The sequence below is a fragment of the Bradyrhizobium sp. USDA 4451 genome, from assembly GCF_054822585.1.
Window position 1 is genome coordinate 2,730,379 of record NZ_JBTRCH010000001.1, and the last position, 94,622, is coordinate 2,825,000.

The 94,622-nt window shown below is 65.3% G+C and carries 81 protein-coding genes, 1 rRNA gene, 2 pseudogenes and 1 riboswitch (2 of these 85 only partly in view); of the genes and pseudogenes, 42 read left to right on the forward strand and 42 right to left on the reverse strand.

Translation table 11 applies throughout. The features are described from left to right. On the reverse strand, positions 1 to 247 hold the beginning of the coding sequence (locus ACVMB0_RS12605; RefSeq protein WP_461346437.1) for a prepilin peptidase. It extends 365 nt beyond the left edge of the window; the window shows 247 of its 612 coding nt (coding positions 1-247); it begins with the start codon at positions 245 to 247; its stop codon lies beyond the left edge, outside the window. Positions 248 to 372: 125 nt separating this feature from the next. Between ACVMB0_RS12605 and ACVMB0_RS12610 the strand changes: the two genes are divergently transcribed. From ACVMB0_RS12610 to ACVMB0_RS12625, 4 genes are all read left to right on the forward strand, one after another. Beyond that, positions 373 to 1,158, forward strand: coding sequence for an EfeM/EfeO family lipoprotein (locus ACVMB0_RS12610; protein ID WP_456750468.1), 786 nt, complete (start codon positions 373 to 375; stop codon positions 1,156 to 1,158). Continuing rightward, on the forward strand, positions 1,155 to 2,531 hold the full coding sequence (locus ACVMB0_RS12615) for a cytochrome c peroxidase (RefSeq protein WP_461346438.1): 1,377 nt from the start codon (positions 1,155 to 1,157) through the stop codon (positions 2,529 to 2,531). Before ACVMB0_RS12610 ends, ACVMB0_RS12615 begins: the two co-directional genes overlap by 4 nt. 189 nt (positions 2,532 to 2,720) lie before the next feature. Then, on the forward strand, positions 2,721 to 4,772 hold the full coding sequence (locus ACVMB0_RS12620) for an alkaline phosphatase family protein (protein ID WP_461349642.1): 2,052 nt from the start codon (positions 2,721 to 2,723) through the stop codon (positions 4,770 to 4,772). Positions 4,773 to 4,893: 121 nt separating this feature from the next. Next, the gene (locus ACVMB0_RS12625) at positions 4,894 to 5,565 is read left to right on the forward strand and encodes a hypothetical protein (protein WP_461346439.1); all 672 of its coding nucleotides are present in this window, start codon (positions 4,894 to 4,896) and stop codon (positions 5,563 to 5,565) included. Between the two features lie 12 nt (positions 5,566 to 5,577). Here the strand turns inward: ACVMB0_RS12625 and ACVMB0_RS12630 are convergent, their stop codons facing one another. Both ACVMB0_RS12630 and ACVMB0_RS12635 read right to left on the reverse strand, forming a co-directional pair. Continuing rightward, positions 5,578 to 6,423, reverse strand: coding sequence for a cytochrome c peroxidase (locus tag ACVMB0_RS12630; protein ID WP_461346440.1), 846 nt, complete (start codon positions 6,421 to 6,423; stop codon positions 5,578 to 5,580). A 43-nt stretch (positions 6,424 to 6,466) separates the two neighbouring features. Then, positions 6,467 to 7,168 carry a hypothetical protein gene (locus ACVMB0_RS12635; protein ID WP_461346441.1) on the reverse strand — a complete coding sequence of 234 codons (702 nt, stop codon included), beginning with the start codon at positions 7,166 to 7,168 and terminating at the stop codon, positions 6,467 to 6,469. Positions 7,169 to 7,312: 144 nt separating this feature from the next. Between ACVMB0_RS12635 and ACVMB0_RS12640 the strand changes: the two genes are divergently transcribed. Continuing rightward, positions 7,313 to 9,082, forward strand: a complete 1,770-nt coding sequence (locus tag ACVMB0_RS12640; RefSeq protein WP_461346442.1) for an alkaline phosphatase family protein — start codon at positions 7,313 to 7,315, stop codon at positions 9,080 to 9,082. Positions 9,083 to 9,161: 79 nt separating this feature from the next. Here ACVMB0_RS12640 and ACVMB0_RS12645 read toward each other — a convergent pair whose 3' ends face one another. Then, complete coding sequence (locus ACVMB0_RS12645) at positions 9,162 to 14,894, reverse strand: DUF5801 repeats-in-toxin domain-containing protein (protein ID WP_461346443.1); 5,733 nt, start codon at positions 14,892 to 14,894, stop codon at positions 9,162 to 9,164. A gap of 478 nt (positions 14,895 to 15,372) precedes the next feature. On the opposite strand from ACVMB0_RS12645, the gene ACVMB0_RS12650 reads away from it, so the two are divergent. Both ACVMB0_RS12650 and ACVMB0_RS12655 read left to right on the forward strand, forming a co-directional pair. Beyond that, positions 15,373 to 16,029 carry a FecR family protein gene (locus tag ACVMB0_RS12650; protein ID WP_456750461.1) on the forward strand — a complete coding sequence of 219 codons (657 nt, stop codon included), beginning with the start codon at positions 15,373 to 15,375 and terminating at the stop codon, positions 16,027 to 16,029. A 74-nt stretch (positions 16,030 to 16,103) separates the two neighbouring features. Then, entirely contained in the window at positions 16,104 to 16,970 is an 867-nt protein-coding gene (locus ACVMB0_RS12655) for a tetratricopeptide repeat protein (RefSeq protein WP_461346444.1), read from the forward strand. Positions 16,971 to 17,017: 47 nt separating this feature from the next. Here the strand turns inward: ACVMB0_RS12655 and ACVMB0_RS12660 are convergent, their stop codons facing one another. From ACVMB0_RS12660 to ACVMB0_RS12685, 6 genes are all read right to left on the reverse strand, one after another. Then, positions 17,018 to 17,884: an efflux RND transporter periplasmic adaptor subunit gene (locus ACVMB0_RS12660; RefSeq protein ID WP_456750459.1), complete on the reverse strand. Its 867-nt coding sequence runs from the start codon at positions 17,882 to 17,884 to the stop codon at positions 17,018 to 17,020. Next, positions 17,881 to 18,087 (reverse strand): DUF1656 domain-containing protein, encoded by a 207-nt coding sequence (locus tag ACVMB0_RS12665; protein WP_461346445.1) that lies wholly within the window; start codon positions 18,085 to 18,087, stop codon positions 17,881 to 17,883. The genes ACVMB0_RS12660 and ACVMB0_RS12665 overlap by 4 nt, the downstream gene beginning before the upstream one ends. Continuing rightward, positions 18,084 to 20,135 (reverse strand): FUSC family protein, encoded by a 2,052-nt coding sequence (locus ACVMB0_RS12670; protein ID WP_461346446.1) that lies wholly within the window; start codon positions 20,133 to 20,135, stop codon positions 18,084 to 18,086. The genes ACVMB0_RS12665 and ACVMB0_RS12670 overlap by 4 nt, the downstream gene beginning before the upstream one ends. Before the next feature lie 2 nt (positions 20,136 to 20,137). After that, complete coding sequence (locus ACVMB0_RS12675) at positions 20,138 to 20,626, reverse strand: MarR family winged helix-turn-helix transcriptional regulator (RefSeq protein WP_461346447.1); 489 nt, start codon at positions 20,624 to 20,626, stop codon at positions 20,138 to 20,140. A gap of 84 nt (positions 20,627 to 20,710) precedes the next feature. Continuing rightward, positions 20,711 to 21,850, reverse strand: a complete 1,140-nt coding sequence (locus tag ACVMB0_RS12680) for an MFS transporter (protein WP_461346448.1) — start codon at positions 21,848 to 21,850, stop codon at positions 20,711 to 20,713. A gap of 217 nt (positions 21,851 to 22,067) precedes the next feature. Further along, positions 22,068 to 22,214, reverse strand: a complete 147-nt coding sequence (locus tag ACVMB0_RS12685; protein WP_461346449.1) for a hypothetical protein — start codon at positions 22,212 to 22,214, stop codon at positions 22,068 to 22,070. Positions 22,215 to 22,368: 154 nt separating this feature from the next. Between ACVMB0_RS12685 and ACVMB0_RS12690 the strand changes: the two genes are divergently transcribed. Beyond that, positions 22,369 to 22,581 (forward strand): hypothetical protein, encoded by a 213-nt coding sequence (locus ACVMB0_RS12690; RefSeq protein WP_461346450.1) that lies wholly within the window; start codon positions 22,369 to 22,371, stop codon positions 22,579 to 22,581. Positions 22,582 to 22,629: 48 nt separating this feature from the next. Here the strand turns inward: ACVMB0_RS12690 and ACVMB0_RS12695 are convergent, their stop codons facing one another. Continuing rightward, positions 22,630 to 23,901 carry a hypothetical protein gene (locus ACVMB0_RS12695; protein ID WP_461346451.1) on the reverse strand — a complete coding sequence of 424 codons (1,272 nt, stop codon included), beginning with the start codon at positions 23,899 to 23,901 and terminating at the stop codon, positions 22,630 to 22,632. A 189-nt stretch (positions 23,902 to 24,090) separates the two neighbouring features. Then, a complete protein-coding gene (locus ACVMB0_RS12700) occupies positions 24,091 to 24,648 on the reverse strand; it encodes an HNH endonuclease (protein WP_139486795.1) in 558 nt (185 codons plus the stop codon). A 190-nt stretch (positions 24,649 to 24,838) separates the two neighbouring features. On the opposite strand from ACVMB0_RS12700, the gene ACVMB0_RS12705 reads away from it, so the two are divergent. Next, positions 24,839 to 26,599 carry a chloride channel protein gene (locus ACVMB0_RS12705; protein WP_461346452.1) on the forward strand — a complete coding sequence of 587 codons (1,761 nt, stop codon included), beginning with the start codon at positions 24,839 to 24,841 and terminating at the stop codon, positions 26,597 to 26,599. Positions 26,600 to 26,746: 147 nt separating this feature from the next. Here ACVMB0_RS12705 and ACVMB0_RS12710 read toward each other — a convergent pair whose 3' ends face one another. The 5 genes from ACVMB0_RS12710 to ACVMB0_RS12730 form a co-directional block, all read right to left on the reverse strand. Next, a complete protein-coding gene (locus ACVMB0_RS12710; RefSeq protein WP_461346453.1) occupies positions 26,747 to 27,724 on the reverse strand; it encodes a peptidyl-alpha-hydroxyglycine alpha-amidating lyase family protein in 978 nt (325 codons plus the stop codon). 157 nt (positions 27,725 to 27,881) lie between these two features. Continuing rightward, positions 27,882 to 29,669, reverse strand: coding sequence for a flavin-containing monooxygenase (locus ACVMB0_RS12715; RefSeq protein ID WP_461346454.1), 1,788 nt, complete (start codon positions 29,667 to 29,669; stop codon positions 27,882 to 27,884). A gap of 100 nt (positions 29,670 to 29,769) precedes the next feature. Further along, positions 29,770 to 30,855: a DUF2855 family protein gene (locus ACVMB0_RS12720; protein WP_461346455.1), complete on the reverse strand. Its 1,086-nt coding sequence runs from the start codon at positions 30,853 to 30,855 to the stop codon at positions 29,770 to 29,772. Between the two features lie 102 nt (positions 30,856 to 30,957). Continuing rightward, a complete protein-coding gene (locus tag ACVMB0_RS12725) occupies positions 30,958 to 32,505 on the reverse strand; it encodes an acyl-CoA synthetase (protein ID WP_461349643.1) in 1,548 nt (515 codons plus the stop codon). After that, positions 32,502 to 33,473, reverse strand: a complete 972-nt coding sequence (locus tag ACVMB0_RS12730; RefSeq protein ID WP_461346456.1) for an NAD(P)H-dependent flavin oxidoreductase — start codon at positions 33,471 to 33,473, stop codon at positions 32,502 to 32,504. Before ACVMB0_RS12730 ends, ACVMB0_RS12725 begins: the two co-directional genes overlap by 4 nt. A 176-nt stretch (positions 33,474 to 33,649) precedes the next feature. Between ACVMB0_RS12730 and ACVMB0_RS12735 the strand changes: the two genes are divergently transcribed. Next, positions 33,650 to 34,537: a LysR family transcriptional regulator gene (locus tag ACVMB0_RS12735; RefSeq protein WP_461346457.1), complete on the forward strand. Its 888-nt coding sequence runs from the start codon at positions 33,650 to 33,652 to the stop codon at positions 34,535 to 34,537. Positions 34,538 to 34,644: 107 nt separating this feature from the next. Here the strand turns inward: ACVMB0_RS12735 and ACVMB0_RS12740 are convergent, their stop codons facing one another. Both ACVMB0_RS12740 and ACVMB0_RS12745 read right to left on the reverse strand, forming a co-directional pair. Next, positions 34,645 to 36,207: a glycoside hydrolase family 17 protein gene (locus tag ACVMB0_RS12740; RefSeq protein WP_461349644.1), complete on the reverse strand. Its 1,563-nt coding sequence runs from the start codon at positions 36,205 to 36,207 to the stop codon at positions 34,645 to 34,647. A 169-nt stretch (positions 36,208 to 36,376) separates the two neighbouring features. Beyond that, the gene (locus tag ACVMB0_RS12745) at positions 36,377 to 37,030 is read right to left on the reverse strand and encodes a DNA-3-methyladenine glycosylase family protein (RefSeq protein WP_461346458.1); all 654 of its coding nucleotides are present in this window, start codon (positions 37,028 to 37,030) and stop codon (positions 36,377 to 36,379) included. Positions 37,031 to 37,146: 116 nt separating this feature from the next. Between ACVMB0_RS12745 and gluQRS the strand changes: the two genes are divergently transcribed. Then, positions 37,147 to 38,016, forward strand: a complete 870-nt coding sequence (gluQRS, locus tag ACVMB0_RS12750; RefSeq protein WP_461346459.1) for a tRNA glutamyl-Q(34) synthetase GluQRS — start codon at positions 37,147 to 37,149, stop codon at positions 38,014 to 38,016. Between the two features lie 110 nt (positions 38,017 to 38,126). After that, a complete protein-coding gene (locus ACVMB0_RS12755) occupies positions 38,127 to 39,428 on the forward strand; it encodes an ATP-binding protein (protein ID WP_461346460.1) in 1,302 nt (433 codons plus the stop codon). Here the strand turns inward: ACVMB0_RS12755 and ACVMB0_RS12760 are convergent. Further along, positions 39,355 to 40,299 carry a YihY/virulence factor BrkB family protein gene (locus ACVMB0_RS12760; RefSeq protein WP_456750442.1) on the reverse strand — a complete coding sequence of 315 codons (945 nt, stop codon included), beginning with the start codon at positions 40,297 to 40,299 and terminating at the stop codon, positions 39,355 to 39,357. The two genes, ACVMB0_RS12755 and ACVMB0_RS12760, sit on opposite strands and share 74 nt — an antisense overlap. Before the next feature lie 82 nt (positions 40,300 to 40,381). Here ACVMB0_RS12760 and ACVMB0_RS12765 point away from each other — a divergent pair, with 82 nt between their 5' ends. The 5 genes from ACVMB0_RS12765 to ACVMB0_RS12785 all read left to right on the forward strand — a co-directional run bounded on the left by ACVMB0_RS12765 (position 40,382) and on the right by ACVMB0_RS12785 (position 44,217). Next, on the forward strand, positions 40,382 to 40,576 hold the full coding sequence (locus ACVMB0_RS12765) for a twin transmembrane helix small protein (RefSeq protein ID WP_024584739.1): 195 nt from the start codon (positions 40,382 to 40,384) through the stop codon (positions 40,574 to 40,576). Between the two features lie 123 nt (positions 40,577 to 40,699). Further along, positions 40,700 to 41,272 (forward strand): cob(I)yrinic acid a,c-diamide adenosyltransferase, encoded by a 573-nt coding sequence (locus ACVMB0_RS12770; protein WP_461346461.1) that lies wholly within the window; start codon positions 40,700 to 40,702, stop codon positions 41,270 to 41,272. A 117-nt stretch (positions 41,273 to 41,389) separates the two neighbouring features. Then, a complete protein-coding gene (locus ACVMB0_RS12775; protein WP_461346462.1) occupies positions 41,390 to 42,139 on the forward strand; it encodes an electron transfer flavoprotein subunit beta/FixA family protein in 750 nt (249 codons plus the stop codon). Beyond that, positions 42,139 to 43,089, forward strand: coding sequence for an electron transfer flavoprotein subunit alpha/FixB family protein (locus ACVMB0_RS12780; RefSeq protein ID WP_461346463.1), 951 nt, complete (start codon positions 42,139 to 42,141; stop codon positions 43,087 to 43,089). The genes ACVMB0_RS12775 and ACVMB0_RS12780 overlap by 1 nt, the downstream gene beginning before the upstream one ends. 246 nt (positions 43,090 to 43,335) lie before the next feature. Continuing rightward, positions 43,336 to 44,217: a 3-hydroxybutyryl-CoA dehydrogenase gene (locus ACVMB0_RS12785; protein ID WP_456750438.1), complete on the forward strand. Its 882-nt coding sequence runs from the start codon at positions 43,336 to 43,338 to the stop codon at positions 44,215 to 44,217. Positions 44,218 to 44,356: 139 nt separating this feature from the next. On the opposite strand, the gene ACVMB0_RS12790 is transcribed toward ACVMB0_RS12785, so the two are convergent. Beyond that, on the reverse strand, positions 44,357 to 45,568 hold the full coding sequence (locus ACVMB0_RS12790) for a pyridoxal phosphate-dependent aminotransferase (RefSeq protein ID WP_461346464.1): 1,212 nt from the start codon (positions 45,566 to 45,568) through the stop codon (positions 44,357 to 44,359). After that, the gene (locus ACVMB0_RS12795; RefSeq protein WP_461346465.1) at positions 45,565 to 45,948 is read right to left on the reverse strand and encodes a tautomerase family protein; all 384 of its coding nucleotides are present in this window, start codon (positions 45,946 to 45,948) and stop codon (positions 45,565 to 45,567) included. The genes ACVMB0_RS12790 and ACVMB0_RS12795 overlap by 4 nt, the downstream gene beginning before the upstream one ends. 102 nt (positions 45,949 to 46,050) lie before the next feature. On the opposite strand from ACVMB0_RS12795, the gene ACVMB0_RS12800 reads away from it, so the two are divergent. Together ACVMB0_RS12800 and ACVMB0_RS12805 are read left to right on the forward strand one after the other, a co-directional pair. Further along, entirely contained in the window at positions 46,051 to 46,908 is an 858-nt protein-coding gene (locus ACVMB0_RS12800; RefSeq protein ID WP_461346466.1) for a LysR substrate-binding domain-containing protein, read from the forward strand. 97 nt (positions 46,909 to 47,005) lie between these two features. Then, positions 47,006 to 47,194, forward strand: coding sequence for a putative motility protein (locus tag ACVMB0_RS12805; RefSeq protein ID WP_456750433.1), 189 nt, complete (start codon positions 47,006 to 47,008; stop codon positions 47,192 to 47,194). On the opposite strand, the gene tlpA is transcribed toward ACVMB0_RS12805, so the two are convergent. Further along, positions 47,195 to 47,887 carry a thiol:disulfide interchange protein TlpA gene (tlpA, locus tag ACVMB0_RS12810; RefSeq protein WP_456750432.1) on the reverse strand — a complete coding sequence of 231 codons (693 nt, stop codon included), beginning with the start codon at positions 47,885 to 47,887 and terminating at the stop codon, positions 47,195 to 47,197. Positions 47,888 to 48,003: 116 nt separating this feature from the next. Between tlpA and argH the strand changes: the two genes are divergently transcribed. The 3 genes from argH to lysA all read left to right on the forward strand — a co-directional run bounded on the left by argH (position 48,004) and on the right by lysA (position 51,128). Continuing rightward, positions 48,004 to 49,401: an argininosuccinate lyase gene (gene argH, locus ACVMB0_RS12815; protein WP_456750431.1), complete on the forward strand. Its 1,398-nt coding sequence runs from the start codon at positions 48,004 to 48,006 to the stop codon at positions 49,399 to 49,401. Between the two features lie 92 nt (positions 49,402 to 49,493). Next, on the forward strand, positions 49,494 to 49,763 hold the full coding sequence (gene lptM / locus ACVMB0_RS12820; RefSeq protein ID WP_456750430.1) for an LPS translocon maturation chaperone LptM: 270 nt from the start codon (positions 49,494 to 49,496) through the stop codon (positions 49,761 to 49,763). A 99-nt stretch (positions 49,764 to 49,862) separates the two neighbouring features. Further along, complete coding sequence (gene lysA, locus ACVMB0_RS12825; RefSeq protein ID WP_456750429.1) at positions 49,863 to 51,128, forward strand: diaminopimelate decarboxylase; 1,266 nt, start codon at positions 49,863 to 49,865, stop codon at positions 51,126 to 51,128. A 94-nt stretch (positions 51,129 to 51,222) separates the two neighbouring features. Here lysA and ACVMB0_RS12830 read toward each other — a convergent pair whose 3' ends face one another. Together ACVMB0_RS12830 and ACVMB0_RS12835 are read right to left on the reverse strand one after the other, a co-directional pair. Continuing rightward, the gene (locus tag ACVMB0_RS12830; RefSeq protein ID WP_456750428.1) at positions 51,223 to 52,134 is read right to left on the reverse strand and encodes an NAD(P)-dependent oxidoreductase; all 912 of its coding nucleotides are present in this window, start codon (positions 52,132 to 52,134) and stop codon (positions 51,223 to 51,225) included. Between the two features lie 198 nt (positions 52,135 to 52,332). After that, a complete protein-coding gene (locus tag ACVMB0_RS12835) occupies positions 52,333 to 52,713 on the reverse strand; it encodes a carboxymuconolactone decarboxylase family protein (RefSeq protein WP_050629459.1) in 381 nt (126 codons plus the stop codon). Between the two features lie 172 nt (positions 52,714 to 52,885). Between ACVMB0_RS12835 and ACVMB0_RS12840 the strand changes: the two genes are divergently transcribed. From ACVMB0_RS12840 to ACVMB0_RS12860, 5 genes and pseudogenes are all read left to right on the forward strand, one after another. Further along, positions 52,886 to 55,522: a TIGR02302 family protein gene (locus tag ACVMB0_RS12840; protein WP_456750427.1), complete on the forward strand. Its 2,637-nt coding sequence runs from the start codon at positions 52,886 to 52,888 to the stop codon at positions 55,520 to 55,522. Between the two features lie 307 nt (positions 55,523 to 55,829). After that, a pseudogene (locus tag ACVMB0_RS12845) lies at positions 55,830 to 55,880 on the forward strand (hypothetical protein); the annotation flags it as partial. Between the two features lie 265 nt (positions 55,881 to 56,145). Beyond that, a complete protein-coding gene (locus ACVMB0_RS12850; protein WP_461349793.1) occupies positions 56,146 to 57,006 on the forward strand; it encodes a pilus assembly protein TadG-related protein in 861 nt (286 codons plus the stop codon). 48 nt (positions 57,007 to 57,054) lie between these two features. Beyond that, positions 57,055 to 57,519 carry a TadE/TadG family type IV pilus assembly protein gene (locus ACVMB0_RS12855; RefSeq protein ID WP_456750425.1) on the forward strand — a complete coding sequence of 155 codons (465 nt, stop codon included), beginning with the start codon at positions 57,055 to 57,057 and terminating at the stop codon, positions 57,517 to 57,519. Continuing rightward, positions 57,516 to 57,893, forward strand: coding sequence for a TadE/TadG family type IV pilus assembly protein (locus ACVMB0_RS12860; RefSeq protein ID WP_456750424.1), 378 nt, complete (start codon positions 57,516 to 57,518; stop codon positions 57,891 to 57,893). The genes ACVMB0_RS12855 and ACVMB0_RS12860 overlap by 4 nt, the downstream gene beginning before the upstream one ends. Before the next feature lie 94 nt (positions 57,894 to 57,987). On the opposite strand, the gene ACVMB0_RS12865 is transcribed toward ACVMB0_RS12860, so the two are convergent. Continuing rightward, positions 57,988 to 58,365 carry a response regulator gene (locus ACVMB0_RS12865; RefSeq protein ID WP_456750423.1) on the reverse strand — a complete coding sequence of 126 codons (378 nt, stop codon included), beginning with the start codon at positions 58,363 to 58,365 and terminating at the stop codon, positions 57,988 to 57,990. Between the two features lie 37 nt (positions 58,366 to 58,402). After that, positions 58,403 to 59,269: an MJ0042-type zinc finger domain-containing protein gene (locus ACVMB0_RS12870; protein ID WP_461346467.1), complete on the reverse strand. Its 867-nt coding sequence runs from the start codon at positions 59,267 to 59,269 to the stop codon at positions 58,403 to 58,405. A 172-nt stretch (positions 59,270 to 59,441) separates the two neighbouring features. Here ACVMB0_RS12870 and ftsE point away from each other — a divergent pair, with 172 nt between their 5' ends. The 5 genes and pseudogenes from ftsE to ACVMB0_RS12895 form a co-directional block, all read left to right on the forward strand. Further along, positions 59,442 to 60,101, forward strand: coding sequence for a cell division ATP-binding protein FtsE (gene ftsE, locus ACVMB0_RS12875; protein ID WP_456750421.1), 660 nt, complete (start codon positions 59,442 to 59,444; stop codon positions 60,099 to 60,101). Continuing rightward, on the forward strand, positions 60,094 to 61,065 hold the full coding sequence (locus tag ACVMB0_RS12880) for a cell division protein FtsX (protein ID WP_456750420.1): 972 nt from the start codon (positions 60,094 to 60,096) through the stop codon (positions 61,063 to 61,065). Before ftsE ends, ACVMB0_RS12880 begins: the two co-directional genes overlap by 8 nt. Positions 61,066 to 61,224: 159 nt before the next feature. Continuing rightward, positions 61,225 to 61,935, forward strand: coding sequence for a YdcF family protein (locus ACVMB0_RS12885; protein ID WP_461346468.1), 711 nt, complete (start codon positions 61,225 to 61,227; stop codon positions 61,933 to 61,935). Positions 61,936 to 62,059: 124 nt separating this feature from the next. Continuing rightward, complete coding sequence (locus tag ACVMB0_RS12890) at positions 62,060 to 62,824, forward strand: lysophospholipid acyltransferase family protein (RefSeq protein WP_461346469.1); 765 nt, start codon at positions 62,060 to 62,062, stop codon at positions 62,822 to 62,824. Between the two features lie 29 nt (positions 62,825 to 62,853). Then, positions 62,854 to 63,184 (forward strand): annotated as a pseudogene (locus tag ACVMB0_RS12895) (cyclophilin-like fold protein); the annotation flags it as partial. A 113-nt stretch (positions 63,185 to 63,297) separates the two neighbouring features. Here the strand turns inward: ACVMB0_RS12895 and ACVMB0_RS12900 are convergent. The 5 genes from ACVMB0_RS12900 to ACVMB0_RS12920 all read right to left on the reverse strand — a co-directional run bounded on the left by ACVMB0_RS12900 (position 63,298) and on the right by ACVMB0_RS12920 (position 71,331). Next, complete coding sequence (locus tag ACVMB0_RS12900) at positions 63,298 to 64,779, reverse strand: aldehyde dehydrogenase (protein ID WP_461346470.1); 1,482 nt, start codon at positions 64,777 to 64,779, stop codon at positions 63,298 to 63,300. Positions 64,780 to 64,874: 95 nt separating this feature from the next. Next, positions 64,875 to 65,342: a peroxiredoxin family protein gene (locus ACVMB0_RS12905; protein WP_461346471.1), complete on the reverse strand. Its 468-nt coding sequence runs from the start codon at positions 65,340 to 65,342 to the stop codon at positions 64,875 to 64,877. Positions 65,343 to 65,400: 58 nt separating this feature from the next. Beyond that, complete coding sequence (locus tag ACVMB0_RS12910) at positions 65,401 to 68,703, reverse strand: efflux RND transporter permease subunit (protein WP_461346472.1); 3,303 nt, start codon at positions 68,701 to 68,703, stop codon at positions 65,401 to 65,403. A 136-nt stretch (positions 68,704 to 68,839) separates the two neighbouring features. Further along, positions 68,840 to 70,636, reverse strand: coding sequence for a caspase family protein (locus ACVMB0_RS12915; protein ID WP_461346473.1), 1,797 nt, complete (start codon positions 70,634 to 70,636; stop codon positions 68,840 to 68,842). A gap of 86 nt (positions 70,637 to 70,722) precedes the next feature. Then, complete coding sequence (locus tag ACVMB0_RS12920; protein ID WP_461346474.1) at positions 70,723 to 71,331, reverse strand: gamma-glutamylcyclotransferase; 609 nt, start codon at positions 71,329 to 71,331, stop codon at positions 70,723 to 70,725. A gap of 126 nt (positions 71,332 to 71,457) precedes the next feature. Here ACVMB0_RS12920 and ACVMB0_RS12925 point away from each other — a divergent pair, with 126 nt between their 5' ends. Beyond that, positions 71,458 to 72,645 carry a DUF2125 domain-containing protein gene (locus ACVMB0_RS12925; RefSeq protein WP_456750412.1) on the forward strand — a complete coding sequence of 396 codons (1,188 nt, stop codon included), beginning with the start codon at positions 71,458 to 71,460 and terminating at the stop codon, positions 72,643 to 72,645. Positions 72,646 to 72,654: 9 nt separating this feature from the next. On the opposite strand, the gene ACVMB0_RS12930 is transcribed toward ACVMB0_RS12925, so the two are convergent. Beyond that, complete coding sequence (locus tag ACVMB0_RS12930; RefSeq protein ID WP_456750411.1) at positions 72,655 to 73,080, reverse strand: GFA family protein; 426 nt, start codon at positions 73,078 to 73,080, stop codon at positions 72,655 to 72,657. A gap of 542 nt (positions 73,081 to 73,622) precedes the next feature. Between ACVMB0_RS12930 and ACVMB0_RS12935 the strand changes: the two genes are divergently transcribed. Together ACVMB0_RS12935 and ACVMB0_RS12940 are read left to right on the forward strand one after the other, a co-directional pair. After that, positions 73,623 to 75,197, forward strand: coding sequence for a hypothetical protein (locus tag ACVMB0_RS12935; protein WP_461346475.1), 1,575 nt, complete (start codon positions 73,623 to 73,625; stop codon positions 75,195 to 75,197). Between the two features lie 39 nt (positions 75,198 to 75,236). After that, positions 75,237 to 75,746 (forward strand): hypothetical protein, encoded by a 510-nt coding sequence (locus tag ACVMB0_RS12940; protein ID WP_461346476.1) that lies wholly within the window; start codon positions 75,237 to 75,239, stop codon positions 75,744 to 75,746. Positions 75,747 to 76,405: 659 nt separating this feature from the next. Here the strand turns inward: ACVMB0_RS12940 and ACVMB0_RS12945 are convergent. The 3 genes from ACVMB0_RS12945 to ACVMB0_RS12955 form a co-directional block, all read right to left on the reverse strand. Then, complete coding sequence (locus ACVMB0_RS12945; RefSeq protein ID WP_461346477.1) at positions 76,406 to 77,338, reverse strand: prephenate/arogenate dehydrogenase family protein; 933 nt, start codon at positions 77,336 to 77,338, stop codon at positions 76,406 to 76,408. A 4-nt stretch (positions 77,339 to 77,342) separates the two neighbouring features. Beyond that, positions 77,343 to 78,440, reverse strand: coding sequence for a histidinol-phosphate transaminase (gene hisC, locus ACVMB0_RS12950; protein WP_461346478.1), 1,098 nt, complete (start codon positions 78,438 to 78,440; stop codon positions 77,343 to 77,345). An 87-nt stretch (positions 78,441 to 78,527) separates the two neighbouring features. Next, complete coding sequence (locus ACVMB0_RS12955; protein WP_456750406.1) at positions 78,528 to 79,376, reverse strand: chorismate mutase; 849 nt, start codon at positions 79,374 to 79,376, stop codon at positions 78,528 to 78,530. A 186-nt stretch (positions 79,377 to 79,562) separates the two neighbouring features. Then, positions 79,563 to 79,642: riboswitch (SAM riboswitch) on the forward strand. A gap of 86 nt (positions 79,643 to 79,728) precedes the next feature. On the opposite strand from ACVMB0_RS12955, the gene metX reads away from it, so the two are divergent. Further along, entirely contained in the window at positions 79,729 to 80,934 is a 1,206-nt protein-coding gene (gene metX, locus ACVMB0_RS12960) for a homoserine O-acetyltransferase MetX (RefSeq protein ID WP_461346479.1), read from the forward strand. After that, positions 80,931 to 81,596 carry a methionine biosynthesis protein MetW gene (gene metW / locus ACVMB0_RS12965; RefSeq protein WP_456750404.1) on the forward strand — a complete coding sequence of 222 codons (666 nt, stop codon included), beginning with the start codon at positions 80,931 to 80,933 and terminating at the stop codon, positions 81,594 to 81,596. Before metX ends, metW begins: the two co-directional genes overlap by 4 nt. A 122-nt stretch (positions 81,597 to 81,718) precedes the next feature. Here the strand turns inward: metW and ACVMB0_RS12970 are convergent, their stop codons facing one another. After that, a complete protein-coding gene (locus ACVMB0_RS12970; RefSeq protein WP_461346480.1) occupies positions 81,719 to 82,591 on the reverse strand; it encodes an alpha/beta fold hydrolase in 873 nt (290 codons plus the stop codon). A 244-nt stretch (positions 82,592 to 82,835) separates the two neighbouring features. Between ACVMB0_RS12970 and ACVMB0_RS12975 the strand changes: the two genes are divergently transcribed. Continuing rightward, on the forward strand, positions 82,836 to 83,507 hold the full coding sequence (locus ACVMB0_RS12975; RefSeq protein ID WP_461346481.1) for a TIGR02594 family protein: 672 nt from the start codon (positions 82,836 to 82,838) through the stop codon (positions 83,505 to 83,507). An 83-nt stretch (positions 83,508 to 83,590) separates the two neighbouring features. Here ACVMB0_RS12975 and ACVMB0_RS12980 read toward each other — a convergent pair whose 3' ends face one another. From ACVMB0_RS12980 to ACVMB0_RS12990, 3 genes are all read right to left on the reverse strand, one after another. Further along, positions 83,591 to 84,511, reverse strand: a complete 921-nt coding sequence (locus ACVMB0_RS12980) for a YARHG domain-containing protein (protein WP_461346482.1) — start codon at positions 84,509 to 84,511, stop codon at positions 83,591 to 83,593. A gap of 146 nt (positions 84,512 to 84,657) precedes the next feature. Then, positions 84,658 to 85,440, reverse strand: a complete 783-nt coding sequence (locus ACVMB0_RS12985) for an MOSC domain-containing protein (RefSeq protein WP_461346483.1) — start codon at positions 85,438 to 85,440, stop codon at positions 84,658 to 84,660. A 56-nt stretch (positions 85,441 to 85,496) separates the two neighbouring features. Then, positions 85,497 to 86,012, reverse strand: a complete 516-nt coding sequence (locus ACVMB0_RS12990) for a GNAT family N-acetyltransferase (RefSeq protein ID WP_461346484.1) — start codon at positions 86,010 to 86,012, stop codon at positions 85,497 to 85,499. Between the two features lie 56 nt (positions 86,013 to 86,068). Between ACVMB0_RS12990 and ACVMB0_RS12995 the strand changes: the two genes are divergently transcribed. The 3 genes from ACVMB0_RS12995 (at position 86,069) to ACVMB0_RS13005 (ending at position 89,733) form a co-directional block, all read left to right on the forward strand. Further along, positions 86,069 to 86,632 carry a helix-turn-helix domain-containing protein gene (locus ACVMB0_RS12995; RefSeq protein ID WP_461346485.1) on the forward strand — a complete coding sequence of 188 codons (564 nt, stop codon included), beginning with the start codon at positions 86,069 to 86,071 and terminating at the stop codon, positions 86,630 to 86,632. 189 nt (positions 86,633 to 86,821) lie between these two features. Beyond that, positions 86,822 to 89,473: an ATP-dependent chaperone ClpB gene (gene clpB, locus ACVMB0_RS13000; protein WP_461346486.1), complete on the forward strand. Its 2,652-nt coding sequence runs from the start codon at positions 86,822 to 86,824 to the stop codon at positions 89,471 to 89,473. Positions 89,474 to 89,571: 98 nt separating this feature from the next. Then, a complete protein-coding gene (locus tag ACVMB0_RS13005; RefSeq protein WP_461346487.1) occupies positions 89,572 to 89,733 on the forward strand; it encodes a hypothetical protein in 162 nt (53 codons plus the stop codon). A gap of 7 nt (positions 89,734 to 89,740) precedes the next feature. Here ACVMB0_RS13005 and ACVMB0_RS13010 read toward each other — a convergent pair whose 3' ends face one another. Further along, the gene (locus ACVMB0_RS13010) at positions 89,741 to 89,998 is read right to left on the reverse strand and encodes a hypothetical protein (RefSeq protein WP_461346488.1); all 258 of its coding nucleotides are present in this window, start codon (positions 89,996 to 89,998) and stop codon (positions 89,741 to 89,743) included. Positions 89,999 to 90,102: 104 nt separating this feature from the next. Then, positions 90,103 to 92,172, reverse strand: a complete 2,070-nt coding sequence (locus ACVMB0_RS13015; protein ID WP_461346489.1) for a peptidoglycan DD-metalloendopeptidase family protein — start codon at positions 92,170 to 92,172, stop codon at positions 90,103 to 90,105. Positions 92,173 to 93,175: 1,003 nt separating this feature from the next. Between ACVMB0_RS13015 and ACVMB0_RS13020 the strand changes: the two genes are divergently transcribed. Then, a 16S ribosomal RNA gene (locus tag ACVMB0_RS13020) occupies positions 93,176 to 94,622 on the forward strand (it continues 42 nt past the right edge of the window).

Below are 94,622 nucleotides of genomic sequence, written 5' to 3' on the forward strand. Positions count from 1 at the left end.
CCGCGATCGCAAGGTTCAGCCAATTGGGAATGATGCCGTGGCGCAGATCGATCAGCGCCACGGCACAGCAGAGCAGGCAAAGCGCGCCGTAAGATCCGATGAAATAAAGAGCTTCGCGATCGATCTGCATGGTGGGGGACAAGTGTGACGCGTGCCGGCCCTGTGTTGCAACAATGCGCGCGCGTTGAACAGCATTTTCAATCGACCAATCATCCCGCGATGTTTTTTGCGCGATTGTGATCGTCAACAACGATCGCAAAGCAGAAAAGGTGCGACAAAAAGTCTGCGCTGTCACAAATCCGCAGTGGATACCGACAATAGTTCGCTCCGCTACGTGCCGCGAGCCCTTCGCGGCCGATGAGTGGGTTGGCTATGTACATGATGCGAGTGGCGGCGTGCCTGGCTTTGCTGGCAGCGTCGGCAGGCGTGCGCGCCGCGAAAGCGGGCGCTCTCGAGGACGGCGCCGAGCGCTATCGGCCGTATCTGATCGAGGGCGTCGCCAGCGCGCTGGCGGGCGCGCGTGCGTTGCGCGAGCGCGCCGCTGCGGCGGATCTGCCCGGTGCGAAGAAGGCCTGGCTGTCGGCGCGCGCCGGCTGGGAGCGCTCGGAAGTATTCACCGCGGGCTTCGTGCCCGAGCTCGATGCGCAGATCGACGCCTGGCCGAACGCAGACACTGGGTTCCACGCCATCGAGGCGAAGCTGTTCGGCGCCGGCAGCACCGAGGTAGCCACCGATGCGGCCGGCCTCGTCGAGCACCTCAACGATTTGCACGGCAAGCTCAGGGATATCAAGCTGACGCCGCAAGGGCTGCTGGATGGCACGGTGCGGCTCGCCTATGAGGTCGGCGAGAGCAAGGCGGATGGCGGCGAGTCGCGCATCAGCGGCACCTCGCTGGACGACATGCGCAACAACATCGCCGGCATCGACTTCGCGTACCACACGATCTTCTCCGCCGCGCTCAACACCGTCGACGGCAAGCTCGACGAGATGGTGACCAACCGGATCGAGCAGCTCGAGGCGATCGTCGCGACGCCCGATCTGCCGCATGTCAACATCGCCGATCTGCGCCAGACCAGCGAGGAGCTGGTCGTCGCATTGCAGAGCGCGTCCGCAAAACTCGGGCTGCAGCGCCCGACCCTGGAGGCGCAGGCGCGATGAGATCGCTTCACCTGCGTCTGGCTGCGCTGCTCTCCGGTGCCTTCGCCCTTGCGCTGCTCGGGCGTGCGGCGGCGTTTCCGGTCGACGGTGACAAGACCGTGCTGCCGGTGGCGACCGAGCTGAACGAGGATGCGCTCGACAAGCCGCGCGAGGTGTTCCAGTCCGAGCGGACCGGCGCCAAGTCGTATCTGGTCAATCTCGGCGATCTCGCGTTCAATTCGCCCGGGCTGCTCGGCGAGGTGGCGCGACAGGCGGGCGTGAGCTGTGGCACCTGCCACGTCAATGGCGCGAACAACGCCAAGTTCTTCATGCCGAAGATGTCGAGCCGGCCCGGCACGTTCGACACCACGGGTCCCCTGTTCAATCCGAAGGCCAACAACCTGGCGTTCGATCCGGTGCGGATCCCGAGCCTGCGCGGCGCCCGCTATCTGGCGCCCTACGGCGCCGATGGCCGCTTCGCCTCGCTGCGCGAATTCGTCCACAACGTCATCACCAATGAGTTCGCGGGTCCCGAGCCGTCGCCGGCAACGCTCGATGCCATCGTGGCCTATCTCCACGACATCGACTTCCTGCCCAATCCGAGCCTCGGTCCGGCCGGGCGGCTGGCCGGCAAGATCACCGACGCCGAGCGTCGCGGCGAAGCGTTGTTCGCAAAGCCGTTCCCGCACGATGCGGCGCTGAGCTGCGCGGGGTGCCATGTTCCATCGTCCGGCTTCGTCGATCACCAGCAGCATGACGTCGGGTCGGGCGGCCTGTTCAAGACGCCGACGCTGCGCAACGCCGACTTCAACGCGCCGTATTTCCACGACGGCCGGTTCGATAATTACAATCAGGTCGTCGATTATTTCGACCGGACCTTTCAGCTCGAGCTCTCGGCGCAGGACAAGGGCGACCTCGTCGCCTACCTCACGGCGGTCGGCGATGGCGTGCAGCCCTACGAGCGCGACGGAGCCGGTGCGACGCTGAAGGAGATCAACGATTTCTCGTCGGTGCTCGCGACCGCGATTCCTGCCGGCGACAAGGACGTCGTCGCGCTTGCGGTCGACACGATCGGGCGCGAACTGCGCGAGTTGACCGAGCAATATCCCGACCGCAAGAATACCAGCGTATCCGGCGGCGAGCAGCAGCGCGTGCTCGCGCGCAACGGTCTCAAGGAGCTCGTGCTGACGCTGCGGCGCATCGAGATGGCGGTTGCTGCGGGACGCAACGCCGATGCTGCGAACGAGTTCAGGAACTATCGCAACCTGATGGCCGCTGCGGTGCCGGCGCTCCTGGCGAGCGCCGAGCCGTGGTCGCTGTTCAATCAGGATGTGCATGACCAGCATTATGCTGCGCTTCGCCAGGTGATGCGCTCCAAGCATGTTGCGCACTGATCGTTTTGAGCTTCGGTTGAAGTGTAGAATCGTGCAGAAGCTGCGCGCGTTGCAGATGTCTCCACAGAAAATCTTTGAATGTTTCGAAATTTCTCGTGCGCTTTCACGTAAGCGAAAATCATGCGTCATACTGCCGCACTAAGCAGGGTGCGTTGCTAACCGCAAAACACCCTGAGGTCGACAATGAGTTTGAATTACAAAAAGCACTGGCGAACCAGCACCGCGCTCTGCATCGCGTCAACGGTACTCGTCGCAACGGCCGCATATGCCGCGCACTATCCGGGCGGTCGCAGTGATTGGGACAAGCGTTCGCATCACACCAATCAGGCGCACGAAGAGGGCAATCGTGCGAAGCATGAGGACCATGGCCATCATGGCGACGGCGATCACGGCGTGAAGACCGCGTCGCCGATCAAGCACGTCATCATTCTGATCGGTGAGAACCGCGGCCTCGATCACACCTTCGGTGTGTACAAGCCGAAGGGCAAGGGGCAGACCATCTCCAACCTGTTGTCGAAGAGCATCGTCAACGAGGATGGAACGCCGGGACCGAACTTCGCGCAGGCGCAGCAGTATTCGGTCGCGGGCCAGACCGCCTACTATATCGGCGCGCCTGTGATCTCGAAGTCGCCCTACAACGCGACCAATTTGATGCCGCAGCCGAACACCAACGGCACGCCGACCGCGCAGAGCGACACGTCGCCTCCGTTCAAGACGATCGCCGAGGCCAGCGTCGAGAAGGACATGGACCCGGCCGATCTCGATATCCTCACCACCGGCTTCAGCGGCCTGCCGACCGGTGTGCTCGATACCCGCGTTCCCGGCGCCGGCGGCCTGAACGGACCGTTCCCGCTGCAGGGCGAGCAGATCAGCGACGACGACTACACCGGCGACTCGACGCATCGCTTCTACCAGGACTGGCAGCAGGAAGATTGCAGCGCCGCCAACGCCACCAAGAAGAACAATTCGGGCTGCTTGAACGATTTGTTCCCGTTCGTGATGGCGACCTACTCGTCGTCCAACAAGAGCATGGCCAACTCGATGGGCTTCTATAATGCCCAGCAGGGTCAGGCTCCGGTCCTGAAGATGCTGGCCGACCGCTTTACCCTGAGCGACAACTTCCACCAGTCGTTCCACGGCGGCACCGGCGCGAACCACTTCATGCTCGGCACCGGCGACGCGGAGTTCTGGAGCGACGGCAAGGGCAACCCGGTGACGCCGCCGGCCGCCCTGATCGCCAACCCGAATCCGGTCGCGGGCTCGGTCAACCGCTACACCGTCGACGGCAATTGGAGCAATTGCTCCGACGTGTTCCAGCCCGGCGTGAAGCCGATCGTCACCTACCTCAACAACCTGCCGTACGCGGCGGAGCCGAACTGCAAGCCGAACCACTACTACATGCTCAACAACGTCAATCCGGGCTATCTGCCGAACGGTGCGCTGTCGGGTGGCAACAACGTGCCGCCGTCGTCGGTTCGCACGATCGGCGATGCGCTGATGGAGAAGAACATTTCCTGGGCGTTCTATGGTGGTGCGTTCAACGACGCCGTGGCGCTTTCCAACGCCGCGGTTGCGGCCAATCCGTCGAACCCGAACCTCAGCGCCGCTGCGGTCGCCGATCCGGCGCACGCGCTCGGCGTGGCCTACTGCCAGATCTGCAATCCGTTCCAGTATGCGACCTCGATCATGGCCAACCCGGCCGTGCGTCAGGCTCACATGAAGGATACTGCCGATCTGATCACGGCGATCCAGGGCAACACGCTGCCTGCGGTGTCGTTCGGCAAGCCGGACGGTCTGCTCGACGGTCATCCGCAGAGCTCGAAGGTTGATCTGTTCGAGGCCTATGTCCTGAACGTGCTCAACGCGCTGGAGAACAACCCGGAGCTGAAGGCGGAAACCGCTGTCTTCATCACCTGGGACGAGGCCGGCGGCTACTGGGACTCGGGCTACACGCAGTCGATCGACTTCTTCGGCGACGGGCCGCGCATCCCGACCCTGATCCTTTCGCCCTATTCGACGGGCGGCAAGGTCAACCACAACTACGCCGACCACGTCTCGCTGCTGAAGTTCATCGAGCGCAACTGGGGTCTCCAGCCGCTGACGAACCGCAGCCGCGACAACCTGCCGAACCCGAGCTACGCGAAGAACAACGAGTACGTTCCGACCAACAGCCCGGCGCTGTCTGATCTGTTCGACGCGTTCGACTTCAGCAAGCCGGTCACGTTGTCCTACACCGAGTGATCGAGCGCTCGTCCACAACGAGCACTTGATCCGAATCTAGGCCGGCGCCGATCGAACCGATGGTTCGGTCGGCGCCGTCATGTTCTGCCCATCGACCACCCGATCGACCGGAAAACGTCAGATGAAGCGTCACGCGAAGCCGAGAGCGGCAGCCGGCCTGCTTGCGATGTCCATTCTGGCGAATGCCGCGACGCAGGCCGTGGCGCAGCAGTTTTCCGCCGACCTCGTTGCCAGGAAAGACGATGCGGCAACCACCGTGGGAGCTTTACGGGTGCTGGACGGACGGGTGCGACTGGAGACCAGCGCGCTGCCGGACGGCTTCTTCCTGGTCGATGCGGCTAAGCCGGCGGCGGTTTTCGTCCGTCCCGGCGCGCATGTTTTCATGGACGCGAGGCAGTCCAGCCCGTTGACAGGGATGTTCGTTGCGGTCGATCCGGACGATCCCTGCCGGCAATGGCAGGCGATCGCGCAACTGGCTGCGCCGGTCGATCCCGCCGCGTGGCATTGCCAACGCGACGGTGCGGAAGCAGTCAGCGGCCGCAACATGGAGATCTATCGGATCACGGCGCCGTCCGGTGCCGGCTTTGTCGGCTGGATCGACCGCGCGCGCCGGTTTACGGTGCGGATCAGGACCGCGGATGGGACCGTGATCGCCGCCGAGCACATCCGCGACGAGCCGCAGCCGGCGCAGGCCTTCGAAATCCCGGCAGGTCTGCGCAAGTTCGATCCGCAGGCGCTGATCCGCAGGATCCAGCAGAGCGATGTGTGGGTCGCGCCGCCGGCCTCGCAGTGAGCATGCGCTGCGTCACTGCGATTGCTGGCTGGTCGCCGGCAGCAACCGGCCGAGTGCGGAGTAGTGCGACTGATGCACGTTGCCGTTGAACAGCGACCAGGGCTCGGCCTTTTTCAGGGCGACGGGAACGTCGAAATTCACCAGCTGGGCAAACCTGCGATATTCGGCCATCGCTTCGTCGGTATGGCCGGCCGTGACCTCGAGATCGATGCGGCGCAGGGTGAGGACGAGATCCTTGAGGATCGCACGCGCCGCCAGCCGCTCGTCCTTGCCGCCGACCGTCGCGTTCCTGATGTCGGGGATATGCTCGGTCAATTCGCGCAGCTCGGCGCCGACCCCGGTCACGGCCAGTGACACCACCGCGGTATCGGCGGCCGCGATCGCGACCTCGAGCACGCTCGAGAGCTCGAGCACTTCCTTCATCCGGAGCACGACGCCGTCCTTGTCGAAGGGGCGTTCGCCGTCGCCGACCGCATTGAGATAGGCCACGAGGTCCTGCGTGTCCTGGGCCGACAGCTCGAGGTCGAAAATCCGGTCGAAATGCTCGACCACCTGTTCGTAAGTGTCGTAGCGGCCGTCGTGGAAGTAGGGCGCATTGAAATTGGCGTTCAGCAAAGTGGGGGTCTTGACCAGTCCGCCAGAGCCTATGTCGTGACGCAGCTGGTCGCTGAAGGTGCTCGCGGGCATATGACAGCCGGCGCAGCTCAGCTCGGCCTGCTTCGGGAACGGCTTGAAGAACAACTGCTCCCCGCGCCGTTCCTCGACACTGGCCTGCGTGCCGAGCCTGCCGCCGGGCGCAAGCCTTGGATTGGGCAGGAAATCGATGTCGTTGATATAGGCGACAAGGCCGTCGAGCACCTGGTCGCTCGGCTTCGGGCCGGAAAATTCATTGACGATGACATTATATACGAACTCGCGCAGCGAGGTGATGCGCCCGTCGTGCCCGTAGGGGGCGAGGAGGCGGGCGCCCCGCAGGCTCGGAATCCTGACCGGATCGAGGATGCTGTTGAATGTCTTCGCGTTGAAGATCAGGCTTGAGGTGTCGAACGTGCCCGGGCGGGAGGATGCCGCCCGGAACGAACAGTTTCGGGTTCGATGCGCCGTTGACGTGGCAGGTGCCGCAGCTCATCTCGGCCTGGCGCGCCTTGCCGCCCAGGATGGCGGGCGAGTTGAAGGCAAGATCGCCGAGATTGACCAGATAGGACTTTCGCCCGCCCATCGCTTCCGAATGAAACAGCTCGCGCGGCCGCGCCAGCGCGTCTTCGGACAATTCGGTGCCGGCCGGCAGCACGGTCTGGTCGCCGCCGAGCGGGAAGGCTATCGCGCGCAACGGAAGCAGGGCAACGACGAGTGCCAGCAACACGATACGTGCCGGTCTCGCGCGATCGGCGGACGTGTCGCGACATCTTCCGAACTCGGACGCCAGAATATCCCAAGCCATTGCGAGATGATGCCCTCCGTCACAATGCATATGCGCCGCCGCGTGCCGGAAGATGTCACGCGTGTGACAGTTTCCTGTCGGCAGGATCAATGACCGTCTGATTGGATAGACGATTGTTGATTGCGGTTTGATGACGGCAACCAAGTAGAAACCGATCTGCACATCTCATCCGGCAAAAACTCTATCGGCGCGAAAGCGCTCCAATGATGCGTTTGTGCGGGCGTCGAAAAACGGTCATCCCAGCGAAATGTGTTTTGCATAGCGTGTAATTCCATTTCTATTTCTTTCTGAAATCAGGAGAGCACTATGCGGCTTTGGGGAGCCATTCCGGCGCTCGCGATTGTTGCTGGCGCCGTTGCCATCTCGCCGGTGGCAAACGCCGAGAATTTGGTCGAAAAGATCGTTGATGAGTTCAAGCACGAGGTGCGGGACGAATTGCGTGACCTGCGCGACCGCGGCCATGAAGGTGTGCATCAGTACAAGCACATCGTCGTCATCTACCAGGAAAACCACAGCTTCGATAACCTCTACGGGCACTGGGGCGATGTCGGCCGTGACCGGATCAACGGCACCGCCGACGCCGACCAGGCCCATACGCTGCAGGTCCGGCAGGACAATCAGACCGTCTATGCCTGTCTGTTGCAGAACGACGTCAACCTGACCTCGCCGTCGCCGCAGCCGACCACCTGCACCGACAACACCGGCTCGGTCGCGATCCTCAGCGCCTTCAAGAACAAGCCGTTCGAGATCAACGAGTTCATCCCGACCTCGGCGACCACCTGTCCGAAGCCGCTCGGCGCTTTCGCGGCGCACGGCTTCCTCAACGGCACCGGCGCGCCCGGCGGCTGCACCGAGGACATCGTGCACCGCTTCTACAGCGAGCAGTATCAGCTCAATGGCGGCCGGCAGAACCGCTACATGACCGGCAGCGATGCTGCGGGCCTGGTGATGGGCTATTACGACACCAAGAAGCTGCCGATCTACACCTATCTCCACGGCCACGGCGCGCCGAACTACGTCATCGCCGACAGCTTCTTCCAGGGCGCGTTCGGCGGTTCGTTCCTCAACCACCAGTTCCTGGTCGCGGCCGCGGCGCCGCAGTTCGTCGGCGCCTTGAACGACGGCAGCGCCAACGACTTCCACTCGATCGTCGACGCCAACGGCATGCCGACCAGCACGCCGCTCTATACTCCGCTCTCGACCGTGAAAGATGCGCAGCTGACCGCCAAGTGCAACCAGACCGGTCTGCCGGCCGGCCTCGCCTGCGGCGACTACGCGGTCAACACCACGCAGCCGACCTATCAGCCCTATTCGCCGGGTACCCCCGACATCAAGCGCCTGCCGCCGCTGCACACGCCGAATATCGGCGATCGGCTGTCGGCCAAGCATGTTGATTGGGCCTGGTATTCCGGCGGCTGGTCGAACGCCAACGGTGACGTCGGCGCCTCCGGCTGGACCAACGGCAACGGAACCACCTGCACCGATCCGAACCATGTCTCCACCGCAGTGTTCCCGAACTGCCCCGACGTGGACTTCCAGTATCACCATCAGGCGTTCAACTACTTCGCCAACTATGCGCCAGGCACGCAGGCCCGCAGGGACCACCTGAAGGACGAGGCGGAGTTCATTCAGGCGGCCAAGAACGGCCGGCTCAAGCAGGTCAGCTTCATCAAGCCGATCGGCGAGGAGAACGAGCATCCCGGCTACACCAGCGAGTCCGAAGGCAGCCAGCATCTCGTCGATCTCGTCAAGGCGATCGTCGAGGGGCCTGACGGCAAGGACACGCTGATCGTCATCACCTATGACGAGTTCGGGGGCCAGTGGGATCACGTCCCGCCGCCGCCGCACAACCGTCATGGCGCCGAAGCCAGGGCTGCGGACCAGTGGGGCCCGGGCACCCGCATTCCGGCGCTGCTGATCGCCAAGCGCTTCAACAAGTCGGGCGTCGCGCATGAGGACTTCGACACCACGTCGATCCTCAGGATGCTCGAGAAGCGCTTCGATCTGGAGCCGCTGGTGACGCGCCCGACGCGCAGCCTCTCAGCGGCGCTGAAGGCCGGCGAGGGCTGGCACTGATACGAGACCAGTCTCGAGACAAAATCCCGGCCCGCGCCAACGTTTGGCGCGGGCCAGAACCTTCACCAGGCTTCAGGGCCTACAAAATCAGATCGTGCTGCACGTGCGTAACCGGGTCTGAAATGATGCTGCTGCCCATGGCAGCAAAGATCGGCGCGGGCGCCGCGGTCGTGGCGCCCAGAATATCGACCTGAAGGTTGGTCGCAGCCGAATCGCCGTCCCTGTCGGTGGCGAGCACGTCGAACAGCAGATCGGTGCTCGGAATGGTCGTCTTCTCGTTATAGGTGATGTTGTTGATCGCGAAGGTGGCGTTGCCGCTTGCCGCCTGATCGTAGTCGATCTGGACCTTGTTGAACTCCTTGCCGACATAGAGCGTGTAGGTCGATGTCGCGACGTCGAAGGTCGACGTGTTGATCAGCGAGCTGTCCGACGTTTCCTGCACGAAGACGGTGGCGTTGCCGCTATGTGGCTTTGGAATGTCGATGCTGAAGTCGTGCACGTCGGAGCTGCCGTCGAGCACCTTGAAGACCACGCCTGCCGTGCCGTTGCCTTGCCACTGGGTCAGCATGAAGCTGATCTGCGGCTCCTCGTTGGAGAATGCGAGGTTCAACTGCTCGTTGGGATCCATGCTCAGCCCGGTGTCGCCGACCGCAATGCCATTGCTCGACGCCTTGACATCGATCGGATGACCGCCGTTGTCGGATCCGGTGATGACGAGCACTCCATCCGGAGCCGTCAGCGACGGCGTGCCGCCGCCCGAGGCGCCGAACGTGGAGCCCGCTACGGTCACCTGCTTCAGCACATCGACGCTCTCGAGATTAAAGGAGAAGGTCCCGTCCGGATCGATCAGCAGCTTGAAGTAGGGATCGGCCAGCGTGCCGCCGGAGTCCGAAAGGTAGGCGTCCATCTCGACGCCGCCGCTCACCACATGGGTGGTATAGTAGAAACTATAGTCATCGCCGTTTCCGGTGACATGCACCGAGGTGATGCCGCCGCCGAGGCTTGAGGTGGCCAGATTGTAGCCGGTGGCGCCGACCGCGCCGTTGTGGACCGCAACGGACATTCCGGCGTCGCCATCCGCGCCAAAATTGATGCTGTAAGTGCCATTGACGGTCTGGTTGTCCTGAGCGGCGATGTCGGTGTCCGGGAAGCCGCCAATCGACGGCCCGTCGTCGGCGATCGTCAGCTGCTTGCCGAGATCGAAGCTCGCGCTCTGGAAGTCGCCGTCCTTGTCGGTGACGGTCGCAACCAGGTTGACGGTTCCGGCGTTCAGCGCGACGGCCTCGCCGGTGTCGGGGGCGGTGCCGAGCGGTTGCGTCACCGGGCGATACTCGGTGAAGGTCACGGAACCCGTCGCCGGGTCAACTTCGATGGTGAATGCCAGCGTACCGGTGGTCGAGCCGACATGTCCTTCGATCGTGTCGCCGTTCAAAACCAGTATGTCGGCGAAACCGGTGTGCGAGTCGATCAGGCCGGAGGCGGTGCCGTTGCCGCCGGTGATCGTCAATGCGTAGCCGATGGATGCACCATCCGCGCCTTGAACAGCGGAGAATGCCGTCGAAAAGTCGGCTGACGTCGTCGTCAGCGACGCGTTCGGCGCCGAACCGGCCGTGTTGTCGTCGAACGCTGTGGCCGTCAGGTGTGTCTCGCTCAGCGTCAGCGACGGCGTGGTCCCGCTCAGCGTGATGCTCGGGCCGTCGTCGGTGATGGTCAGCTGCTTGCCGAGGTCGAGGCTCGCGCTCTGGAAGTCGCCGTCCTTGTCGGTGATCGTCGCTGTCAGGCTGACGATCCCGCCGGCGAGCGTGACGCCTTCGCCGTGATCCGGATCGGTGCCAAGCGGCTGTGTCACTGCCCGGTACTCGGTGAAGGTGACGCGCCCGGTCACCGGATCAACCGTGATGATGAACGCCAGCGTGCCGGTGGTGGCGCCGACATGGCCCTCGATGGTGTTGCTGTTCAGGACCAGCACGTCGGCGAGGCCGGTGTGCGAATCGATCAGGCCGGAGGCGGTCCCGTTGCCGCCGGTGATTTTCAGCGCGTACCTGATGGTCGCGCCATCGGCGCCCTGAACCGAGGTGAACGCCGTCGAGAAGTCGGCTGCTGTCGTGGTCTGCGCCGCATTCGGCGCCGAGCCCGCGATGTTGTCGTCGAATGTCGTCGCCGTGAGGTGAGTCTCGCTCAGCGACAGCGCTGGCGTCGTACCCGATGTCCTGATGCTCGGGCCGTCGTCGGTGATCGTGAGTTGCTTGCCGAGATCCAGGCTCGCGCTCTGCGCATTGCCGTCGTTGTCGGTGATCGTCGCCACCAGGTTCACGATTCCGAAGCTGAAACCGGCGGCTTCGCCGGTATCCAGGCTGCTGGCGAGCGGCTGCACCACCGCGCGGTATTCGGTGAACGTCACGCGTCCCGTCGCCGGATTGACCGTGATGGTGAATGCCAGCGTGCCGGTGGTTGTGCCGACATGGCCTTCGATGGTGTTGCCGTTCAGGACCAGCACGTCGGCAAGGCCGGTGTGCGAGTCGATCAGGCCCGAGGCGGTCTCGTTGCCGCCGGTGATGGTCAGCGCGTAGCCGATGGTCGCGCCATTCGCGCCCTGAACCGAGCTGAACGCCGTCGAGAAGTCGGCAAACGTCGTCGTCAGCGCCGCGTTCGGCGCCGAGCCTGCGATATTGTCGTCGAACGCGGTCGCGGTCAGATGCGTCTCGCTGAGCGTCAGCGAGGGGGTGGTGCCATTGGTCGCGATGCTCGGGTTGTCGCCCGTGATCGTGAGCTGCTGGCCAAGATCGATGTGGGCGATCTGGAAATCGCCATCCTTGTCGGTGATGGTGGCGACCAGGCTTACAATGCCCGCGCCCAACGTGACGCCGCCCTCGGAGCTGGTGCCGGACTGCTTCACCGCGCGGTACTCGGTGAAGGTGACCCGGCCCGTCATCGGATCAAGTGCAATGCTGAACGCCAAGGTGCCGGTGGTCGTGCCGACATGGCCCTCGATGGTGTTGCCGTTCAGGACCAGCACGTCGGCCAGCCCGGTGTGCGAATCGATCAGACCCGACGCCGCGCCGTTGCCGCCCGCGATTGTCAGCGAATAGCGGATTGCGGCACTGTCCGCGCCCTGGACCGAGGTGAAGGCCGTCGAGAAATCGGCAGAGATCGTCGTCAGCGACAGATCCGGAGCCGAACCCGGGATGTTGTCATCCAGCGCCGTTGCTGTCAGATGCGATTCGCTCAGCGTCAGCGATGGCGTCGTCCCGCTGGTGGCAATCGTCGGGCCGTCGTCGCTGATGCTCAGCCGGATGCCGAGATCGAGGCTCGCGCTTTGGAAGTCGCCATCCCTGTCGGTGATGGTTGCAATCAGGCTGACCACTCCGGCAGATAGCCCGATGGCCTCGCCGCCGTCCGGGTCGGTGCCGAACGGCTGTTTCACCGGCCGGTACTCGGTAAAAGTCACCCGCCCGGTCGCCGGATCGAGCGTGATGGCGAATGCCAGCGTGCCGGCGGTGCCGCCGACCCGGCCTTCGATCGTGTTGCCGTTCAGGACCAGCACGTCGGCAAGGCCGGTGTGCGAATCGATCAGGCCCGAGGCGGCGCCGTTGCCGCCGGCGATCGCCAGCGCATACTGGATCGTTGCGCCGTCCGCGCCCTGAACCGAACTGAACGCGGTCGAGAAGTCGGCTGACGTCGTCGTCAGCGACGCGTTGGGTACCGAGCCTGCGATGCCGTCATCCAGCACCGTCGCCGTCAGATGTGTCTCACTCAGCGTCAGCGACGGAGCCGTGGGATTGGTCCTGATGCTCGGCCCGTCGTCGGTGATGGTCAATCTGCTGCCGAGATCGAGCGTCACATCCTGGAATTCGCCGTTCGTCGTGACGATCCCGATCAGGGTGACGACCCCCGTCGCAAGCGTCACGCCTTCGCCGCTGTCCGGGCTGGTGCCGAGCGGCTGTGTCACCGCACGGAATTCGGTAAAGGTCACACGTCCCGTGATCGGATCGAGCGCGATGGTGAATGCCAGTGTGCCGTCGATTGCGCCGACGCGGCCTTCGATGGTGTTGCCGTTCAGAACCAGCAGGTCGGCGAGGCCGGTGTGCGAATCGATCAGTCCGGATGCGGTGCCGTTGCCCCCGGTGATCGTCAGCGCGTAGCTGAGGGTCGTGCCGGTCAAGCCGCTTGCGGTGACGAATGCAGCCGAGAAGTCGGCCGAAACCGTCGTCAGTGCCGCATTCGGCGCCGAGCCCGCGATGTTGTCGTCCAGCGCGGTCGCAGTCAGATGCGTCTCGCTCAGCGTCAGTGACGGCGCCGTCCCGGCCCCGATCAGCGGGCCGTGAATGGTGATCGTGATGACCTGCGGGGTGCCGCCGATCGTGGTGACCGTGAAGCTGTCGGTCAGCACATCACCTACCCCGAGGGCCTGAATCGTGCTGTTGTCGTTGTCGAGCGTGTAGGTCCACACGCCGTCCGTCGTGATCGTGAACGAGCCATAGCCGCCCGCGCTTGTCGTGGGCGTGCTCACCGTCGCGAAAGTGTTGGCGGGATCGTCGACATCGGTATCGGTCAGGAGGCCGTTTGCGATGAGCAGGCTGGGCGAGGCACCGTTGACGCCGACCGCGCCGACCACCGAACCATTGATGACGCCGGAAATGATGGACGCGTCATCGACGCCGACGATCGTGATGTTGAAGCTCTCGCTGGAGATGAGCGTGCCGTCCGAAACCGTGATGACGAAGCTCTGGATCGCGTTGACCTTCAGCGCATTGATCGCATCGTTGTTGGGAACGAAGGTATAAGCGCCGCTCGCGCTGTTGAGGTAGAACGTGCCAAAGGTGCCGACGCTCGAGACGTCGTAGGTCTGCGCGCCCCGCACCATGTTGCTGGCGACGCCGCCGACGACGCCGAAGGTGATTGCGCCGCCGTTGGTGGTGGAGGCGGAGAAGGTCCCGTGCGCGGTGCTGAAATCGTCGAATACCGACGTATCGACCTCGGTCGGCGCCACGCCGAGGTTCAGCTTCGGCGGCTGTGGCGGCGGGTGGTAGATGATGACGTAGGGGAGGACAGTCCCGGGGAGCGGCCCGAGCTGGTTTGGTATCGGCGAGGGGTCCGGGTCGGAAAAATTGATCGGTTGCAGCAGCGGCGACCCATCGTAAGCGGGCATGCCGGAGCCCTTTGCCCACACTCCCTTCGCGTAACCGGCAAGCGCCTCCTGTTGCGCGTTGCGCAAATCCTCCATGTGGGCAGGGCTGTTCGAGACCTGGCTCACGCCGACCGACGAGCCTCTTGTGGTCAGGATGACCGTGACCCCGGGGTCGTCGACGACGATATGCCGCGGGTTCGCCTCTTTCGTCACCAGCTCGAACACGCCGTGGTGCATGTCCTTGTAGGTGATGGTGTCGTCGTCCAGGAAGGTGACGTTGGGCTCGGCGGCCCGGGCGTCCTTCAAGAGCGAGAAGGTCAGCGCGGCGAACGACAGCAGGCTGAAGCCGCTCGCCCTGACGGTGCCAATCGGCGTGTCCGCGGTCAGGATGCCCGACCCGGCCAGCCGGCTGCCGATCAAGCGGAAGATGCTTCTGGTTTTGGCAAACAGGCCCCGATGCGAACTGCTGCCGGAGTCCTGCGCGAAGTCGCCCAATTCCAGCCGGGTGCCCGCTGGCAGATAGAGCATTGCCCCATCGTTCAAGCGGATGTCGACCCGTCCGCCGGCCGCGACCTCGATGGTGTCGCCCTGGCAAACCGGATCGCCGGCCATGGCCAAAACGGCGATGTCGCGCGCACGCACAATGGTGCCGCGACCGATCACCGTATCGACAACGCCAACCACTCGGGGCAGCTGGCCTAAAACGGCCGAGCTCGCGCCCCCGAACGCTACGCCGGACGCGACTAACATTGGCTTTTCGCCTGCTGAACGGTTCAGGCGGTAGGTGCTGCCGTCGTTTTCTTGGTCTGGCTTGCGCTCCCTACGAGGTGAAAAAACCTCGCACCCGCAGCCATAGGCTTGCCCGCCGAAACGTCCTGATTGAAACCAAATTCGGTAGTGAAAAATCGGCTTCCAATGCGGCGGGGAGCCATCGCGGAAACGACAGACCTGCTGTCCATTATCCCGAGTGCAGCCCCACTGAATTTAGTGTATATTTACCAAGTAAATTGTCCACTTATTAATTTTTAATCGAGCCACACCAGGCCCTTAGGCCTGTTTTTGCGACAACTCGTTTGGCAGTAAAGGTCCTGCGGTCCCGGCCTGGCGGTCCAGATCGTCCATCGCGCTGTGACACGGCAAGATCTTCTCAACGGAGGGGATCGTGCGTATCCATTTGATTGTGCAATTGCTTGCAAGCTTCGTTTTGGCGTTTGTGATGCTGACGCCGGGTCCGATGCTGGCGCAAACCGAGCGCGCCCAACCTGCGGTTCAAACGTCCTCGGCGAACTTCATCGGGACGGTGGTGACGGCCACGGGCTCGGTCACGATCGAGCATCCGAGTGCTGTCGTCGTGCAGGCCGCTCTGTCGGATCAGCCGTCGCAGGCCAAGGTTGGCGACCGCATCTATATGGGCGACGTGGTGCAGACCGGGGCCGACGGACGGGTCGGAATCAACTTCACCGACGGCACCTCGTTCAATCTGTCGAGCAACGCCAAGATGGCCATGACCGAGTTCGTCTACGACCCGAACGGCAAGTCGAATTCGACGCTGTTCAAATTGGCCAATGGCACCTTCACCTTTGTCGCCGGCAACATCGCCAAGACCGGCGACATGAAGATCGACACGCCGGCGGCGACGATGGGAATTCGAGGCACCACGCCACGCATCGAAATTTCCGACGATGGAACGGTCAGGTTCGCGACGCTCGTGGAAGAGGGCAAGAGCAAGCTCGTGAGAAAGCCCGCGACACGCGTGACGCCGCAACCCGAACAAAACACCTACCACAGGTTCAATCCCGGTATTTGTCGAGGGTGCTAGGCAAGCAAGGCGTCGGTCTTGTGCGGCTACTCACGGAAATCGGCGGCTCCGCGTCATCAAGACCGGAGCCAGACATGAAGCCTCGTGCGGGTACCGCCGCGGGGGGCGGCTTGGTGGCGCTGCTGCTCCTGCTGTTGCTCGTATCGCCGACGGCCGCGCAGAGTCCGAAGCCAAAGGGCAACTATCTGCAGAATATCGAGTTGTGCAGCGGCCACGATCGCAAGGCGGTCGACGCGCGCATCGTTGCCTGTACGGCGCTGATCGACGCAGCCGAGGACATGACGCCGGTTGGCCTCGCGATCGCCTACAACGATCGCGGCAGCGCCTATGCGGCCAAGGGGGAATACGACCGCGCCATCCGGGATTTCGATCATTCGATCGAGCTCAATCCGAGCTACATCAAGCCGTTCAACAACCGCGGCGTGGCCTATTTGGGGAAGCGCGACTACGATCGCGCGACCAGCGCCTTCGATCAGGCCATCAAGCTCAACCCGAACTACGGCGAGGCCTTCGCCAACCGCGCCGGCGCCTATCTGAAGAAGCATGACTATGCCCGCGCAGCCCAGGACTATGATCAGGCCATTCGTCTCGAGCCGAACCTGGACGGCGTGTGGAACGGACGCTGCTGGAGCCGGGCCATCCTCGGCGCGTTGCAGCAAGCGCTGGAAGATTGCAACAAGGCGCTGCAATCGGGACCGGCCAACGCTGCCACTTATGACTCGCGCGGCCTGGTCTATCTGAAGACCGGCGCGCTGAGCGCGGCGATCGACGACTACAGTTCGGCGCTTCGCGTCGATCCGAAGCTCGCCAGTGCACTCTATGGACGCGGGCTCGCGAAGCTGAAGCAGGGCGATAAGGCCGGCGGCAATAGCGACATCGCAGCCGCCAAGGCAATTCAAGCCGGCATCGGCGACGACTTCAGGCGTTACGGCGTGCAGTAGACGCGCTTGGCGACGGAAGCCACCGCAAGCATGCGCGGCCCGGCCGGCTAGTCCATGATCTCGACCGTCGCCGAACGGCCGGCGACCAGCGCAATGCGATCCGGCAGCTGGTCGAGCGCGATGCGGACGGGCACGCGCTGCGCCAGCCGAACCCAGGTAAAGGTCGGATTGACGTTGGCGAGCAGGTTCGCGCCCTGGCCGCGGTCGCGATCCTCGATGCCGGCCGCAATGCTCTCGACATGTCCGGTGAGCCGGACCGGCTCGCCCATCAGCCGGACCTGCGCCTTGTCGCCGACGTGAATGCGCGCCAGCTTGGTCTCCTCGAAATAGCCTTCGACATGCAGCGTGTCGCTGTCGACCAGCGCCATCACGCCCTTGCCCGCGGAGACGTAGACGCCGGGCCGCAGATCCATGTTGGTGATGGTGCCGTTGACCGACGCGCGCACTTCGCTGCGATCGAGGTTGAGCTGCGCCACGGCGCGATCGGCGACCGCCTGGTCGTAGGCGGCCTTGGCCTGGAGCTGCGTGGCCAGCACCTGCTCCTGCTTCTGCTGCGACACCGCATCGGTTGTCAGCGAGCTGTAGCGTTTGAGATCGGATTCGGCCTGATCCAGCGTCGCGCGATGTCCGGCGACCGCGGCATCGGCCTGCTGCAACGCCAGGGCAAAACGCGCGCGATCGATCCGGAACAGGATATCGCCGCGATGCACCGGCTGGTTGTCCTTGACCAGCACGTCGGTGACGAAGCCGGATACGTCGGGAGCAACCTGAACCACATCGGCGCGCACCCTGCCGTCGCGGGTCCACGGCGATTCCATATAATAGATCCAGAGCGCGCGCGCGACGGCCAGCGCAGCGACGAGCGCGACCGCGGTCAGCGCCACCCGGCCGAGCCAGGCGAAATTCCCCTTCATGGCAGAAACTCCGAGAGATAAACGACGACGCCCAGCAGGCATACGTACAGTGCGAAATTGAACAGCGCGCGGTGCCACACCAGCCGGTACAGCCCGAAGCGCTGCATGATCCGGCTCAACACCGCGCTCAGCGCATAGGCAACGACGAGCCACAGCAGCAGCGCCGGAACCAGGACACCGTAGATGTCGAGTTCATATCTCATGCCGCAAAACTCTCCTCGGGCTGCGATCGATACGCGGGCGCATCCGGAAACAGGCCGCGCCGGATGCCGACGAGGCCGAGCAGCGCATCGTCCCGTGCGCGCTCATTGGGATCCTTGACGACCGCGGTCAGCGCCGCATCGATGCATGATAGAAGTTCGTCCGGCAGTGGCTGGTCCGCATGGGCGCGAAACGCCGCCGCGAGGTTGTCCAGCATGTCGTCGACGGCGTCCACGGTCGATGCGGCGAAACCATAACGGGCGCGCCTGAGGTCGATGATGTTGAGCCCGATGCGCAGCTGGACCAGGCTGTCGGCATCACGGCGGTCGCTCTCGGAGATGAATGCGATGCGCTGGACCAAGAGCCCGAGCCGATGCAGCATCAGGCCGGCAAACTGCGCGCGATCGCCGCGGCCGCGCCGCTCGGCCGCATCCGCGAGCGTCTGCCAGCTCGAAATCATCAGCCGCTTGGCGATCCATTCGGCGCCGACGCCGCGCGCGATCCGCGTCACGATCTCGGCGATGACGACGCCGAGGAAGAAGGCGACGGAGGTGTTGGCGAAACTGGCAAAATCCGCGCTGTAGGTCGATTGCAACGCGAGCAGCGTCGCGGTGTTGGCGGCGAGCGCCATGCCGATCGGCGCGGTTTTCGGCCGCGCGATCAGGAAACCGTACAACAGGAAGGTCGGCGCCAGCGCGGCGATCAGGACCTCGACATGGGAGATGCCCGGCACCAGCGCGAACTGATAGATCGCGACGACGACGATCGCGACCAGCGAAAACAAGCCGAAGGCCCGAATGCTGCGCGCCGGTTCATCCTGCGCGGCGAAGAAGGAGCAGGCGACCGCCGCCATCATCGGTGCCGAGGCGCCATCGGCCCAGCCGGTCGCAATCCACAGGCCGCAGCAGATCAGGATCGCCGCCGCGGCGCCTGCGGCCGACCACAGCGCCATGCCGTGGTCGCGATGACGGGCCGGTGCTGCCCCCGACTCCGGATGGAACGCCAGCGGGACGGTCGAGATATCCCGGCCCGCGGCAATCGCATCGCCCACCGCGCGGCAATCGGCCGAGATGTCGACAAGCTCGCGCAGCCGCAGCAGCAGGCTGATCGTGATGATGCGCTCGCGCGGCGCGAGCCCGTCGAGTGCGGATTGCCGCTCGGCGATCGCAACCCTGATCGGTTCGCTGGATTGCCGCTGGCGGTCCTCGTCCACGATCCATTCGGCGAGATTGCCGAGCAGGCGCCGCAGCTCCGGCTGCCTTTGCAGCGCCGCCTCGCCGAGCGCGACAAGCCGGTCCTCGATCGAGGTGATGATCGGCAACAGCATCAGCATGCGCAGCCGGACTTCACGCAGGCCGCGCACGAGGCCGGCGTCGGCCAGCCGGTCATAGGCGAGATGGGTGGTCAGCGTGTCGAGCTCGACGATGTCGGTCGCAAGGCGCAGGCGTTCGGCCCGGCGGGTCTCGCTGCTGCCGCGATCAAGCAGCACATCGCGGGACAGGCGGCGCGCATCCGACAGCCAGCTCCGGACCCGGCCGCCGACGGCCGGTGCGACGCTGCGGGGAAACACCACGGTCGAGACCAGGCTCGCGCAGATGATGCCGAGCGAGATCTCCTCGACCCGCGCCAGCGCGATATCGAAGATACTGCCCGGGGCGGACACCGACGGAAAGCCGATCAACGCGACAGTGTATCCGGCCAGCATGAAGACATAGCTGCGCGGCGTGCCGTCGAGCAGCGACAGATACAGGCAGAGCCCGACCCAGAGCGCGATCGCGAGGCACAAGAGCTCCGGCGCATCGATCAGGTTCGGCAGCAGCGCGACCGTCATGCTGGCGCCAACCAGGGTGCCGATGACGCGGAAGAACGCTTTCGAGCTGGTCGCGCCGGCCAGCGGCTGCGAGGTGATATAGACCGTCGCCATCGCCCAATAGGGACGCGGCAGATCGATCATCAACGCGATGACGAGCGCCAGCATCGACGCGGCGAACGTCTTCAACGCGAAGATGAGGTCCGCGTGGCGGACCAGGAACGGCTCATCCGCGCGCATGGCTATTTCGCCTCTTGGGCAGTTGCGGCCGGAGTCGTCTTGGCATCCTGCAAGCGGCTCGCGCGCTGCTCGATGCGCAGGAGCACCTCGAAGGTTACCGCAAGTTCCTCGCTGCCGATATCCTTCAGCAGGCTCGACCGCACGCGGCGCAGCACCCTGTTGGTTTCCTCGACCTTGGCTTGGCCGGTTGGGGTGAGATGCAGCGTCTTGGCGCGCCGATCGGTCGGGTCCTCGCGACGCTCGACCAGGCCTTCGGACTGCAGCAGATCGATCAACCGCACCAGCGACGGCCCCTCGATGCCCAACTCGTCGGCCAGCACGCCCTGGCGGACGTTCGCGCCCTGCCGCGACAGCACCAGCAGCGGAATCGCCGTCGCATAGGACAGGCCGTGCTCAGATAGCGCCTGATCCGACTCGCGGCGCCAGATCCGCCCGAGCCTGGTGATCAGGCGGCCGATCTCGGCGTGGATATGGGACTGCGACGGCGGCATGGGAATTAGATAGGATACGAACTATTAGGATACAACGATAGGGTTCCGCTCGGTGCGGGTGTTCACGCAAATGCGATCATGGCGTCAGTATTTCTGCACGGTCGACCGGAAGACGGTCCAGATCGCTACCGACAGAAAGCCCAGCCCGCCGAGCACGAGGAAGGCTGGGCCATAGCCGACCCATTGCGCGATCCAGCCGCCGAGCGCCGGGCTCAGCGAGGCGCCGATGCCTTGAATCGTGATCACCGCTCCCTGTCCAAGGTTGACGCGGCCGGTTCCGCTGAGCGAGCGCGCCACCATTCCCGGCACCGCGACGCTCTGCAGACCGGCACCGATGCCGTCGAGGACCTGCACAGGGAGAACGCCCCACCAGCCCGAAAGGAAGAAGGCGAGCGCGCCGCGCGCCGGCAAGGCCAGGAACGACAGCAACAGGACGGACCAATAGTTCCGCCGCTCGGCTGCGTGCATGCCGGCGATCGATGCGAGGATCATCACCGCCTGCGCAACCACGATCGTCGTCGCGACGAAGCTCGGACCATTGGCGTGATTGCCGGCGACCGCGGCAAGGCCGTAAAGCGGCACGATCGCAGCGTTGCCGAGGTGAAACGCAGCCAATGCGACCGCGAGCACCAGCAGCGGCCTGTGCTTGACCAACACGGAGAAGCCGCTGGGCTGGCTGTCCGGATCGTCTTCCTTACCGCGTGCCGCGTGGTGATTAATGCTGTCGGGCGGGATCATCAGGACACAAGCAATCGTGATCGCGCCGAACAGAGCGGCGAGGACGAAGACCGCCACATAGCCGTACTGCCAGCCGAGATAACCCGATGCCGCGGCACCGACCAGGTTGCCGGCGTGGTTGAACGCCTGGTTGCGGCCGTTCTGCCGGTTGAACCCGCGCTGCTTGACGATGCCGAGCGTGATGCCGGTGACCGCCGGAACGATCGCCGCACCCGCGATCGATGTCGCGACCTGCGACAGGGCGACGGCCCAGAAGTTTTGCGACATCAGGATGACCGTGGATCCCAGCACGACCGCCACGCCCGGGACGATCACCCAGGCCCGCTTGTGGTTCGTGGTATCGATGCAGCCGCCGATCGGCGTCGTGATCAGCATGCCGGCGACGTTACCGAGCGTCAGCGCGGTCCCGATCAGGCCGCTGGTCCAGCCATGCAGCTGAAGGAAGACGCCGACGAACGGTCCGATCCCCGACTGCATGTCTGCCATGAAGAAGTTCACGGCCAGCAGCGGCCAAAGGCGGGCAGGCGCAGAGGATTTCTTTGCGTTGCGATCGGGCATGTTCCATGAACGCGCGGGAACGCCGAACGGGCCGATCATGAATTGATAATTTCTGCGCAACCGGCAGCGCCGCAATCTGCATGGCGACAGGCCGCTTGCTCCCCGGCGGCTGCGAGGCGGCGTCGGACAGACGGTGCCGGCCCGCTTACCGCATCAGCGTGTAGGCGAGCACGACGACCCCGAGCGCGATGATCGCAGACGTGATGATCATGCCGTAGGGGCGCGCCCGGATCGCCTGCGTCGTCTCGGCGGTCCTTGCGGGAGCTGGTTCAGCGGGACCTTCTCGGACCATCCTTGGCGTCCTGCTCGTCACAACACATTCCGACGCGGCCGGTGCAGCTTCGTTCCTAACGTGCGAGGGCCGAACCGGAGCGCATAGGAACTTCGCTCCGAGGGCGTTGTTGAGGCCCTGTTCGGAGGCGCGCAGCTTGCGCAAGGAGAAGACGATGGGATTGGCTCAATACGCGGTGATTCCGGCCGGCGAGGAATGGGGCGTCCTGCATGACGGCAATCTCAACGCCGGGTACGCCACCAAGGAAGCTGCATTCGAGTCGGCCGCGGCTGCCGCGTCCCTGGCAATCAGGCTGGGGCACGAGGTCCACGTCAGCGTTCCCGGACGCGAAGAGGGCGAGGCGGCTCTCACCAAGCACCCGGCCTAGCCGCGAACGGCGCTTGCAGTCTGCATCGTCGCGCTGCGGCGCCCGACCTCAGCCGAAGTCGTGCATCAATCGGCTCCAGTCCTCGCCGGCGAGGCCGCCGACATAGATGTCGCCGCGTATAATGGCCTCGTTGACTTCCGGAATACGCGTCAACGCCATGGCGAAGGCGCGGTGCCGGAACACCAGCCCGCGCTGCAGCCCGAGCCCTGCCATCAGTGCCGGTTGCGCGCGGCCGCGGGCTTCGGCATGGCCGGTGTTCTCGAGGTGGCGGAACATCGCACACAGCACGCCAACCTCCTGGTCGGGACGCGACAGGATGTTGAGAACATGCGCGGTCCGCCCCGGGGCCGCATAGTACACAAAACAGCCGATCGGCGTGCCGGACTGGTCTTCGACCGCACGGATCGTGAATGAGCCGAGTGTGGTGTTCTGCGCCGCCAGGCCGACCAGCCAGCCCAGCTCATCCTCCGACCAAAGCGGACGGACGGCGTAGTGGGCAATGAACTCCGGCGCGCGCGTGAGGAAGTCCGCGACAGACATTTCCCGCACCTTGAGGCCGGCGGGGCCCTCGGTGTCGCCGTCGCCGCGCAGGCGGCTCAGCAGCGCGTCGACGGGACGCGCGAGCGTTGCCAGGCCCCGATCGAGGCCGCGCAAGACGCGCTGCGAAAGACGTCCGACGAACGCTGCCACCGGACGGAAGGTGCGCACCCATTCCAGGTTCTGCAGCGGAATCGTTTTCCCGCCGATCGCCAGCAGCGACTTGGCGCTGGTCGGCGATGCACTGTCGCAGAACGAAAGACCAGCCCTTTTCGGCCGCAGACCAAGATTGAGCTGGGCCGCACCGGCGGAGTCCCGGTTTGTCATGAAGACGCCGAGCAGCCGACCCGGGATGACGTTGCCGCAGGCCATGAAGTGCATCGGGATCGCGAGCAGCGCGCTCGAGATGCGGCCATCCTGCTGTTGATAGATTTGCGTGCCCGCCGCTTCGCTGTAGGACGGTGATCCCAGGGTCAACGCATGCAGATAGCCTTTGAGATCCGCGCTGGCGGGTTTGTCGATGCCCCTGAAGACCTTGAGGAAGAGACCCGCGACCGCAGCAACGTCTGCCGTGGTCATCGGCCTGGCGGCGCCCTTGCGTGACGTTTGCGGGGCGGCCTGGGCGGTCGGTTCGGACTGCTGCCGCGGATGATCCGGCACGATCGACAGACTGTCGCGCGGATGGATGAGCCGGACCGCCGTATCGGACGTTACGCTAAGCATGATTCGCCATCTCGTCTCCTGCCGCCCAATTGCGACAGCACCGTCGGACGACAGAATCAATGCCAGCCGACAAGCTCGGGTCGGTCGCCATCACGCGAGCATGACAATTTCAGAACTGCTCCGCGCAGGCGTGCGTCCTTGCTTCGACTCTCCAGCGAGACCTGTGAGCCGTCAACAAATTCAGCTTGTGGAGGTTAATTCGTTAACCTTGCGGCCCGTCGCGGCACAGCCGCACCGCCGAGACCGAGATTACGGATCGAGCTCAGTATCCCAATAGAGATAATCGAGCCAGCTCTCGTGCAGATAGTTCGGCGGGAACAGCCGGCCGTTGCGATGGAGCTGATGCACGGTGGGTGCATAGGGCGTCTGCTTCGGAAACATCTTGGCCTGCTGCGGCGTCAGATTGCCCTTGCGCAAATTGCAGGGCGAGCAGGCGGCGACGACGTTCTCCCAGGTGGTCTGGCCACCCTTGCTGCGGGGAATGATGTGATCGAAGGTGAGGTCGTCGGCCGACAGGCAATATTGGCAACTGAATCGGTCGCGAAGGAAGACGTTGAACCGGGTGAAGGCGGGGTGGGTGGTCGGCTTGACGAAGGATTTGAGGGATACGACGCTCGGCAGCTGGATTTCGAAGGAAGGACTTCGTACCGCGCGGTCGTAATATTCGACGATGTTGACACGATCGAGGAACACCGCCTTGATCGCGTCCTGCCAGGACCAGAGCGACAGCGGGTAATAACTCAGCGGCCGGAAGTCCGCATTCAACACCAGCACCGGCCAACCGCCTTGCGAGACATGTGCGTTCAAATAACGCTCCTGACTCCCATTAGCTGCGAAGCAGCATGCACTCACATACTACAGGCAGCGTGACGGGATTGTGAAGAGCAATGAGCGGCTTATCCGCCATCCCCTGCCATGTTCCTGCCCCGATTGCCTCCTGCCCGCGAGGCCCGTAAAGGGAGCCGCAAGCTCCCTCGGCCAGTGACGGACCCTGCCGATGACCACGACATCACGCTATCTCGAGGCGCCGCGCCGGTTGCGCGCATTCGTGCGTGCGCACGAGACGAGCCTCGTGGTGCTGGCGGTGCTGATCGGCGCCATCGGCGGCCTCGTGGTGGCGGTCATGAGCGGCCTCGTCACGGTGCTGCATTCGGTGCTGTTCAATCTGCCGCTGGGTGACCGGCTGTCGAGCCAGCCCAGCATCGATCCCGTGCGCGCACTGCTGGTTCCCACGGTTGGCGGCTTGCTGCTGGGATTTGCGTTCCTGCTGCTGCTCCGGGTCCGGCCGGCCCGCGAGATCGACCCGATCGAGGCCAATGCGCTCTATGGCGGGCGGATGTCGTTCCGCGGCAGCGTGATCGTGGCGCTGCAGACGATCTGGTCGAGCGGCGTCGGCGGCTCGGTCGGGCTCGAGGCCGGCTACACCCAATTGTCCAGCGGCCTGGCCGCCTCGCTCGGCCGCGGCTTCCACCTCCGCCGCAACGACCAGCGAATCATGGTCGGCTGCGGCGCGGCGGCGGCGATCGCGGGGGCCTTCAGCGCGCCGCTCGCCGGCGCCTTCTATGCTTTCGAACTTGTGATCGGCGGTTACACGCCGGCAAGCCTGACCCCGGTCGGCGTGGCGGCGGTGACCGGCTACTTCGTGGCCCATGCCTTCGAGCCGCTGCCGCTCGGGGTCGGCGTCGGAACCGTCGGCGACGTGCTCGGGCGCGATCTCGCGATTGCCGCGCTGCTCGGCATGGTCGCGGCGCTGACCGGGATCGCGATCATGCGCGGGGTGACGCTGTGCGAGGCGCTGCTGACGAAGACCCGCCTCTGGCAGCCGCTGCGGCCGGCGCTCGGCGGGCTTGCGGTCGGCGCGATGGCGCTGTTGACGCCGCAGGTGATGTCGTCGGGCCATGGCGCGCTGCGCTTCGCCGGCATCGTGGCGATGCCGCTTGCCTTCATCGCTGGCGTGTTCGTGCTGAAGGCGATCGCCTCGATCGTCTCGCTCGGCTCCGGCTTCCGCGGCGGGTTGTTCTTCGCCACGCTGTTCATGGGCGCGCTCGGCGGCCGGCTGTTCGCGGCCGGCGTCGACATCGTGTGGCCGGGGCTCAACCTCGATCCCAACGCCTATGCGGTGATCGGCATGAGCGCGCTGTCGGCCTCGGTGATCGGCGGTCCCTTGACGATGTCGTTCATCGCGCTGGAATCCACCGGCAATCTCTGGCTCACCACCGCAGTGCTGGTCGCGGTCATCATCTCGACCACGATCACGCGCGAATTGTTCGGCTATTCGTTCGCGACCTGGCGGCTGCATCTGCGCGGCGAGACCATCCGCAGCGCCGCCGACATCGGCTGGATTCGCGATCTCACGGTCGGCAAGATGATGCGGCAGGACATCACGACGGTGAGCGCCGCCATGCCGATCGAGGCGTTCCGCGAGGAATTTCCGCCGGGCTCGAAGACCCAGGTGGTCGCGATCGACGGCGAGGGACGCTATGCCGGGCTGGCGCTGGTTGCCGAGGCGCATGCGCCCGATCTCGAGGCCGACAAGGGACTGGTCGGCATCCTGCGCTACGCCGACGTGGTGCTGCATCCCGGCATGAACGTGCAGGAGGCGATCGCGGTGTTCGACGCCGCCGAAGCCGAATCGCTCGCCGTGGTCGAAGGTGATGGCGCCCGGCGGCCGATCGGCCTGCTCACCGAAGCGCACGCGATGCGGCGCTACGCGGAAGAATCCGAGCAGCGCCGCCGCGAGGTGATCGGCGAGATTTGATTTTCGCGGGTGCGCTTTTTCGACCCGTCATCCTGAGGTGCGCGCTCTTGCGCGCCTCGAAGGATGCACGGGCACCGGCCGGGCCGTCGACCCTTCGAGGCTCGCTCCGCTCGCACCTCAGGGTGACGGGATTAAAGCGGAGCTTCGCTACGCCGTCACCCGCTCCAGCTTCTGCAGGCACCGCGTCACGCGCACCGCGGCGGGCATCTCGGTGTCCGGAAAACTGGTCGTCCAGTCGGTGACGCCGACCTCGCCGACATAGATGTCGCCGCGGGAATCCAGCGCGAGGCCGTGCGGCGCCAGGAATTTTCCGGTCTCGACGCCGGGGCCGCGCTCGCCGCCGAGCCGGGCGATGTGCCTGCCGGTGTGATCGACGATCGACAGCCGCGGGCCGAGATTGGGCACCTTGCGGTTCACGGCCATGCCGGGACCGAGCTCGCCGATCACGAAGTTCGGCTGCTTGCCGCCGCCGCAACGGCACAGCGCGCAAGGCCGGTGCAGATTGTTCCACTGGGTCTCGTATCTGCCGTTGCCGTCGAACACCTGGACGCGGTGGTTCTCGCGATCGGCGACGTAGACGAAGCCGTCGGCGTCGGTGGCGATGTTGTGCACGATGTTGAACTGGCCGGGATCGGTGCCAGGCTCGCCCCAGCTTTTGATCAGCCTGCCGTCCGGCGTGTATTTGTGGACGCAGGCATTGCCGTAGCCGTCGGAGACGTAGATCTCGCCGCTCGGCGACAGCGCGGTATGGGTGCAGCGGTGGAACGGCTCGCCGCTCATGAACGGCGCCGGCTTGTGCGGGATGCCGATCGTCAGCAGCACCTTGCCGTCGGTGGTGCATTTGCGCACGGTGTGGTCGCCGTCATCGGTGCAATAGAGGTTGTCCTCGGCGTCGATATGCAGGCCGTGAGCGCGCGAGAACACGCCTTCGCCCCAGCTCCTGATGAAGTTTCCTTCGCGGTCGAGCACCACCATCGGATGGTCGCCGCGGTTGAAGACATAGACGCGGTCCTTGCTGTCGACGGCGACGGAGGCCACGTCGGTCAGGCTCCAGCCGTCGGGCAGTTTTGCGAAGTTCTCCACGACGCGGTAGCGGTGCTCGCCGGTGCCGAGGATGGTTGGCATTGTATGTTCCTCTCTCATCTCGTCATTCCCCGGTGCGCAATTGCGCACCTGAGGATGCGCGAAGCGCAGGCCCGGAATCCATTTATCCGCAGCGTCTGTGGCCTGATGGATTCCGGGCTCGATGCTGCGCATCGCCCCGGAATGACGTTTGTGGGAGTTACGCAAGCCTCGCCACCGGCCCGACATCGCGCGGCAGCAGGCCCTCTTCGATCGCCTTGATCTGCAGCGCGAGGTAGCGCGAGTTGATGCGGCATTGCGCGAGGCTGCCGGCGATGAACCACAGGCCGGGCTGCGGCGTGCGGGTGTACATGTTGCGCAGCTCCTGACCGTCGCCAAAGCCCCAGATCGGACCGATTCGCGCGGCCATCGCCGCGCCGAACAGCTTCTTCACCAGCTCTTCCTGCGGCCGGTAGCCGGTCGCGAGCACGATCAGATCGGCTTCCACGGTTTCGCCGGTCTTCAGCCGCGCGCCGTCGGCCACGAAGGTCTCGATGTCGGCAAATTGCTTCAGGGCGATCGCGCCGCTCGCGACGAGATCGGAGCAGCCGACGTTGAAGTAGTAGCCGCCGCCGCGGGTCAGGTATTTGAACTGCCAGCCGGTGCCGCCGTCGCCGAAATCGAGCTTGAAGCCCTTGCGCGCGAGGCCGTCGAGCAGCGTCTTGTCAAGCTGCTTGGATTGCTCGGTCATCAGCACGTGGCTGCGCTTGGCGAGTGTCAGCGGCATCGAGGTCGCGATCAGGTCATTGTCCTCGAGCGAGCCTTCGTTATAGGCGGCATAGGCCAGCTGCGCCGACGGTTCGATATTGGTGACGAGGGTCGAGGAGCGCTGCACCAGCGTCACGTCGGCGCCGGAGGAATGCAGGTCCTGCGCAATGTCGTGACCGCTGTTGCCGGTGCCGATCACCAGCGCACGCTTGCCGGTCCAGGTCTCGCCGTCCTCGTAGCGGCTGGAATGCATGACCTTGCCGGAGAAATTCTTCAGGCCGGGGATCTCGGGCAGATTGGGGATGCCGCTGACGCCGGTTGCCATCACGACATGGCGCGGCTGCATCTCGCGTATCGTGCCGTCGGCGCGGCGCAGTTCCACGGTCCAGCGTCCGTGTGCGTCGTCATAGCTGCCGCCCAGGAATTCCGTGCCGGTCCAGAAGTTCAGCTCCATGGCGTCGACATAGGATTCGAACCAGTTGGCGAGCTTGTCCTTCGGGATGTAGGTCGGCCAGTTCGGCGGGAACGGCATGTAGGGCAGATGATTGACCTGCACCTGATTGTGCAGGGTCAGCGCGTGATAGCGCTTGCGCCAATTGTCGCCGACCCGCGCCTCGCGGTCGACGATCAGCGCGTCGATCTTGAGTGCTTGCAGCCGCGCGGCGATCGCAAGCCCGGCCTGTCCGCCGCCGACCACCAGCACAGCGGGATCGCGGCCGGCATATTCGATGGACGCCTTGCGCAGGTCGAGCCAGTTGGGGCCGCGGAAGTCGCGCGAATAGGCCTGTCCGCGCGGTCGTGTGTAGCCCTGCTGCTCCTCGAACCCCTTCAGCTCCTCGAGCGCGGTCAGCAAGGTCCAGGCCTTCAGCCGGTCGCTATCGGCGGCATCTGGGATCAGCCGCACGATGCCGTGGCCGCGGCCAATGGCGGTCTCGAACTTGAAGATCGCCTCGATCGCATCCGTGCCGGCGCGCGTGACCCGGCGCGGCGCCGCGCGCTCGGCATCGATGCGAAAATGATGCGGCGTGCTGCGCCGCGCATGCGCCGGCAGTTCCTCGATGATGGCGAAGGCGCGGTTGATGGTCTGGATGTTCCAGCTCAGCGCCAGCACGTCGCGCCAGTAGCTGTCGGGATGGAACAGCGGCTTCAGCAGCACATCGTCGGGGCCGGCCAGCGCATCCTCGAACTGCACGAGCCAATTGTCGGCGGCGACCGAGATATCGTCCGTCTTGTCGAGCATTGAGTGTTTCCCGCCATCGGCCGCCTTGATGCGGCGCTCCTATTGCCGCAAAGCCTATACCGATCCGAAGCCACGCTGAAAGGGCGTGACGGGATGGCGCCTATTCGGCGAGCGACAGGATCAGGCCTTGATCCGGCGGGACGCGGCCCTGCAGGGTATCGAGATAAGCCTCGCGCACGGCAGCCGGACCGCGCCGCTCGACGACATCGAGCCAATCGGGCAGATGCGGCACAAGCTCGGCCCAGGCGCCGCCAAAGCGCTGCTCGATGCCGCCGGGACCCCATTCCTTGGCGCGCTTGCGGATCTGGTCGGGCGCGAAGAACCACACCGGCTTGGCACCGGGCAGCGTCGGCTCGTCCGGCTCGCTCGCGCGATGGGTGAGGCCGACCCGGCCGGAATAGACCATCTGTGCGCCGAAGTGCCGGTGCAGGCTCTCGCGCAGCGCGCTGTTGCCGGCCATGTCGACATAGGCGACCGGTTCGGCCGGCGGAATCGCGCCGACCTGGTCATAGGTGACGACCTCGTCATAGCAGCCGAGCGAGGCGACGAAATCGACATTGCCCTTCGAGGTCAGCCCGATCACGCGGATGCCACGCTTATGCAGCAGATGGGCAAGCCCGAACGCGGTCTTGCTCGAGGCCGACGACAGGATGACGCGGCGCGCACCGTAGAATTCGTTCTCGGCAAGCGCATCGTCGACCAGGAACGACAGCATGAACAGCGGCAGCATCAGCGCCCGGAAGTCGCCTTGCCAGCCGGCATAGGTCGGGTCAGCGGAGACGCGGGCATAATTGTTGTAGACCGGCGCGACCTCCTGCCGGTGCGCGGCGCCGTCACGCAGGCCGCGCTTGCTGACGTCGGCCGCCTCGATCACCAGATGGGTCGCCATCGGGAAATAACCGAACAGCGTCTCGCCGACGGCGATCATGGGATGTTTCGAGGCCAGCACCTCGCCAAAACCCCACACCGGGATGATGCCGTAGCCGTCGGGTGCCGGGAACAGCTGCCAGTATTTCAGCTGCTCGCCGATCACGGCGTAGGTGATGTTGTTGGCGGTGAAGGCGAAGCGGGTGACCTTGACCAGCAGCGCATCGGCCGGCAGCGCTGCGGTATCAGGCAGCTTTGTCTCGATCAGCTTGCACTGCTGCAGATCGTTGCGGATGATGATGAAGTCGGTCGAGTTCATGGCGATGATCCCAGCTGCGGATGCCGGCGGATCGTTGCGTCGATTGCCGGTGTTTTGCAACAGCAACTAAGTTTCAAACGCCGTTCGCTTCACCGCCACCGTTCAGCGAAGCTGTCCTTCGCGGTAGAGATCGCGCAGCTTGCGCTTGAAGATCTTGCCGGTCGCCTCGCGCGGCAGCGCATCCATGAAGCGGATGTCGCGCGGCACCTTGAAGTTGGCGAGCTTGCCGCGCAGGAAATCCTGGATCGCCGCAGCCGACAGCGTGCTGCCGGCTTCCGGCTCGACGCAGGCGAACAGCCGCTCGCCATATTCGTCGTCGGGAACGCCGAACACCGCGCAGTCGCGCACCCCGTCCATGCCGATCAGGGTGTTCTCGATCTCGGCGGGATAGATGTTGACGCCGCCCGAGATCACCATGTCGCGCTTGCGGTCGCACAGGAACAGATAGCCGTCGGCGTCGAGATAGCCGACATCGCCGACGCTGATCAGGCCGTCGCGGTCGGCCTCGGTGCGCGCCTTGGCGTTGCCGTGGTAATCGAAATCCGAGATCAATGTTTGACGCATGAAGATTTCGCCGGGCTCGCCGACGTCGCATTGCGTCCCGTCCGGCCGGAAGATCCTGACGATGCCGCCCTCGATGGCGCGGCCGACCGTGCCGGGCTTGGCCAGCGCTTCGGCCGACGAATGCCACACCGGGATGCCGGTCTCGGTCGAGCCGAGATATTCGTTGATGACCGGTCCCCACCACTCGATCATCGCGCGCTTGACGTCGACCGGGCAGGGCGCCGCGCCATGCACGATGAAGCGCAGCGACGTCAGGTCGTAGCGGCGCCGCGTCTCCTCCGGCAGCCGCAGCAGCCGCACGAACATCGTCGGCACCATATGCATATGCGTGACATGGTGGCGCTCGATCAGTTGCAGCAGGTCCTCGGGATCGAAGCGCGGCTCGAGCACGATCGCGCAGCCGCTGCGGAACGCGAGCATGCCGTAGGAGTGCGGCGCCGAATGGTACATCGGGCCGTTCATCAGGACCACCTGGTCTTCATTCGGCTTGACGCCGTAGGTGAGGGCGCCGACGCGCGCGGCGGCCGCCTGCTGCTCCGGCCGCATCGGCTTGCGCTTGACGCCCTTCGGCAGTCCTGTCGTGCCCGAGGTGTAGAACATCGGCGCCGCGCCGATCGGCGCGTCGGTGAGCGGCTGATGCGTCTCGCGCCAGATATCCCAATCGGTCATGCCGTCTGGCACGGTTGTGAGCGCGGGAGCCACGCCATAGGCCGCGGCGATCTCCGGCGGCGTCGTCACCACCAATAGCCTGATTCCAGCAGGCAGTCCGTCGCGGATCTGCGGCAGCAGGTCGGCGTGGCAGACCAGCGTGTCGGCGCCGCTGTCGGTGAGGATGTAGGCGACCTCGTCGGCCTTCAGATGCCAGTTGATCGGCACCACCGGGCTGCCGAGCGCAGCCGCGGCCGCGACCACCTCGAACAGCGCGAAATCGTTGCGCAGCATCATGCCGACCGGCTTGCCGCCCTGCACGCCGACTGCGCGGAAGCCGGTGGCGGCCCGCGCGATGCGGGCGTGGATGTCCGCGTAGCTGATCTGTCGGTCGCCGCTGATGATCATGCGTTTCTCCGGGCGGTCGTCGAACCTCAGGCGCTGGCCTGAAGGAACTCGCTGCGCGCCGCATTAAACTCCGCCTTCAGCCGCGCCACTAGGTCGGCGACCGGCGGGGCGTCGACGATCTGGCCGATGCCCTGCCCCGAGCCCCAGATGTCGCGCCAGGCCTTGACCTTCATGTTGCCGCCGGAGCCGAAATTCATCTTGGACTTGTCGGCGACCGGCAGATTGGCCGGATCGAGACCTGCCGCGGCGATCGACGGTCCGAGGTAGTTGCCGTGCACGCCGGTGAACAGGTTCGAATAGACGATGTCGTGCGCGGCGTATTCAGTCAGCGCCTGCTTGTACTTGAGGTCGGCATTGGCTTCCTCGGTCGCGATGAAGCGGGTGCCGATATAGGCAAGGTCGGCGCCGAGCGCGAGCGCGGACGCGATGCTCCAGCCGTCGGAGATCGCGCCCGACAGCAGGATCGTGCCCTTGAACCATTGCTTGACCTCGCGCACCAGCGCGAACGGCGACAGCGTGCCGGCATGGCCGCCGGCGCCGGCGCAGACCAGGATCAGGCCGTCGACGCCCTGCTCGGCGGCCTTGCGGGCGTGCTTCACATTGATGACGTCGTGGAACACCACGCCGCCATAGGAATGCGCGGCCTCGACGATCTCGGACGGCGGACGCAGCGAGGTGATGATGACGGGTACCTTGTGTTTCACGCAGGTTTCCATGTCGCGCATCAAGCGATCGTTGGAGGCGTGGCAGATCTGGTTGACCGCGTAGGGCGCGACCTTCTTCTCGGGATGCAGCGCCTGGTACTCGCCGAGCTCGTTCTCGATCTGAGTCAGCCACTCGCCGAGCTTCTCGGCCGGGCGGGCGTTCAGTGCCGGGAACGAGCCGACGATGCCGGCCTTGCACTGCGCGATCACAAGCTCGGGACCCGAGACGATGAACAGCGGGGAGCCGACGACCGGCAGTTCGAGCTTGTTGGCGAGCGACGCGGGCAGCGACATTGTTCGGATCCTCCATGGGTCGACCGCTCGGCCGGTGGCCAAAGCGGTTCGCGATTTGTTGTGATGGCTTGGAGCGGCGGCGCTCTTGCGTCGCAATATAGGGCTGGACGGTTGCGCGATGGCGTTCAATATTGAACAGTCAGTTGCCCAGAAATGAACATAGGCGGACGAGCGGCATGGACTGGGAGCTTTGCAAGACCTTCGTCGCGGTGGCGGAAACGCGCAGTTTCGCCGCCGCGGCGCGGCGGCTGCGCATCAGCCATCCCACCGTCGGCCGCAACGTCGCGGCGCTCGAGAAGCAGCTCGGGACCCGGCTGTTCGCGCGGTCCAATGACGGTTTGTCGCTGACCTCGCATGGCCGCAAGTTCCGCGAGCACACGGAGGTGATGGCCGCGGCCGCCTTGCGCGCGGAAGCCTCGGCGTCCGCCACCGGCGAGCAGGCCCGTGGCGTGGTCAAGCTGTCGATCGGCGCGACGCTTGCCGCGCACTGGCTGATGCCGCGGCTCGGGCCGTTCCTGCGCGATCACCCCAATATCCAGCTCGAGATCATCACGCATCCTTTTCCGGCCAGCGTGCGCCGCCGCGAGGCCGATGTGGTGCTGCGGCCGGTCGATGCAGGGGATGAGAACCTGATCGGGCGCAGGATCGGCCGGCTCGGCGCCGGCTTCTATGCCTCACGCCTCTATGCGGCCGGGCGCAAGCTTCCGGAGCGGCCGGACGAGTGGAAGGGCCACAGCGTGATCGGGTTTGCCGATCAGGCCTCGAATGTGCGGCTGGCGCGGTGGAGCGATGCCATCACGCGGCAGGGCACGCTGGTGATGCGCTGTTCCTCGCAAGGCGACATGCTGGCGGCGGCGCGGGCCGGACTCGGAATTTGTGCGCTGTCCTGCTTGGTCGGAGCCGATTATCCAGATCTGGTCCGGGTCGCGCCGCAGAAGCTCGCGAGCCTCTCCGATCTGTGGCTGCTCGCCCATCCCGATCTGGTGGAATTGCCGTCGGTGCGCGCGGTGATCAGCTTCGTCACCGACAGCGCGCGGGAAGATCGCGTCAGGCTGCGCGGCTAGAGCGTTTTCGAGCGAAGTGGATACCGGTTCGCGTTAAGGAAACGCGTCAAAACAAGAATCTAGAGCGCCGTTCCGATTCAATTCGGAATGGCGCTCTAGGCACTGTCTCAGGCGCGCGCCCGCCACAGCGTCCCCGCAAGAAGCACAAAGATCGCACAGGTCCACAGCGCCTGCCAGTTCTCAAATCCTTCGTTGAGGAGCGTATAGATGGCAGCTCCGACAAAGATGCCGGCGAAGATCGATTCCGCCAGCGGCCGGACTCCCTTGGTCGGCGGATTGAGCAGCGTCATCGCCGCAAACGGCACCGCCGCCATGGTGAGTGGCGCAAACGGAAAATCGATGAAGCGCGGGTCGAACACCAGACCGATCGCGGCCGCCGTGCCGACCACGACGGTGACGATCAGGGCCAATCCGTGCAAGGTCACCAGCACCGTCTCGGTGTGGTAGCCCGTCGGCCCCAGCAACTCCTGGAAGCTGGGCGGTGCGCGGCTCGATATCAGGGCGTTGGCGGCGAACAGCGGCGACGCCGTCGCCGCCACCAGAAGCGAGCCCCAGATAAGCCAGCCTCCCGTTCCGGTGCTTTCGTAGATCATTCGCTGGGCGGCGACCCCGAACAGGATTCCGGCGGTGGTCGCCGATACGCTAACCGCAAGCCATGGTGCGAATTCGGGCGTCCTCGGCTTGCGGCGCAAGCTCAGCCATGCCGCGCCGAACACCAGCATCGCCAGCGCCATTCCGCCGGCCATCTGCAATTTCCAGGACGGAAAATTGCTGATCGGCACGCCGGCCGGATATTTCAGCGTGCGCTGTTCGGAATCGAACAGGCCCCAGGATCCGCCAATGGTGCCCTCGATCTCGCGCTTCCAGCCTTCATCATAGGCCTCGAACAGGTTGACGCGGAAATGCTCGCGGCGAGCCAGATCGAGCACCTCCGAGACCACTCGTGCCTGATTGATGCGCGACGGCAGCGCGGATTCGCGCATGCGCCCCTCGCTCGGCCAGCCGATTTCGCCGATGAAGATTTCCTTGCCCGGAAAAACCGCCGCGACCTGCCGGCGCATCTCGTCGGCATGCGCGGCGGCATGTTCCGCGGCGATTGGAACATTCTCCCAATAGGGCAGGATGTGAATGGTGACGAAGTCGACGGCATCGGCGAGTTCGCGATTGCTCAGCCAGAACTCCCAGACGTCGGCATAGGTGACGGGGACGGCGACCCGCGCCTTGATCGCGCGGATCGTGGCGGCGAGGTCGGACGCCGACATTTCCTTGCGCAACAAAACCTCGTTGCCGACCACGAGTGCGATGATCGTGTCCGGATATTGCCTGGCGAGGCGGATCGCCGTCTCGACCTGCGTCGCGTTCTTCTTGCGGTCCCGGTCGAGGAAAATGCCCTGGATGACTTTCAGTCCGGCCTTGGCTGCTAACCCGGGAATCTGATCGAGACCGAGATCGGTCGCATAGGTCCGGATGCAGTGGGAAATCTTCGCAAGCTGAGCGAGGTCCTCCGCGATCTGCTGCGGCGAGACCTGCGTCGCCGGCGAAAGTGATGTCTGATTGTTTCGGAACGGCGCGTACGAGATGCACTGCACTTTGTCGTTCGGATCGATCGGCGCCCGCGCGAGGCTCACCGGGATGCCCAGCCACCACCACGCGGCGGCGATGGCGCCCAGCGAGATCGCGAGCAGCGTCAGCGGGATACGGGGAGAAACCAGGTCCGTCCTCCTTGCCGGAAGGATGTGCTGGGCGTGCTAAATGGGCGGGGCCGGCAAATTGAAAAAGTATCTGTCGGCTGATGCTATATCACGCGATCGCGTGTCGGTATGTTTTTCTTGATGACAGCTACTTCGCGGCGGCGATCACGCCCTCGCGGTTCTTCAGCACGCGATAATACGCCCACCACAGATGGGCGGCCGCGCCGCGCAGCGGACGCCACGGCTCGGCGAGCGGCGCCATCTGCTTCGGCGTCGGCCGCTGCTTCAACCCGAGCCCGACCTTGATCGCCTCCTGCACGGCAAGGTCGCCCGCCGGCCATGCGTCGCCATGGCCGAGACAGAACAGCAGATAGACGTCGGCGGTCCACGGGCCGATCCCGGGCAGCGCGGTCAGCGTGTTGTGCGCGGCATCGGCTTCTTCGTTGGCGAGCACGTCGAGGTTCAGCCGCTCTTCTGCGAGTTCGCGCGCGATGTGCTTCAACGTCTTGATCTTGGCCGCCGACAGCCCGAGGCGGCCGAGCCGGTCGGCGCGCGCCTTGCGGATCGCATCATGATGGAACGGGTCGAACGCCTTGCTGACGCGCCCCCAGATCGCCGCCGCACTTGCGGTCGAGAGCTGCTGGCCGCAGATGATCGCGGCAAGCCCGGCAAACCCGGGCTCACGCTGCCGGATCTCCGGCATGCCGGTGGCTTCGAGAATCGGGCGCAGCCGCCGATCCTGGTCGACCAGTTTCTGGACCGCGTCGTCGAGGTCGGCCTGGGTTTCGAGATGAATTAGCATTGCGGGATCTGCATCGGCTAGTCTTGCACGGGCTTGACCCGCGCATCCTTCTCCTATCGTAACAGAGTCTCGTCCAGATGGATTGCCAACCCGGCAATGACGCACGACCGGTCGCTATGCCTCCCGTTTTCCGTTTTGCGCCGAGTCCGAACGGCCACCTGCATCTCGGCCACGCCTATTCGGCGCTGCTCAACCATGACCTCGCGCGGCAGACCGGCGGGCGCTTTCTGCTGCGGATCGAGGACATCGACGCGACGCGCTGCCGACCGGAATTCGAGCAGGCGATCTACGAGGACCTCGCCTGGCTCGGCATCGCTTGGGAGACCCCGGTGCGGCGGCAGTCGGAGCATTTCGCCGCCTATCGCGCGGCGATCGACCGCCTGGCGGTCCAGGGGTTGGTCTATCCGAGCTTCGAGAGCCGTGCCGAGATCGCGCGGCTGGTCGCCGAACGTGAGGCCAGTGGCGCCTGGCCGCGCGATCCGGATGGCGCGCCGCTTTATCCGGGCACGGCCAGATCGCTGCCGCCGGCGGACCGCGACCGGCTGAGCGGGCAGGGCGCGCCGTTCGCGCTGCGGCTCGACATGGCCGCGGCCGGCGCGAAAGCCTGTGACCTGTGCTGGCACGAGGCGGGCGAAGGGCCGGCCGGCGAGCGCGGCGACGTGGCGGCCCGGCCGGAGGCCTGGGGCGACGTGATCCTGGCCCGCAAGGAGACCCCGACCAGCTACCATCTCTCCGTCGTGGTCGACGATGCCCTGCAGGGTGTGACCGATGTGGTCAGGGGCGTTGACCTGTTCTGGTCGACCAGCGTGCATCGGCTGTTGCAGCAGTTGCTCGGCCTGCCTATGCCCGCCTACCGGCACCATCGCCTGATCCGGGATGCCGCCGGCCGGAAACTGTCGAAATCGACCCGGGCGACCGGACTGCGCGAATTGCGGGCGGAGGGAGCGAGCCCGGCCGACATTCGCCGTCTGGTCGGCCTGCCGTAAAGCGGCTGGTGACGATCATCGCGCATTGCGGTGATGGACCGCAAACGCTGCCGTGACTCCGGCCTGCCTGGCATGCCATGTTGTCGTCCGGGGCGGGGATCACGGAAACCATGGCGTCAAAATCGCGCGCACGGCGCAGCAAGCGGCCATCCAACAGGCCGCCGCCGAAGACCCGCGCCGCCAAAACGCGCGCGGCCAAAACCGGCGCCGCGAAGGCGGCAACCAAGCCACGGCATAAGCGAGCGGCGCCAAAGCCGGCCCCGAAGACCACTCCCGGCATGGTCGAGACTGCGCTTGCCGCCTTTGCCCATGAGGTCCGGACGCCGCTGACCGGCATCCTCGCGATCAGCAATCTGCTCGCGACGTCGGAACTCGGCGAGCGCGAGCGGCGCTGGGTCGACACCATCAAGGCCGGCGCCGAGCATCTGGCGAGCCTTGCCACCCTGTTCGTCGATGCTGCCCGCAGCGAGGGGCCGGGGCTTGAGATCCGGCAGGACTTCTTCGACCTGCGCACGCTGGCGCGCCATGCCGGGGATTCGCTGGCCGGCCGCGCCGCAGCCAAGGGGCTGCAGGCCTCCGTCGTGATCTCCGACCGGCTGCCGGCGTTTGCGATCGGCGATCCCGTCCGGTTGCGCGCGGCGCTGGAGAACCTGATCGACAACGCCGTCAAGTTCACCGAGCAGGGCAGCGTCAAGCTCAACGTCGCGCCGGTGCGCGCGGCCAGGGGAAAGGACAGCGGCAGAATCGGCGTTGCCTTTGCAATTTCCGACAGCGGCATCGGCCTGACCCTGTCGGAGGTCAAGCGCCTGTTCCGGCCGTTCTCGCAGGCCAATGTCTCGATCGCGGCGCGGTTCGGCGGTGCCGGGCTCGGCCTGTCCTCGGTCAAGCAGCTCGCGCGGGCCATGGGCGGCGACATCGTCGCGGCGCAGCGCGCCGGCGGCGGCACCGTCTTCACGCTCAGCGTGGCGCTGGTCTCGGCCGAAGGGCCGGCCGGTGCTGCGTCGAGCGAAGGCGCCGCGGTGCTGATGTCGCAGGGGTTGCGGCTGCTCAGCGTCGAGGACAATCCGTTCGGCCGCGTCGTGCTCAACACGATCCTGACCGAGCTCGGCCACCAGGCCGAATTCATCGGTCAGGGCGAGGCTGCGCCCGACCGGCTCGGACAGGGTGTGTTCGACGCCGTGCTGATGGACATGGTGCTGCCCGGCATCGGCGGTGTCGAAACCATCAAGCGCATCCGTGCGCTGCCGCTGCCGCACGGCGATATCGTGATCGTCGGGATTTCCGGCCGTGCCGAAGACGAAGCCGCGGCGCGCGCCGCCGGCGCCGACGCCTTCCTGGTCAAGCCTGTTTCTCCGCGGGCGCTCGCGACTGCGCTGCATGAAGCGACACGCCGCGCGGCAGCCGCGACTTGATGATCGCGGCGTTCAATTCGCCGCCGAACACGAAGATCGCGGCGATGAAATACATGAACACCAGCGCGATCACCACCGAGGCAAGCCCCGCATACATGGTCACGTAATTGTTGGCGAAGCGCGCCAGGTACATGCCGAAGCCGATGCCCGAGATCAGCGACGCCACCATCGTGAAGATGATGCCGGGCAGGATCTGCGTGAAGCTGCGGCGCCCCGCCGGAAGCCAGGCATGCAGGATGAACAGCGCAACCACCAGCGCCAGGATCGTGATGCCGTAACGGGCGGTGTTGAGCAGGCTCTCGTTGGATTCGACGAAGAACGGGATATAGCGCCGCGCCGCCTCGATGATCAGCGGCCCGAGCACGATCAGGAACGCCATCGCGAGCGAGGTGAACGCCGCGACCAGCGTATAGCCGATCGACTCCAGCCGCAGCCAGTACCAGCGCCGCGGCTCGATCACGGCATAGGCGCGGTTCAGCGCCACCCGCAGCGCCTCGACGCCGTTGGAGGCGAAGTAGACCGCGAGCACCGCGCCGATGGTCAGGATGTCGCCGCGGGTGTTGGTCAGCACGTCGTGGATCTGGCCGGACAGCGCGCCGGCGACCTGATCCGGCCAGACCTGGAGCAATAGCCCGACCGCCTGGTCGGCGAGCTGCTTGGAGCCGACGAAGCCGGCTAGCGACGTCAGCACGATCAGGAACGGAAACAGCGCCATCAGGGTCGACAGCGCGATATGGCTCGCGATCGCCCAGCCGTCATCGGCGAGGAACGTGTAAAAGGCATCCATCACGACGTGGGTGACGTAACGAAGCTGCTTCACATTCCACCCGGCATTATCGACGACCGCTCGGTCCGAGAACGGACCCAGCATCTGATACTACGCCTTGAAAAGCCAGTTGGTTGCATGGCGCAGCTGTGTGGAAGTCCGCGTCCTGCGGTGTTATGTACCGCAGATGACATCCGTCCTCAGCACGATCATTCTTCCCATCGCCGTCGGCGCCGTAGCCCTGGTGCTCCTGCTCGGCCTCATCAACATGATGAAGGGCGGCTCGCCGAACACGTCGCAGAAGCTGATGCGGCTGCGCGTGCTGTTGCAGTTCGTCGCCATCGTCATCGCGATGCTCGCGGTGTGGGCGATGGGACGATAGCTGAGGTACACTCTTCACCTCTCCCACCCAACTCGGGTTTACCCGAGTTGGGCACGCAAAATTGTCGAAGTCGGATATATCCGACTTCGATGGGAGGGGTGAACTCGAACACTGGAGCCGGCCATGGTCGTTCTCAATCGAATCTATACGCGCACCGGCGATGACGGCACCACCGCGCTCGGCTCCGGCGAGCGGCGGCCGAAATACGATCTGCGCGTGGCCGCCTACGGCACCGTCGACGAGACCAATGCCGCGATCGGCGTAGTCCGATTGCATCTCGCCGAAAGCCCCGAGGTCGATGCGATGCTCGGCCGCATCCAGAACGACCTGTTCGATCTCGGCGCCGATCTGGCGGTGCCGGAGCGCGAGGGCAAGGCCGAGCGCCTGCGCGTGCTGGCAAGCCAGGTCGAGCGGCTCGAACGCGACATCGACGGCCTCAACGACCAGCTGGCGCCGCTGACCTCGTTCGTGCTGCCCGGCGGGACGGCTGCGTCGGCCTATCTGCACCTCGCCCGAACGATATGTCGCCGCGCGGAACGGATGATGGTGGAACTCGCCGCCCGGCCCGACGAGCCGGTCAATCCAGCTGGCATTCAGTATATGAACCGGCTGTCGGATTTCCTGTTCGTTGCCAGCCGCTTCCAGAACAACAAGGGGGCCGGGGACGTGTTGTGGGTGCCGGGTCAGAACCGCTAAACTGGTTCAAAACCGGGTGACGGTTTTTTGGCTTTGGCGCGTTGACCGGGGGAAACGGGACCTTTAGGTTCCGCGCCAGCCAACCGAAACCCATAAAATCAAAGCGAAAGAGGATCGATGAAGGTTCTTGTGCCGGTAAAGCGGGTCGTCGACTACAACGTCAAGGTCCGCGTCAAGAGTGACGGGACGGGCGTGGAGCTCGCCAACGTCAAGATGTCGATGAACCCGTTTGACGAGATCGCCGTCGAGGAAGCGCTGCGGCTGAAGGAAGCCGGCAAGGCGACCGAAGTGGTGGTGGTGTCGATCGGACCGGCGCAGGCCTCCGAGACCATTCGCACCGGGCTTGCGATGGGCGCCGACCGCGGCATCCTGGTCAAGGCCGAAGGCAATGTCGAACCGCTCGCGGTCGCCAAGATCCTGAAGGCGGTGGTCGAGGCAGAGCAGCCCGGCCTCGTCATCCTCGGCAAGCAGGCGATCGACGACGACAGCAATCAGACCGGCCAGATGCTGGCCGCGCTGCTCGGCTGGTCGCAGGCGACCTTCGCCTCCAAGCTCGAGGTCGACGGAAGCGACTTCAAGGTCACGCGCGAAGTCGACGGCGGTCTGCAGACCGTCAAGCTGAAGGGCCCGGCGATCGTCACCACCGACCTGCGTCTCAACGAGCCGCGCTATGCGTCGCTGCCCAACATCATGAAGGCGAAGAAGAAGCCGATCGACGACAAGAGCGTCGCTGACTACGGCGTCGATGTCACGCCGCGTCTGGAAGTGCTGAAGACCGCGGAACCCTCAGGCCGCAAGGCGGGCGTCAAGGTCAAGGACGTCGCCGAACTCGTGAACAAGCTCAAGACCGAAGCCGGGGTTCTCTGATGACGACGCTGTTGATTGCTGAACACGACCACGAGACCCTGAAGGACGCGACCAACAAGGCACTGACCGCGGCTTCCCAGCTCGGCGGCGACGTCCATGTGCTGGTTGCCGGTGGCGGCCAGGGCACCAAGGCCGCGGCGGAAGCGGCCGCCAAGCTTGCCGGCGTCAGCAAGGTGCTGGTCGCCGAAGGTCCCGCCTATGAGCACGACCTCGCCGAGCCGCTGGCTGCGCTGATCGTCGCGCTGGCGCCCGGCTACGACGCCTTCGTCGCGCCCGCGACCTCGCGCTTCAAGAACGTGATGCCGCGCGTCGCAGCGCTGCTCGACGTCATGCAGGTCTCTGAGATCATCAAGGTCGTCGCGCCCGACACCTTCGAGCGGCCGATCTATGCCGGCAACGCGATCCAGACCGTGAAGTCGAAGGACGCCAAGAAGGTGATCACGGTCCGCACCTCGACCTTCGCCGCCGCCGGCGAAGGCGGCAGCGCGGCGATCGAGAACGCCGCATCCGCCGCCGATCCCGGCCTGTCGACGTTCGTCGACGAGGAAGTCGCCAAGAGCGACCGTCCGGAACTGACCTCGGCCAAGATCATCGTCTCGGGTGGCCGCGCGATGCAGAGCCGCGAGAACTTCGCCAAGTACATCGAGCCGCTCGCCGACAAGCTCGGCGCCGGCGTCGGCGCCTCGCGCGCCGCGGTCGATGCCGGCTATGCGCCGAACGACTGGCAGGTCGGCCAGACCGGCAAGGTGGTGGCCCCGGAACTTTATGTCGCGGTCGGCATCTCCGGCGCGATCCAGCATCTGGCCGGCATGAAGGACTCCAAGGTGATCGTCGCCATCAACAAGGACGAAGACGCGCCGATCTTCCAGGTCGCCGATTACGGCCTGGTCGCCGACCTCTACCAGGCGGTTCCGGAACTGACCGAAGCGCTCGGCAAGCTCGGAAAGTAAGCGACAAGACACCGGCCGGGTGGCTAAGCTCCGGCCGGTGTTGATATTTTCGAGGCAATGATCCGGAAACGTTTTTCCGAAAGGATCATGCTCGATGGGGGGAATGGGGCTTGGTGTGATGACATGTCATCACATCATGGTCCCGGGAAACGTTTTCCGGCGGATTGGGCAACCCGGAAGGCTTCACTTCGGGTATCGTTGGGATTGGGCAGGCGCGACATGCGCGCCGTTCCGGTGGATGACAAGATGACGGTGGCAATCAAAAAGGTCGGCGTGATCGGTTCGGGCCAGATGGGCAACGGCATCGCCCATGTGGCGGCGCTGGCCGGCTTCGACGTGGTGCTCAACGACGTGTCCGGCGACCGGCTGAAATCGGCACTGGCGACCATCAACGGCAATCTGACCCGCCAGGTGGCCAAGAAGGCGATCAGCGAAGCCGAGCGCAAGCAGGCGCTCGACCGCATCGCCTCCGCCGAGACGCTCGACGCGCTGGCCGATTGCGACCTCGTGATCGAGACCGCGGTCGAGAAGGAAGAAACCAAGCGCAAGATCTTCCAGGAGGTCTGCGCGGTGCTGAAGCCGGACGCGATCGTCGCGACCAACTCGTCGTCGATCTCGATCACACGGCTCGCCGCCTCGACCGACCGCCCGGAGAAATTCATCGGCATTCATTTCATGAATCCGGTGCCGGCGATGGAGCTGGTCGAGCTGATCCGTGGCATCGCCACCGACGACACGACCTTCGACACCGCCAAGGCGTTCGTCGCCAAGCTCGGCAAGCAGGTCGCGGTGTCGGAGGATTTCCCCGCCTTCATCGTCAACCGCATCCTGCTGCCGATGATCAACGAGGCGATCTACACGCTGTATGAAGGCGTCGGCAACGTCGAGGCGATCGACGCCGCGATGAAGCTCGGCGCACATCATCCGATGGGCCCGCTCGAGCTTGCCGATTTCATCGGCCTCGACACCTGCCTGTCGATCATGCAGGTGCTGCATGAGGGGCTCGCCGATTCAAAGTATCGGCCGTGCCCGCTGCTGGTGAAATACGTCGAGGCCGGCTGGCTCGGACGCAAGAGCCAGCGCGGCTTCTACGACTATCGCGGCGACAAGCCGATCCCGACGCGGTAATCACTGCGTCTTCAGGTCAGTGCTCGCAGCAGCGCGAGCGTCGCGGGCACGAGGCTGACGATGACAGTCGCACCCATTCCAAGTCCGAGCAGATGCGCTGCCAGTGCGAGACGCTGACTCTGGCTTTGTGCGTGAGGCGTCACTGCAGCGCCTCGCACGCGCGCCTTAATCGCCTGCCGGCCTCCTCGATGGTCGCCGACGGGTTGGCGAAGCTGACGCGGATGTAGGGCGACAGCCCGAGATCCTCGCCGGGGAACACCACCAGATCGGCGTTCTCGAGCAGATAGGTCGAGAAATCGCGGTCGGTCGCGATGATCTTGCCGTCGGGTGCGCGCTTGCCGATCACGCCGGCGCAACCGATCAGCAGATAGAACGTGCCGTCCGGCGGCGTGCAGGACAGCCCGGCGCATCCGTTGATCAGTTCGGCAAAGCGGTCGCGTCGCGCGCGCAGGATGGCTGCGCGCTCGGCCAGCACATCCTGTGGGCCATCGAGCGCGGCAACTGCGGCGGCCTGGCTGATCGACGATGCGCCCGATGTGGTCTGCGACTGGATCGTGATCATCGCGCGGATCAGCGCCGCAGGTCCGGCGGCATAACCGATCCGCCATCCCATCATGGCGTAGCTCTTGGCGAGGCCGCTGACGGTCAACGTCCGCGGCTTCAGGCGCGGCTCGATCTCCGCCAGCGTCGGCGCCGGTGCGCCATCGAACGTGATGTGCTCGTAGAGCCCGTCGGCCAGCACCCAGATATCCGGATGCCGCGACAGGACCGCGGCGATCTCGGAGAGATCCTCGCGTGAATAGCGCGCGCCGGAGGGATTGACCGGATTGTTGAGCACGATCCAGCGCGTCCGCGCCGTGATCGCCGCCTGCAGATCCTCGCCGCGCAGCCTGAAGCCGTTGTTCTGCGCGCACGGCATGACCACCGGCGCCCCGCCTGCGAGCCGCACCTGATCGAGATAGGGCGCCCAATAGGGTGCAGGGATGATCACCTCGTCGTCGGGCGCCAGCGTCGCGAGCAGCGCGTTGAACAGCGCTTGCGTCGAGCCGTTGGTGATGACGATCTCATCCAGCCGATAGTCGAGACGATGGTCGCGCAGCAGCGCGGCCTGCACCGCGCGCTTCACATCCGGCGTGCCGTCGACGTCGGTGTAGCGGGTTTCGCCGCTCAGGGCCGCGTCATGCGCCGCCGCGATCACGTGCGCCGGCGTCGGAAAATCCAGATTGCCCGACGACAGCTCGATGATGTCGCGCCCATTGGCGCGCAGTTCGCGGGCGCGCCGCCGCAGCACCGATGCGGGCGATGCCTTGATGCCGCTCATCCGCGGCGAGAGGATCGGGGATGCGCTCATCGGACGTACTGCGCCTCGCCGTTGCCGAACGACCAGTTCTCGGGAAGCACCTCGACCAGGTTGATGAAGATGTCCTCGGTCCGCAGGCCGGGGCTGTCCGTCAGCAGCTCGGCGATCCGGCGATAGAGCCTCTGTTTTTGCGTCACCGGGCGGGTGTTGCTGACGGTGATCTGGATGATGACCAGATCGTCGCTGCGCCTGATGCCGAGATAGTCGGCGCCATAAGCGAAATCGTCGCCATCATGCTCGGAGACCGTCATGAAGCGGTCGCCGTCCGGCACATCGAAGGTCTCGCGCATGGCGCGATAAAGGCTGTCGAGAATGGCCTTGCGGTAGGCGGCGGGCTTGCCCCGTCGCAGCGAGACGCGGGTCAGCGGCATGATGGTGGCTCCTTGCAGATTTGCGTGCAGCCGATCCTAGGCGCTGATTGATCATTTAAAAACGGCATGATATCTCATTTCAATGATTTCAGATTGAAATGAATGGCCATGAAAGCTCTCGATCTCGAGGCGGTGCAGGCCTTTGTCCTGGTTGCTGACCTCAGCAGCTTCACCCGCGCGGCGCAGGTCATGGAGACCACGCAGTCCGCGGTAAGCCTGAAGATCAGGCGGCTGGAAGACGGGCTTGGCCGGCGGCTGCTGGAGCGCACGCCGCGGCTGGTCCGGCTGTCCGCCGAAGGAGCGGCCTTCCTCGGCGCGGCGCGCAATCTCGTTGCCGCGCATCAATCGGCGATCGGGTCGTTCGCGGTCGAGCATCGGCGGCTGGTCGTCGGCATCAGCCACCACATCGTCGGAACGGAGCTGGCGTCGCTGCTGAAGCGGATGAACGCCACCGATCCCGGCCTGGTGATCCAGCTGCATGTCGACACGTCGCGCGCGGTGCTCGGCGCATTCGACGACGGCAAGCTCGATGCCGCGATCGCCCTCCGTCACGATGCCAAGCGCCGCGATGGCGACGTGCTGTTCGAGGAACCGTTCGGCTGGATGGCCGCGCCGGATTTTCACCATCGTCCCGGCGAGCCGCTGCGGCTGGCGACCCAGGCCGAGCCGTGCAGCGTCCGCGCCATGGCCGTCGAGGCGCTCGATGCCGCCGGCATCGCCTGGACCGAGGCCTTCGTCGGCGGCGGGCTCGCGACGATCGGGGCTGCGATATCCGCCGGGCTTGCGGTCGCCGCGCTGGCGCGCCGGGTGGCGCCGGCGGATACCGTCGACCTCGGGCCGCGGCTTGGCCTGCCGCCCTTGCCGTCGCGCGACGTCATGCTGCATTCGAAGCTGTCGGATGCGCGAACCCGGCAAGCGCTGCGCACGCTCGGCGCGGCGTTTGCGGCGAATGCGGCTTGAGCCTTATTCAGACGATGCGGCAGCCTGACGCGGCCATCCGTTACCCAGGCATTAACTTTGGCGCGCTACGCCAAGCTTGGAATTGGGAGTACCGCGTATGGACACGATGAGCATGGTCACCAGCATCCTGTCGATGCAGCAGGGCAACCTGCAGGGTGAGATCGCGACCCGGGTCACGAAGCAGAACCTCGACGCGGAGAAATTCGCGGTTCAGACCCTGCTTGGGACGCCGTCGACCGCCAATCTCGGCCCCGGCATCGGCGACAATCTCAACGCCGTCGCCTGATCAGAACCCGGCCGCGGCCGGCTGTAGCGCCGCCTTCACCAGCTTGATCGCATCGTCGCTCGCCCATTCGGCGGGACCGGCGATGTTGGCGATTTCGCAGCCCTTGCCGTCGACCAGCACCGAGGTCGGCATGCCCAGCGCCTTGCCTATGTTCTTAAGATCCTGAAAGACCTTGGCTTTCTGGTCGCTGAAATAGTCGAGCCGGGTCAGATTGGCCTCTTTGAGGAAGGTCTTCGGCTTGTCCGGGTCGCGGGTGTCGATGTTGATCGCGACCACCTCGAAATCCTTGCCGCCGAGCTTGGTCTGCAGGCTGTCGAGCGCCGGCATCTCCTTGCGGCAGGGCACGCACCAGGTCGCCCAGAGGTTGACCAGAACGGTCTTGCCGCGCCAGTCCGAGAGCTTCTTCGGCTGGCCGTTGGCATCCTCGAAGGCGAGGTCGGGCAATTTGAGCGGGGTGGTGGCCATGGTCAGCGCGGCGACCTCGCCCTGGGCGAGTGGGGCGATCTTCTTGGCCAGATCCACCGCGCTGTTGCAGGCGATATCGCCGCCCGCGGGATGCCTGAGGCCGGAGACCCCGACATAGCCGATCACGGCCCCGACCAGCACGGCGCCGATCACCAGCGGAATGCGCCATCTGGCCGCCGGCTTGGCGGTCGGCTCGCTCGGGGTCGTCTCGGGCATATCGTTTGTCATCCTGGGTCAGATGTGGCTAAGCAGTGCCGGGAATTACGATCGGAACCGCCATGCTGTTTCGTCGCTCCGGCGATGAAACCGCACGGCCTGAAATACAAATTCGTGAGCGAGATGTCATGAGCAACAAGATGTGGGGCGGCCGGTTCTCGGAGCGTCCCGACGCGATCATGGAGGAAATCAACGTCTCCATCGACGTCGACCGGCACCTTTATGCCCAGGACATTGCCGCGTCCAAGGCCCACGCCGCGATGCTCGCCGCGCAAGGCATCATCACCGCAGCTGATGCGAAAAATATCGGCAAAGGTCTAGACACGATTTTGTCAGAAATCGGCAAGGGCGATTTCGATTTCAAGCGCGCGCTCGAGGACATCCATATGAATGTCGAGTCGCGGCTGTCCGAGTTGATCGGGCCCGCAGCGGGCCGGCTGCACACCGCACGCTCGCGCAACGACCAGGTCGCGACCGATTTCCGGCTCTATGTCCGCGACACCATCGATGAGACCAATGCGGCGCTGGCCGCATTCCAGCAGGCGCTGGTCGCCCGCGCGCTGGAGCACGCCGGAACCGTGATGCCGGGCTTCACCCATCTGCAGACCGCGCAGCCGGTGACCTTCGGCCATCATCTCCTCGCCTATGTCGAGATGGCCGGCCGCGATCGTGGCCGCTTTACTGACGCGCGCAAGCGGCTCAATGAATCGCCGCTCGGCGCCGCCGCACTCGCCGGCACTTCGTTTCCGATCGACCGCGCAGCGACGGCGAAAGCGCTCGGCTTCGACCGGCCGATGGCCAATTCGCTGGATGCGGTGTCAGACCGCGATTTCGTGCTGGAGACGCTGTCGGCGGCCGCGATCTGCGCCGTGCACATGTCGCGCTTCGCCGAGGAGATCGTGATCTGGACCTCGCCTTTGGTCGGGCTCGTCAAGCTCAGCGACAAGTTCACCACCGGCTCGTCGATCATGCCGCAGAAGCGCAATCCGGACGCCGCGGAGCTCGTGCGCGCCAAGACCGGCCGCGTGATCGGTGCGCTCACCGCGCTCTTGATCGTGATGAAGGGCTTGCCGCTCGCCTATCAAAAGGACATGCAGGAGGACAAGCAGGGCGCGATGGAGGCCTTCGAGGCACTGTCGCTCGCGATCCGCGCCATGACCGGCATGGTCGAGGACCTGGTGCCGGATGAGGCGAAGATGAAGGCCGCCGCCGGCGAGGGCTATGCCACCGCGACCGATCTGGCCGATTGGCTGGTGCGGACCCTGAAAATGCCGTTCCGCGACGCCCACCACGTCACCGGGCGCATCGTCGGCCTCGCCTCGAAGCAGGGCGTGGCGCTGCACGAATTACCGCTCAAGGCCATGCAGGAGGTCGAGCCCAAGATCACCGCCGAGGCGCTGAAGGTACTGAGCGTCGAATCCTCGGTGCAGAGCCGGACCTCGTTTGGCGGCACGGCGCCGAAGAATGTGATGGCGCAGGCCAAGGCCTGGGCCAAGCGGCTGGAAAAAGAGCGAAAATTGGGCTGAACCGGAAAATTTGGCGGTGATTTCTCGGGCCTCGGCCTCTCGCCAGAGCACGCCAATGTTTGTATGGTGCCGCCCGAATTGGGGAATTCGTCGTGATTAGCAAGAACCGCCTGACCCCCTCGGGATGGGCCATCATTGTGCTGAGCGTTTCCGCGCTGGCGCTCGGCGGCTGTGGCCGCAAGGGACCGCTCGACCTGCCGCCGACCGCCAACGCCGCGCCGGGGGCAGCACCGACCGACACCGAGGCCGAGCGGGCGGCGCAGCCCAGCGTGTTCAATCCGACCTATGGCTCGGATGCCGCGCCGGCCGCGTCGAGGGGCAATAAACGGCCCTTCATCCTCGATCCGCTGCTCGGCAACTAATATCTGGAGCATGATCCGGAAAAGTGGGAACCGGTTTTCCCTCGCGACAAACGCGGAACGCGTTTGCGCGGAGATCATGCTCAAACAATGTAGTGTGTCATGAACCATTTCGACTATCGCAACGGCGTGCTGCATGCCGAGGCGGTCAATCTCATTGAGCTGGCGGAAGCCGTCGGCACCCCGTTCTATTGCTATTCGACGGCGACGCTGGAGCGGCACTACCGCGTCTTCACCGAGGCCTTTGCCGGTGAGAAGGCGCTGGTGTGCTACGCCATGAAGGCGAACTCCAACCAGTCGGTGCTGCGCACGCTGGCCAAGCTCGGCGCCGGCGCCGACGTGGTGTCCGGCGGCGAATTGAAGCGGGCGCTGGCGGCCGGCATTCCGCCCTCGAAGATCGTGTTCTCCGGCGTCGGCAAGACCGAGGGCGAACTGCGCGCCGCGCTCGCCACCGACATCCTCTGCATCAACATCGAGTCCGAGCCGGAACTCGACATGCTGTCGCGCCTTGCGGTCGAGATGAAGACGACCGCGCGCATCTCGGTGCGGGTCAATCCCGACGTCGATGCCGGCACCCATGCCAAGATCTCGACCGGCAAATCCGAGAACAAGTTCGGCATCCCGATCGCCCGTGCCCGCGAGGTCTATGCCCGCGCGGCGAAGCTGCCGGGCATCAAGGTCACCGGCACCGACGTGCATATCGGCAGCCAGATCACCGATCTCGGTCCGCTGGAGGTTGCCTTCCGGCTGCTCGCGGAATTCGTCCAGACGCTGCGCGCCGACGGCCACGATATCTCGCATGTCGATTTCGGCGGCGGCCTCGGCATTCCCTATTACATGGACCGCGCCGCGCCGCCGGAACCGGGTGCCTATGCCGCGATGGTCAAGCGCGTCACGCACAATCTCGGCTGCACGCTGATGTTCGAGCCGGGCCGCATGATCGTCGGCAATGCCGGCATCCTGGTTGCCCGCGTGATCCATGTGAAGCCGGGCGACGCCAAGAACTTCGTGATCATCGACGCCGCGATGAACGACCTGATCCGGCCGACGCTGTATGAAGCGCATCACGACATCCTGCCGGTGCGCCAGCCTGCGCAGGGCACGCCGACCATGGTCGCCGACGTGGTCGGCCCGGTCTGCGAGACCGGCGACTATCTCGCACTCGACCGCGCGCTGCCGCAGCCGAAGGCCGGCGATCTCCTGGCGATCATGACCGCCGGCGCCTATGGCGCGGTGCAGTCCGGCACCTACAACACCCGGCCGCTGGTGCCGGAGGTGCTGGTCAAGGACGACCAGTTTGCCGTGGTCCGCCCGCGCATCGACGTCGACGCTTTGATCGCCATGGACAAGCCCGCGCCGTGGTTGTGAGGCCGTAGCCCGGATGTAGCGAAGCGAAATCCGGGACGGTCTCTGACGCGGCACGAACCCCGGATTACGCTACGCTCCATCCGGGCTACGCGTCTTACTTCGCGGCGTGACTGCCTTTTCCGCCCCCGCCCACGATCACGCCTGCGGCCTTCTCGATCGGCTTGATCGCCGCCGTAAAGTCCGAGTCCGGTCCTTCGTCGCGGATGATGACTTCCCAGAGCCGGCCGACCGCCTCGGCGACTTCCATCGACAGCCCGAGCGCGCGCATCTCCTCGACCGCGAGCCGCACGTCCTTCACCATCAGCCCGGTGGCGAAGCCGAAGTCGAAGCTGCGCGGCAGCACCGAGCGGGGAAACTTGTCGCGGCTCGCGGTGTTCAGCCCCGAGCCGGCATTGATGACGTCGATCATCACGGCCGGATCGAGCCCGGACTTCACGCCCATCACCACCGCCTCCGAGGTCGCGACCATCGCGGTCGCCGACAGGAAGTTATTGGCGAGCTTCATGGTCTGGCCGGAGCCCGGCTTGGTGCCGATGAAGAACACCTTGCCGATGACGTCGAGCGCGCCCTTCACCAGCTCGAAATCGGCGCGCGGGCCCGACACCATCACCGCCAGCGTGCCCTTCTCGGCGCCGGAGACGCCGCCGGACACCGGGCTGTCGATCTGCACGATGTTCTTCTTCGCGAGCAGATCGTGGATCTTCACCGCCATCTGCGAGCCGACGGTGGAGAGATCGATGAAGCGCTTGACGCGCTTGCCCTCGATCACGCCGCCCGCGCCCGTTGCCACCTCGAGCGAGGCCTGCAGCGAGGGCAGGCTCGCCATCACGGTCTCGACGCGGTCGGCGACGTCCTTCGCCGACGTCGCGGCCGCCGCGCCGCGCGCGACCAGTTGATCGACGACCTCCTTGCGGGTGTCGAACACGGTGAGCGTGTGACCGGCCTCGATCAGCCGGCGCGCCATCGGGAAGCCCATCTTCCCGAGGCCGATGAATCCGATTTCCATGGTTCGTTTCCTCTACGTCGTTATGTGTGCAGCAATTTGCCCCACCCTCGACGTCGTCCCTGCGAAAGCAGCGACCCATAACCCCAGGACTGCATTGTTTGGCTCAGCTGGGGCCACAGCCGTCGTAGCGACGACGAACTGTGGTTATGGGTCCCGGCTCGCGCTCCGCTTGGCCGGGACGACAACGAGAGGAGCCGCTCACGCCTTGTCGAGTTCGGCGAACACCTCGCGCGCGATGCGGAAGCTATCGACGCCGGCCGGGATGCCGGCGTAGATCGAGACCTGCATGAAGATCTCGCGGATCTCGTCGCGGGACACCCCGTTGGTCAGCGCGCCCTTGATGTGGGCCTTCAATTCGTGCGGTCGGTTCAGGATCGAGATCATGGCGAGGTTGAGCATGCTGCGGGTCTTGCGCGGCAGTTCCTCGCGGCCCCAGACCGCGCCCCAGCAATATTCGGTGACGAGTTCCTGGAACGGCTTGTTGAAGCTGTCCGAATTCTTCAGCGCATTGTTGACATAGGCCTCGCCCAGCACCGCCTTGCGGATTTCGAGCCCCTTGTCGTGCGTCTTCTGGTCCATATCGTTTCCTCATGCGTTAACGCGTTGGTTCGGGCCGGGACGTTACGGGGCCGAACCGCCGCAGTCACGCCTTCGTGTTATGCGTATTTCCCGGTGTGGGTTACGTCGGGGAACGGGTGCCTCAAAGCCGCCGCCGTGCTAGGCTGTCCTGCCGGCTACCCCGGAGATTTTATTGAGCGGAGCCAACATCGACCCGTCCGACAACGCCTCACGCGCCGTCCCCGACAGCGATGCGGTCGCGCGTCTGAAGCTCAACGAGGCTCTGCAGCGGGCGAGGCTGGCGATTGCGTGGGAACGGGCGTGGCCGCATCTGGCGCGGTTCCTCACGATCGCGGGTCTGTTCCTGGTCGTGTCCTGGGCCGGGCTGTGGCTGGTGTTGCCGTTTGCCGCACGCCTGGCCGGCGCCGCCCTGTTCGGGCTGGCCGCGCTCGCCATGTTGGTGCCGCTGGTGCGCTTGCGCTGGCCGAGCCGCGAGGAGGGCCTGAGCCGGCTCGACCGCGGCGCCGGGATCCGGCACCGCCCCGCAACCACGCTCGCCGATACGCTCACCAACAAGGATCCGTTTGCGCTGGCGCTGTGGCAGGCGCAACGCGAGCGCACCCTGGCCTCGATCAAGCGCATCCGCGCCGGGCTGCCGCGGCCGCGCGTCTCGCTGCACGACCCCTGGGCGCTGCGTGCGCTGGTCATCGTGATGCTGGTCGCGAGCTATGTCGCCGCCGGCGACGAGCGCGGCCTGCGGGTCGCCTCCGCATTCGACTGGAACGGCATCATGGCGCCGGCCAATGTCCGGGTCGACGCCTGGGTGACGCCGCCGAACTACACCGGCAAGCCGCCGATCATCCTGTCGAACGCCAACAAGGACGCTGCCGCGGCCGACACCACCCCGCTGGCGGTTCCGGCCGGCAGCACGCTCTTGGTGCGCTCCAGCGGCGGCAGCATCGACGTCGTGGTCGGTGGCGGCGTCGCCGAGGTCACGCCGGAAGGACAGGCGCCCAAGGGCACCAACGAGCGGCATTTCAAGATCACCGGCGACGGCACCGCGCATGTCCGCGCGCCGGCCGGCGAGCCGCAGTGGAAATTCACTGCGACGCCGGACCGGCCGCCGTCGATCGCGCTCGCCAAGGATCCGGAGCGGCAGGCGCACGGCGCCTTGCAGCTGTCCTACAGGCTCGAGGACGATTACGGCGTGACCGAAGCGCGCGCGCAGTTCGCGCCGCGGCCGACTGATGCGCCCAAGGATGCAGCGAAGGATGCAGCGAAGGATGCCGACGACAAGGCCACCCCGCCGCGTCCGCTGTTCGAGCCGCCGCAATTCCCGCTGGTGCTGCCCAATGCGCGCACCCGCAACGGGGTCGGCCAGACGGTGAAGGATCTCAGCGAGGATCCCTATGCCGGCGCCGACGTGACGCTGACGCTGACCGCAAAGGACGAGGCCGGCAATGAGGGCAAGAGCGAGCCGTTCAACATGCGGCTGCCGGAGCGCCTGTTCACCAAGCCGCTGGCGCGCGCACTGATCGAGCAGCGCCGGATCCTGGCGCTCGACGCCAACCAGAACGGCCAGGTCTACGCCGCGCTCGACGCGCTGATGATCGCGCCCGAAATGTTCATGCCGGAGACCGGCTATTATCTCGGCCTGCACACCGTGGCCCGCCAGCTCGAGGCGGCGCGCACCGACGATCAGCTGCGCGAGGTCGTCGCCAGCCTGTGGGCGCTTGCCGTCACCATCGAGGACGGCAACATCAGCGACGTCGACAAGGCGCTGCGCGCGGCGCAGGACGCGCTGAAGCAGGCGCTGGAGCGCGGCGCGAGCGACGAGGAGATCAAGAAGCTCACCGACAATCTGCGCGCGGCGCTGGACAATTTCCTGCGCCAGATGGTCGAGCAGTTCCGCAACAATCCGCAGCAGCTCGCCCGGCCGCTCGATCCCAACGCCAAGGTGCTGAGCCAGCAGGATCTCAAGAACATGCTCGATCGCATGGAGCGGCTGTCGCGCTCCGGCGACAAGGATGCCGCACGGCAGCTGCTCGAGCAGATGCAGCAGATGCTGGAAAACCTGCAGATGGCGCAGCCCAACCAGGGCGACGACGACATGCAGCAGTCGCTCAACGAGCTCGGCGACATGATCCGCAAGCAGCAGCAGTTGCGCGACAAGACCTTCAAGCAGGGCCAGGATTCCCGCCGCGACCGTATGCGCGGCAAGCAGGGCGAGCAGTCGATGGGCGACCTGCAACAGGATCAGCAGGCGCTGCGTGACCGCCTGAAGAAGCTGCAGGAGGAGCTCGCCAAGCGCGGCATGGGTCCGGATCAGCGCGGCCAGAAGGGCCAGCAAGGGCAGAAGGGCCAGGGTCAGAAGGGCGATCAGGCGCAGCAGGGCGACCAGGGCGGCGATCAGGGCGATGACGGCGGTGACGGGCTCGACCAGGCCGACTCCGCGATGGGCGATGCCTCCGGCCGGCTCGGCGAGGGCAATGCCGACGGCGCGGTGGATTCGCAGGGCCGTGCGCTCGATGCGCTGCGCAAGGGCGCGCAGAGCCTGGCCGACGCGATGCAGCAGGGCGATGGCGACCAGCCGGGCGACAGCCCCGGCAACCGCGCCGGCCGTCAGCAGAGCGGCGGCAACCAGACCGATCCGCTCGGCCGTCCGCTGCACGGCCGCGAATTCGGCGACGACTACACCGTGAAGATTCCCGGCGAGATCGACGTGCAGCGCGTCCGCCGCATCCTGGAAGAGCTGCGCCGCCGCCTCGCCGACCCGTCGCGGCCGCAGATCGAGCTCGACTATATCGAGCGCCTGCTGAAGGACTATTGAGCCCGGCCGCCAGGCCCGCCCGCATCTGGATGGGGCCGACCAGGTCCCCGAGGCAGCCCCGGCTGCCCGCACAATTTCTCTAAAACTCTCGGGTTCCCGTTGGCGCGCATTTAAGTCGCCTGCGTCATTCTGTTTCGGATAATTGGCATGCGTCTCAGGAGATCACATGAGGCAGTGCAGCCGTTTATTCATTGCATCGTCGTGCCGGCCATTGCGTGCAACTCGCCGGAACCTTGAGAAGACCAGCCTGCTCCGACGCTTCGTTCGCGACCGGTCGGGCAGCTATGTCATTATCTCGGCGCTGCTGATGCCGGTTCTGGTGGGCACGGCAGGGCTCGGCACCGAAGTGGGCTGGTGGTACTATAAGCACAAGAACATGCAGAGCGCGGCCGACTCGGGCGCCGTCAGTGCTGCAACCGCGGCCAGTGCAGGCGCAGACCTGTTGTCCGAAGCCAACGCGGTGACGGCAAATTACGGCTACGCCAACACGGTGAACAACGTCACGATCGCCGTGAATCAGCCGCCGAAGGCCGGCAATTACACATCCAATCTGCAGGCGGTCGAAGTCGTCGTGACCCAGCCGCAGCCGCGGCTGCTGTCGGCCTTGTTTCGGCTCGAATCCCGTGCTGGTCACCGCGCGCGCGGTCGCGCTGCCGAATTCCGGAACCGGCTGCGTCCTTGCTCTCGATCCGACGGCGAGCCCCGCGGTCAATGTGAGCGGCAGCAATCAGCTCAACTTGATCAAGTGCAACCTCTACAGCAACTCGAGCGCAAGCCCGTCGCTCAACGTCGCCGGCAATGCTGCGGTTTCCGCCAATCAGGTCGGGGTCGTCGGCGATGTCTCCGGCGCGAGCAACATCACCACGACCAACGGAATCAGGACGCACATCCAGCCGATCGCCGATCCCTATGCAAACGTCTCACCGCCGGCGGAGCCGAGCTGCACCAACGCCAAGATCACGGTGAACTCCAACGGAAAGACCAACTCGATCAGCCCCGGCTGCTACAAGGGCAACATCACGGTCAATGCCGGCGCGACCCTGAGCCTCGATCCAGGCATCTATTACCTGGACGGCTCCAATCTGAGCGTCGCGGGAAACGCCACGATCACCGGCAGCGGCGTCACGCTTGTCTTTACGGGATCGGGAAGCAACTGGGGCACCGCTTCAATCGGCAGCAACGCGATCATCGACCTGACGGCGCCGACCTCCGGCACCACAAAGGGCATCGTCATGTATGGCGACCGCAACATGCCGGTCGGCACGGCCTTCAACCTCACCGGCGGCGCCACCCAGAACTTCGGCGGCGCCATCTACCTGCCAAGGGCCAATCTCAGCTTCAGCGGCGGCAACGGCACGAGCACATCCTGCACCAAGATCATCGTGGACACCTTGACGCTCACCGGCACGTCGAACCTTCAGGTCAATTGCGCAGCGCTCGGCACCGCGACGATTGGCACGCAAACCGCGCAACTCATCGAATGAGGCAGGCCGATGCAGGTCCAGAGATGCTCATCCAACAGCCATAGCCGATTGCTTCGCCCTCTCTTGCGGCGCCTGCGCGCCGGTGTTCGCGACCGGCGCGGCGTCGCCGCGATCGAATTCGGTGTCATGATCCCATTGCTGACCCTGATGGTGGTCTCGGTCACCGACATCGGGCTTGCGCTGTTCCGCAAGATGCAGGTCGAAAATGCCGCACAGGCGGGAGCGCAATACGCGATCGTGCGCGGCTTCGATACCACCGGCGTGTCCAACGCCGTGATCGCCGCCACGAATTCCACGGCCATCATGGCGTCGCCCCAGCCGCTTCAGTTCTGCGGATGCCCGACGAGTGCGGGGATCAGCACCGTCAGCTGCGGCGCGGTGTGCCCGAGCGGCGCGCAGGCCGGGACCTATGCAATGGTCTCGGCGCAGGGGACCTATTATACGCTGATCAACTACCAGATCGTGGCGACCAGCTACACCTACAACGCCCAGTCCACTGCGAGGCTGCAGTGAAACGCACGGCGTTGTGGCACGACGATCGGGGCGCCTCTGCGCTGGAATTCGCCCTGACCGCTCCCGTGTTCTTCCTGTTCATCTTCGGCATCATCGAATTCGGGTTGCTGTTCTGGACCCAGCTCGGGCTTCAGCACGGCACGGAAATGGCGGCGCGCTGCGCAACCGTCAACAGCACGCTCTGTCCGAACAGCAACGCGATCACGAGCTATGCCGCGCAGCAGGCGTTCGGCCTCACCTTCCCGACGCAGACCTTTACCCATGCCGCGTCGGCCTGCGGCAACCAGGTCAGCGCCAGCTACTCGTTTCAGTTCATGCAGTTTCTCAACGTGCCGCCGATCGTGCTGACGGCCCAGGCGTGTTTCCCGAGCTGAGCAGCGCGACGAGATTGGAATCTCATCGCGCTTTAGCTTCTTCGTTTTGCATGATCTTTTCGGAAAACCGCTTCGCACTTTTCCGGATCATGCGCTAACTCGCCTTGCTTGCTGCCAGCGCGTCGGCGACCGCGGTGCGGATGTCGGCCACCGAGAACGGCTTGGTCACCACGTCATGCACGATCGCCTCGAGCCCTGAGGCGCGCTCGCGCTGATGGGCGAAGCCGGTCATCAGCAGGATCTTCAGCGCGGGGAAGTCGCGCGCCGCGGTCAGCGCCAGCGCGATGCCGTCCATGACAGGCATCTGAATATCGGTGAGCAGCAGGTCGAACGCGCCTTCATCGCGCGTCAGGACCTCCAGCGCCTCGGCGCCGTCCTGCGCGGTGACGGTCTCGTGGCCGTCCATGGCGATAGCGCGCGCCACCAGCGAGCGCATCGAGTCTTCGTCGTCGGCGATCAGAACGCGGGTCATGGTGATGGATCAGGTCCCGAAAGTGTAAGCGGGCGGCTCAGGCGCGGCCGCCGGTGAGGTCGTGTTTGTTGAAGAAGCGTACGTCGATATTGCGGCCTTCGGGCGGCGGCGAGGCGAGACGCGACTTGAAGAAGGCGCGCTCGCCGGGATTGAGCACCGGCTGTTCCAGCACCGCATTCCAGGCGTAGATTTCGGCGCCCTTGGCATCGCGGACCGAGAAGCGCAGCCGCGGCAGTTCGACCGGCTTCCTGGTCTGGCCGACGATCGCGCCCTCGATCACCAGCACCGGCTTGCCGTCGACGGTCTCGTTGGTGATCTTGAGGTCCTTGAAAGCGAGCCCGCGCAGATTCACGTCGAGCCCGACCATTTTGTAGAACAGCGCGGTCTGCGGCAGCAGCCGCACCACGTCGTTGCGCCAGACGAACAGCGCGACGATCAGTGCGGCCATCGCCGCGCAGGTGGTCGGCAGGGCGCCGATCACAGGCACGAACGGAATTCGGGGCAGCGACGGCAGCCGGAACAGCCGGGGAAGCCGCGGCAGGCGGAAGCGGCGCCGGGTTCCGGCCGGTGCCTCACCGTCGGCATGGGCCGCGGCATCTGCCGCGGCGACCGCCGGCCAGTCCGTGGCGGCATCGCTGCCCTCGGGCATATCGGCCGAAATCGAGGGGCTGTCGACCAGCGGGGTCGTGTCGGCTTCCGCACTGCCCATCGCCTCCCATTCGGCGGCGAGATCGGAGCCGGCGGCCTCATAGGCCAGGGTCGGCGCGGTCGCCCCGATCGCGTCCTCCGGCCGGGCCAGCCAGACCTCGCGGCAGCGGGAACAACGGACCGTGCGTCCGGCCTCGCCCAGGGTGGCCGGATTGATGACGTAGGATGTTGTACAATGCGGGCAAACGATATGCATGGAGCCGAATCTCCACCGTGTGGTATGCCCGGATGCTACTGAGCGACCGTTAACGAATCGGAAACCATAACCGTCGCACAAGCTTTCTGAGCGGTTCGCGGCCGGTCGGCGGGGGTTCGGGCCGCCAGTTTTGGGTATTGGGCCACAGGCCCTCTCGAACGGAGCTAGCGCATTGGTTCGGTTCGAAAATGTCGGTCTGCGCTACGGGCTCGGCCCGGAGATTTTGCGCGACCTGTCCTTCATGATCCCGGCGCACTCGTTCCAGTTCCTCACCGGGCCGTCCGGCGCCGGCAAGACCTCGCTGCTGCGGTTGTTGTTCCTGTCGCTGCGGCCGACCCGCGGGCTGGTCAATCTGTTCGGCAAGGACGTCTCCCTGCTCGGCAAGGACCAGGTCGCCGACCTGCGCAAGCGGATCGGCATCGTGCTGCAGGATTTCCGGCTGCTCGACCACATGACCACCTATGAGAACGTCGCGCTGCCGTTCCGCGTGATGGGTCGCGAGGAATCCAGCTATCGCCGCGAGGTGATCGACCTGCTGAAATGGGTCGGCCTCGGCGAACGGATGGACGCGCTGCCGCCGATCCTGTCGGGCGGCGAGAAGCAGCGCGCGGCGATTGCGCGCGCGGTGATCTCGCGGCCGCAATTGCTGCTGGCGGACGAGCCGACCGGCAGCGTCGATCCGACGCTCGGGCGCCGCCTGTTGCGGCTGTTCATCGAGCTCAACAAATCCGGCACCGCTGTTATCATCGCGACCCACGACATCACGCTGATGGATCAATACGAGGCGCGGCGGCTGGTGCTGCATCAGGGACGGCTGCACATCTATGAGTAGGGGCGGCGACGAGAAAGTGTCGTTGGTCGATCTCGGGCGCGAGCGCCCGCAGGTCCCGGCCACCGCACGCAACATGTCGCCGATCGTGCCGCGCGCCTCGATCTCCGGCCGCGCGCTGGTCGCGGTGGTCGCGATCATGACCTTCCTCGCCTCGCTGACCACAGGCACGGTGCTTTTGGTCAGCGCCTCGGCCGCCGAATGGCAGTCGGAAGTGTCGAGCGAGATCACCATCCAGGTGCGCCCGTCGCCCGGCCGCGACCTCGACCGTGACGCGCAGGCGGCGGCGGATGCGATGCGGACGCAGTCCGGCATTCTCGAGGTCCGGCCGTTCAGCAAGGAGGAATCCGCAAAGCTGCTGGAGCCGTGGCTCGGCAGCGGGCTGTCGATCGATGATCTGCCGGTGCCGCGCGTCATCGTGGCGCGGGTGCAGCCCGGCACCACGCTCGATCTCGCCGGCTTGCGCGCGCGCCTGACCCAGGCTGCGCCGACCGCAAGCCTCGACGATCACCGTGCCTGGATCGAACGCATGCGCTCGATGACCGGCGCCACGATGTTTGCCGGCGTCGGCATCCTGATCCTCGTCATCATCGCCACCATCATCTCGGTGTCGTTCGCGACCCGCGGCGCGATGGCCGCCAACCGCCCGATCGTCGAGGTGCTGCATTTCGTCGGCGCCGGCGACAGCTTCATCGCCAACCGCTTCCTGCGGCATTTTCTGAGACTCGGTCTCGAGGGCGGGCTGATCGGCGGCGGCGCGGCGATGCTGGCGTTCGGCTTCTCGGAATCGATCGCCAACTGGTTCTCCGGCACGCCGGTGGGCGACCAGTTCGCGGCGCTGCTGGGCACGTTCTCGCTGCGCCCGTCCGGCTATCTGGTGCTGGCGATGCAGGCGGTGCTGATCGCGGCGATCACCGCGTGGGCGTCTCGGCGCACCCTGTTCGCCACGCTCGACGACATCGACTGACGGCTTGCGACAGCGCAATCATGGAGCCGATGTCGTGATCGCATTTGATCGTCCGGGTGTGATTTCGCGTGCATGCACGCGACCTTGGCCCGGCAAAACCGGTTTCCACTTTGCCGGATCATGCTCTAAAATCCCCGGGGGGAAGGACGACCGCATCACATGAGTTTGCAGACCGACGATACGTCGCCGAACGGCTATGCCGCGCGCCCGCGTGGCTGGCTGCGCGCCGCTATCGTCGCGCCGCTGGCGCTGGTGTTTGTCGCCGCAGCGGTCGGCTTCATCGGCTTCCTGTCGCAACTCCGCGGCGTCGAGACCGATCCGCCGCATAATGCCGACGGCATCGTGGTGCTGACCGGCGGCTCGTCGCGGGTGTCGGATGCGATGGAACTACTGGCCGCAGGCTACGGCAAGCGTCTGTTGATCTCCGGCGTGCACCCGACCAACGACGCCGGCGATATTTCCCGCTCGGTGCCCGACAGCAAGGGGTTGATGAGCTGCTGCGTCGATCTCGACCGTTCGGCGGTCAACACCCGCAGCAATGCGGCGGAGACGCGGCGCTGGGCGCGCGAGCGCGGCTTCAAGTCGCTGATCGTGGTGACTTCGAACTACCACATGCCCAGGGCGATCGTGGAACTGTCGCATGCGATGCCTGACGTCACGCTGATCCCGTTCGCGGTGGTCGGCGACAAATGGCGCGACGAGCCGTGGTGGACGAGTGGCGGAACCTTCCGTCTCTTGCTATCGGAATACGCCAAATATGTCGCGGCGGAGGTCCGGGTGCGGCTGGCCGATCTCGGCCTCGACCTGACTTCGGATCTTGCCGAGCAGGCAACCGCGCCACGCCGCCCGGCAACGGCGCAGGCGAATTGATGTATCAGGCTTGGCACCGTCATTCCGGGGCGCGAAGCGAACCGGGAATCTCGAGATTCCGGGTCTGGTCCTTCGGGCCATCCCGGAATGACGGCGTGACTGCACAAGAGAGAATTTTTTGAGCATGACTTCGATCTTCCTGCGCTCGCTGATCTTCAACGTGCTGTTCTATCTGGTGCTGGTGGTGCTCTGCATCGTCGCGCTGCCGGCACTGCTGCTGCCGCGCGGCGCGCTGATGGCGCTGGAAGCCGCGTGGGCCAACACCAGCCTGTTCCTGATGCGCGTGATCTGCAACATCAGGATCGAGTTCCGCGGCGTCGAGAAGATTCCGGCGGGAGCGCTGGTGGTCGCCTCGAAGCACCAGTCGTTCTGGGAGACCTTTGCGCTGGTGCGCTTCTTCGAGCATCCGCTGTTCATCCTCAAGCGCGAGCTGATGATGATCCCGGTGTTCGGCTGGTACCTGAAGAAGGTCGGCATGATCTCGGTGGAGCGCGGCGGCGGCCCGCGCTCGCTGATCAAGACATTGAAGGCGGCTGCCGCCGAGGTGAAGCTCGGCCGCCAGCTCGTGATCTTCCCCGAGGGCACCCGCACCGCGCCCGGTGCGCCGCCGAACTACAAGGCCGGCGTCGCCCAGATCTACGCCGAGAGCGGCGTGCCGTGCCTGCCGATCGCGCTCAACTCCGGCCTGTTCTGGCCGCGCCGCACCTTCATGCGCTATCCCGGCACGCTGGTGGTCGAATTCCTCGATCCGCTGCCGCCCGGCCTGCCGCGCGACGAGTTCATCGTCCGCCTGCGCGAGGCGATCGAAACCGCCACCACGCGCATCGTCGACGCCGGCCGCGCCGAGCAGGCGAAGCTGTTCGGCGGCGTGCCGGGCTCGAAAGGCTAGGGCGCGATCTCGCTGATGGCAACGTCCGGGCTAGCTTGCTCGACAATCCGTCTGCGCGGGATTCGCATCGATGCTCCCGCTCGATCTTTCCATCGAGGATTACTCCACCAATGAGAAGGTCGCCTATCTGCCGCGCGAGCTCACGCAAGACGGTAGCGGGCCATTCGCCAATGAAGCGCCGGGCGATCTCTGCTACGACGCGCCGTGGGCAATTTGGCCTGCTTCCACAGCGGCTATCGCTATTCCAGCGGGCTCATCAGGCTCGGCCGTCTTGACGATGGTCCGGCGCCTCTGCGCACGCGCGGCAGCTTTGCCTTGCGCATCGAGGCTATTTCACAGCGTCGGACAGCAGGACAGTGATGACAGCGACTGACCTCCAGAGCCTCGGCGACGCCCGTCACGTGCTGACCGGGTGAACTTCATGACTCGGGCATGGCGCACCGCTTCCGGTCTGGGAGAGGTGCTGAGCCGCATTATCGCATCACGAACGGATTGGCCGGCACGTCGGTCGCGGTCGAGATCCAGACGCTCTTGGTTTCCTGATATTCGCGCACCGCATCGATGCCGCTCTCGCGGCCGACGCCGGAGTGCTTCATGCCGCCGAACGGCATCATGTAGCTGATGGCGCGGTAGGTGTTGACCCACACCGTGCCGGCGCGCAGCTGCTTCGGCACGCGGATGGCGCGGGCGAGGTCCTTGGTCCAGATGCCGGCGGCAAGGCCGTAGATCGTGTCGTTGGCGATCCGGATGGCGTCTTCCTCGGTGTCGAACGAGATGATCGACAGCACCGGGCCGAACACCTCCTCGCGCGCGATCCGCATGGTGTTGTCAACATCGGTGAAGATCGTCGGCTCGACGAATTGGCCGCCCTTGATGCCGTCGCCCGTCGCAGGCCTCCCGCCGAGCAGGCAGCGGGCGCCTTCAGCCTTGGCGATGTCGATGTAGTCGAGCACCTTCTTGTACTGCGCCGGCGTCGTGATCGGGCCGACATTGGTGTCGGCTTGCATCGGATCGCCGATCTTGGCGGATTTCGCCAGCTCCAGCACGCGCGCGACGAACTTGTCCTTGATCGAGCTCTGCACCAGCAGGCGCGAGCCGGCGATGCAGGTTTGTCCCGTGGCGGCGAAGATGCCGGAGATCGCGCCGGCCGCGGCCGCGGTGAGATCGGCGTCCTCGAACACGATGTTCGGCGACTTGCCGCCGAGCTCGAGCGAGACGCGCTTCAGGCCCTTGGCCGCGGTCTCGTAGACCCGTGCGCCGGTGGTGTCCGATCCCGTGAAGGTGATCTTGGCGACGTCGGGGTGCGAGATCAGCGCGGAGCCGGCCTCGGGGCCGAAGCCGGTCACCACGTTGAAGATGCCGTCGGGAATCCCGGCCTCCTTGGTCAACGCGGCGAATTCCAGCGTGCTGGCCGAGGTGAACTCCGAGGGCTTGACCACCACGGCGCAGCCGGCCGCGAGCGCGGCGGCGCATTTCCAGGCGACGAACAGCAGCGGCGAATTCCAGGCGGTCAGCGCCGCGACCACGCCGACCGGCTCATGCGTAGTGTAGGCGAAGGTGTCCGCCTTGTCGATCGGCACCAGGCCGCCTTCGAGCTTGTCGACGAGGCCGCCGAAATACCACCACCACTCCGGATGGTAGCGCAGCTGGCCCAGCATCTCGGCCATCAGCTTGCCGTTGTCGCGCACCTCGATCTCGGCGAGACGCTCGGCATTGGCGGCGACGAGGTCGCCGAGCCTGCGCATCGCCTTGCCGCGCGCAGACGCCGTCATCTTCGCCCACGGCCCGTTCCACATCGCCTCGTTGGCGGCCTTCACCGCCTTGTCGGCATCGGCGGCCGTGCCGCGCGGGATCCTGGCCCAGGCCTCGCCGCGATAGGGATCGATCGTGTCGAACCACTCGCCATTGGCGGGGTCGACATAGCGGCCGTTGATGTAGAGCTGATAGGTTTTCATGAGACGCTCCCGCACGATGCTTCTGGTTGATCGCAGGCTACCACGCCTTGCGCGACGCCGTCATAACGCAGCTGCGTGAGCGGGCTGCTCGGCTGTCAGCCGTGCGTTGCGGCAAGCTCGGCTGCGATGATCGCGCCGAGCGCCATATCGCTCTGCTGGCCGAAGCCGTGATGCACGATGCTGCCGTCGCGGCCGATCAGGATGCTGGTCGGGGTTCCCTGCATGCCGTAGCGCTGCATGGTGAGGGGGATCGGCGTGCCGTCGCCGGCCTCGTCGACGCCGATCGGGAAGGTCAGCCGGTATTCATGGATGAAGGCTTCCAGCGACACGGGCGTCATCGCCACGTGGTGCTCGAACACGGTGTGCAGCCCGATCACCTGGAGGTCGGAATGCTTGAACAACTCGAACGCGCGCTGGGTCTGCGGCGTGCCGTGTGCGACGCAGCCGGGACACAGCATCTGGAAGGCGTGCAGCAGCACCGGGCGGCCGCGCAGCGCGGCCAGGGTCAGCGGCTCGCTGGTATTGAACCAGCGCGACGCGGCGATTTCCGGTGCTGGAGTCACTGCATGCTTCCTTGCGGCTGCCACCTCGCGGCAGGTTCGCAAGATCGGTGGCAGCCTGTCAACGACCGGCGGCACTTGACGCGGCGGCCCGCCTTGCGCGGCGCGCGGCGCGGCGCCGCTGGGTCCAGAGCCGGGCGCGATCGAGATAGAGGTAGACCACCGGCGTGGTGTAGAGCGTCAGGATCTGGCTCAGGATCAATCCGCCGAAAATTGCGATGCCGAGCGGCTGGCGCAGCTCGCTGCCTTCGCCGAGGCCGATCATCAGCGGCACCGCGCCGAACAGCGCCGCCAGCGTCGTCATCATGATCGGGCGGAAGCGCATCAGGCAGGCCTCGTAGATTGCATCGCGCGACGATAGCCCGCGCAGCCGCTCGGCATCGAGCGCGAAGTCGATCATCATGATGGCGTTCTTCTTGACGATGCCGACCAAGAGGATCACCCCGATCGCGCCGATCAAGTCGAAATCGGTGTGCGACAGCATCAGCGCCGCCACCGCGCCGACACCCGCCGAGGGGAGGGTGGACAGGATGGTCAGCGGGTGGATGTAGCTCTCATAGAGCATGCCGAGCGAGATGTAGATCGTCGCCAGCGCGGCCAGAACCAGGAACAGCTCGTTCGCCAGCGCCTGCTGGAAGATTTTTGCAGAGCCTGCGAACCCGCCATTGATGCCCGCCGGCATGTTGATCGCGTGCATTGCATTCTCGATCGTGGTGGTCGCCGTGCTCAGGGAGACGCCCGGCGGCAGATTGAACGAGATGGTGCTGGCGACCAGCAGATCCTGGTGGTTGACCGAGAGCGGCGTCTCGCCATGCTCGAAGCGGGCAACGCTCGACAGCGGGATCATCGTCTCGGCGCTGGTCGAGACCGCGGTCCCGGTCGAGGCGACGCCCTTGCCGGTGGCGCCGATCGAGTTGGTCGCCTGGTTGCGCACCACATTGGCGGCGACCGAAGAGACCGAGCTCTTCTGCGACGATGAGGCCACCGTTCCGGCCACCGCATTGGTGCTCTGGGTGCCGGTCGCCGATCCGCTCGAGGTCGAGATATAGACCTCCTTCAGGGTCTGCGGATCCTGCGAGAAGCGCGGCGCGACTTCCATGATCACGTGATACTGGTTGCGCGCGACGAAGATGGTCGAGACCTGGCGCTGCCCGAACGCGTCATACAGCGTGTTGTCGAGCTGGGCGACCGTGATCCCGAGCCGCGAGGCGGCGTCGCGATCGATCACCAGATTGGCCTGCAGCGCCTTGTTCTGCTGGTCGCTGTTGACGTCGGTGAGCGTCGGCTCCTTCTGCAGGGCGGCGACGAGCTTCGGCGTCCACTCGTTGAGCTCCTCGAAGGTCGAGCCCTTCAGCGTGTACTGATACGCGGCGTTGCCCGAGCGTCCGCCGGCGCCGAGATCGCCGATCGATTGCAGGAACAAGGTGGCGCCGGCGACGCTCGCCAGGGGCTCGCGCAGCCGCTCGATCACCTTGTCGGCGCGCAGCCCGCGTTCGTTCATCGGCTTCAGCGAGGCGAATACGGTGCCGGTGTTGGTGCCGCCCGGGCCGACGCCGCCGCCCCCGGTGAAGCCGACCGCGGTCTCGACCGCCGGATCCGACTTCACGATGTCGATGAACTGGGTCAGCTTCTGCCGCATCAGCTGGAACGAGGTGCTCTGGTCGGCCTGGATCGAGCCGACCAGCAGCCCGGTATCTTGTTGCGGGACGAAGCCCTTGGGCACGACCCTGTAGAGATGGAAGTTCAGATAGAGCGTCGAGGCCAGGATCAGCATCACCAGCAGCGGATGGCGCAGCGCGAGGCTGAGCGTGGTGCGGTAGCCGTTCAGCATCAGCTCGAAGACGCGCTCGCTGATCCGGTAGATCCGGCCGTGCGGCTGGCCTGCCTCCTTGCGCAGCACCACGGCGCACATCATCGGCGTCGTGGTCAGCGAGACCACCAGCGAAATCACGATCGCGATCGTGATGGTCATGGCGAATTCGCGGAACAGCCGGCCGACCAGGCCGCCCATCAAGAGGATCGGCACGAACACCGCGACCAGCGACACGCTCATCGACAGCACGGTGAAGCCGACCTCGCGGGTGCCGAGCAGCGTCGCCTCCAGCCGCGACAGCCCGGCGTCCATGTGGCGGGTGATGTTTTCCAGCACCACGATGGCATCGTCGACCACGAAGCCGGTCGCCACCGTCAGCGCCATCAGCGAGAAGATGTCGAGCGTGTAGCCGAGCAGGTACATCACCGCGAACGTCGCGATCAGGGACACGCCGACCGCCACGACAGGCACCAGCGTCGCCCGCGCATTGCGCAGGAAGGCGAACACCACCAGGATCACCAGCGCGACCGCGATCAACAGCGTGATCTCGACATCGTGCAGCGAGGCCCGGATCGTCTTCGAGCGGTCCATCGCCAGCGTGATGTCGATCGCCGGCGAGACCGAGGCCTTGAGCTGCGGCATCAGCCCCTTCACATTGTCGACCATCTTGATGATGTTGGCGCCGGGTTGCCGGTACACGATCATCACGACGGCCGGCTTGCCGTTGGCAAGACCCAGCGTGCGGACATTCTCCACGGAATCGATCACGTCGCCGACGTCGGTCAGCCGCACCGCGGCGCCGTTGCGGTAGGCGACGACCAGCGGCTTGTAGTCGTCCGCCTTGCGGGCCTGGTCGTTGGCGTAGATCTGGTAGCGCTGGTCGCCGACGTCGATGCCGCCCTTCGGGCTGTGCGCATTGGCGCTGCTCAGCGCGGCGCGGACGTCCTCGAGCCCGATGCCGTATTTGTAGAGCGCCGGCGGGATCAGCTCGACGCGCACCGCGGGCAGCGAGCCGCCGCCGACCGAGACCTCGCCGACGCCCTCGACCTGCGACAGCTTCTGCGCCAGCACGGTCGAGGCGGCGTCATAGAGCTCGGCCGGGGTCAGCGTGTCCGAGGTCAAGGTGTAGATCAGGATCGGCGCCGAGGCCGGGTTGAACTTGCGGTAGGTGGGGTTGGCGCGCAGGTTGGTCGGCAGGTCGGCGCGCGCCGCGTTGATCGCCGCCTGCACGTCGCGCGCGGCGCCGTTGATGTCGCGGTCGATGTCGAATTGCAGCGTGATGCGCGCCGAGCCGAGCGAGGACTGCGACGTCATCTCGGTGACGCTGGCGATCTGGCCGAGGTGGCGCTCCAGCGGGCTCGCGACGGTCGCCGCGACGTCGGCCGGGCTGGCGCCGGGCAGCGTCGCCTGCACCATGATGGTCGGGATGTCGACGTCGGGCAGCGGCGATACCGGCAGCTTGAAGAACGCAATGACGCCCGCCACGACAAGTCCAAGCGACAGCAGCGTGGTGCCGACCGGGCGGCGGACGAAGGGGGCGGAGAGGTTCATTGCATCAGCGAGCGATGTTTGCGGATGAGCTTCTATCCGTCCGCGCCGCGATGCAAAAGCCTAAATGTCACAGGCCGCTGCCTTAGTGAAGCCGCGATGTGTCTGGCCGCAACAATACGCAGGTCACGGCCGCGCGCTACTTCGCCGTAGTCTGGCTCGCGCCGACGAAGTAGAAATCCTCGGCTCCCGGCACCGAGCCATAGCTGAACGGTTGTTGCCGGCGATCGGTCGCGGCCATCACGTCGTCGCGCACCAGGTCGAACAGCTTGCGGATCTCGATCCGCGGCGTCTGCATCCGCTTGATCAGGGCGGTCACGAACGGGCTGTGGCCGCCGTCGCCGTCGAGCGCGACCTGGCCGTGCTTGGCGGCGTAGACCACCAGCGTGCCGCTGTCGGGCTCGACCTGCGCCAATCCCCGGCCGATCGAGCGCGACGCGACGGTGCGCTTGATCTGGTTGGCGAACGGATTGTCGCGGCAGGCATCGAGAATCACGAGATGCAGCTTGCGCGCGCCTTCGGTGGCGCCCATCACCTGGGTCAGCGCGACCGCCTCGTACGGCACGTCGCGGTCGGTGGCGAGCTTGGCGTCAACAGGCACCAGATAGTTCTCGCCCGCCATCTCCAAGCCGTGCCCGGCATAGTAGATCACCGCCCAATCGGCGCCATCGGCAGCGTTGGCGAACGACTTCAGCGCATCGACCAGGCCGTCGCGCGTGGCGTCGGTGACCAGGCGGACATCCTGAAAGCCCGTGGCGCGCAGCGTCTCGGCGATCGCCGCCGCGTCCTGGCCGGGGTTCGGCAGCACCGGCACCGAGCGGTATTTCGAATTGCCGACGACGAGGGCAACGCGCTTTTCGGTCATCGCGGCCTTCGGGGCCGCGCCGGCCGGCGCGATCGGAACGGTGGCTGCAACCGCGAGCGCAGCTTTGGCCGCGCCGTGATCCGCGACGACGCTCTTTTCGGTCGTCGCGACCTTGTCCAGCCGTTGCAGGCCGTCTCTGGCGACGCGCTGGCCCTGGGTGCGATCGAGCTGATCGAGGCCGATGACATCGAGCGCGTGGCGGAAGTCGGCGCGGGCGCCCGCGATATCGCCCTTCTTCTCGTCGGCGAGGCCGCGCCGCGCGTAGTTCAATGCGCCCTGGGCATTGAGTTGCGTGGCGTGGTCGTAGTCGCGCATCGCCTGGTCGAGCTCGCCTTTGCTCGCCAGCGTCAGGCCGCGCAGCGAGTAGAACTCCGGCTGGTCATCCTGGATCGCGATCGCGCGCTCGACATCGCGCGCGGCATTGTCGATGTCGCCGGCGGACATCTCGACCACGGCCCGGCAGTAATAGGGGCCGCCGGCGCGCGGCGCGACCTTGATCGCATCCTGGCAATGCAGCGCCGCGAGTCGGTCCTTGCCGCTGAAATCATAGACCAGCGCGCGGTTGACATAGGCGTACCAGGAGCCGGGATCGAGCTCGATCGACTTGCCGTAATCGGCCAGCGCACGCTCATAGTCGCCGGTGGCGACGAACAGCTCGGCGCGGTTGTTGAACCAGCCGGCGCTGAACGGCCCGGCCGGCTTGAGCTGGATCGCCCGATCGAAGTCGCTCCGCGCGCGGTCGTAGTCCTGGTTCTGCAGGAAGACCTTGGCACGCTGGCCATAAGACGGCGCAAACGACGGATTGGCTGCGATCGACTGATCGTAATCTGTCTTGGCCTTCTCGAGATCGCCCTTGTTATGCCAGGCCAGCGCCCGGTTGTAATAGGTGATCGCGAGATCGCGTCCCCTCGGATTGGCTGCGATCAGGCGGGTGCAGGCCGGGATCACCAGGTCGGGCCGCGAATCCTTGGCGTCGCAAATCGCGCCATCCTCTCTCAGGCCGGCAAAGGATGGGGAGTTCAGCAGCAACACTAGGCCGATCGCGGCGAGCCTGAGCAATGAGGGGCGCATTCCAGTCATTCCATTCCAGCGACCGGAAATGGAGACCACAATGTTGTTCGCGCCGTGGCAAAAATTCGCGCGCCAGGTTCCGCGCCTCAGTTCGGATCCGCGCCATCCGCTGCACGCGCATCCCGATGCAGCGGGCCGGAATCGTGCAGCATCGCCGCGAGCTGGTGCAGCTGCGCGTCGCGAAAGCCCTGCTTCTCGATCGAGGCGACGGTCGAGAGCACATAGTCGCGGTTGTTGCCGGAGCGGCCGTGGCCCTGCAGCACCAGGCGCTGCTGTTCGGCCAGCGACAGCCGCCCGGCATATTGCACATGGCCGCGATCGACCACATAGGCCAGCGCCGGGACGCGATCGCGCGCCGCGTTCTCCAGCCACACCGAGCGCATCACCTCGCGGTAGACATTGGTGGTCTGCTCGCGCGAGCGCAAATAGGCGATGGTGTCGTGGCGCAGCCGGGCCGCGACGCGGAACGCGATGCCGCGGCAGGCGCCGCCGCGGTCGAGCCCGAGCACCAGGCCCGGCTTCTCCGGCGTGCCGCGGTGGTCGAACGAATAGACGCAGAGCGCGCGATGCTCGCCGATCAGCCGCGCCGGCACCTGCTCGAGGTATTCGAAGCCCGGCTTCCACATCAGCGAGCCGTAGCCGAACACCCAGAGGTCGGCGTCGGGCGATTCGGAATGGGGAGGATTTGCTGACATCGCGCTGATGGGCTAGCAGAACAGGCCGTCGAAGCGAAGCAAATTTCGTTCTGTTTCCAACACTTAACCTTTAGAACGAGTGCCGCCGCTTCGATTTTGACAAATTCGCCCGCCAAAGGACGCCGCATGTCCGATACCACCTCCGCCCCCCGCCGCCGCTCGCGCTTCGGCCTCTACGCGGTCCCCGTCGCGGTCCTGATCGCCGCGATCGCGTGGAGCGGTTTCTGGTTCTACGCCGCCTCGCAGGTCGGCGTGCAGGCCGATGCCTGGCGCGCCCAGGAGGCGAAGGCCGGCCGGGTCTATGATTGCGGCAACCGTTCGGTGGCGGGTTACCCGTTCCGCTTCGAGGTCCGCTGCACCGATCCGAGCGTGATGCTGGTGTCGCAGACCGCTTCGCCCGAGATGGCGTTCGTGGCGCGGCTCGCCGAGATCCTTGTCGTGGCGCAGGTCTATGACCCCAAGCTCGTGATCGCCGAGTTCAAGGGCCCGGCCACCATCGCCGAGCGCAACGCGCAGCCGACGCTGCAGGTCGACTGGAGCCTCGGGCGCAGCAGCGTGGTCGGCCTGCCGGCGGTGCCGCAGCGCGTCGCGCTGGTGTTCGACAATCTCGCCGTCGACCGCACCGGCGGTCCCGCGCCGACGCCGCTGATGCGCGTCAACCATATCGAGCTGCACGGCAGGCAGGTCGATGGCTCGGCCGCCGACAATCCCGCGATCGAGACCGTGCTGCAGATCAATGGCGGCACCTTGCAGGACGTGCATCCGCTGCTCACCCAGCCGTTCAACGCCGACATCCACGCCCGGCTCAACGGCCTGAAGGATTTCTCGCCAAAACCGTGGCCGGATCGTTTCCGCGAGATCCAGGCGGCCGGCGGCAGCGTCGAGATCCAGCAGTCGCGGATCGAGCAGGGCGACGTGCTGTCGGTCGCGGCCGGCACCTTGCGCCTGAATGCGCAAGGCCGCATCGACGGCGAATTGCAGATGACGGTCGCCGGCCTCGAACGCGTGATCCCGGCGCTCGGCATCGACAAGATGCTGGAGGAGGGCGTGCCGCAATCGACGCTCGATCGCGTCGCGCCCGGCGTCAAGAGCCAGGACCTCAGCAATCTGTTCGGTGCGCTGGATCGCGCGATCCCCGGCCTCGGCAAGGTGATCAAGCAGAACGCCAATGCCGGCATCTCCGCCGGGATCAATTCGCTCGGCACCGAGGCGGTGCTCGAAGGCAAGAAGGCACGCAGCTTCCCGCTGCGCTTCGCCGACGGCGCGGTGTTCCTGGGCCCGCTGAAAGTCGCGCAGATCCCGCCGCTGTTCTGAGCGTTGCGCTCAGTCAGCCGGGATGAAGCGGAGCGTGCCGGCGCGACGGGTCGGCTTGCCGGTGTCGTTGGTGTGGTTGACGCCGTCCATGACCGGCACCTCGGGGAAATCGAACGGGCTGACGCCGTCGAGGCAGGCCACGTTGACGGCATAGAGGCTCTGGTCGGATCGCCGCTGGTGATGGGTGTAGATGCCGCAGCCGGAGCAGAAGAAGTGCTGCGCCGTTCCGGTGTGGAAGCGGTAGCTCGTCAGCTTGTCCTCGCCTTGCAGGAACCTGATCCCGCCCATGTCCGCCATGGCGACGACGGCGCCGCGCATCCGGCAATAGGAGCAGGTGCAGCGGCGGATCGAATGGAAGCCGTCGCTGAGCGTCACCTCGAAGCGCACCGCGCCGCAATGGCATTGGCCAGCCCGAACGTTCGCCTTGTCCGCCATGTCGCATGTCCTGTTGATCGCCTGATCGCGACATGACGTATCGCCAAAATCCGAACCGGACAATCCTGCAAAAACTCGCGCATAGCGCGAGAAAAACTCACGCGAAGGCGCGGCGTGTTGTAGGGCGGGTTAGTCTTACTGCGTCACGAGTCTGTCTCCGTCGTCATTGCGAGGAGCGATAGCGACGAAGCAATCCATCCAACCGCATTTGCGGACAGATGGATTGCTTCGCTTCGCTCGCAATGACGGCTGGATTCGTTTGCAGCCTCACAGGACTGGCGGAAAAGACGTTTGTGACGCAGTAGCTTTAGGCGAAGCCTTAACCCGCCATCGATCGGTGCCGGCTGCGCGGCGGATTACGCTGACGCTAATCCGCCCTACTATTCATTATTGCCTCGCGCGCGATATCGTCCGTCGCGCCAAACTATTCCCGCGGTCGCGATGAGAAAAACGTGACCGGAATATTGCGGCCGACTGCGAATATCGTTCCCCGAGTGCCGCTCTCTCTCGACTGAGGAAACAAACTCGTGTGGAGGGATGCGATGCGAATTCTCGGGGGGATTCTGCTCGGCAGCATGCTGCTGTCGGCAGGTCCGGCTTTGGCGGAGGACGATGCGTCCGAGCTGAAGGCGTTGAAGGCACGTCTCAGGCAGCTTGAGCAGAGGATGGAGGTGCAGGCACGCAAGGAGGAGGCGCTGGCGGCAAGGCAGAGCGCGATGCGCAACACGCAGATGGCGGCGAAGGCGCCGGTGCCGTTCGATCCCTGCGCCTCGGGCAAGCTCTGCTACAAGGGCGTCACCTTCACCTTCGGCGGCTGGGTCGATCTCACCGGCATCTATCGCACCCGCAACCTCGCCTCCGATTCGGGCTCGATCTGCAACTTCATTCCGTTCCCGCAGAGCAAGAACTTCAACACCGGCGAGTCGCGCTTCACCGCGCGCCAGACCCGCTTCTCGGTGCTCGCCGAAGCCAATGCCACGGAGACCATCCACGTCGCCGGCTATGGCGAGCTCGATTTCGAGGGCGCCGCGCAGACCGCGAATTCGGTCGCGACCAACTCGTTCAACCCGCGGCTGCGGCAGGCCAGCATCGAGATCGACCGCAGCGATCTCGGCTTGCACGTGCTCGCCGGCCAGTCCTGGTCGCTGAACACACCGAGCAAGGCGGGCATCGATCCGCGTGGCGCCGATACGCCGGGCGTGATCGATTTCGAGCTGGTGCCGGGCTTCCTCGGTGCGCGGCAGCCGGGCGTCCGCGTCTGGCAGGATATCGGGCCCGAGTTCAAGCTCGCGGTCTCGGCCGAAAACCCGCAGACCTCGTTCTTCGGCGGCAATACGCCGCTGGTCGGCACGCCCGCGGTCGGGCCGCAGGGTGTCCTCAATCCGAACCTGCTGGTGAACCTGACCGGTCCTGGCGGCAGCTTCTTCAACAGCCTGAACAATGTCAGCCTCAACCACGTGCCCGATGTCACCGTGAAGGGAGCGTGGGATCCGCGGCTCGGGCCGTACAAGGTGCATGTTGAGGCATGGGCGCTGTATCGCGACTTCTACGATCGCTTCAACTTCGCCAATCACGACGTCAACACGGTGAGTTTCGGCGGCCATCTCTCGGCCGAGATCGTGCCGAAGACGCTGGAAGTGCAGGCCTCGGCATCCTACGGCGCGCTCGGCCGCTTCACGGCGACGCCGTTCCCCGATGCGACGGTGCGCCAGGATGGCTCGATCCAGCCGTTGCCGATCACGGCCTTCCTGGTCGGCTCGGTCTGGCATACGACGCCGGAGCTCGATCTCTACGCCTATGCCGGGCTGGAGAAGACCAAGGCGACCTTCTCCAATGTCGGCACGGTGCCGTTCGGCTATGGCAATCCGCTCTACAACAATCTCGGCTGCAACATCGAGAACTCGCCGGCGGCGACCTGCAACGGCAACACGTCGGAGGTCAGGCAGTATACCGTCGGCTTCTACGACACGATCTTCAAGGGCGCCTACGGCACCATCAAGGCCGGCGCGCAATATTCCTACACCCAGCGCTTTGCCTTCGAGGGCGTCGGCGGCGCGCCGAGGACGGACGATCACATCATCATGTCGCAGCTCCGCTACTACCCGTTCTCACCGTAGGAGCGGAGTGAGGAACGCAGAGCCGGAAGGAGGCCGCACATGAGGATCGTGACCAGACCGAAGGGCAGGGCCGTGATCGCCCGCGAGCTGATGATGATCAGCCGCGTCGCGCATGTGTTGCAGCGGACCGGGCTGGCGATGGCCGGTGCCATGGGCGGCACCTTCGTGGCCGCCCAGCTCGCGAAGGGGCACGTCGCCTTCTTCGGTACGCTGGCCTTCATCGCGACCACGATCGTGATCGGTGCTGTCGGCTTCTATCTCGGCATCGACATTCCGAAGCCGGCGATGCGCGTGACGGGCCGCATCGATGCCGTCGAGCTGATGAGCGCGGCCGGCATCTTCCTCGCCGCACTGGCCGCGCTGGTGTCGGTCTACGGCATCGTGTTCGACGAGATCCCGCCGCGGGCCTGGGAGTTCGTGATCGGCGCATGGTGGTTCGGCGGCATCGTCATGCTGGCAATCGCCGGCCTGGTCGGCCGTCAGCGGCTGGCACAGAAGGTTGTGGCGATATCGGCGGGGCCGATCAGGGATCAGCGGATGCGTCGGTGACGGTCGCGAGCCCGCGCCGTTCCGATTTTCAGAATTTAACTTGACATCCGACCCAACTCAGATGTTCAATACGCGCATCTCACCCGATCGAGGGGCGCTGCGCATCGTCAGGAGTGTTGCGGTGAGATGCGGTGGACGCTGCTTGCGCACTGACGACGTGCACAGTGTAGCGGACGGCGAAATCGTGCAGACCTGACGCCCTAGCGGCAGGTGTCTCCCGCGAGATGCGACAGCGTTTCGCAGCGACGGTGACAAACAAGCCCAGTCTCACCGGGGCGAGCACGTATAAGCCGTAAAACCATCGCGCAGGGAAAGCCGGGATGTTCCCGGTTACACCTGTGGTCCTACCTCCCGCGTTTTTTATTACGCGGGACCCATGGGTGCGATCGGCACCCGGCTTTCCCTGCGCCCTCTGCTTTCAGGGCGGCGAAAACGACATGCAAAAGCTCGGACGATTCATGTCGCGAGAACGCGAAGCTGCGTCCCACCCACACCTGTCATCGCCCGGCTCGACCGGGCGATCCAGTACGCCGCGGCTTCTCGACTCAAGCACAGCCGCCTCTGGAATACTGGATCACCCGCTTTCGCGGGTGATGACACCGCGTTGTTTGGTTACGGCTTTCGCCAGGACGACACAGGAGAAGGCTGCGCGCTCGATCCTACTTCTTCAAATTCGCATGCGGGCGGCCGAAGTCGGGTGCGGCGGAATCCTGGCCGGTCTCGACGATGCCGCGGCGGATGGCGCGGGTGCGGGTGAAGTGGTCGAACAGCGCGTCGCCGTCGCCGCGGCGGATCGCGCGGGTCAGCTTCGACAGGTCCTCGGTGAAGGTGCCGAGCATCTCGAGCACGGCGTCCTTGTTGGCGAGGAACACGTCGCGCCACATCGTGGGATCGGACGCCGCGATGCGGGTGAAGTCGCGGAAGCCGCCGGCGGAGAATTTGATGACCTCGGATTCCGTCACCTGCGCCAGCTCGTCGGCGGTGCCGACGATGGTGTAGGCGATCAGATGCGGCAGATGGCTGGTGATCGCGAGCACGAGATCATGATGATCCGGCGTCATGATCTCGACCTTGGCGCCGAGCCCGGCCCAGAACGCGCGCAGCCGGTCGGTCGCGGCGGGATCGGTGCCGTTGGGCGGCGTCAGGATGCACCAGCGGTTGATGAACAGCTCGGCGAAGCCGGAATCCGGACCCGAATGCTCGGTGCCGGCCACCGGATGCGCCGGCACGAAGTGCACGGTGTCAGGTAGATGCGGCGCCATGTCCTTGACCACGGCGCCCTTCACCGAGCCGACGTCGGAGATGATGGCGCCCGGCTTCAGCTGCGCCGCGATCTCGGCCGCTACCGCGCCGCAGGCGCCGACCGGGATGCAGAGGATGACGAGATCGGCATCCCTGACCGCCTCGATATTGGTCGCGACGACGCGATCGACGATCCCAAGCTCGGCGACGCGGGCACGCGTCTGCGCCGAGCGCGCGGTGGTGACGATCTCGCCGACCAGGCCCTGCGCGCGGGCGCCGCGCGCGATCGAGCCGCCGATCAGGCCGAAGCCGATCAGCGCGATGCGGTTGAAGAGCGGAGCGGTGGTCACGATGTCACTTTCCAGCCAGGAAGTCGCGCAGCCCCTCGACCACGAGGCGGTTGGCTTCCTCGGTGCCAATGGTCATGCGCAGCGCATGCGGCAGCTTGTAATTGTTGAGCGCGCGCAGCACGAGGCCGCGCCGCGTGAGATAGGCGTCGGCTTCGGCCGCGGTCTTGCCCTGGTCGGTCGGGAAGTGGATCAGCACGAAATTGGCGACGCTCGGCGTCACCTTCAGTCCGAGCTTGCCGATCTCCTCGGTCAGCCAGTTGCGCCATTGTTCGGTATGGGTCCGCGACATCTGCACATGCGCGCTATCCTCGATCGCTGCCACCGCCGCCAGCATCGCAGGCGTGGTGACATTGAACGGACCGCGGATCCGGTTGCAGGCATCGACGATATGCGCCGGCCCGAACATCCAGCCGACCCGCAGCGCGGCAAGCCCGTGGATCTTCGAGAAGGTGTGCGTCACCACGGTGTTGTCGGTGGTCGCGACCAGCTCGATGCCGAGCTCGTAGTCGTTGCGCGAGACATAGTCGGCATAAGCCGCGTCGAGCACCAGCAGCACATGCGAGGGCAGCGCGGTGCGCAGCCGCTTGACCTCGTCGAACGGGATATAGGTGCCGGTCGGATTGTTCGGGTTGGCGAGCCAGACCAGCTTCGTGCGCGGCGTCACCACCTTGAGGATGGCGTCGACATCGGCGGTGAAGTTGCTCTCGGCCGCGATTACGTTCTTGGCGCCGTTCGCCATGGTGGCGATCGGGTAGACCAGGAAGCCATGAGTGGTCGAGATCGCCTCGTCGCCGGGCGCCAGATAGGTGTGCGCCAGCAGATTGAGGATCTCGTCGGAGCCGGCGCCGCAGATGATGCGGTCGGGATCGAGCCCATAGGCGCGGCCGATCGCCTCGCGCAGCACCCGCGAGGTGCCCTCCGGATAATCCTCGAGATGGTCAGCTGCCGCCTTGTAGGCCGCGATCGCCTTCGGCGACGGCCCGAACGGGGTCTCGTTGGCGGACAGCTTGAACACCTTGCGGCCCGGTTCCGGCACCGGGCTCTTGCCGGGCGTATAGGGCGCAATATCGAGGATGCCGGGGTTCGGCACGGGGCGGGACATCATCAACTCCGAACAGAGCGTTTTCCAGCGAAGTGGATACCGGTTCGCGTCAAGAAAACGCGTCAAAACAAAAATCTATACGGGCGGCTAGCTCTTTGGCGACCCGTTGGAGGGCACCGTATAGCGCGTTGCGTGGCTGCCGACGAGGGCCGAGGAGCGCACCGAGGCGCCGGCCTCGATCAAAGCGAGCTTGATCTTCTCGAAATCATGGCCGGCGACCGAGACCAGCAGCGCCGCGCCGTCGAAAGCGGTGTCGGGCACTGCGACGATCTCGGCGAGCGGGGCGAGCGCGCGGGCGGTATCGGCATTCCAGCCGGATACCCGTACGCTCCACATCTGGACCTCCGTCACCATCGCATCGTCGGCGACGCGGGAGACCAGGAACACCGGCAGCGCGGCGGGATGGTCGGCGCGCTCCAGGAACGGCAGCCGCGCGATGATCTTCGGCGCGCCCTCGGCCTCCAGCGCATTCCACCACGGCGTGCGGCTTGCGATCGCGGAGACCAGCGCGAGGTCGCCCTTCGATTTCGCCACCGCCTCGACCGCGGCCTGCGCGCTGAAATGCGAGACGTAGGGCACCACGAAGCCGAAGTGAAACCGCGCCGAGTCGCGCATCGCGGACTCGCCCACCGACACGTCGGCATGCACCGCGAACGGTGCTTGCACATAGGTGAAGGTCGAGATGATGACGCGCCAGATGCCCTCGATGGTGTCGAGCGGCAGGATGCCGCGATGGCGCTGCACCAGCTCGCGCATCATGCTGGCCTCGCGCGCCGGACGGAACGCCGAGCCGACCTCCTGGGTCTTCTTGACCTGGATCAGGCGGTCGATGATGTCGCCGCGCGCCATCAGCAGGCGGTGGACCTGCGCGTCGATCGCGTCGATCTCCTTGCGCAGCTCCTGCAGCGAGGGCGGCGACGGGGGTGGGTTGGACATGCTCTCAAACCTTGTCGTCAGGGCGGCCCGTTGCCGCCTCGGACAGGGTCCCTGATTAGGAAAGACGGCCGCCGAAAGCAAAGAGAAACGTCGCAGGCGTGCCTTGCGCATTCGGTTAACCATCGGCGCCCGATGGGGGGACGCTCGCCGGCCGCCTTGACGGCGGGGGGCCTGAGGACTAGGTTCGCTGCACTCCGTGGTCATTTGAGCCGGCCGGCTTGCAGCCACGTTAAACAACTCGCTAAACAGGCCGGGGACAGATCAGCTCCCGGCCGAACCTATGTTCAGGCCGGGTTTTTTATTGGCCTGATTTCTGTTCGAGCCCTCCCGCGCGGGAGGCAGGGTCGCTGAGATGAGCAACGTGCGTCCGATACCGAGCCCGCAAACCCAGAGCGATGATCGCGCCCATGAGGCCGATCATCCGTCGTCATTGGTGGCAAAGTTCGGCATGGACCAGCCGCTGAGGCTCGATTGCGGCGTCGATCTTGCGCCGTTCCAGATCGCCTATCAGACCTATGGCCAGCTCAATGCCGACAGGACCAACGCGATCCTGGTCTGCCACGCACTGACCGGCGATCAGCACGTCAACAACACCCATCCGGTCACCGGCAAGCCCGGCTGGTGGGAGACCATGGTCGGTATCGGCAGGCCGATCGATCCCGACAAGTACTTCATCATCTGCTCCAACGTGATCGGCGGCTGCATGGGCTCGACCGGCCCCGCCTCGCTGAACCCGGCGACCGGCAAGGTGTGGGGGCTGGATTTCCCGATCATCACGATCCCCGACATGGTGCGCGCGCAGGCGATGCTGATCGATCGCCTCAGCATCGCGACGCTGTTCTGCGTGGTCGGCGGCTCGATGGGCGGCATGCAGGTGCTGCAATGGACGGCGGCCTATCCGGAGCGCGTGTTCGCGACGCTGGCGATCGCCTGCTCGACGCGGCATTCGGCGCAGAACATCGCGTTCCACGAGCTCGGCCGCCAGGCCGTGATGGCCGATCCGGACTGGCGCGGCGGACGCTATGTCGACGAGGACACCCATCCGCATCGCGGGCTCGCGGTGGCGCGGATGGCCGCGCACATCACCTATCTGTCGGATGCCGCGCTGCACCGCAAGTTCGGGCGGCGGATGCAGGACCGCGAGCTGCCGACCTTCTCGTTCGATGCGGATTTCCAGGTCGAGAGCTATCTGCGCTACCAGGGCTCGTCCTTTGTCGAGCGCTTCGACGCCAACTCCTATCTCTATCTGACCCGCGCGATGGACTATTTCGACATCGCCGCCGACCATAACGGCGTGCTGGCGAAGGCGTTCGCCGGCATCAAGACCCGGTTCTGCGTGGTGTCGTTCACCAGCGACTGGCTGTTCCCGACCTCGGAGTCGCGCGCGCTGGTGCATGCGCTGAATGCGTCGAGCGCGCGGGTGTCGTTCGCCGAGATCGAGACCGACAAGGGGCACGACGCCTTCCTGCTCGACGTGCCCGAATTCCTCGACATCTCCCGCGCCTTCCTGCTGTCCGCAGGCAAGGCGCGCGGATTGAAGGACGGCGGCCAGTCATGAGCATGCAGCAGACACTGCCCTTGCCGGGCGTCGCGCCGGAGCGCACCGGCGGCTATCGCAGGGATCATCTTCTGGTCGCCGAGATGGTGCGGCCGGGCTCGCGGGTGCTCGACGTCGGCTGCGGCGATGGCGAGCTGTTGCAGCTGCTGGAAAGCCGCGGCATCGACGGTCGCGGCATCGAGCTGTCGCGCGAGGGCGTCAATGGCTGCGTCGCCAAGGGGCTCGCAGTGGTGCAGGGCGACGCCGACACCGACCTCGTCAACTACCCCGACGATGCGTTCGACTACGTGATCCTGTCGCAGACCTTGCAGGCGACGCGGCAGCCCAAGGCGGTGCTGGAGAACCTGCTTCGGATCGGCCAGCGCGCCATCGTCTCGTTCCCGAATTTCGGGTTCTGGAAGATGCGGCTGCAGCTGCTGATCGGCGGCCACATGCCGCGCACCGAGAATCTGCCGGCAAGCTGGTACGACACGTCAAACATCCATTTCTGCACCATCAAGGATTTCGTGCAGCTCTGCGAAGAGATCAACGTCAAGATGGAGCGCGCGGTCGCGCTCGATCTCTACGGCCGCCCGGTGCCGCTCAATCTGCCGTGGTGGGTGTGGAACATGTTCGGCGAGCAGGGCGTGTTCCTGCTCAGCAGGGGCGGGCAGGGGAAGTGACGCTTGCGTCACTTTCGTCATTCCGGGGCGATGCGCAGCATCGAACCCGGAATCCATTCATCCATGGAGTCTGCGGCCTAATGGATTCCGGGTTCACGCTTCGCGTGCCCCGGAATGACGGCTCAAACCGGCGCCGCCACCAGCGACCTCGGATCGCGCACCGTCCAGCGGCCGGCCTCGACCAGCGCGATGAAGCGCTCCACCATCTCGTTGAACAGCGCCGGCTCCTCGAGATTGAGCACATGGCCCGACTTCGGGAACAACGACAGCCCGGCGGCCGGCAGATGCTGCTTCAGGAACAGGCTGGGCGCGATGCAATTGTCGTCCTCGTCGCCGCACAGGATCAGCGCCGGCGTCGCGGCGCGCCTGATGGCGTCGGTCATGGTGTAGATTGAGGGCCGGCCGCCTTGAAAGCTGCGCATCGTGTTGGCCGAGCCCTTGGCATCGTGGCGGGCGAGCGCGGCGTAGAAGTCGGCATGGCCGCGCGGGTCCTTCACCAGGAAGGGAATCCGGCTCGGCGCCTCACGCGTCACCTTGGCGACCTCGACCGAACCGATGGTCTCGTACTGCTCGGCATTGGCGCGACACTGCGCGCGGAAGGCTTCGAGGGTCTCGAGCGACGAGCCGGAGCCGACCGCGGCGAGCGTCATCGACAGCACACGCTCCGGCGCGTTGAGGGCGACTTGCAGCGACGAATAGGAGCCCATCGACAGGCCGATGAAATGCGCACTTGCGATGCCGAGATGATCGAGCACCGCAAGCGCGTCGGTGTAGAAGTGCTTGTAGGTGTAGACCTCGGCACTCGCCGGCACGTCGGACGGCGTGTAGCCGCGCGCGGAATAGGCGATGCAGCGGTGGCCGCGCGAGAAGTAGCGCATCTGCGGCTCCCAATTGGTGTGATCGGCTGCGAACTCGTGCAGGAAGATGATCGGGGAGCCGTGTCCTGCCTCCTCGAAATAGAGGCGGACATGATCTTTCGTGGTGGCGTAGGGCATTGGAATTCTCCTCTCGTTGGCCGGCCCGAGATTTGCAATTAATTTCCGCGGCTGCAATGCGGCAGTTCCGACTATTTTCGTCATGGAATTTGCCCGGAATGACCCAGAAATCGTTTCCGCAGCGCCGCATCAAATCTTCCTCTCGCCACATCCGGATTTTCAAAACCATCGCCGCGTTTTCCAGGGGAATTGCAGGGGAACGCGACGGGGAGTTGGGGGGGCGTTGCAGAGGATCTCGAGAAGTATGGTTCAGTTGCTTGCGTATCGCCGGTCGCTTCGTGTTTTGGCGCTGGCTCTGTGTTCGCTCACCCTTGCCGTGATCTCCGCCGCTCCGGCATCCGCCCGTCCGCATCATTCGCGTCACGCGCATTCGGCCCATGCCGGCCATCACGCGCGTCACGCTGGTCATCAGCACTATCGGCACGGAGTGCGGCTGTCGCGCGCCGAGCGCCGCGAACGGCGGATGCAGCCGGATGATTTCGCCGAGGCCAATGCCGCGGTATTGCCGGGCAACGCCGAAGCCGTGCCCAACACCGGCGGCGTGAGCATGGCGGGCGGCTTCGGCTCGTCCGGCATCGTCGCCGCGGCGCGCCGCTATCTCGGCGGCGGCAACCCGACCGGCCGCTCCAGCCTGTGGTGCGCGCGCTTCATGAACATGGTGCTGCAGCAGACCGGTCACCGCGGCACCGGCTCCGACATGGCGAGCTCGTTCGCCAAATACGGTACGCGCGTCTCCGGACCGCAGGTCGGCGCCATCGCCGTGATGGGCCGCCGCGGCGGCGGCCATGTCGGCATCATCACCGGGGTCGACGCCAAGGGCAATCCGATCATGATCTCGGGCAACACCAGCCATCGCGTCCGCGAGCTGCCGGTCTCGCGCGGCCGGATCTACGCCTATGTGATGCCGACGAACTGAGGCAGGATCATCTATCTCTCCCCGGGGGATGTGGCAGAGGTGGCTATTCGCGGCACGAGGTCAGTCGGCGCTGCCGGCTGGCTTCACTTCTCGTGCTCCTTCGCCTCGATCGTATCGACGTTGGTGGCCTCGAGGTTGCTCAAGGGGACTTCGACCGCGGCGGGTTGATACCAGGCGAATTGCGAGAAGTAGTTCGCCAGCACCTGATCCTTGAAGAACCGGCCATGCCGCGCGAAAATCTCGTTCCGCGCGACGCGCAGCTCGATCGCCGACATGTCCTTGAGATCGGCGTCGGTGAGAAATCGCCGATCGGAATCAGGGAAGAGGAAGCCGTCATGCGCCTTGGCGCGCTGCGTGACCGAGGCCGGCACGGCGGGCGGCGTCGTGCGCCCCACGGTGCTCTGATCGTCCTGTCCGCCCGACGTCACCACCGTATGCTCGAACGCGGGCCCGACGGTCCAGACCGCCAGCGCCAACGCCGCGGCGGCGACGCCTGCGCCGTACGTCCAGTAGCGCCTGATCGGCGAAACCTCGCGCAGTGGCGATTGTCCGGCTTCGCTCAGGACCTCGTTGATCGTGTCGATCAGGCGGGCCATGTGCATGCGGAAATCCTGACCGGAGTCGACTCGGGCCGCGTTGCAGAAGTGCAGGAAGCGAAGCGATTCCGGCAGCTCGGCTGCCTCCGGCATGGTTGCGCCGTTCACCAGCAGCGGCAGCAGCGTCTTGTTGTGCTTCAGCGCCGTCTCGATCTCGAAGCGCACGGAATCATTGGGATCCTCCAGGCGCGTAGGCTTCCCGTCATCGCTCTTGCCGGTCCAGTGCGGGCCGATCACGGCGATGACGATGTCGCAGGCGATGATGGCCTTGGCGATTCGGTCGACGAAGTTGGCGCCGGTGCGAATGCTGTTGACGTCGAAGAAGACGGACTTCTCGCCGTACTTCTCGATCAGATGGTCTGCGATGCGGCCCGCTGTGTCCTGATCGACCCGCCGGTACGAAACCATGATCATGCTCATGGCAACCCCGTGCAATCAATTTCGACAAATTTTGCTGCAATTCAAAATGTCGGGTGAAGTCTATTTCACGCAACCGAACATTGCAATGCGATCCGCGTCTATGCGTGTTCAAGGAATACGGAGCGGACCGTGACTTACTGCGGTTCCGCAGCAATGGTGTCGCCGACCGCCGCGCCGCCGTCGCTGATGATCTCGGCGTAGATGCCGCATTCATTGTTGCCGAAGCGCTGCATCAGCGTGTTCGGGACCGAGAGATCGCGCGCGCCGGTATCGGGATCGACATTGACCGCGGCACAGCGTGTGATCCGCTTCACAACTTTTGCCCGTGCACTGCCGATCGCAATGGTCTGGTCGAGCAGGCTCGCCTCATGCCAGGCCGGCCAGCCCTCGACATAGAGATTGGCGCGGAAGCGCAGCGGATGCACCGGCGCGTGCACCATCTCTTCGATCGCCCGCAGGCTCGCCAGGTTGATGATCGAGACCACCTTGCGCGGCACGTCGGAGAAGCTGTGGCCCGGGCTGACCAGCACCTTCGGCGGTCCCTTGATCTGGCCGGCATGACCGTCGGCGAAATAGCGCTCGATCGCCGCACGGCCGGCTTCCGTCTCGAGGTCGCCCTGGGCCAGCATCGCGCCGTCCCGGCGCAGCGTCAGCACGTGGCTGTCATCGTCGAAATGGGCGCGCAGCGGCGCCAGCCACTCGTCCCGTTGCAGCATCAGAAAATGCGGCTTCGCCAGCCATGTCGGCGCCGACGGATCGAACCCGCTCGGGCCGTTCTCGATCGCGTAACGGCGATCCGAGCGCAGCGTCTCGCCGACCTTGAGCTCTGCACGGGGCAGGGCCTCGGGCGTCAGACCCTTCACGGGGTAGCGGTAGATGCCGGTGATCCGGGCGGAGGAGGTGTGCGTCGTGTCCATCCGTCCGCTCTAGCCTGTTTGGCGGGCTGGGAGAACTGCCGGGAGCGGTGAGGCAGCTAGTCGGGCCGCGCCGCGCCTGGCATGTCCAGCACGCGCTGCATGAACACGAGTTCGAGCCAGCGGCCGAACTTGCGTCCGACCTCCGGCATCCTTGCGACCTCGACGAAGCCCAGCTGCGCGTGCAGCCTGAGCGAGGCGGGATTGCCGCCGTCGATACCGGCGATCATGACATGCTTGCCGAGCGCGGTGGCTGCGGCGATCAGCTCATCGACGATGAGGCGGCCGAGCCCGCGGCCGCGATGGTCGGCATGGATATAGACGCTGTGCTCCACGCTGTAGCGGTACCCCGGGAAGGTCCGGAAGTCGCCGAACGTGCCATACCCAAGCACCACAGGCCCCTCGGCCGCGACCAGCACCGGGTAGCCCAGCGCCAGCCGGGCCTTCATCCAGGCCAGCCGCTCGGCCTCGGAATCTTGCTTCTCCGTCCAGATCGCGTTCGAGTTGACGACCGCCTCATTGAAGATCGCGGTGATCGCAGGGATGTCCTGCTCCGTGGCGGGGCGGATAATCATTGGTCTTCCTCGACAAGCCGCTTGAATGGACCCCATCGTCTACTATATAAGACGGTATGTCAATTATAGAAGACAAGGCCGATGAGGCTCTCGGGCGGCGGGTTCGCGCCGAACGGGAAGGGCGCGGCTGGTCGCTGGCGGAACTCGCCGGGCGGGCCGGCGTGTCCAAGGCCATGCTGAGCAAGATCGAGCGTGCGGAGGCCAGCCCGACCGCGGCGACGTTATCGCGGATCGCCACGGCCTATGGTCTGACCATGGCCGCGTTGTTCGAGGTTGCCGCAGGCCATGCGCGTCTGCAGCGGGCCAAGGATCAGCCGGTGTGGCGCGATCCCAAGGCGGCCTATCTGCGGCGCCAGGTGTTCCTGCATCCGGCCCATCCGCTGGAGCTGGTCGAGGTCGAGCTGCCCGCCAATCAGGAGGCCGGCTTCCCCGCCAGCGCCTATCACTTGATCCGTCAGGTGGTCTGGGTGATCAGCGGCCGCCTCACCTTGATGGAAGGCGCGGAGCGCCATGAGCTCGCCGCGGGCGACCGCGTCGAGCTCGGCCCGCCGTCCGACATCGTCTTCCGTAACGAAACTGCTCAGCCTTGCCGCTACCTTGTCGCCATCGTGCGGCGCTGAGATCGAACAGGCGAAATCGCAGAGTGGCTCTTCCGTTTTGGAACCAAGTGCCCACATCTGCGGCAAGCCTGAAAAATGATGGCGACGACCAGAGGCTGGTTGAGGAACGTCAACGCGGCCCGCGGAAACCCAATGAAGATGCTGTTGTCATGCCTGCATGGGTGACGACGGCAGGCCGAGGGAAAACGAATGAACATCGAGAAGTACACCGAGCGCGCGCGCGGATTCATCCAGTCTGCCCAATCGCTCGCAATGCGCGACGGTCACCAGCAGTTCTCACCGCTGCATCTGTTGAAGGTGCTGCTGGACGACAATGAGGGGCTCGCCGGCGGTCTGATCGACCGTGCTGGCGGCAATTCCAGAGCGATCCTGAAATCGACTGAAGAGGCACTGAACAAGCTGCCGAAGGTCTCGGGCAACGGTGCCGGACAGGTCTACCTGTCGCCGGAGCTGGCGCGCGCCTTCGATGCGGCGGAAAAGGCCGCCGACAAGGCCGGCGATAGCTTTGTCACAGTCGAGCGGCTGCTGCTCGGGCTCACGCTCGAGAAGGGCAGCGAGGCTGCGAATATCCTGAGCAAGGGTGGCGTCACGGCGCAGAACCTGAACGCGGCGATCGAAGCGCTGCGCAAGGGCCGCACCGCCGATAGCGCGACCGCCGAGAATGCCTATGACGCGCTGAAGAAATATGCCCGCGACCTCACCCAGGCTGCGCGCGACGGCAAGCTCGATCCCGTGATCGGCCGCGACGAGGAGATCCGCCGCACCATCCAGGTGCTGTCGCGGCGGACCAAGAACAATCCCGTCCTGATCGGCGAGCCCGGCGTCGGCAAGACCGCGATCGTCGAGGGCCTGGCGCTGCGCATCCTCAACGGCGACGTGCCGGAGAGCCTGAAGGACAAGAAGCTGCTGTCGCTCGACATGGGCGCTTTGATCGCCGGCGCGAAATATCGCGGCGAGTTCGAGGAGCGGCTGAAATCCGTGCTGCAGGAGGTCTCGACCGCCGAGGGCGGCATCATCCTGTTCATCGACGAGATGCACACGCTGATCGGTGCCGGCAAGACCGACGGCGCGATGGATGCGTCCAACCTGTTGAAGCCGGCGCTCGCGCGCGGTGAGCTGCACTGTATCGGTGCGACCACGCTCGACGAGTACCGCAAGCATGTCGAGAAGGATGCCGCGCTGGCCCGCCGGTTCCAGCCGATCTATGTCAGCGAGCCGACGGTCGAGGACACCATCTCGATCCTGCGCGGCCTGAAGGACAAGTACGAGCAGCATCACGGCGTGCGCATCACCGACTCGGCGCTGGTGGCCGCGACCACGCTGTCGAACCGCTACATCACCGACCGCTTCCTGCCCGACAAGGCCATCGACCTGATGGACGAGGCGGCGGCGCGGCTGAAGATGCAGGTCGATTCCAAGCCTGAGGAGCTCGATTCGCTGGATCGCGACATCATCCGGCTCAAGATCGAGCAGGAGGCGCTGAAGAAGGAGAGCGATGCCGGCTCGAAGAGCCGCTTGCAGACGCTGGAGAAGGAGCTCGCCGGCCTCGAGGAGCGGTCGACCGCTTTGACGGCGCGCTGGAGCGCGGAGAAGAACAAGCTCTCCAACGCCCAGAAGCTGAAGAGCGAACTCGATGCGCTCCGCGTCGAATTGGCCAATGCGCAGCGGCGCGGCGAATTCCAGAAGGCGGGCGAGCTGGCCTATGGCCGGATCCCCGAGCTGGAACGGAAGCTCGCCGATATCGAGGCAGCCGAAAGCAGCAAGCCGAACGGCGGCGAGATGATGGAGGAGGCGGTCACCGCCAACCACATCGCGCAGGTCGTTTCGCGCTGGACCGGCGTGCCGGTCGACAAGATGCTCGAGGGCGAAAAGGACAAGCTCCTGAGAATGGAGGACGCACTCGCCAAGCGCGTCGTCGGCCAGGCCGAAGCCGTGCGTGCGGTGGCAACCGCGGTGCGTCGTGCCCGGGCCGGCCTGCAGGATCCGAACCGGCCGACCGGCTCGTTCATGTTCCTGGGGCCGACCGGCGTCGGCAAGACCGAGCTGACCAAGGCGCTCGCCGCTGACCTGTTCAACGACGAGACCGCGATGGTCCGCCTCGACATGTCGGAGTTCATGGAGAAGCACTCGGTCTCGCGGCTGATCGGCGCGCCTCCCGGCTATGTCGGCTACGACGAGGGTGGTGCATTGACCGAAGCCGTGCGGCGCCGGCCCTACCAGGTCGTGCTTTTCGACGAGATCGAGAAGGCGCATCCCGACGTCTTCAACGTGCTGTTGCAGGTGCTCGATGACGGCCGCCTGACCGATGGTCAGGGCCGCACCGTCGATTTCCGCAACACGCTGATCATCATGACCTCGAACCTCGGTTCGGAATTCCTGGTGAATCAACCGGAAGGCGAGGACACTGCTGAGGTCCGCGATCAGGTGATGGGCGTCGTGCGGGCGCATTTCAGGCCGGAATTCCTGAACCGCATCGACGAGATCATCCTGTTCCACCGGCTGCAGCGCAGCGAGATGGGCCGCATCGTCGAGATCCAGTTCGCGCGGCTCACCAAGCTGCTCGAGGATCGCAAGATCGAGCTGACGCTCGACGCCAAGGCGCGGGACTGGCTCGCGGAGAAGGGCTGGGATCCGGCTTACGGCGCCCGTCCGTTGAAGCGGGTGATCCAGCGCAACGTGCAGGATCCGCTGGCCGAGATGATCCTCGCCGGCGAGGTCAAGGACGGCGATCGCGTGCTGATCTCGGTGAAGGGCAACGTGCTGACCTTCAACGGTCAGGTCTCCAAAACCGCCGAGATCGTGCAGTTCGACGCCCCGGTCTCGAAGCGCAAGCTGAACTGAGCATTTCAGTCACGAAACTGGATGCGGCCTGGCGACGGGCCGCATCCGCGGGCATTCGACAGCCGCCGCGACGGGGTTCCTGTCTGGCGGCCTGATTCTTGGGGCCGGATTTCGGCCGAAGGGGCGAATTCGCGGTCTGGGGCAGCACGATCAACAGCACCCATGCCACGATCGACATGCTGCTGCCGCTCGCGGCCGTCGCGTTCGGGCTGACCGCGATCGGAATCGTCTTCCTGATCTGCGCGAGCCTTGCACCGTAAAGCACCGTCACTCCTGCGGGACGATCGGCGGTGAGGGGTCGTCATCCTCGACGGGCTCCAGCTCGGAGAGGATATCGACCAGCTCGCGCGCGCGGCCCGTGGCCAGCGGCCTGCCGTCATTGATCAGCGGTTCGTCATTGGCGAGCCAGGCCTTTGCCTCGGCAAGCTCGGCGGGGGTCGCTCCGGATGCGATGATTCTCGCGATCGTGACGTCGTCGGCGTTGCCGACGGCTTTCAGCACATCATCACGGGTGAGGCTGGCCATGCGCTCCTCCTCTGCAAGGGGGATTTTGAAGGGGGCCTTGGCCGGGACAAGCCGAATCGGCGGCGGATCGTTCCGTCCGGAACGGCCTGAAGCAGGTTCCGCCGTTAGCGGTTGGTGGTGGAGCGGGTCTGCGACGTCGAGCTCGTGGCATCCGAGACGATGCGCGAGCTGCCGCGGCTGGACATCTGGGCTTCGATCTTGTCGCGGGCCTGTTCGAAGCTCGCCAGCATCGGGCCTTCGAGCGAACGGCCGCGCGGCAGTTTCACGCGCATCGGGTCGACGAACCGGCCGTTGACCAGGATTTCGTAATGGACGTGTGGGCCGGTCGACTGGCCGGTCGAGCCGACGAAGCCGATCACCTGGCCCTGCCGCACCTTCTTGCCGATCTCCATGCCCTTGGCGAAGGCCGACATGTGGCCGTAGGCCGTCTCGTAGCCATTGGCATGCTTCATGCGGATATATTTGCCGTAACCGCCCTCGTATCCGACTTTCTCGAGCACGCCGTTGCCGGAGGCGAAGATCGGCGTGCCGTAGGCGGTGGCCCAGTCGACGCCGGTGTGCATCTTCACATAGCCGAGGATCGGGTGGCGGCGGCCGCCGAAGCCCGAACGCATGATCGCGTTGTTGACCGGCTTGCGCACCAGGAACTTCTTCGCGCTCTTGCCGGTCTCGTCATAGTAGTCGACGAGGCCGTCGTCCGAGCTCTGGAAGCGGTAGTATTTCTTGGTTTCGCCGCCGACCGTCAGCGCAGCGTAGAGCACTTCGGTCTTTTCGGTGCTGGTGACGCCTTCGTCCTCGCCGGCAAAGAACACGTCGAAGGAATCTCCGGGCTGCACCTTGCGCTGGAAGTCGACGTCGTAGGAGTAGATCTTGACCATGTCCTCGATGACGCTCGGCGGCACCTTGTTGCGCAGCGCGGTCTCGTAAATGCTCTGATAGAGCCGCACGCCGCTGCCATCATCCTCGTCATCGTCGCTGGAATTGTCGGCGGTGTCGGTCGTGGTGTTCATGCTCTGCACGTCGACGGCGACGTATTTGCCGAGATCGGACAGTGCGGCGACGGCTTCGACCACGGAATCGTTGGCGACGACGACGCGATAGGGCTGCAGCCTGACATTCGGTCCGGGAGCTGCCGGCGCCATCAGGATCCGCACCTTCTGGCCTTCCTTCAGGCCGCCGTCGCGGCCGCGCGGGCCGAGCGTTGCGGCAATCGCCTTCGCCTCGTCTGATGTCGCGCCCTGATCGCGCAGGATCGAGGTGATGCTGTCGCCCTTCTTGACGACATGGACCCGTTCACCGACCGGATTGCCGCCGGTGACCTGCTCCTTGGTCTTCGGCAGCAGGGTGACATTTTCCGGCACCACGCGGGTCTCGAAGCCGGCATAGGGATCGGAGGTGTTGCCCTCGGTAGCGTAAGCCATCCGCATGTCGGGCCCGGCGCCGCTTGCGTCGGCCGTGGCATTGGCCAGCGAGGCGTAGCGCACTGAACTGCCGGAGCCGCGCCAATTGGCGGCGTCGCGCACCCGCATCAGGATGTCGTCGAGCCCGACGCCGGCGGCGAGCTTGGCCTTCGGCAGCACCGATCCGAGATCCCTGGTGACGAAAGAGACCTCGGCGTCCGGCTCGGCGGCATCGGCCGCATTCGGATCCTCGGCCGCCGTCGGCGTGTCGGAGCCGACATCGGTCAACAGTCGCTGTGCATTGAACGGCGGTATCTTGGACGACAGATCGCTCGTGGTCATCGAGAGATTGCCGGAAATCCGGATGAAGGGCCGCACCCGCATCACGTCGCGATTGCCGACACGGGTCACGGTCGAGACGCGCACCAGGCTGCGCGAGGCGGAGGATTCGCTCGGCGGCGGCAGGCGGTCACCCTTGTGCAGGCTGACGACGCGATCGGTGCCGGTGAAGGCGCCGCGCAGCGCGCCTTCGACGCGCTCCGGCACCTTGGCGAAGGTCATCTCGCCGTCGAGCGACGCAAAAACGGCGCCGCCGATCAGGGCCGCGCCACAGAGTCCGGTGAGAATGGTGCCGCTGAACCATTGTACGGAGACACGGCGGCGATCGATCACCGCGGCCTCGGTGCCGTCGACCGAAAGCGGCGGTTCGTGACCGAGATCGATCATCCCGGTCTCGCGCCCAATGCCGCTTCCGCGTGACGCCCGTTGGCTCAACCCTGCATCCCCCCAAATTCCAGCAACTGCGATCGTCCTCTGCTCGTCCTCATCTCCACCTTGATCCTCCGAGGAGGAATCCCGGCAGCGTGGCGAGCCACACGCATCGATGTCGAAGAGACGAAGGCCATTCGCCGGCCGCACGCTCGAACATCAATGGTGTGCAGATCTCTCGATATTGCTCGGCCGCGTAGGAAAGAGGCGACTGGTTCTCGAAGAAATCGCCTGGTCCCCAGAAAAACCCCCCGTGCCCCCACAGGTTACGAGCGGTTCAGTGCATCTCTTATAGCCAGAACGTCGCAGGATTGTGGCTCAAGTGCGGCATTTAGGGTGGAAAAGTTTCCTGAGACGGGCCGGTGCCGCAGCCCCACCTGGAGCGGCTTGGAACCCGTTCCGACGGGCCTGACGGGCTCCCCGGGGACAAACTTTTTTTGAAGTTTTTTACCAAGCGGGTTCGGTGGCGAATTTTTACCGCCGACCTAAGCCACGGAAAGCACGAGAATTTCTTCGCGCTGCACAACGGATTTGGGCGTGCGACGATTTGTTGACAATGGGCGTTGACAATCCGGAGGGGTGGGGACTATAAACCAACCACTGAGCGCGGCGCCGCCGGGTCACTGACCAAGGCGAGCGAACGCGCCTCTGATGCTCCTCACCTAGATGAGTGACACAACAGCCGACAACAATCGGTTGAGGTTCACTGTCTGCCGGTGAAGGGTAGAACCACCCTCTAAGGGTGTGGGGTCGTCTGATCCCGGGCTGTTTGACAAGTGAAGATGAAGAAAGAGAAACGTGGACGGCGGAGTCCTTGCGTCTCTCGGAGTACTCGAAAGCTTCGGCTTTTGATTTCTGAGAGTGGACGAAAGACTTCGGCGGTACACGTTTAAAGGTTACACCATCGCTGCCAACGATGTGAATCGCAGGCGGCTCGTTGACTTCGGTCGACGAAGAATGGTGGGACCTCGTCAAACGTTGTGATCAGCCGGTTCAAAGGTTTCAAGTCCAACTTGAGAGTTTGATCCTGGCTCAGAGCGAACGCTGGCGGCAGGCTTAACACATGCAAGTCGAGCGGGCATAGCAATATGTCAGCGGCAGACGGGTGAGTAACGCGTGGGAACGTACCTTTTGGTTCGGAACAACTGAGGGAAACTTCAGCTAATACCGGATAAGCCCTTACGGGGAAAGATTTATCGCCGAAAGATCGGCCCGCGTCTGATTAGCTAGTTGGTGAGGTAATGGCTCACCAAGGCGACGATCAGTAGCTGGTCTGAGAGGATGATCAGCCACATTGGGACTGAGACACGGCCCAAACTCCTACGGGAGGCAGCAGTGGGGAATATTGGACAATGGGCGCAAGCCTGATCCAGCCATGCCGCGTGAGTGATGAAGGCCCTAGGGTTGTAAAGCTCTTTTGTGCGGGAAGATAATGACGGTACCGCAAGAATAAGCCCCGGCTAACTTCGTGCCAGCAGCCGCGGTAATACGAAGGGGGCTAGCGTTGCTCGGAATCACTGGGCGTAAAGGGTGCGTAGGCGGGTCTTTAAGTCAGGGGTGAAATCCTGGAGCTCAACTCCAGAACTGCCTTTGATACTGAAGATCTTGAGTTCGGGAGAGGTGAGTGGAACTGCGAGTGTAGAGGTGAAATTCGTAGATATTCGCAAGAACACCAGTGGCGAAGGCGGCTCACTGGCCCGATACTGACGCTGAGGCACGAAAGCGTGGGGAGCAAACAGGATTAGATACCCTGGTAGTCCACGCCGTAAACGATGAATGCCAGCCGTTAGTGGGTTTACTCACTAGTGGCGCAGCTAACGCTTTAAGCATTCCGCCTGGGGAGTACGGTCGCAAGATTAAAACTCAAAGGAATTGACGGGGGCCCGCACAAGCGGTGGAGCATGTGGTTTAATTCGACGCAACGCGCAGAACCTTACCAGCCCTTGACATCCCGGTCGCGGACTCCAGAGACGGAGTTCTTCAGTTCGGCTGGACCGGAGACAGGTGCTGCATGGCTGTCGTCAGCTCGTGTCGTGAGATGTTGGGTTAAGTCCCGCAACGAGCGCAACCCCCGTCCTTAGTTGCTACCATTTAGTTGAGCACTCTAAGGAGACTGCCGGTGATAAGCCGCGAGGAAGGTGGGGATGACGTCAAGTCCTCATGGCCCTTACGGGCTGGGCTACACACGTGCTACAATGGCGGTGACAATGGGATGCTAAGGGGCGACCCTTCGCAAATCTCAAAAAGCCGTCTCAGTTCGGATTGGGCTCTGCAACTCGAGCCCATGAAGTTGGAATCGCTAGTAATCGTGGATCAGCACGCCACGGTGAATACGTTCCCGGGCCTTGTACACACCGCCCGTCACACCATGGGAGTTGGTTTTACCTGAAGACGGTGCGCTAACCGAAAGGGGGCAGCCGGCCACGGTAGGGTCAGCGACTGGGGTGAAGTCGTAA

Excerpts from the sequence above, each read along its gene's own strand:
- ACVMB0_RS12610 (WP_456750468.1), top strand. The coding sequence starts at position 373 with ATGTACATGATGCGAGTGGCGGCGTGCCTGGCTTTGCTGGCAGCGTCG.
- ACVMB0_RS12615 (WP_461346438.1), top strand. The coding sequence starts at position 1,155 with ATGAGATCGCTTCACCTGCGTCTGGCTGCGCTGCTCTCCGGTGCCTTC.
- ACVMB0_RS12625 (WP_461346439.1), top strand. The coding sequence starts at position 4,894 with ATGAAGCGTCACGCGAAGCCGAGAGCGGCAGCCGGCCTGCTTGCGATG.
- ACVMB0_RS12640 (WP_461346442.1), top strand. The coding sequence starts at position 7,313 with ATGCGGCTTTGGGGAGCCATTCCGGCGCTCGCGATTGTTGCTGGCGCC.
- ACVMB0_RS12655 (WP_461346444.1), top strand. The coding sequence starts at position 16,104 with ATGAAGCCTCGTGCGGGTACCGCCGCGGGGGGCGGCTTGGTGGCGCTG.
- ACVMB0_RS12660 (WP_456750459.1), bottom strand. The coding sequence starts at position 17,884 with ATGAAGGGGAATTTCGCCTGGCTCGGCCGGGTGGCGCTGACCGCGGTC.
- ACVMB0_RS12665 (WP_461346445.1), bottom strand. The coding sequence starts at position 18,087 with ATGAGATATGAACTCGACATCTACGGTGTCCTGGTTCCGGCGCTGCTG.
- ACVMB0_RS12670 (WP_461346446.1), bottom strand. The coding sequence starts at position 20,135 with ATGCGCGCGGATGAGCCGTTCCTGGTCCGCCACGCGGACCTCATCTTC.
- ACVMB0_RS12675 (WP_461346447.1), bottom strand. The coding sequence starts at position 20,626 with ATGCCGCCGTCGCAGTCCCATATCCACGCCGAGATCGGCCGCCTGATC.
- ACVMB0_RS12680 (WP_461346448.1), bottom strand. The coding sequence starts at position 21,850 with ATGGCAGACATGCAGTCGGGGATCGGACCGTTCGTCGGCGTCTTCCTT.
- ACVMB0_RS12685 (WP_461346449.1), bottom strand. The coding sequence starts at position 22,214 with ATGGTCCGAGAAGGTCCCGCTGAACCAGCTCCCGCAAGGACCGCCGAG.
- ACVMB0_RS12690 (WP_461346450.1), top strand. The coding sequence starts at position 22,369 with ATGGGATTGGCTCAATACGCGGTGATTCCGGCCGGCGAGGAATGGGGC.
- ACVMB0_RS12705 (WP_461346452.1), top strand. The coding sequence starts at position 24,839 with ATGACCACGACATCACGCTATCTCGAGGCGCCGCGCCGGTTGCGCGCA.
- ACVMB0_RS12710 (WP_461346453.1), bottom strand. The coding sequence starts at position 27,724 with ATGCCAACCATCCTCGGCACCGGCGAGCACCGCTACCGCGTCGTGGAG.
- ACVMB0_RS12715 (WP_461346454.1), bottom strand. The coding sequence starts at position 29,669 with ATGCTCGACAAGACGGACGATATCTCGGTCGCCGCCGACAATTGGCTC.
- ACVMB0_RS12720 (WP_461346455.1), bottom strand. The coding sequence starts at position 30,855 with ATGAACTCGACCGACTTCATCATCATCCGCAACGATCTGCAGCAGTGC.
- ACVMB0_RS12730 (WP_461346456.1), bottom strand. The coding sequence starts at position 33,473 with ATGTCGCTGCCCGCGTCGCTCGCCAACAAGCTCGAACTGCCGGTCGTC.
- ACVMB0_RS12735 (WP_461346457.1), top strand. The coding sequence starts at position 33,650 with ATGGACTGGGAGCTTTGCAAGACCTTCGTCGCGGTGGCGGAAACGCGC.
- ACVMB0_RS12745 (WP_461346458.1), bottom strand. The coding sequence starts at position 37,030 with ATGCTAATTCATCTCGAAACCCAGGCCGACCTCGACGACGCGGTCCAG.
- gluQRS (WP_461346459.1), top strand. The coding sequence starts at position 37,147 with ATGCCTCCCGTTTTCCGTTTTGCGCCGAGTCCGAACGGCCACCTGCAT.
- ACVMB0_RS12755 (WP_461346460.1), top strand. The coding sequence starts at position 38,127 with ATGGCGTCAAAATCGCGCGCACGGCGCAGCAAGCGGCCATCCAACAGG.
- ACVMB0_RS12760 (WP_456750442.1), bottom strand. The coding sequence starts at position 40,299 with ATGCTGGGTCCGTTCTCGGACCGAGCGGTCGTCGATAATGCCGGGTGG.
- ACVMB0_RS12765 (WP_024584739.1), top strand. The coding sequence starts at position 40,382 with ATGACATCCGTCCTCAGCACGATCATTCTTCCCATCGCCGTCGGCGCC.
- ACVMB0_RS12770 (WP_461346461.1), top strand. The coding sequence starts at position 40,700 with ATGGTCGTTCTCAATCGAATCTATACGCGCACCGGCGATGACGGCACC.
- ACVMB0_RS12775 (WP_461346462.1), top strand. The coding sequence starts at position 41,390 with ATGAAGGTTCTTGTGCCGGTAAAGCGGGTCGTCGACTACAACGTCAAG.
- ACVMB0_RS12780 (WP_461346463.1), top strand. The coding sequence starts at position 42,139 with ATGACGACGCTGTTGATTGCTGAACACGACCACGAGACCCTGAAGGAC.
- ACVMB0_RS12785 (WP_456750438.1), top strand. The coding sequence starts at position 43,336 with ATGACGGTGGCAATCAAAAAGGTCGGCGTGATCGGTTCGGGCCAGATG.
- ACVMB0_RS12790 (WP_461346464.1), bottom strand. The coding sequence starts at position 45,568 with ATGAGCGCATCCCCGATCCTCTCGCCGCGGATGAGCGGCATCAAGGCA.
- ACVMB0_RS12795 (WP_461346465.1), bottom strand. The coding sequence starts at position 45,948 with ATGCCGCTGACCCGCGTCTCGCTGCGACGGGGCAAGCCCGCCGCCTAC.
- ACVMB0_RS12800 (WP_461346466.1), top strand. The coding sequence starts at position 46,051 with ATGGCCATGAAAGCTCTCGATCTCGAGGCGGTGCAGGCCTTTGTCCTG.
- ACVMB0_RS12805 (WP_456750433.1), top strand. The coding sequence starts at position 47,006 with ATGGACACGATGAGCATGGTCACCAGCATCCTGTCGATGCAGCAGGGC.
- tlpA (WP_456750432.1), bottom strand. The coding sequence starts at position 47,887 with ATGACAAACGATATGCCCGAGACGACCCCGAGCGAGCCGACCGCCAAG.
- argH (WP_456750431.1), top strand. The coding sequence starts at position 48,004 with ATGAGCAACAAGATGTGGGGCGGCCGGTTCTCGGAGCGTCCCGACGCG.
- lysA (WP_456750429.1), top strand. The coding sequence starts at position 49,863 with ATGAACCATTTCGACTATCGCAACGGCGTGCTGCATGCCGAGGCGGTC.
- ACVMB0_RS12830 (WP_456750428.1), bottom strand. The coding sequence starts at position 52,134 with ATGGAAATCGGATTCATCGGCCTCGGGAAGATGGGCTTCCCGATGGCG.
- ACVMB0_RS12835 (WP_050629459.1), bottom strand. The coding sequence starts at position 52,713 with ATGGACCAGAAGACGCACGACAAGGGGCTCGAAATCCGCAAGGCGGTG.
- ACVMB0_RS12865 (WP_456750423.1), bottom strand. The coding sequence starts at position 58,365 with ATGACCCGCGTTCTGATCGCCGACGACGAAGACTCGATGCGCTCGCTG.
- ACVMB0_RS12870 (WP_461346467.1), bottom strand. The coding sequence starts at position 59,269 with ATGCATATCGTTTGCCCGCATTGTACAACATCCTACGTCATCAATCCG.
- ACVMB0_RS12880 (WP_456750420.1), top strand. The coding sequence starts at position 60,094 with ATGAGTAGGGGCGGCGACGAGAAAGTGTCGTTGGTCGATCTCGGGCGC.
- ACVMB0_RS12885 (WP_461346468.1), top strand. The coding sequence starts at position 61,225 with ATGAGTTTGCAGACCGACGATACGTCGCCGAACGGCTATGCCGCGCGC.
- ACVMB0_RS12890 (WP_461346469.1), top strand. The coding sequence starts at position 62,060 with ATGACTTCGATCTTCCTGCGCTCGCTGATCTTCAACGTGCTGTTCTAT.
- ACVMB0_RS12900 (WP_461346470.1), bottom strand. The coding sequence starts at position 64,779 with ATGAAAACCTATCAGCTCTACATCAACGGCCGCTATGTCGACCCCGCC.
- ACVMB0_RS12910 (WP_461346472.1), bottom strand. The coding sequence starts at position 68,703 with ATGAACCTCTCCGCCCCCTTCGTCCGCCGCCCGGTCGGCACCACGCTG.
- ACVMB0_RS12915 (WP_461346473.1), bottom strand. The coding sequence starts at position 70,636 with ATGCGCCCCTCATTGCTCAGGCTCGCCGCGATCGGCCTAGTGTTGCTG.
- ACVMB0_RS12920 (WP_461346474.1), bottom strand. The coding sequence starts at position 71,331 with ATGTCAGCAAATCCTCCCCATTCCGAATCGCCCGACGCCGACCTCTGG.
- ACVMB0_RS12925 (WP_456750412.1), top strand. The coding sequence starts at position 71,458 with ATGTCCGATACCACCTCCGCCCCCCGCCGCCGCTCGCGCTTCGGCCTC.
- ACVMB0_RS12930 (WP_456750411.1), bottom strand. The coding sequence starts at position 73,080 with ATGGCGGACAAGGCGAACGTTCGGGCTGGCCAATGCCATTGCGGCGCG.
- ACVMB0_RS12935 (WP_461346475.1), top strand. The coding sequence starts at position 73,623 with ATGCGAATTCTCGGGGGGATTCTGCTCGGCAGCATGCTGCTGTCGGCA.
- ACVMB0_RS12940 (WP_461346476.1), top strand. The coding sequence starts at position 75,237 with ATGAGGATCGTGACCAGACCGAAGGGCAGGGCCGTGATCGCCCGCGAG.
- hisC (WP_461346478.1), bottom strand. The coding sequence starts at position 78,440 with ATGTCCCGCCCCGTGCCGAACCCCGGCATCCTCGATATTGCGCCCTAT.
- ACVMB0_RS12955 (WP_456750406.1), bottom strand. The coding sequence starts at position 79,376 with ATGTCCAACCCACCCCCGTCGCCGCCCTCGCTGCAGGAGCTGCGCAAG.
- metX (WP_461346479.1), top strand. The coding sequence starts at position 79,729 with ATGAGCAACGTGCGTCCGATACCGAGCCCGCAAACCCAGAGCGATGAT.
- metW (WP_456750404.1), top strand. The coding sequence starts at position 80,931 with ATGAGCATGCAGCAGACACTGCCCTTGCCGGGCGTCGCGCCGGAGCGC.
- ACVMB0_RS12970 (WP_461346480.1), bottom strand. The coding sequence starts at position 82,591 with ATGCCCTACGCCACCACGAAAGATCATGTCCGCCTCTATTTCGAGGAG.
- ACVMB0_RS12975 (WP_461346481.1), top strand. The coding sequence starts at position 82,836 with ATGGTTCAGTTGCTTGCGTATCGCCGGTCGCTTCGTGTTTTGGCGCTG.
- ACVMB0_RS12980 (WP_461346482.1), bottom strand. The coding sequence starts at position 84,511 with ATGGTTTCGTACCGGCGGGTCGATCAGGACACAGCGGGCCGCATCGCA.
- ACVMB0_RS12985 (WP_461346483.1), bottom strand. The coding sequence starts at position 85,440 with ATGGACACGACGCACACCTCCTCCGCCCGGATCACCGGCATCTACCGC.
- ACVMB0_RS12990 (WP_461346484.1), bottom strand. The coding sequence starts at position 86,012 with ATGATTATCCGCCCCGCCACGGAGCAGGACATCCCTGCGATCACCGCG.
- ACVMB0_RS12995 (WP_461346485.1), top strand. The coding sequence starts at position 86,069 with ATGTCAATTATAGAAGACAAGGCCGATGAGGCTCTCGGGCGGCGGGTT.
- clpB (WP_461346486.1), top strand. The coding sequence starts at position 86,822 with ATGAACATCGAGAAGTACACCGAGCGCGCGCGCGGATTCATCCAGTCT.
- ACVMB0_RS13010 (WP_461346488.1), bottom strand. The coding sequence starts at position 89,998 with ATGGCCAGCCTCACCCGTGATGATGTGCTGAAAGCCGTCGGCAACGCC.